Below are 115,343 nucleotides of genomic sequence, written 5' to 3'. Positions count from 1 at the left end.
ATTCTTCTATTCAATGAGAACACCACTCTATCTAACATATGAGGCATGGATAGTTGTTCTTACGCTATATTCCATGCTGGCAGCTGCTCTTCCAGTCTGGTATCTGTTACAACCAAGAGACTATCTGAATGCATATTTGCTGTGGGTATTTGCTGGGCTAGCTATCCTCGCAGCCTTGATAATACCTGACCTACTTCTAACAGGACCTGTATATACTGGATTTGCTGCCGTTTCTTGGTGGATGGTTGTTCATTGGCTTCTATGCTCTTTTATGTTAAGCCTCTCAGCCGTCCACCTCTCAACGGCTTGTTCTTCCCCAGCCCCGCCTACGGGAGCTTGTCTCCAGCAGTTGCCCGCGGTTCACCCAGCTCCCTGCAGCGAAGCAGAGTGCACGAGGTGTCCTCCTCGCCATGCTCATCGAGTTCATCCTTACTTCAATACTATTATTTACGTAAAAATTTTAAGCTTTTCTGCAGTAGTTTACAATGGTGGTGGTTTGCCCGAGGAGTACTACTAAATCACACGGTAGTCATGAGCCTGAAGTACGGGTTAAAACCAGTTCTAGTCGATCCCCGAGGAATCACAAGCTCACCCATGCACAGCGTCGTGATGAAGAAGCGTGGCTTGGACAGGCACACAGCATCAGCGTACCTCAATACATTCAAGACGGAAATCATGAACAGCTACAAAGCGCATAAACAACCCAAATGAATATCAAAAAGAAAACAGCCCAGGTACAGTAATAGGTGCAATTCCCGGTACTCCAACCGGAAGCGCCCTAATTGCATATTTCTGGCCAACCGTCCCTCTTGTCATCGCATGTGGTGCCCTATCTGGTTTCCACTCAGTAGTTGGCTCTGGTACAACATCCAAGCAGCTCTCCAACGAGCTGGATGCACTCCTTGTTGGATATGGAGGAATGCTAACTGAGGGAGCAGTATCTTCATTGGCTGTAATTACGCCCATAGCTCTAGCATGGAATTTCGCTCAGCTTGGCTCAATGACTGGGCTTCCCGTAGAAAGCACTCTCCAGAGTATTGGAATAAACACAACTGCTACTCCAATAATAACTTCTCTTGGAGCCATTGACAGATTCTTAGTGGGTTACGGGTTGGAACAAGCAACAGCCTGGTCGAGAATTTTTGGGTCAGGTGTTTTTGCTTCAACTTTCCTGGGCTTCAAAACGTTCGCCGCTTGGGCTCTAACGGGTTTCGTTATGACAACCCTGGATGCTGCAGACAGGCTGGCCAGATTTGCATGGGTGGAATTCTTTGATTGGCTCAAGCCAAGAAACCAGAAAGCTCACAAGATAATAACAAATAGATGGTTTGCATCAGCTCTACCTGTCATAATAGGAGCAATCCTAGCATATCCTAAAATGGTTGTCACCATACCAGGAACCACAAGAACTATGACGGTCTATGCCTATAATATAATATGGCCGGCATTTTCGGGGACAAATCAGCTCCTAGCTGCCATTGCTCTTCTCACAACGTCTCTATGGGCATATGCCATATTGAAGGTGAGGGGAAAACATCGCTGCTTTTGATAATCCCAGCTCTGTTCCTGTGGGTTACAGTGACAACTGCTCTAATCTGGTGGCTCTTAGCAGTGCTACCTGGATTGCCAGCATTATATCAAGCTGGAGCAGGAACAATAGTGATAATCTCTGTCATTCTGGACATATTGTTAATAGCCCTCTTCATAAACGGATTAAGGAGGGCAAAAAGCTAATTTTTTTAATATATATTAACAAACTTGGAGACTCTCTGGTGCCAAAGTTGATTAAATCAATGAAGCAATTGTTGAGGGAACTTGTTCTCTTCATGAAGGGAATGAACAGAGCTGTTCTCGAGGATAGCGTGAGTGCTTTGCAATTAGAGTATAGTGAAATGCTAGCAACTTTCGTGACAATTGTCCTGGGTCCATTGGTTGGGGTAAAAACAGTCTCTCCCATTCTAAGCATGGAGCTTCTGGAAGCCCTCAAGGATGAAATAAAGGTTCTTGAGTCCAGAGCTGTGAGAGGGGATGATGTTTTAGGAGATCTCATGTCCTCCCTCGGTGGTGAATGGTGAGTAAAATAGCTGAATTGCTGAGTCCACTCGAGGGAGAACCCCACGTTGTTGTTGTTCTTGGTAAAGGAGGAGTAGGAAAGACTTCTGTATCGATTATGATTGCTTATGAGCTTAGCAGCTATGGAAAAACACTGATTGTGAGCTTCGATCCGGCAAAGCATATATTGAAGTACCTCAATTTGCAGAAAACAATGGAAGCTGTTCAGGTCTTTAAGAATTTATTTGCATCTCAGCTAGACATCGAGGCTTCTGCCAAGGAACTGACCTCAAAATATTCAGACCTTTTGGCAGAACTCTTCCCTTCCCTCTCAGTATTAAACATAGAGGATATAGTCAAAGTGATGAAACACGCTCCTGGAGTCGAGGAAGAAGTTTTTCTGAGACAACTATCAGAGATGTATAAAAAGATGGAATTCAAGTATATAGTCATTGATACGCCACCCACTGGAATCTCGCTGAGAACTCTCGCCCTTCCAAAGTTGTATTTGATCTGGTTAGATAAATTAATTGAAATAAGAGAGAGAATAGTTTCCTTGAGATATGTGATATCCAAGACGCTTGGTAGAGAAGTAAAGCTTAACGATCCAGCTCTTGAGAAACTATATGAAATGAAAGAAACGTATCGAGAGGTAAGGGAGGCTTTGAGCAATCCTTCTAGGACCTCCTATGTTGTAGTCACAAATCCGGAATCGCTTCCAATGTTCGAGTTGAGGGAGATCTTGAATTTCCTGGAAAGTGAGCTGAGTGTTCAGCCAAAGCTGCTAGTAATGAACAGAGTGCTCCCGAAGGACATAGCTGAAAAGCTTGGAACGATTGAAGAGCAAAACAACATAATTGAAGAATTTAGCTCAATTCCCATTAAATCGATAATGATCCCCCATTTGGGGATACATCCATCAAAGCTTGAAGATATTGTGAAGCTGAAAGACTCATTTATCGTTATAAGAGGATGATAAGCTTGGAAATTGTTTTCTTACTTGAGGTTATTGGATTATCTGCTCTCATGATAATTTCAGTTGCTTCCGTTTTTTGGTATTTTAAAATGAGGAAGAAAATTCTAAAGTTCATGAAGGATTTCACAGATGAACTTGAAAGGGAGTTCAGACCAAAGGATAAAGAGTATATGCTTCTAGGATATTTGGTTGGATATAGAGCAAAATATAAGCTAGGTGATGGAAGGAGGGCATTTGTCCTACTAACTACAACTCCAAAGCACTCCCTTTTCTACTATCCAATAGCTAAAGTCTTAAAGCATGAAGATAGGGTAACAATAATGATTGAATTGGCAGGTAAAAAGATTTTGAGAGATGCTCATGCTGTGAAAAAGAGCGAGAGCAGATTGCTGAGAACTCTCTCTAGAGATCTGGGTAGTCGAATGGATAGGCTGAACACAACTTCCATTCAAACAAAACAAGGAAAATTTGAATTATTCTATGAGAGCGCTGCAGATGTTGAACTGCTAGCAGGAATAATTAATTCTAGTTATGCCCCTATTCGCAAGATTTCAGCATATAAGCAAATTAATGCTGTTGAAATTGTCTCCAGAGCTGAACATGGAGTAGTACATGAAATTGTTGAATCCTTGAGAGTTCTCAGCAAGGGCCTAACAGAGAGCATTAAATAAAAAGTTACCTCGCATGAGGGCTTGCTCCTTATATGTATTCATAGCAAGAGGTCCCTGCTTTTTTTTTGCACCGGAAATGCAAAATACATATGAATGAACTGACAAAGGGAAAGGTTCGTTTTTTAGCAGGAAAAGGAAAGGAGGCCAAGCTTCCTTTTGTTAAATACTTTCGATCACCTCCCTCTCTCTACAGTTCGTTCATTTATGCTTTTCTACCAAGAAATTCTGAAAGAAAATATCGAGTTAAAGCTCCTGGGGCTTGGAAAGGAACATGAGTACATGCGATAAGCTCTCCAGAAATAGCTGCATTGAGACGGGGATCCCTACAATAGATCAGATCATAGGTTGCATACCAACTGGAGCGATTGCTGAAATTTATGGGGAGGAACTGGATCTAGTCCTTCGGGCATCCTATATAGCAACAGCAAACTTTCATTGCAACGGTGGAGCTGCACTAGGCATAGTGCAGGAAAGAGCGATGAACTATGATATCTATATGTTGAGAATGATGCTTAGAGCGCTTGGATGCTCAGAAGATGGCCTCCTGATCTCGAGAGCCTTCAGGCTCGAAGACGCCATAGGCATGATAAGAGAAGCTATATCGCTGAAACTTGGCACAATTGTCATAATAGATCCCTATGTCCACTCTCCCAAATATCCTAGGGAATATTGGAAGCTGACTCCCCTTACAGCATCGTTCAGAGAAGCTATAGCTAAAGGAAAGAGAATAGTTCTCTTCAATCGAATAACGAAATTTGGAAGGTATCTTCCTGAAGGAGGAAAGATGCATCATCATTCAGCTAGCATACTAGTCAAGATTGAGAGAAGAGGGAGCAGAAGCTATAGAGCAATCTTAATTAAGCACCCCTCTAGGCCAGAGTCCTCAGCTCTAGGAGCTATAAGAGAGCTTAACGAGGTAAGGAGAGAATGGGAAGGACAATACCTTCTGCTAGAATGGCTCTAGAAGTTGAAATAGAGAGATTGAAGAAAATGATGGAGTATGCTCATGACCCTGAAGTAAAGAAGGCGTTTGAGGAGATCCTCGATGGATACATAGATCTTGCTCCTATTTTCAAGGCTGTGCCTCCATATGACAAAGAATATGCCGTGCTGTTAGCTGGATTGATAAGAGCCTTGAAGAGGATAGATGAAATTGGGGGAAAAATGGAACCTAAAGGCTGAGTTTTTGAGAGGAAAAATAAGACTGCTTCAGCTTACAAATGAAGGTGAGTTGCTCGAAAGAGAGATCAATAGCAGCTATCCCTTCTACCTAATACCGCATCGATTTAAAAGCGAAGAAGTTGCGAATTCTCTTAAAAGGATTCCATTTGTTAGAGAAGTTGCTATAGAGGAGTGGTTTTTACCTCCTTGGTATGAAGTCTCGGGAGAAGTTGTCAGAGTTGAAGTTGACTGCTATCAGAGCTTTTTAAAGCTTATCGAAAGGCTGGAAGATCTTGGGATAGAGAGAGTAAACGTGCAGCCATCTGCAAAGTCACTGGTGCTAATGAGAAAGGGCATACCATTACTTCAGTGGGAAGGGAAAGATCCATGGGATCTAGTGCTAGATATTCCGTCGCTCAGAATTCTACGTGTGAAGGAAACTGGCGAGAAAATTGTGCTCTTCTCTTCAGTGCTGAGGAAGGAAGGAGAAATTGTTGAAAGAAGAATCAATATGAACAGGAAAAGCCTCCTTAATGAGGATGTAGCCAGCATTGGAAGGGAACATCATATATCACTTATTGAGAGTAAAAGCTTAGATTGCAGAAGCCTTGGATCTCCTATATGCATCGAAGAAAGGAGAAATCCTGTTGATAGTATCATAGGACTAATTGAGCTATCGAGAATATCCTTTACAAACCTGAGAGATACTGCGAGAAGAAGCATAGGTCAGATACTCACCGAAATAGAGGCCTTGGAGGCTTTTCAAAGAAAGATGCTGATTCCAAAAGTGAGATCGGGAGTAGGAGGGTGGAGAAGTGTTGAGGAAATACTGAGAGCTGATAATGGTGGGCTCGTGGGACTGCCAAGGCCTGGCCTGTACAGAAATGCTCTTCAGCTGGATTTCTCAAGCTTATATCCAGCAATTATAGCGAAATTTAACATATCTCCGGAAACTGTGGAGAGACCAGGATGCTCCAAGAAGACAATTCCCCTTGGTTCGCTTCACAGCGTATGCCTAGATAGAGTTGGCATTGTTTCTCAGGTGCTCAGTAAGCTTGTCGAGAGAAGGGAATTGCTGAAAGCAACCGGAAAATGGATAGATTCTGAAAGAGAAAAGGCATTGAAGTGGATAATGGTCGCAAGCTTTGGGTATCTGGGCTATCGCAATGCGAGGTTTGGGAGCGTCCTTGCATATGAGAGTGTTGTTTCAATCTCCAGAGAGATAATGAGAATGGCCATGAGTGTAGCATCGGAAATGGGCTATAAAGTGATACACTTCATTGTAGATAGCCTCTTTCTCTGGAAATCCGGAGATAGAATAGACTATCAGGAAGCTCAGATGCTGAGAAAGAAAATAGAAGCTGAGACTGGTATGAAGTTAAAAATTGAAGCCCTGTACAAATACTTAGTTATTCCAAGAACTAATAATATTGCACATAGCGGTGCGCCGAATAGATACTACGGAATAACTGACGAGGGAAGACTAGTTATAAAGGGTGTTAGATGCCCAGAACTAGAAGGGGTAGAAGTGCATCCAGGAATTGAGCAGAAAGTTATAAGCATCCTTCTCTCAAACAATCATCCTAGGAGGCTTTGCCCGCAGTTATCTTTCCTGACCTCCTCCTAGCTCTAAAGGAAGAGGCTTTCAGGTGAGGTAAATCCTAAGACTGTTTAAGCTATAACTCAGAGCAGTGTGATTTGTACATTGTGCTTTAATCTATCAAAACAGTTGCTCCTCTTCCCAACCTGGAAATTCTCGCCATATTTCCTCTGTCTTTAAGATAATCCGCAATCTTGCTCCCAAGACTCATTAGGAATGAACTGCAAGATGTTGATGAGGGTAGCAGAATTATATCCCCAGTTGTTAGGGGAATTATGGGTAGCTCTGAACCAGAATAGAACGAATTAGATGCCTTCAAGAGAATCTTTGTGCCCTGCTCATTTTCTCCTGCATATATTAAGGAGAGGCCCTCAATTATACTGAAGATTGTATCCCTTGAAACTACCATATTTTTCCTATATTGCTGAGATTGGATGGTAATTGCTTTGATGAACTCGGATGGATAGAAATACCTGAGAAGAGCAGGTGTTCTGCTCCCAAAGGAATAGATATTGATTCCTCCGAGAAGGGATGAAGCCAGAATAGCCCTCATTTCCTGTGAAGCTTCGATGTCTTCCATGACATTAATGGTTTTAGCTAGAGCATAAGCTGAAGTCAAGATTGCTGCCACCGTGCAAGAGAGACACTCCTCTCCTCCATTGTATCCTGCCTTAATGCTTATTCTGCCTACCTCGATAGCAGCTTCTGAGAGGTGATTGATCAATTCTTCTTTTTTCTGTGAGCATGGGCACTCCAGATCGAGATCAACCATTCCATTCCTTTCTATAGCAGTTGCCGTGAACTCTTTAGATTCTACGCTGTATACTATGAGAATGTCGGATTCTCCAGCCTTTAATCGGCTGAGCCTTATCTCATTCAAAGTTGCCGTAGCCCTCATTTCCATCCCTACATGACTGTATTCGTTGATGTATTTAATACATTGGTTTTCTTAAAAAAAGAAATTGGGGGATTTTGTTCCTTGTCAAGCGAAATCGTGAAAGTTGCTGAGCTTATTGCTAGTTCGAGAGGAAATGTTGTCCTCTTTACAGGAGCGGGAATAAGCACAGAGAGTGGGATCCCAGATTTCCGAGGTCCAAAGGGTCTTTGGAAAAGGATTTCTCCAGAGATCTTTAGCATTGAGTTCTTCCAGGAAGATCCTGATTTTTCCTGGAAAAAGTATCTAGAGGAAGTTTATGTGCCAATTTCTAGAGCTTCTCCAAACTCTGCTCATTATGCTGCAGCAAAGTTGGAAGCTGGGGGTTTAGTTAAAGGAGTTATCACGCAAAATATCGATAGGCTTCATCAGAAGGCTGGGAGTAGAAATGTGATAGAGCTACACGGTAGATTTGATGAGGTCCAATGCTTGAGATGCAGCTTCAGAGGAGATTTGAAGAAGTTTGTGGAAGAGGTGAAAAAGAGTGAGAAAGCTCCCAGATGTCCTAGATGTAGTTCGATACTAAAGCCAGCTGTTGTTTACTTTGGGGAACCCCTTCCAGAAAAAGAACTATTGGACGCTTTATCTATGGCTAGAAGCTCCTCATTGTTAATTATCATAGGCACAAGTCTAGCTGTCTATCCTGCAGCTTTGATACCGCAAGAAGCAATTCGCACTGGAGCAAAAGCAGTGGTCATAAACGATTCCCCTACACCCATTGATGGGAAAGCTGAGTTAGTAGTTAGAAGGAAGGCTGGGGAGATCCTGCCAGAAGTAGCAAAAATGTTGGTTGTGGAGAAGAACGAAGAGACCGCTTAGAATCCCCCTTGTCTTAACTTAATTAATTTAAGGATAAGCAGAGAAAAAATGTCTGGTAAATGAAAGTGAAGGCTTACGTTGGAACGAGCGGTTGGTTATACGACTGGAATTTGGGGAAAAGCCTTGAGTGGTATGAGCAGAATTCAGGACTGAATGCTATTGAGCTTAATTCAAGCTTCTACAGATTTCCATTCCCCAACCAAATAAAAGGATGGGTTACCAAAAGTAAGGAAATCAGATGGGCAGTAAAAGTTCACAGACTAATAACGCACTTAAGGAAGATGAATGAAAGCTCCTTTCCGATTTGGGAGAAATTCAAAAGCATATTCAATCCATTGGATTATAAAATTGATTTCTATCTCTTCCAGCTTTCTCCAAATTTTCAATGCAAAGAGGAAGCTCTCAGGAAGCTGTCTCGATTTAGAGAACAAACTAGGTTGGGAGAGAGAATGGCTGTGGAATTCAGAAATGAGACCTGCTATAATGAAAAAATCTTAGAATGGGGGAAGAAAGAGGGGATCACTCTTGTCTCAGTTGATTCACCAGAAATTACCTGGATTGTAAAAAGTGGAAAGAGTGTGTATCTAAGACTCCATGGAAGAGAATCCTGGTACTTCTATGACTACGACGAAAGTGAGCTAAGAGAGCTCATAGAAAGCGCTCTCAATCTTTCTCCAGAAAAAATCTACATTTTTTTCAATAACGATCATTGGATGCTGGAAAATGCGAGGAAAGCAGTGTCAATTTTAAAGAATTATACCTGAGGTATTTCCGAGATATTTAGTAGAGTTATTGCAGGTTGATTTAGGGTTGAAGCGAGAGACTTCAATCCAGTAATTTTTATTATTAAAAATTTTTATATTTACATTTAAGAATTTTAGACTTGTGAAAAGGCATGAAAGATATAACTGCCTTAGTCCTGGCTGGAGGAAAGGGGACAAGATTTCATCCTTATACGGAGCTCATCCCTAAACCAATGATTCCAATAGGGATGGAGGAAAGGCCTGTCCTTGAGTTCATAGTGAGATGGCTGACCAGATTTGAAATCAGAGACATAGTTATGCTTCTAAACCATAGGTGGCGATATATTAAGAATTATTTCAATGCTGGAGAAAGATTTGGAGCTAACATTAAGTATTCAATTGATGATCCAGATGGCTACACGAACACAGGAGGAGCTATCTATAAAGCAATAAGCGAGGGACTTGTGAAAAAAAGAGCTCTTATCTGGTATGGAGACATATTGGCAAAAATTGATTTGAATGATTTGATTGCATTTCACGAGAGAAATGCTTCAGAACTTACTCTAGTGGTTTCCAATAAATATTCTGTGCCCGTGGGGATCGTAGAGCTTGACGAAGAGAAAAGAGTCAGAAAGATGACTGAAAAGCCCGAACTTGATATAAATGCTACAATAGGGGTTGCTTTAATGGAAACTGAAGTTTTCAGCAGTAATGTTGTAGAGGAGCTTGGAAAGAGCTTCGATCTAATGGGTGATATGGTTCCTCTGATTTTGAAGAAGGAGAGGAGAGTATATGCCTATGTTTATGATGGCATTTGGTACGATGTTGGAAGCTTGGAAAGATACAAGAAGATAAATGCGGAAAATCTAGATAGAGAATTCAATTTTATCTAGCTCGATTTTCAAAAAATCATTTAGCTGTATATGGATTAACTTATTATTAGAAAATTTAATTTCATTTTATTACTTATTAACACTGGAGAGAGGTCATAAAAAATGGAGAAAAAGTATTTCTCAGATCCGTTAATAATAGAAATACTTGAGAACTACAAGCCGATTTGGAGTATAAACTATGCCATATCATTGATACAGTGGGACATGGAAACATATATGCCACCAGAGGGAATTGAGGAAAGAGGAAAAGCATACTCACACCTCGCTGTTCTTCAGCATAGGCTCTTGCTTTCTCCGGACCTTCAGAATCTTGTTGAGAAAGCGAAGGGCAGAGAAGGATTGACGGATCAAGAAAAGGGTGTTGTGAGAGTGCTTGATAGGGAAATTGAGAGAGCAAAGAAGCTTCCAGAGAAGCTTATAGCAGAGCTAAGAGAAGTGACAACGAAAGCACATGAAGCATGGCTCATCTCCAGGGAGAGGAGCGAGGCTGAGCCGTTCCTCAGCTATCTTGACCGAATTGTTTCCTTGGAGAGAGAAATGGCAGAAAAGTTAGGGTACGAGGAACATCCATACGATGCTCTCATTGACTATTTCGAGGAAGGATTCACTACTAGAAAAGGAAAAGAGATGTTTGATGCCATAATTCCAAATCTGAAGAGAGCTCTTGAAAAAGTTATGGGTGATGACTACTTTCCTCGCTGTCATTACCTAGAGAGCTACCGCTATGATGTAGAAAGAGCCAAGAAAGTAAATGAAAGGGTCCTGGAAGTTCTGAGCTTCCCCCGCAGGAGAGCAAGAATTGATGTTTCTCCGCACCCATTTACTATAAATATGGGTCAAAAGGATGTTAGGATAACTACCAGGTATGAAGGACACGACATAAGGAGGACTATTCTCTCTACTATACATGAATATGGACATGCATTGTATGAGCTTCAAATTGATGAAGCTCTGTCCGGCACACCTATTGGAACTGGAGTTAGCATGGGAGTGCATGAGAGCCAATCCAGATTCTGGGAAAATATTGTTGGAAGAAGCAGGGCGTTTTCCTCTATTATAGGGGGGATCCTGAGAGAGGAGCTTCCGGAGCTGAAAGCCTACGACGATGAAGAAATATATAGATATGTTAATCTGGTCAGGCCGAGCTTCATAAGGGTGGATGCAGATGAACTTACCTACAATTTTCACATAGCCTTGAGATTCAACATAGAGCGGATGCTGATAGCTGGAGAGGTGAAAACAGCTGAGGTTCCAGAACTATGGAATAACCTCATGGATGAGCTTCTCGGAATAAGACCAAGGAAATACTCTGAAGGATTTCTTCAAGACATCCACTGGAGCCAGGGATCCTTTGGATATTTCCCATCCTATAGCTTGGGCACAGTGATAGCAGCTCAAGTAAAGGCAAAAATGGAGGATGAAACCAGAAAAATGGATGAAATCATTGAAAAGAGGGACTTCGCTGCTATTAGAGAATGGCTAAGAGAGAAAATACACAAGTATGGAGCTACATATGCTCCAAGAGAGCTGCTAGTAAAATCATTGGGAGAGGATATCAATCCTTCGTATTATATAAAATACATAGAGGAAAAATACTCTAGATAATGCTTTTTATGAACTGTCCATTTTCATATACTAGATCTCCATCAGCAAATACCTTTCCCTTTCTCATATCCTTTATCATGTCCCAGTGAATTGATGAGATGTTCTTCCCTCCAGTTTGCAAATACGCTGAACCAAGCGCTAAATGGATTGTCCCTCCTATTTTCTCATCGAACAGGATTTCCTTTGTGAAGCTCTTTATGTCATAGTTCAGGCCAAAAGCGAATTCACCAAGCCTTTTTGCCCCATCATCAGCAGTTATCATTTTATTGAGAAATTCCTCGCCCTTCTCAGCCGATGCCTCAACAACTTCCCCTTTTCTGAATTTTAGCCTAACTCCCTTTACTTCAACTCCCTTCCATATTGCAGGATATGTGAAAGTTATCTGTCCATCTGCTGAATCTTCAATGGGGGAGCTGAAAACTTCTCCTCCAGGCATATTGTTCTTACCATCATCGTTTACCCATATTCTGTTGTCAAATCTGAGAATGAGATCTGTGTCTTCCGCTAAAACTCTCAGTTCTTTAACCTTTTTCAGGAAGTCCGCTATTTTTTGCTGTAAGCTTGCCTGCTTTTTCCACTCCTCAATCGGATCCTCAGAGAAAAGTTTCATTGCTCTGAATACAAAGTCCCTCCACTCAAGGGGAGAAAAACCCGCTTCCTGTGCCATCGCGTTTGTTGGATAGGCTGTTACTGTCCATCTAAGTGTACCAAGAGCATCCCTTTTAAAAATTATATCGTTGAGCACTTTACTGGTGGTTGCTACCTTTTTTATTCTCTCGGGATCCACCCCAGAGAGGGGTTTTGTGTGTGTTGGAGCAATTATTCTAATCATCCCGCTTATATTTTCCACCATGAATTTATCTATTGGTGAGAGATACTCAATAAGCTGTATGGGGGCCTTTTTATAAAAATACTCTACTAGTTCTTCGCTGGTTATTACTATTCTAGGGTAACCTCCTGCATCTACTATCTTCTTATATACCTCAGTAATAAGTGGCATAGCAGCTATAGTCGATGAAATTGATATTTCAGATACAGGCTTCACTCCAATGCAGTAATTGACAAGAAGAGTAGCAAATTTTTCTTCTAAGCTTCCAAAGGACAACTTTATTCACCCAGCAGTGTTTATATTCTATGTAATCATTTTAAAGGTTTGGGATGATGTTGCTCGAAAGGATGGAGCTTAGACGATGACAGTCCCGCGCAGGTCTGACCTTCAAACAGAGGGCTCTTCATGTATATGAACTTCGATCACTCTGGGAATTTTTTCCCTTATTTCCATCTCGACTTTTTCCGTTACTGCGTGAGCTTCAGTTAGGGGTATCCCTCCATCCATTTTCAGGACTAGCTCTATTAGGAATTCTCCTCCAGATTCTCTGACTTTTACGTCAACAACATCTCTAACACCGTTGACCGAGAGAGCTAAGCTTCTGACTCTCTCGGCAACATCCTCGACATTTCTATCCATTAGTGGACCAAGTATCTTGGTTATCAGCTCTCCTCCCTCGTAAAGAACAAAAGCCGATATGATAATTGTCAGGATACCATCCAATCTGGAAATGCCGGTGAGGGCTTCTATTGTTATTCCAACTGAGGCACCAAGAGTTATTAGAGCATCCAATTTGTGATGAAGAGCATCAGCCATGCAGAGGTTGGACTTGCCTAAAGTAGCCAGGTTTTTAGCATACATGTAGTTGTAGTACTTTATGGCGACTGTGAGCAGAGTTACTGCGATAGCTTCCACAAAAAAATCAGTATTCAGTGGCGATGGACTGAGAAGAGCATCAATTCCATTTAGGAAAAAGAGCCCACCAATTATGAAAAGGACCACTCCTATTAAGAGGGATCCGAGATCTGCTGCTTTCCCGTGTCCAAATGGATGTTCCCTATCTGCTGGCTTAGCAGCTATTTTTGATGATGCTAGGACTCCTATTGAAGTGATGCTATCGCTTAGGCCGTGAACAGAGTCTGCTATTAGGGCGCTACTCCTTATCATCAGACCTGCAATTAATCTCATGGCAAAAATTAGAAGGTTTACCAGAATGGAAAAAACTGCTTCCTTCCTTTCCGCTTCCCTTGGATTAATTTCTCTTGTTTCTGTAAAGGATCAAGTCACTCCTCCGAGCGAGTTTGTTTCATTTAGTATTTCATAGAATCCTATATCTTTTTCTGCTGGCAAGGCTGTAGAAGGCCGTTATTACTATGATGGCCGAAATGATCTCGACAACTCTCAGATTGTTAATTGGTAGAGGAGCACCGTGAATAGAGCTGCTGGGAAGCAGTTCCAGAAATAGAGCGTATCCTTTGGTCGGAGATATTGATACATAGAAGCTCTCCCATACGAGCACTCCGCTTGATGAATCGTACATGGCGATTTTTGAACCATAGTTAAAAGTAATAGTTGCCTGAATTCCATCAACAAATGCTCCATTGGATAGCTGGAAAGCACTTCTCCCCGCATATGTGAGGTTCCATTCATTTTTTATCAGCTTGCCTGTCCTGACTAGTTGGGAAACGTCCTGTGTTGTCAGAACAAAATGACTTGGGTCAGGAGCCTCTATTATGGAAACGAGATCGCTAGTAGGAATGCTAGGAAATGCCCCTTGGAGCTCAACATGTGGTGATGGAGATTGCTTTAAGATAACTGTAATGTTAGCTAGAGAGCTTCCTGTTGAGAAGCTGCCTGTTTCTGGGTATATAAGCAGGGCATAGTAGTAAGTTATGTTGCCTTGTTGAGATGTACCCTCGATTGGAATTGTAGTTATAGTTGTAAAAATTAAGATCAGAGCAAGGAATTGCCTCATTTCCCATCTAAATTCCTTGAAGTGAGTTTTATATTAAAAAATTTCTTGGTTTTATGGAAAAATCGACTGCATTAAGTATAGCATGTAGAGAGGAATGAACACCAGCGATATTGTGTTAAGCAACTTTATCAATATATGCAGAGAGGGTCCAACGGTATCTTTGAGAGGATCTCCGACAGTATCTCCAACCACTGTGGCCGCATGAACTGGAGAGCCCTTTCCTCCAAGGTTACCCTCCTCGACATACTTCTTTGCGTTGTCCCAGGCAGCCCCACCCCACATCATCATTATTCCTAGCACAACTGAACTAGCCGTTGCTCCCACAACTAGTGCACCAACAGCCTGTCCTCCAAAGAGAGTACCGAGAATAAGAGGAGTGATTATTATGGAGAGAGAAGGGGCAATCATGTTCCTTATGGCATATTGAGTGCTGATATCTACTGCCCTGTAATAGTCTGGTTTCTCTTTTCCTTCAAGTATCCCTGGTCTCTCTCTGAACTGCCTTCTGACTTCCTCGACCATCATATAGGCTGCTCTCGTAACAGCTTTCAGACCCATTGATGTGAAGAAGTATGGCAGCATTGCGCCTATGAGGATTGATATCAGTATTACAGGCTTAGTTATCACAAGACCTCCCAAGAAGTTCTTCAGTGCCTCAGCAAAGCCAGATATGTTCAAGGTCAAAGAAGAGAATGCTGGAAGTTGTGTGAGAACTGAGGGATCTCTAGCGACATAGTCCTGTACAAAAGCCTGGAATAGTAAAAGTGCTGCTAAAGCTGCGCTGCCCATAGCATAGCCTTTAGTGAGGGCTTTAGTTACATTCCCTAGAGCATCGAGAGGCTCAAGACTTTTTCTAACTCTTTCCTCCATCCCGCTCATCTCAGCTATTCCTCCAGCATTGTCAGCTATAGGGCCTGAACCATCCAAGGTCATTATTATCCCAGCGAGAGTGATCATGCCCATTGTTGCTATGGCACTACCGTATATGCCATATATGAACTTTGATAAGTTTACTCCTCCTATGCTCACCTGGAGTGCTAAGGGAAGTGATGATGAATATAGCGCGAAGAAGGAAGATAGTATAGCAATGGATATGGTTATGATGGGAATTAATGTAGATCTCATGCCTACGCTAAGTCCTGAAAGAAAAGTCAATGCAGGACCGCTTTGACTGCTTTCTGCGATCTCTATAACAGACTTAGACCTCAGTCCAGTATAATAATTGGTTACTAGAACCATCACTATTCCTGTTGCTATCCCTACAATAGAGGCTATGTATAGGTTCAACCAAAGATCCGGGAGAATATATTTGTAGAGAATTGGTAAAAGAATCAGCGCGACTATCGATGAAACGATCACTCCATTTCTCAGAGGCTCTATAGGTTCCCTGTACTTTCGATGGAGAATTATTGTAAGTAGTCCCGGAAGGGTAGATACTATTCCAACAAGGGATATCAGAAGTGGAAGAAACATGAATCTTGACGCGTATTCGTAGCTCACCCCGGCACTAGTCAAGATGAAGAAAATCACCCACCCGATCATCATGGCTCCTATTGTTTCAGCTGTGACGCTTTCAAATATGTCTGCTCCTCTTCCTGCACAATCTCCTACATTATCTCCAACTTGGTCAGCTATTACAGCAGGATTTCTAGGATCGTCTTCTGGGATGGAGGCTTCTATTTTCCCCACTATATCTGCCCCTATATCAGCGGCCTTAGTATAGATGCCTCCTCCAAGCTGTGCGAAAAGGGCTGAGAGGCTGGCACCAAATGCAAATCCAACAAGACTATCGAGGACAAACCTAATTGATAGGGGGTTATAGATGGAGGCATTGAAGAGTGCCGAATATGCTATATACAAAGCAGATATTGCGAGAAGAGAGAGAGAAGGAACAGAGAGACCGAGAATGGATCCGCCAAGAACAGAAATTTTTAAAGCATTCAGAGGGCTTTTGATAGCTGCCGCTGCAGTCCTCACGTTGGCTTTCGTAGAGGCATCCATACTGAAGAATGCCGCTATTATGGAGGAAAGTGAGCCTAAAAAGACCGAGAATCCCACTAGAGCAGATTCCTTTAGAACTTCGCCTTCCAGCTGCGGGTATGCTGAAAGCAGCTTAGCCCTGTATCCGAGGTAAACTGCTAGGAAAACTACTGCGGATATGAATACTGAGAATAGTAGAATGGTTTTGGTTTGCCTCCTCATGTAAGCAGAAGAACCCTCTCTAATTGCTTTCCAAATCTCAATCATTCTCTCATTGCCCATTTCCTGCTTCGTTAAAACCAGGTATACAAAGATAGCTGAGGCAAAGCCAAGCCCTCCTCCTATAGCTCCCAAAACTGCAGCAGAGACCAACCCAATCCCCTCAAGCGGAAAATGAAATTTTCAGCTTCTTTTCACGCTATCTCTAACAACTCTTTTATTTTTTACTTTAAATGATAAATTGTGATAATTTTTGTAAATTGTGGGAAAAAGAATGGGAATAGATTCTGGACAAAAAATTTTTATTATGCTATCTAATATCACAATTTGGTGATTTGATTGAAAAGTTCTCTGGCTGCAGGGATAGTACTTATAATTATAGTTGCTGCATTTGCTGGATACATGCTAATGCAGCATAATCCAAGTCAAAGCGGATCTCAGCAGAGCAAGTATGTGGTTGTGACCGATGGTTTGGGAAGGAATGTTACTGTTCCGCTGAATGTTACTAGATTAGTTGTACTAGATCAAGGGTCAGCTGAGATCGTCTACTCCCTGGGAGCAGGATCATTGATTGTGGGTAGGCTTGATACAATGAACTTTCCACCGAGTATCCTAAACGCCACACCGCTAACCTACACAAACGGCGTGGATCTTGAAAAGCTAATTTCTCTCTCTCCAGATCTCATAATTACATATATAAGAAGTCAGCAGGAGCTCCAAAGCTACGAAGCTCACAATCTAACAGTTATCGGAGTTCCCTGGACAAACAGCATACAAGATCTCTACAATACTATAGCTATTATCGGGAAGGCTCTCAATAGGGAGCAAAGAGCGAATTATGTTATCTCCTATCTCAACAGCACAGTAATGAACATATCGTCAATGGTATCAAAATCCACAACCCATCCAAGAGTCCTCTTCATAAGAAGCATAGGTACAAATGGAATTCAAGTAGTTACGCAGGGAATAGAAAATCAGCTCATAAGCTATGCAGGAGGGATCAGCTTGAGTGAGGGTCTCTCAAGCAACACGAGCACCATATTCATAAATTATGAAGATGTGGTTAAAATGAATCCAGACATAATAGTGCTAAGCTATAGAGTATCTCAAAATGCGAGCGATATTTTGAATGATCCGAGGCTGCAAAGCGTAAATGCTGTGAAAAACGGAATGGTCTTCAAAGTACCCAGAGAGTACACTCCAACCAGTCCTAGATTTGTCCTTCTCCTTGCTTACTTGGCAAAAATAATACATCCGGAGGAGACCGCTGGACTGAATATAACTGAGCTAAGAATGCAATTATATACGAATATATATGGACTGAATGCCACCGAGATCTCTCAGATTAAATAGGATTCTGCGTTAGGTGGATATAATAGTGCTAGGTGGTAACAAGAAAATTGCCATTGCTGCAGCAATTTTGTTTTTTATTTTCCTAGTTTCACTTGGAATGGGAAGCTATGGCTTCGCTCCCGTACAGTCCATGAGAGTGCTTGTAAGCTCAATCTTGGGCGGAGGGGCAAATCAGAGTCCTCTCTACAACGTTGTCATTCAAATAAGGCTACCCAGAATTTTAGCCGCATTGCTGATTGGAGCCTCTCTATCTGTTTCAGGAGCAGGATTTCAAGCACTCTTCAGAAATCCGCTTGTAAGCCCTGATATTTTGGGTGTATTGGCCGGAGCTGGCTTTGGAGCTTCAATTGGAATACTTCTCGATTTTCCCCTACCATTGGTTCAGGCAATAGCTTTTGGCATAGGCCTTGTTGCTCTTGGGTCCTCATATTTAATAGCATGGAGAGGGGGAGGGACGAGAATAGTTGATCTGGTTCTCTCGGGAATCATTGTGGGGAGCCTTTTCAAGAGCCTTATAAGCCTAGTAAAATTCGTTGCTGATCCAGAGTCTAAGCTTCCTCAAATAACGTATTGGCTCATGGGAGGTTTGGCTTCTGTGACTTGGAGAGATGTTGAGATTCTGACAGTTATTTCCGTTCCATCAATCATTCTTCTCTATTTCCTGAGATGGAGGCTTGACGCATTTGTTGTAGGAGAGGAGGAGGCAAAGGCTCTTGGAATAAGAGTTGAAGTTTACAAGGCAATCATAATTGTCCTTTCAACGCTTCCCGCTGCAGCAAGCACCGTTGTTGCCGGACTAATTGGATGGATAGGTCTAGTAATCCCACATATATCGAGAATGCTTTTCGGAGAATCAAACAAGTTCACAATACCCGGATCCGCTGTTATAGGATCCGCTTTCCTTCTTATAGTTGACACAATATCGAGAGCTGTACTGCCTAGTGAGCTCCCGCTTGAGGTGCTCACATCATTCGTAGGGGTTCCTTTCTTTGCCTATCTTCTCAAGAGGAGGATATATCATGGCTGGAGCTGAGCTGAAAATCAACGATGTTAGCTATACATATTTGGAAACGGGCTTCTCTCTTAGAAATGTGAGCTTATCCTTGAGGGGAGGGGAGGTTTTAGCCCTTTTGGGGCCGAACGGCTCCGGGAAAACAACATTGACAAAAATAGCGCTTGGTGTGATTAGACCTTCTCCCCCCAGGGTATTCATAAATGGAAAGAATGTGTTTGAGATCAGCGATAGAGAGAGAGCTAAGATGATAGCATGGGTTCCACAGGAAATAATGAGAAATGTCCCCCTCAGGGTAAAGGACTATGTCTTGCTGGGGAGAATGCCGCATGTTTCCCCGCTTAAACTGCCTTCAAGAGAAGATGAGGAAATTGCTGAGGAAGCTATCTCTAGGTTTGGTCTTGAGAGACTATCAAATAGATACTTCTCTCAGCTGAGTGGAGGGGAAAGGAGGATGATCAGTATTGCGAGAGCCTATGCACAGGGAACTCCATTCATAGTTCTCGATGAACCAACAGCATATTTGGACTTCAGAAACAAGCTTGTTGTTCTCAAGATGATGAAAGAATTAGCATCGGAAGGTAAAGGAATACTTTTCACTACACATGATCCAAATGAGGCAATTGAAATTGCCGATAGAGCTATCGTTATGTCAATGGGGGAGATCGTTGCCAATGGATCTCCAAAGGATATGCTGAACGAAGATCTTCTGGAGAAAGTTTACGGGATTCATGTTAAAATGATAAGGACAGATGGAAAGGCTTTTGTAGCACCTTCTGTTTAACAGAAAGGCTAACTGCTGGAATTTTTCCAGGTTTTAATTGAAGATGGCTAAATTCTTGTGGTTTTCTTGTATTTGGAAAAAAATTTAAATATATGTATATGGTTATTGAAACCAGGGATCAAGCTTGAACACGCAAAACAAGATTATTGTTTCCATACTCATACTGGCTCTCTTGCTCTCTGGAATCTCTGTATTTCTTGCTTACGAGTCTTATGCCTCAAGCAATTCCATAAGAAATGCCTTGGACTCGTTTGAAAAGCAGCTTTTCAATATATCCTCCCAGCTCTCATCGGCAAGCAATTCCGTATCAGCAATACAGAGCTTGAGCTCTACTATTCAGAGCCTGAACCTGAGCCTCACCCAGAAAATTGATCAACTATCAAGCGAGGTATCTAGCTTAAAATATCCAATTCAAGTCTATGATGCTTTGAACAGAACAGTTTTCATAACACAACAACCACAAAGAATTGTCTCAATAGCACCAAGCATAACGGAAATTCTCTTCGCAATCAATGCTAGTTCATATATTGTTGGAGTTGATGATTACTCGAACTATCCTCCAATTATAGGTGATCTGGTGAAGAATGGAACAATAGAGAGGGTAGGAGGATTCTCAGACATAAGTTTGGAAAAAGTCATTTCCTTAAAGCCAGATTTAGTCATAGGAACCACGGGAGTCCAGTATAAATTCATATATCAGCTATCTCAGATGGGCATCACTTCAATTTCCCTCAGGACAGAGAGCATTGATGACATATTCTCAGCAACACTTCTTTTGGGCAAGATAACCAACCACTTCCAAGATGCTCTCAATCTCGTGAATGAATTGAAACAGAGAATTTTGGGACAATATAGTTTAGTTGCATCGAAAACTACTACTAGGCCAAGTATCATGTATGTTGTTTGGATCAATCCAATCTTTGCTGCTGGAGGAGGAAGTTTTTGGAATGACATTATAGGACTTTCTGGTGGAAGAAATGCTCTGGAAAATATATCGCAAGCCTGGCCCATGATTTCTTGGGAGGAGGTCATCAAAGCAAATCCAGATGTCATTGTTCTCTCCGAATATGCTGGCGGCTTCTCCAATGCTTCCCAATTTCTGAGCTGGGCCAGAACTCAGCCTGGGGGAGAAAGCATCAAAGCTGTAAAGGATGGCAAAGTTTATATGCTTCATGGAGAGCTTAATGACATTGCCTCAAGGCCAGGTCCCAGAATTGCTGAGCTTCAACTAGCACTATCTCTAATTCTCCATCCCGATTTATACAACGTCACTGCAGTACCTAACGATTTAACGCTTGAAATGGTCATCAATATGACTTCGGCAAAGTGAGGGTATACCAATTGGAGAAATCCCTTTTTGAGTATTTGAGGGATAAGAAAAGAAGGCTGTTTATTTTTTTGGCAATTTCATTCTTCCTTCTGATCCCAGTTTTATTCATGAGCATATTAGTAGGATCTTCGGGAATTCTCCCAATAAGTAGATGGAAAACTACTGATCCTATTTTTGAGCTTAGAATATACAGAACAATAACGGCTTTTCTATCCGCTTCAGTGCTCTCCCTCAATGGTCTGATCCTGCAGACTATACTTGTTAATCCGCTGGTGGACTCAAGTATACTTGGAATTTCATCTGGAGCAATGCTTGGAACCCTTTTGGGCTACATAGTATCAATGGAAATTGGGATGTATGTAGCTCCTGCTCTCTCCTTTATCTTCTCATTGTTTGCTGCCGGACTCATCTATGGGATCAGCAAGCTAGGAGGGTTCAGAATTCTCATCATAGCCCTCTCCGGAGTAATGATCTCAACCATGATGACTTCGATTTCATATATAATACTCCTCATGGAACCGGCTCTTTCTAGAGGTGGGATTGCCTTCGTTCTCGGTTCGCTTCAATTTTCCGATGAAAAAACTGTCCTTTTGAGCCTGGTTAGCCTTGTCATAATAGCTTCGTATATCTATTTGAGAGTCGGCGCCCTTAGAAAGTTGATGATAGGAGAAGATCTTGCTCTCTCCTCTGGCATAAACGTGAGGAATGTGAGGAAAGAGAGCATTGTTGTCTCCAGCATAAGCATTTCATTGGTTACTCTTGCTGTTGGACCGATTGGATTTGTTGGACTAATAATCCCACATGTTTCGAGGATAATTGTTGGTGGGGACCCAGGAGCTGTTTCAACTCTATCATTTTTGCTGGGACCCCTCCTCCTCATATCTGCTGATGTAGCATCGAGAATTGCCTTCATGCCCTCGGAACTTCCAGTTGGGATTGCAATGAGCATTTTAGGAGCTCCTTTTTTCCTATTCCTCCTCGTAAGGAGCATGAGAGGGTGATCTGAAAAATGCTGATTTCTCTGAAAGGAAGCATTGGCTATTCTTTTCCCATCTATAGAAACTTGGAAATGCAGCTGAAGGGTGGTAGAATCTACTGTGTTCTTGGACCAAATGGCTCAGGAAAAACCACAATTTTGAAGTCTCTATCAGGATCGCTCCCCCTCCTTTCTGGGTCAGTAGAAAAAGACCCCCCTGCAAAGTCTCTATATGTTCCTCCAGATCCTCCGAGCATTCCAGGAATGCGTGGAGGAGATGCTGCTCTCTCTCTTCTAGCTGCTAATGAGAGGAGACTGCTGTACGGAGAATGGAAGCGGGAAATTCTGGATAGGGTTTCCAACCTGCTCAGAGAACTGGAATCAGATGTGGATCTAGAGAGAGAGTTTGAGCAGTTTAGCACTGGTGAGAAAATGAAGATTCTGCTAGCATCATCCATAGCTTCAGATGCTCCATACCTCTTCCTCGATGAGCCTAATGGCCATCTTGACATAGGAGCTAGGTTCTCTCTCTACAGGATTCTCAGAGAGGAGAAAGCTAGGAAGCTCATCGTATTGAGCCTTCACGATATCTGGGATGCTTCTCTTATTTGTGATTATGGAATTTTGATGGGAAAGAAAGCTGTTCTGGGACCAATGAGAATCGATGAAATTTTGAATGAAAACTTATTGCAGGAGCTTTACAGAGTGGTTTTCAAGACCCTATATGTAGATGACAAAAAGATTCTCATACCAATGGATAAAATCAGCTAAGCAAATGCTCCATCTGACCTCCTCCTTGCCCTAAAGGACGAGGCTTTCAGTTTGGTAAAAATGCAGAAATGCTGAAAATAGGTGTTCCAAAGTAGAAAGTTCTAAAATGTTAACAAGAGATCAATGGGCGTATAAGATTATAAGTTTCAGTGATAATGAAAAAGTTTGGGAGCTCTTTTGGTTGAACTAAGGACAACTGCTGATGCCGAAGTAAGCGAGACCGGAGCAATATTGCTCGGAAAAATGTTTGAAGTGGACTCCTTCGCATGGAGGGCGATCAGAGTTGTATCTCACTTCCACAGTGATCATGCGCTTAACCTTTCTAAAAGCAAGAAGTTCGCTTCCCATATAGTTGCTACTCCCCCAACGATTGAGGCTCTTATCTTGATGGGACATTCGCTTCATGATGAGAAGCTTCTTCCTGTTGATTATGGTAGGACTATTAGGTTCGGCGATGAAGCGCTTACGCTTGTAAAATCCTCTCATGTTCTGGGAAGTGCGCAAATTCTCGTTGAGACATCTGATGGGAGGAGGGTTGGCTACACGAGCGACTTCAAATTTCCTGGTACTAAGATAATGAGCGAGCTCGATGCTCTAATCATCGATGCCACATATGGGAGTGAAAGCATGGTAAGGCCATTCAAGAACGAAGTAGATCTTCTTTTCAGCGATTTAGTTCTGGATCTTTTATCGAAAGGAAGGCCCCTAGTGGTTAGGGGCTATCATGGAAAGCTGCAGGAGGCCATGCACATACTTAGAAAATTTGGAATTGAGGCTCCTTTCATAATGCCGGAGAAGGTATACGGGCTCACAAAAATGGCAGAAAAATTTGGAATGAGGATTGGAAATTATTTCTCGGAGAACTCGATTGAGGGAAAAGAGCTGTTGAGGGATGGCTGGTTTATTTACATGATGCACAGCAATTCAAGGAGAGTTATGCTTCCCAATCATTCTGAGATCACACTCACTGGCTGGTTCTTCCTCTCTCCCCTCAAGAAAATCTATGAGAACAGCAGAGGCGAGAAATGGATAGTAGCGCTGAGCGACCATGCTGACTTTGAGGATACAATGTATTACGTGGAGGAGGCAAGACCTAAATCTCTAATAATTGATGGATATAGGACATCAGTTGAGATAGCTGAGTCCTTCGCTAGGGCTGTAAAGAGAAGGTTAGGATTAGAGGCAGCTGTTATGCCCAAAATGCAGGGAACCAAAGAGGAGGACTGAATTGCTTCTTCCTCCGTTGCGCTCACCTGAAGTTAGGGGCGGCAAGCTCCCTAGATCCCCTGCACTGCAGATTCTTCCTTTCAGGGATTTCATGGGATTAAGCTCCTCGCTCCTTGTCTCAACTGAAGATTTTCTAAAAATGCTGGAGGGCTCGTATGGGTACTCCAGAGCTATGCTGTGGGTGAGAACCCTGCAGTGGATGGGACTCATAGAACCAGTTGAAGTCCATTCACCATTTTTGAGAGGGATAAGAGCAATAGAAGTGAAGCTGCTTCCAATACTGGAAATAATACAAAAGCAGAAGTGTCCTTCGGAAACTAAGGTTTGCATTTTGCCATTCCTCTCTCTTCTCCTTCCCACACCCTTCAGAAGAGTTATGCTTTTTTCACTTACCTCAAGGAGCATTGAGGAAATAGCAGAGAAGATGTTGAAGAATGGATCGGCAGCTGAGAGAATCATCGCCGTCCAGCACTTCATCTCAGAGAAAAACAAGATGAGCGACCTAGTCTTTCTATTGATATTTCTCTTTTCAACGGGAATATTAAGAAGGGGAAAGAAAAGCGATAGAGGAGGAAATGTTGCTTATCTTAGAGAGCAGTTAAGAGGATTGTGGAGAGAACATCCCTGTTTCAAAAAATCACCGCTCTTGGGTAAGGATCTTGTTGAAGCAGAAAGCTTTTTGTTTGGAAGATTAAACTGGGAAGCAGGAGGGGGAGGAGATCCTAATATATCTTTCATGTCTTTTCTTGACAATGATTCTAGGAATTGCTTGTTTGAGTGCCTTTATGAGGTAAAATCTGCTCTGCCGAAAATTTTGCTGGAATATGAGGATCTCTGGGATATCAGGAAAGTGGGGCAACGGGGAAGAACTGTGAATTCTTGATCCCGTGCAGCTTGGAGATGCCATCGACGAATTCTCTTATTCTGTTTGAATTCCCCCTCACAGCTATGATGAGCATGCACTCGTTCTTCGTCAAATGAATGTGCAAGGCAGAAATTATTACATCCATGAAGTCGTGCTGGATGTCTGTGAGCTTCTCCTCTATCCCTCCTGCCTCATGATCGTAGTGTATTACAGTAACGCCTGCTATCTTTCCCTCAGCTGTCATCCACTTCCTAGAGGCTATATACATTTCAGCCGACCTCTGAAGAGCTGCTGACCTGCTTATTCCTTCAGACTCAGAAACTCTCTCGAGCTCCTCTAGCAAGCCTTCCGGGAAAGATACTGAAAATCTGCGGGACATAGTCAATGACCCTCAATATATAATATTTTTCCATCCTCCATATATGCTCTTTCATTGCATATCTCAGTGATTTCTTTGTCCTGTGTTGCTATAACAACTGCCCAATTGCCTTCCCTTTTCTCTCTCAAAAATCCATTTATTCGTTCTATCATCTTTGCTTTGTTTTTCTCATCGAGATTGCTGGTTGGCTCATCAAGAAGAAGAAGGGTTGGTTCTAGAACAAGAACGGATGCCAGCGATACAAGCCTTCTCTGGCCAAAACTGAGTCTGTGGGGAATTCTATCTTTGAGATTATCAATTCCTAGTCTCTTCAGCTCAGTTTCCGCTCTGCTGAGGGCCTCCTCTCTCTCCATTCCTCTTGCTATCAAACCAAAGGCTACCTCCTCAAGAACACTTGGATTGAAAAGCATATCATCGGGATTTTGAAAGAGGAGGGCTATCTTTTTTCTGATGCTCCCTGCATTGTTCCTTTCAACTTTTTCTCCAAAGATTCTGAGCTCACCTGCTTGGGGGAAAATCAAGGATGCTAGAACGAAAAGCAGTGTGCTCTTCCCCGCGCCGTTCGGACCTGTTAAACAGAGGCGAGAACCATTTCTAATCTCAAGTGACACTCCATTGAGGGCTCTTGTTCCATCTGGATATGAATAGTATATGTCTCTCAGCTCTGCAATCAACTCCATGGTTCTCAGCTCTTCTGGTTTAGAATACAGGAAATATGACACCAAGAACAATGAAAGAGAAAAGAAGTAATAACATTAACAGAGTGAATTTTATGGAAAGCACAGATTTCCTCACTGTTTCCTCTCCTCCTCTCATGATGAAGGCCATGTTAACTCTTTCTCCTCTCTCATATCCTCTCACTAGCTGATATCCAGCAAAGTATCCCAGCTCTCTGATTCCAAGCTTTGGAGCCCCTCTTGAAGCTAAGGCAAGAGCTGAATTCCAGATTATTCTCGCCGAGGTTATGATATCAATGGAAGATATTGAAATGAGCATGGCGAGGTCTTTCGGAAGGCCTAATGAAGCAAGTCCTATGGAAATGTATGGAATCCCGTAGCTTCTAGCTATGAGTGTGGGAATAGATAGTGCGGCCCAGACCCTCAATGTGAATATGGCTGCCCCGGATAGACCATATGATGGCTCGAGAAATGCTCTAGGTATTGCTATTGCCAGAGAGAAGAGAGGAATGAAGAAGAGTGTGCTCTTCAAGAACCTGAGAAACTTTTCTCCTACCATGATAGAGAGAGCTATTGAAAGCAGAATTATCAACAGAGGAAATGCTGCTCCTTTGGAGAGCACAACCAAAACTGGTGAAACTATAGCAAGCAGAGCTGACTCGACCTCGCTGAATATTCTTCTCTTCGGTCTTTCGCAGAGGTACATGAGCTCAATAAGCTCACTGAGCTTCTTTACTACCTCCATGCTTGCCTACCCTCATCAGAAGGAGCGTAATGATTAAGACAGTTAGCATTCCTATTGCTCCAGCTATTATACCTCCAAGCCATTGAGGTAGACCTGGAACAGTGTAGTCGGGAAATAGGGATTGAAAGAGGCTTTCCTGTGCAAGGTTCAGCCTCTCTGAAACGACGTCTAGAGGCTCATATGAGAAGGAAAGCATGGTGGATCCGGTTATTATGGCAGCAAAGGCTAAGATGATTAGTACTTGCCTATCTCTCCTCATGAGTCTCGCCTCACAAAGACTTCTGGCTTATATTTGCTGAAGGCATAGACTCCAAAACCAGTAATTGCTCCCTCAACAATTCCAAGAACAGCATGGGAAATGCCCATCACTGGCAAGGTAATTTGCAGACTATACCCGAAAGTGCTCTGAGATAATCCGAGCTCAAGACCGCATGCAAGAGCCGCTGCAACTATTGCTAGCCATCCAGAAATAGCACCAGAAACAATTATTTCACTTTCTTTCTTCAAGAACTTCCTGAGCAGGATATATGTATAAAATGAGATAAGCGAGGCAATAATTGCCATATTTAGGGCATTTGCTCCAAAGGTGGTGATCCCTCCATCCCCAAATAGTAGGGCTTGGATAAGGAGCACTATAGAGAGGCCTACTATGCCTGCTTCTGGACCGAATATTATTGAGAGGAGAGGTGTTCCAATGAGGTGCCCAGTTGTACCTCCTGGGCCAAGCGGATAGTTGACCATCTGGAGAGCAAAAACAGTCGCTGTCAGTACGCCGAACATAGGTATGCTAGAACTGCTTTCCTTCAGCTTTTTCCTGAGCTTAACATATGAGTAAGCAATAATTGGAAGGGAGATGAGATAGCAAGCAACCCAAACATCTACACTTAGATATCCATCGGGTATATGCATGATAAGCCGCCAATGTATTACTTTTTTCTATTTTTTTCACACCTGACCTATATATCTTTTTCCAAGCCAAACAATTCGAGAATGAATGTTTGGGAGCCGGATCCCGCTGTAACCCGTCTTCTGTAGTTTCAGCGGCATTCGGCTAAGCGGATCAGCTCTGTCTCAGGCGGCAGCTCATCGACAGAGCTCCTTGCTCCGTGGGGGTCGGCCGTTTCATCGGTCATCCGAGATTCATAGGCTCCCCGCAGCGTCGCCGCTGCGCTTATGAGCCTCATCTTCATATATCTCGGAGCCGTCTCGTTTCTGTTCCGTTGCCGGGGAATCTCTCCCCGCTCCATTCAGGAGCCCCACTGCCGCCGGGAGGACGGTGTTTCCTCAGGGCTTGAACCCCGTCAGCCGCTAGCGGTGTCCGGCTCCCATTTTATTCTTCTTCTTCCCTGCTAATAATTGTTCCTTCCGCAGGAAGATAATAATATTCTCCAATTCTCTTCTGTTCTCTATCCATGTAGCTTCCTTCTTTATTTATCCTTGGCCTGCCCGTGACTGGATCTCTTCTGAATGTTATCTGCAGATCTCTCAGAAACTTATTCATTCCATCCCTGAGCCCCATTGGCTTATTTGCTTTCCCATATATTCCAGGTTTTCCATCAAAGACAATAATTCTAGAGCAAATGTAGTCAACAATAGAGAGATCGTGCTCAACTACGAAGGCAGCTATACCCCTTGCCTCAGTTAGTCTTCTTATGGTTTTTGCTACAGCCAGCCTCTCCTCAACGTCCAGATATGCACTCGGCTCATCGAGCAGATATATTTGGGATTCTCTTGCCAGCGTGACAGCTACAGCTAGTTTTTGAAGTTCCCCTCCACTCAGTTCATGAACATCTCTGTCTCTGAGTTTATAGAGGCCAAAGGGCCTTACGATTTCCTCAAATATCCAGCTGTCTGGAGTCATAGATGAGGCATTTGCTTGGAGTAAATTCTCTGCCACCGTGCTTCTTTCGAAGCTTTCCGAACTGACGTATTGGGGCTTATAGCTAAAGGTTATCCCACCTGCTTCTGCTCCCAATTTCTCACCAAGCATCTGTGCTATCTTTCCAACAAATGTAGTCTTTCCTATTCCATTAGAACCAAGTATTCCTATTACCTCTCCTCTCCTGATCTCTCCTCCTTCGGCTTCAAGCTTGAAGCTTCCGAGATCTACGGAGAAAGGCCCCCAGTTGAAATAAATTTCAGTAGCTAGAGATAGCTGTATAGGACGATCGGAAAGATGGAAGCGAATTGATTCTTTTCTCACTCTCATGTTCTCAGCAGGCAGATATCCATCGAGAAAGTTGTTTATTCCTGATCTCGAAGAATATACTTTGGAAACAATTCCATAAACTCCAGGCTCACCGAACATCAAGACGAGAGAATCGGAAATGTAGTCCAAAATTGCCAGATCGTGCTCTATAACAAAACCATAGGACTCCTTGGGAATCATCTCTCTTATGAGCCTAGCAGCATTTATCCTCTCCCTTACATCGAGAAAGCTGCTGGGTTCGTCGAAAATATAGACATCGGCCTTCTTGGAAAGAACTGCTGTTATAAGGAGTTTTTGGAGTTCTCCTCCACTGAGCTTCTCTACTTCTCTATCCAGGATGCTAGATAAGTTGAATTGCTTTGCCAGATCCTTCCATACTCCTCTTTCATCGGCTCTTTCCAAAAGTTCTCCGACTTTTCCCTTCAGCCTTTTTGAAACTATCTCGATGTTCTGGATTTTATGAGCGACTTTTAGCTTGCCATCATAGAGCTTAGAAAAATATTGATATATTTCTGTTCCTCTAAGCCGCGCTAGAACATCCTTCGGGGAAGGTTTAGAGTCAGGATTTCCGAAATTTGGTATGATTTCCCCTGCCAAAATTCTAATGCTTGTTGTCTTGCCTGTACCGTTCTTTCCGAGAATGCCAATTAGCTCCCCTTCCTTTGGAACTGGAAGGCCAAAAAGCTTAAACCCATTCCTTCCGAACCTATGTAGAGTCCTTTTTTCTAACTCATCAGGAATGTTCTCCACACTTATTGCTGAAAATGGGCATTTCTTTACGCATATCCCGCATCCTATGCATGTGCTTTCATATATTATCGGCTTTCCTGTCTCTGTGCTCATCTCTATAGCCTTCACTCCCCTTCTTCCCCTGTTCACAGGGCAAAACCTTATGCACTCCAAGCTACATTTGTCAGGTCTACATAGGGTTTGATCTATTACTGCTACTCTCAATACTTCTCACCTGAGAAGGCTCAGCTATTCACATTGCAACCACATTTTCTATAGTTTCGGTGCCGTCACCAAACATCATCGCCTTCCTTTTAGCTCTTCCACAAGTCAGTTATTTTCTTTCTCTTCATTCTTCTAGCTTCCCTCTCTAAAAATGAATATACTGAAGCATGAGGCTTGCCATCAATTAGCATCCTGATGGCCTCCTCAGCGATTCTGACCTGCTCGAAATCTCCAATTATTCCTATGCTCTTTTCCCCTATCACTATATCTGTCCCAGTTGTTTCCTCCAAAATTTTTCTCGCCTTTCCCTCTTCCCCTATAATTCTTGCCTTTATTCTTCTGAGATGATTCTCGCCCTCAATAATCATGCTGAGATCTATGAGGAGTAGAATCTGGTCATCTTCCAAAAGGCGGAATGCCTTTTCAGGAGGAAAGCCGATGGATATTGCCCTAACTATATCCCTGGCCTTGAGTAAGGAGTCGGGGGGAAGATTCTTGGTACCTGGCTCTATAACAACAGTTCCAGTATTGCTATCTATTGTTATCATTGTTCCCGTGGATACTTCTATCTTCTCCTTGATGCTTCCACCCGAGCCTATCAATGCTCCTATTCTCTCTGGTGGGATCTGTTCGAATATTTTGAAAGGTACAGCTCTTCTCTCTCTTTCTTCAGACATTCCAGCAGTTCCTCCTCCAGGATGGTCTCTCCAATAGGTTTTATACCATGTGTTCTCTTAAAGAACCTGTCAATGTTCATTATATCCTTTTTCAGAAATTCTTCAGCGTTGGGATGAGAAAGCAACACTGACTGTGATACATCGATTATTACTGGGGTTCCTTCGAATATCATTATGTTATATTCGCTCAGATCAGCGTGAACTAGCTCTCCTTTACAAACCATCTTCTTCACATTTTCCAATATTTCCTCATATATCCTTTGAGGATCCTCCAGATTCCCGCCGATTTCTTTTAGAAGCGGTGCTCTGTTCCCGTCCTTTCCTATGAACTCCATCACAACAATGTTGTCCCTCTGTGCAATTGGCTTCGGCACTCTAACTCCTGAGGAGAACATCTTCTTCAGGTTTGAATATTCCTTCTTTGCCCATAGAGACATGAGTTTCCTTGTGCTTGTTATCTTAGCTTTCTCAAATCTCTCGTCTCCAACTATGTATTTGCTTATGCTTTTTTTGAACTCAGCGGAAAAGGTAAGGTATATTTTTATTGCCAGCTCCTGACCTTCTCTATCTATACCTCTATAGATTCTAGCTTCCTTTCCTGAGCTTATAACTCCAGTTATTTTTCTTATATTGACCTTTCTTGCCAGCTCGTATAGAGATCTGATTGTGAATGAGTCAAAAACCTCTTCAACAGTTTTTAGAAGATCATAATCCTTCTCTCGCTTTTCTTCATCGTAAAGCTCTCTATCAATTCTCCTCTCCATGTCTTCCTCTTCCAAAGACCTAGACACCCTCCAACAGATCGGGAGGAATTAGATTTTTTTGGGCAAGCTTCCTTACTTCACTGCTTGCATATTTGTATACAAGATCTCCCCTCTTATCTGCCTGCATTTCCCAGGGTGCTACAAGCACTATATCTCCCTCCCTTATCCACATTCTTCTTCTAAGCCTACCAGGAATTCTGGTCATTCTCCTTATTCCATCAGCACATCTGGCAACAAAATGGTCTCCTCCTAGAATTTTCTCAACGACACATATAACTGTGTCATTTCCTGGAAGCGGCATTTCCCCTTCTTGCTCTTCCTCTTTCTTTACCATTCAATCACACTCTCTTTTCAAGAATGATTCTTCTTCTAGAAAGGATGGGTAACCGCCTGTAATAAAGATTTACAGCTTGGATATCTTTTCTCTCTGAAATCTTCTTCATGATTTCTTAAACTCTTGGCTTCCAACATTCTTAAGGAAATCTGTATGCTAATAGATGGTTCTTGAAGACCTGGATATCATGTAATTAGCTCTTTCTTTACCAGGAATTTCCCTTTCTTGTGTTCTATGAGGATGCATTTCTCTCCTGTTTCAAGCTTACCGAGAATAGAGGATATTGGAATCTCATCGGTGGAGAAGTCTTCAAGAAGAACGATCACTCTCTCTGGGAGCACCGCCTGAACTGTTACTTCATGAAGTGCTCCACTGAACGGCTTCAAATTGGACTGCTCTACTTTATTCAACCTGATCTCTCTTTTCCTATTTAGCAAATACAACCTCAGTGGCTCCCCCGTTTTATGCATTAAGATTGCCGGCTCCCCATAGATCTCGAAGATGCCTCCTTTTCTTGAAATTGGAATTCTGAGCGAGATTGACAATCTTGTTCTCTTCTCTCCTCCTCTTTCAGATATAAGCTTGTGTGTCAGCTTCATGTTTCCTCCGAGCTTGTTTGAAATAGCAGTTGCTAAAATCTTAGCGCTTGCTTTATCTTTGAGATTTATATCGAAGCCTTCCCTGAGCTCATCTATACTGACAACGTTCTCTCTCAGCTCGAGAGGAAGTGAAGAGATGATTCTCATGACTTCGTTGAAAACTGCCTTATCTATTTTTCCCTCATTGCTTCTGACCTGTATCTTTGCTTCATAAACACCAGATCTCTTGGCCAAGCAGAGGGGACATATGCTCTTCTCTTCCACGATTTCAACTTTTATAGGGAAAGAATAGCTCCCCTCTTTTCCAAAGACCTGTGCCTTGAAGCTATCTCCTGTGCTAGATACAAATACCTCGAAGCCATAAGGCCCGAATTTCTTTCGCAGGATTTTCTCTGCTTCCCGTATAATGATGCTGTTCAGCTTTCTCCCACCTTCAGGCTCCCATTTCCCCTTCAAGAAAATTGCACCGCAGGATTTGCATGTTTTTATTTTGATCGTAATTGGCTCTACTGGATTCTTTTCGAGGTAGCATGATATGCAGATGCCTTCTATGAAGGGGAGCAGTGCGCTTTTTTCCTTCCCACATATGGGACATCTGATCATTTCGTTCAACCTTAAATTAACGTGTTTATGTATATTGCATATGGAACGCCGGACACTTTCAGCACAGCTTCAGGATGAACTAAGCCCATCTTAATACCAAGTTTCACCGATTTTTCTCCTATCAGTGATATATAGTCTGCATCAAGAATGCTCCGCATTGCTTCTTCTTCATCAACCATTTCTCCGCCATAATATTCTTCATTAATATCAAGAATTTTTTTCCCATCTATGAATTTTTTTCCCAGGAGTTCCGCATCGCATACTAGAACTGTTTTCATCTCTTCAGTCTTTATTACCTTAAGCGAAAAGATCTCTTCCATTATTCAGCCTTCCTCTGCTCAGAAAGGCTTAACTGGCTGCTCGGCTCCGCAAGCATCGCATTTGAGCGTCCACATTTTTCCTTTTCTCAATATTCTCGTATCAGGTCTACCGCATGTGGGGCATATGAGATAGTTAGCAACGAACCTCTCAAGGATCTGGGTTAGGGTCGAAGAGCTTATCTTTGTGTTTATCGTCAAAATTCCGCTGTTGGGATCATAGTTTCCCGCCGTGGCCAGTTCTCTCAGCAAATATCTCTGGAGCATTTCTGGCTCTCTCCTGAGCAGATCTGCAACCTCCTTAAAGTTCCTGATAATTGTCTGATTTCCAACGTAGTGCAGTTGGAACTTAGGAAGCTCAAATCTCTCTCCACTGCTTGCAGGCTTTGGAACTTTCTGGTATAGCCTTTGAAGCAATGAATCATAGTCGTAGAACATTTTCTCATCAATTTCCAAATTCAGCACCTCTCCTATCTAATCCTCTCAACATTATCTCTCTAGCTCTGTTCTGCAGAGCCTTTATCAGAGGCTCCAGTCCAATTCTCTCTGTCGCACTTATAAAATAAACGCTCTCATTTCCAATATATTTTTTGATCTCATCTCTAACGATGGAGAGCTTTTCTTCATTTACTGCGTCCACCTTGTTCACAATCACCATGAGCTCAGCTACTTCTTCTCTAAATCTGGAGAGAATCTTGATCTGCTCATCCAGAGATAAAGCTGCGGAGTCCGTTGGATCAATAAGAAATAGTAGGATCCCTCTTGACATTCTTAGAACTGCTACTGCCCTTCTCTCGAAAAGGCTCATTTCGCTGAGGCTCTCATGTATTATTCCTGGAGTATCAAGGACTGCTATGTCCAGGATGTCCTCAGCGAGAAACCTTCCTGGTACAGCTATCTTTGTGGAAAATGGATATTCAGCTATCTCTGTCCTTGCATTAGATATTCTCGAAGCAAGAGTGCTCTTTCCTGAATTTGGAGCACCTGCTATGACAATAGTTACCTTGCTCGAGATATCTGGAAATAGGAGAGCTTCTTTCTTTATCTCGAGAACCTCGGAGAGAAGCTTTCTGTTCCTCCTAACTATAGATATCAATCGAGAAGATATCTCTAGAGCCTTATTCCTAAGATTTCTCCTATCCCCAGAGAGAAGCTCATTCTTTAAAGTAGAATAGAGCTGTCTTACTTTGCCATCTAGCCTTGCAGCCCGCTCAATACTATTTAGAGCCTGCTCACCGAGAACTATGGAGATGTATGCCCTCAGGTCATCTCTCTTTGAAACTATTCTATAAAATTTTTCATATGATTTTAACTTCTCGTGAATTATGTTAAAGGTCGTGTTCACTATTTCCAGTGCCTCATCCATGCTGTCCTTCGCTTCTCCTTTTTTCTGCTTCTCTATCAGTTTCCCTATTCTCCTGTAAATCTTCTCATATATTTCCTCGTATGGGGAAAGATGTAGCCTCCTGAGCTCTGCATCAGCAGGCAAGTTCTTATTCGTGCTACTTTCTCTGCTCACCTTTCTTCCCTTCGCTTTCTCCCTTTACCTCTGTTTTGAGAATTCTCTTGGTAGCTTTATCTATTGAAATGGTAACGCTGGGATGATCTCTGTCCATTTCCCTCACATAATACCTTACCAGGACCTTCTTACCCTCTCTATCTTCACCGACATCTATTTTGGGTCGCTTTCTAGTTTCCGTGAACTTCTTGACCTCTGGGAGATCGAGAGTCATTCTTATATATTCGGCATACAGCTTAAGCGCCTTAGTCTGCTGCTTGTAGTTGACCACTGCATAAGCTATAGTGACTACAGACATGGCAGCCATAATGTATGCCATGTACTGTATAACCGTGGAGCCGTCCAAACTAGTATACCCCATTGCTTTTTACGCAACAAGGAATAAAAGAGTTTCTCAGAAGAAATTGAACGTTCAATTAAGTATATTTATTTTCTTCAATTTACCTCTTAATCAGTGAGGGAATTGAAACTCATAGATTCGTATGTCTATTTGGATAGATTGAAGGAGCTCATCTATTCCCTTCTTGAACAGAGAGATCTCATAAAAGAGGAGGGAAAGGAGCTCTTCCCATTAAGAATTTCCACTCCGCTTGTTAACTACGGATTTGTGTCCATGCTGAAGGGTGGGGTGATAATGGATGTTACAAATGAGAGACAAGCTGAAATTGCTGAGGATGCAGGAGCAGTTGGAGTGATGGTCCTCGATAAGCTTCCCTACGATGTCAGAAAGGCAGGAGGAGTTGCGAGGACCGCTGATGCTTCCATTATAAAGAGGGTAATGGACAGCATAACGATTCCCGTTTCAGCCAAGTGCAGAATTGCTCATGAATGGGAAGCAAGAATATTGGAGGAGCTCGGTGTCGATCTAATTGACGAGAGCGAAGTTCTAACACCAGCAGATGAGTCTGCCCACATTGATAAATGGAAGTTTAGGACGCCGTTTGTGAATGGGGCTAGGAATCTTCCTGAAGCCCTCAGGAGAATTGAAGAAGGAGCAGCAATGATAAGAACGAAAGGTGAGCCGGGAACAGGAAATGTTGCGGAGGCCGTGAAGCACATAAAGCTGGTTAACAGAGATATCTCCATCCTTAGAGGATATGCCCAGGCAGGAGATTTTGAGGCGATTCTGTCATATTCAAGGCAAAACCAGGTAAACTATGAGCTCGCTCTTCTCACTGCTAAGCTTGGTAGGCTCCCAGTAGTTAATTTTGCTGCAGGTGGAATAGCCACTCCTGCAGATGCTGCCCTAATGATGTGGCTGGGGGCAGATGGAATATTCGTTGGTTCTGGAATATTCAAGAGCGCGGATCCTGAAAACAGAGCGAGAGCGATAGTTATAGCAACTACTCATTGGGATGATCCTGAAGCAGTAGCAGAAGCACAATCAATGGTCTCAGAGAGAGGAGCTTTGGAAGGTATAGACTTGAAGCAGCTGAGACCTGAAGAGCTCATGCAGGTTAGGGGGGTGTAATAAATTGAAGATTGGAATTATAGCTGTCCAAGGAGACTTCCTTGAACATGCAGAAATTGTCAGAGAAATTGGAGGTGAACCTGTTTATGTGAAGAAACCTATGGACTTGGAGGGAATTGACGCCTTGATAATTCCCGGGGGTGAGTCTACTTCTATTGGTAAATTGCTGTCAAGAGCAGGATTGGAGGAGAGAGTTAGAGAACTAGCATTAGAGGGAATGCCTGTGCTGGGAACCTGTGCTGGAGCAATTTTGCTAGCCAAGAGGGTCACAGACAGAAGAGTGGGAGAAGTTAAGCAGCCTTTGCTCGGCGTTATGGACATTTCGGTCGTGCGCAATTTTTACGGTAGACAGAGAGAGTCGTTTGAAACATCTGTAGAAGTGGAAGGGGTTGGGAAAGTGAGGGCAGCTTTCATAAGGGCCCCAGCTATAGATCAAGCTTGGGGCTCAGCTAGGATAATATCTTATTTGGACTTCCCCCCGTATGGAAGAACGGGTGTTGCCGCAATTCAGAAAAATGTCATTGCTGTGACCTTTCATCCAGAAATAACGGGAGACTACAGCCTTCACAGGTATATTTTAACTTTGGGGAAGAGATGAACTAGTAGTGGATCAGGGTTCGATTCTGACTGAGTGCCTGTCTTGTGGAATAACTCGAGAAGGGATCTATCTCAGCTGTGAGAACTGCGATGGAGTTCCCATTCTGAGGATAAGGGAATTGAAATGGAGAGTCGCACAGAACGTTCCTAACATATGGAGATATTCTTCGATGCTTCCTAATTTTGTGCGCAAAATAAGCCTTGGCGAAGGAATAACTCCGATAAGAAAAGCAGGTGATGTCAGAGTAAAGCTTGAAACTAGAAATCCCACTGGTAGCTATGCTGATAGGTCCTCTGCGATGATTTCGAGCTATATCCTCTCAAGCGAGCCAGGAAAGGCTGTGAGGATAAGCTACTCAAGAGATTTCACATACTCTCTCGTGAGCTACTTGATGGGAATTGCTGATGTTGAGGTAATTTTAGGAGATCCAGAGCAGGTGGATCCGGATGAGGTTCTACTGTTAACAGAATTGGGAGCAAACATCACTTTCAATGTTTCTGGGGGATATCTAAGCTATGCTAACCCCCTTACCATAGAGGGTCTAAAGACAATAACATTTGAGTTATTGGAGAGAGGATTTCGTGAGGGAAAAGTCTTTGTCCCAGCGGAAACAGGATTGTTAGCTCTCTCGATCTGGAAGGGAAGGGAAGATCTAAGACAAGCTGGCGTGGATTCGAACATAGAAGTAGTCGCTGTTCAGCTTGAGGGAGGACAGCAGCCAGAGATATTGAAGCATATAGATGATGTAAGAGTAGTTAATGTTAGCAGAGAGAAAGCGCTTGGCGAGATGATTGAGCTAGCAAAAGCTGGAATAAAGACTAAGCTGATTTCTGCTGCATCCCTTGCTGCTCTTAGGGAGAGGAAGGAGAGAAAATCTATAGCAATAATAACTGCTGCTAGCAATAGACCGAAGCCATTAGGAGCAAGAAAATCTAAACTAACAGATGAGATTGTTGAAGTTCTAAGGGAAATTAAAGAGGGCACTGCCTATGAGGTATGGGAAAGATTGGGAAAATATACACTTAGGGGGGTGTACAAGTCTCTGGTTTCTTTGGAGAGGCTGGGGATGGTTGCTTCAATGTATAAGATGGATGGAAAAAGGAAGAAGAAGATCTATTTTTTGTTGAAAAATGAGAGCGCTTAGGCTTGCTCAAAGCTCATTTCTTTGCACTTTTCAGAAGACTTAGTCGTTTGATTTTATTCTTTTGTTGGTTCGGCCACTTGCTAAGACCGGGGAGCATTGTTCATATACTTAGCATATATACTCGGTTCAATCTTGGATGCTCTGCTGCATTTTTCCATGAAGTTAGAATTGAAGATCCGGCTTGATATAGCATTTGAAGAGTGCTGGTAATGCTTGATTGACTATTGTTAAGAGCTCTCTCAAAATACATATATCATGAATTTTACTTCAACGGCTGGAAATATAAATTGGTGAATAGAATGGGGAAGAAAATCCTAATCATTGTAGGTCCTGAATTCGAGGATATAGAGGCTCTATATCCATACTATAGGCTTCTGGAGAAGGGATATGATGTTACGATTGCTGCCCCTTCTTCCGGAGAAGTTGAGGGGAAAAACGGTTACAGGTTGAAGGCGATATCCATGAAGGATGTTGATCCTTCAAAATTTGATGCGCTTGTTATACCAGGAGGAAGGGGGCCGGAAAGAATAAGGGTGAGAGCAAGGGAGGATGCTATCAGAATAGTGAGACATTTTATTGATTCAGGAAAGCCTGTAGCAGCCATCTGTCATGGACCACAGCTTTTGATAACAGCAGAAAGAGCTAGAGGGATGAAGCTAACAAGCTATCCAGGAATTGCTGATGATCTGAGGGCTGCTGGAGCCGAGTGGATCGATGAGAAAACAGTAGTGCATGGAAAGGTCGTTACTGCAAGAATACCTGATGATCTTCCACAATGGATGGAGGCCTTCCTAAAAATTATTGAATAATTTTCAAAAAAGTACTTTTAAAAATTATTTTTTTCAAGCTGATTACTATTATTTAATAAAAAAATAGAGACAAAAGTTTATAAATAAAAACTTTTGAAAGCTTTAACCACATGAATCCCACGAAAATAGGAGAATATTTGGAGGGAGTTATATTAAAATGTCTCGAAAGAGGGGAATATCATCAGCAGCCCTAATTGGAATAGTTGTAGTTATACTGGCAGTGGTAGCTGTTGGAGCCTATCTAGCCACAAGAGGAGGCGGAGCTCCCACAACAACTACTACAACAACTACTTCTCCAACAACAACACAAACAACCACACAGACTACAACAACAGCTCAAGCTAAGGCAGCAATAGTAATAGGCGTAACGGACAAGGTAACAGATCTGGATCCAGCGAATGCATATGATTTCTTCACATGGGAAATACTCTACAATACAATGGAAGGTCTTGTCAAATACAAGCCGGGAACTCTAGAGATTGTTCCAGGTCTCGCTGAGAACTGGACCGTCAGCTCAGATGGAACAATATGGACGTTCAAGCTTAGACCAAACCTGAAGTTCTCCGATGGAACTCCCCTAACAGCAAATGATGTTGTTAGGAGTATAAAAAGAGTAATAAACATAAACGGGGACCCAAGCTGGCTTGTAACGAGCTTTGTTAAAGATGTGGAAGCACCAGACAATCTAACTGTCGTTTTCCACTTAAAGATACCATGCAGCTATTTCCTTTCTGTCCTGGCTACTCCACCCTACTTCCCAGTGAATCCGAATTATCCCAATGATAGGTATGTGAGCGATGCTCTGTGGGGAGGAGCTGGTCCATATAAAATAGCAAACTTCACCAGAGATCAGGAGCTGGATCTAGTCCCCAATCCATATTACTATGGTCCAGCCCCCAACAACAGCAAAGTCATCATAAGATTCTACAAAGATGCTTCTACTATGAGAATGGCTTTGCTATCAGGGGAGATAGATATAGCCTGGAGAACTCTGCTTCCTGCTGATATTGTTGCACTGAGCAAGCAGAGCGGCATCAATGTAATAAGCGTGCCAAGCACGTTCATAAGATACCTTGTTCTCAATGTTAACATGAGTCCGACGAACAACCTTTTGGTAAGGCAGGCAATAGCTGCAGCCATCAATAGAACCCAAATAATAAGCACGGCCCTAATGGGAGCAGGAACACCGCTATATAGCTTGATACCAACATCTATGTCCGCATATAAGCCAGTTTTCCTGACATATTACGGTGATGGGAACTTATCACTTGCTAGACAGCTTCTTTCACAAGCTGGATATAGCGAAACTAACAAGCTACAGCTAACATTGTGGTACACTCCAACGCACTATGGCGATACTGAAGCCAGTGTGGCAACATTGATAAAGCAGGAGCTTGAGGCGACGGGAATGATAGCTGTAACTTTGCAGAGCGCGGAGTGGGGCCAATACGTGCAGAATGCAAGGAGTGGCCAGATGGGTGCCTATTTGTTGGGATGGTATCCAGACTATTTGGATCCAGATGATTATACAACACCATTCCTGCACACTGGGGACAACAAATGGCTTGGCAATCAGTACTCCAATCCTCAGATGGACAAGCTACTAGAGCAAGCCCAAGTAACTGTGGATGAAGCAGCAAGGAATCAGATATATGCTCAAGTTCAAAACCTTCTTGCTCATGATGTTCCAATCGTGCCGCTGTTCGAAGGAAAGCTATATATTGCTGCTAGCAGCTCAATCAGTGGAATAGTCCCAAGCCCAACAATGATATTGATGTATAACTCAATTACGAAAACAAAGTAATTTTTTTCAGAGTATTTTTTTGGTGGTCCTTGTGGGCGGGCTCGCAAGATATTTGATTATCAGAGCTCTTGTCATAATTCCAAGCATATTAATACTTTACACGCTTGTCTTCATAATTCTCAGGATCCTACCTGGAGATCCTATTTTAGCAGTCTTGGGAACAAAGAACATACCGCCAGATCAGCTTGAGAATCTCAGAAGGATGGCTGGACTTGATAAGCCACTATATGTGCAGTACTTTGAGTATCTTTTTAACGTGCTGAGAGGAGATTTCGGCGTAACTATTACCTTTCCAAGTGGAGTGCCAATTTCCACATATATAGCCCAGAGATTCCCAGCAACCCTAGAGCTCGCAATTTCAGGATTCATTGTGAGCATTGTGATAGGGCTTGGAACTGGAACATTGGCAGCTATAAGGAAAGGTACCAAAACTGACGCTGCATTGAAGTTCTACAGCATAGCAGCCTATGTAACATTCATTCCCCTGCTGGGAATGGTTCTTCAGTACGTATTTGGTGTGTATCTCAAGTGGCTTCCCATAGCTCAGAGGATAGACCCTGGACTGGCCCCAAGAACTATAACGGGGCTTTATGTTCTAGACAGCGTTCTGACAGGAAATTGGGCAGCGCTGAAGAGCTCGATCCTTCATTTGATACTTCCCAGCTTAACTCTTGGAATAGTGCTCAGCGGAGCCTATACAAGGCTGCTGAGAAACAACATGGTTGAGGTACTGAGCTCAGACTTCATTAGAAACTATTACTCCAGGGGAATAAGGGAAAGGAAGATTTATTGGTATGCTTTGAAAAACGCTTTCCTGCCTGTTGTCACTTATATGGGCCTGCAGTTTGCCATATTGCTTGGAGGGATGGTGCTGACTGAGAGCACTTTCAGCTGGCCAGGAATGGGAACGTTCATCGTGGAGAGGTTGGAGTACAGAGATTATACAAGCATACAGGCTGCCATAATATTTTTCGCATTCATCGTTGGATTGATCAGCCTCATAGTTGATGCTCTCTATGCGCTCCTCGATCCCAGAATAAGGTACTGAGGTGAACAAAAGTGGAGATCTGGTCAGAAGGGCTGAGCAGAGCTCTAAAGAAGCTTGGTGCGGTAATACCAAAGAGCGTTATGTTCAAGGTAGGTCTCCTGATCATTCTCGCTACATTATTCATTGCTGCTGCAGCTCCTCTGATTTCTCCGTACGATCCAACCAAAGCTACATCGGAGATCCTTCTTCCTCCCTCTCCTTCACACCCAATGGGAACTAACCAGATCGGCCAAGACGTCCTTTCTAGGGTAATATATGGCTCCAGAATCATATTATTGGTTGTTTTCAGTGCTACACTAATTTCAATGGCTGTGGGAATTCCAGTTGGAATATACTCGGGCTTCATTGGAGGAAAGGCGGATAGAGTACTGAGCATGATTATGGACAGCATTTATGCTTTTCCATCTCTGATACTTGCTATAGCAATTGCTTCCGTTCTTGGTCCAAGCCCATTGAACACTGCTATTAGCTTGGCAGTAGTCTACATACCAACGTATTTCAGAATGACCAGAGGTCAAACCCTGAGCTTAAGAGAGCAGTTATTTGTTGAGGCAGCCAGAAGCATGGGAGCCAGCAAATGGCATATAATGAGGAGGCATATTTTCCCAAACTTGCTTCCAACAGTTCTAGTTGTTTTCACTCTTAGCGCAGCAGATGCGATAATAACGGAGGCAGGCCTAAGCTACCTGGGATTATCAGTGACTCCTCCAACTCCAGATTGGGGATATGACTTAAGGGCGGGTCAGGGATACTTCACAATAGGATTCTGGTGGATCAGCTTCTTTCCAGGCATTATGATAATGCTGCTAGCCCTTGGTTTCGCTCTGATAGGAGAGGCACTTGGTGAGAGATTCAGCCTAGCTTCGGCAGGAAGGTGAAGGGCCATGGTACTTCTGCAAGTGAAGAACCTCGAAGTCACATATTCTACCCTTGGAGGTAAGCTGAAGGCTATAGAGGGGGTCTCATTCTCTATTGAACAAGGTGAATGGTTAAGTGTAGTTGGGGAAAGTGGATCGGGAAAAAGCACAATGGCATATGCGATTATAAGAGCTGTTCCACCTCCTGGAAAGATAACCGGTGGAGAGATCCTTTTCAATGGAAAGGACATTCTCTCGCTCGACAAAGAGGAGCTGAGAGGAATAAGAGGAAAGGAAATTTCAATGGTGTTTCAGGATCCCATGACGAGCCTTGATCCCCTAAGAAAGGTAGGAGATCAGATGATAGAAGTGGTATTAGAGCATGAAAGCGTAAGTAAGAGAGAGGCTATGAGGAGAGTGGAGGAGATTGTAAGAAGTGTTAATCTTCCTCCCCACGTTCTGCAAAGCTATCCTCACCAGCTCTCAGGTGGGCAGAGGCAAAGGATAATAATAGGAATGGCGATGTCCCTAGAACCAAAGCTCTTGATAGCTGATGAACCCACAACTGCTCTAGATGTAATAGTCCAGGAGGGAATAATGGAATTGCTTCAGAAGATGAAGAACAGGGGGACATCGATATTGTTCATAACACACGACTTCTCTCTCGCATCTGTTTGGAGCGACAAAATAATGGTGCTCTATGCTGGCAAGCTTTCCGAGCTGGGAAAGACAAACGATATAGTTGAAGATCCTCTTCATCCGTATACGAGAGGTCTCTTGGATAGCATTCCTGATCTGTGGAGTGATAAGAAGGTTATACCGATACAGGGAAATCCTCCAGATATGAGATCCCCTCCTCCTGGATGCAGATTCCATCCAAGATGTCCAAAAGCGATGGAAATATGTTCAAGAGAGGTACCCCCTCTCCTGAAGCACGATGGAAGAGAGGTCTCATGTTGGCTTCATGCTGTGAGGAAGTGATAAACCGTGGATAGCGAGCCAATATTGGAGGTCAGAGATCTCAAGAAGTACTTCGAGTTCTCCTCACTCATTGGAAAGGCGAAAGGCTTCGTGAAAGCAGTGGATGGAGTCAGCTTCAAAATCGAAAAAAATGAGGTGCTCTCGCTGATAGGAGAAAGCGGATCGGGAAAAACAACGACCGGAAGGCTAGTTCTGAGGCTCATTGAGCCGACTGCTGGAAGCATTAAGTTCATAGGAAGAGAAATAGTGAAGTTGAAGGAGGAAGAGATGAGAAAGTTGAGAAAGGACATGCAAATAGTTTTTCAGGATCCCTATGCCAGCCTCAACCCGAGGATGAGGATAGGGGATGCAGTTGCAGAGCCTCTCATCATAGCTGGGCTAGCAGACCCAGAGGAAGCGAGGAATATTGCCATTGAAATGCTTGAGAGGGTCGGCCTCTTCCCTGGAAGAGAGATGGCACAGAGGCTCCCTCACAACCTCTCTGGAGGTCAGAGACAGAGGGTTGCTATAGCCAGGGCCATGATAACTAGGCCAAAATTCTTGGTAGCAGATGAGGCTGTGTCCATGCTTGATATGTCAATAAAGGCATCCATAGTATCTCTTCTGGAAAGCTTCAAGAAAGAGAATGGTCTCTCAATGTTGTTTATAACTCATGATATATCCATTGCTAAACTGATATCGGAAAAGGTTGCCATAATGTACCTTGGAAAGATAGTGGAGATGGGGAGCATTGAACAGATAATATCATCTCCGGCACATCCATACACCAAAGCACTGCTGGAAGCCGTACCAAGCATAAGCAAAAGAAGGGTTGAGAAGACTATTGAGTTGAAGGGAGAGATGCCTGATCCCCGTAATCCACCAAAAGGATGCAGGTTCAGCAACAGATGCCCCTTTGCTGGAACCATTTGCATGAAGGAGGAGCCAATGCTAGAGGAAATAGAAAGGGGACACCTAGTTGCTTGCCACTTTCCATTGAAAAGGTAGGAAAAAGTTCTTATTTGCATTTTTCCACCAAGAGAATTGGAGATGAGCATGCCAATTGTACAGATTACGTTATGGCCTGGAAGAGATGCAGATACTAAGAGGAGAATAGCGGAGGGAATAACGAAAGTGCTAGAGGAACAAGGCATACCGAGAGAAGCTGTTACTATCATCTTCTATGAAGTCCCAAAGGATAGCTGGGCAAGCGGGGGAGTCCTCCACTCTGATAAGTTCAAGTAGTTTTATTCTAATTTTTTGAAAATTCAGAGAAAGGGAATTCTCTGTTTATAGAAGTTGTCTGAAGGCTCCAGTAGAATTTATTGGAAGGAAGAAGATGCAAGAATGCTGAGAAAGGATTAAGCTTTTTTCCTAAGGTCATTTTTATCCGGCAAAAATGAAAAATCTTAAAAGCGCATTTTGTTTAGAACCTTTTTCTTGCACTTCATGATAAGGATATGAAGAGCAGTAGTGCGTGAGGGGAGATTGAACGGAAGAAGATAAAAAAAGAATTTTGATGATCCTCTCCGTCACAACTCTCGCAAGCTTTCTAACAGGATTTAATGCGAGGCTGGCTGTAGTAGGTCTTCCCACAATTGCAGGAGATATCAAGGCTGACATATGGAGTATGGTCTGGATAATACAGGGATTCATGCTTGGATCCACTGTTTTTCAATTAATAATAGGAAGGCTGTCAGATCTCTATGGTAGAGTCAAGCTGTTCTTGCTGGGAATAGTGATCTTCACAGCAGGAGCTCTGTTATCTGGACTTAGCTTTGTTCCAAAGATGCTCATAATTGCTAGAGTAGTTCAGGGGACTGGTGGAGCCATATTGATGAGCCTCTCCATAACTATCCTGACAGATAATGTTCCCCCCCATAGGCTTGCAACCTGGCTAGGTGTAAACCAAGTAGCATGGCGTGTGGGTGCTCTTCTAGGTTTGACGTTGAGTGGTTTCATAATAGATGCTCTCGGGTGGCAGTGGATCTTTCTTGTTCAGGTTCCAATGGGAATTGTCATTCTGCTGTGGTCAAGAAACAGGTTAAAGGAATTCTACGTACCAAAAGAGGGGAAAAAACTGGACACATGGGGATTTGCTCTATTCACCGTCTCTCTGACTCTCGCTCTAGTAGCTCTTACAATGTTTGGATATGGTTATAGGGATACCTCAATTTTTCTTCTCACTGTCTCTCTAGTTTCTCTGGCATTCTTCGTGATAGTTGAGCTCAAGCATGAGGCACCTGCTCTAGATCTCAGGCTCTTTGGGATATGGCAGTTCACTGGAGGAATAATAGCTCAATTTCTATATTCCATAGGCTTTGGAGCATCGCTCACATTGCTAGCCATATACATGCAAAGCGTTCTTGGATATTCACCAAGTTATACTGGAATGCTCCTAGTACCATATGAGGTCAGCTTCCTTATCTTCGGGCTAGTGGGAGGTAGGCTCTCAGATAAAATAGGATATGCCCCCGTGACGATAGCTGGACTCTCCTCAGGAGCGTTTGCCCTCTTCCTGCTCTCAAGGTTCTCGACTATAGCTCCAATAGTAGCAGCAGAGGTAATTCTCGGTGTAGGAACTGGCCTATTCGTATCTCCCAACACAAGCTCCGTTATGACAGCTGTTTCTCCGCAGAGGAGAGGTGTTGCATCATCAATTAGAAATGTTTCCTTCAATGTGGGCTTTGTTCTCAGCTTAAACTTGGCGATTTTGACAATGACGCAGGTGCTTCCATATAATGTGGCATCGCACCTAATCATTCTGGGAGGCTATAATCCTGGAGATTCCTTGATAAATGTGGAGCTGAGCGAGCTAGGAGCCGCCATAAGACATTCCTTTATTGTCCAAGCCATTCTGATGGCGCTGGCCATACCATTCAGCCTCAGCAGAATAGGTCGCAGAGCTCATCCATCTGAAAAAGGGAAAAGCGGTTGAGATATAGAATCTCGTTGGAAATTTTTAGCTTCTATCCATTCGGGTGCAATATTTTCTTCAGATTTCCTCTCTGATCATATAAATAAAAGGAAAGCGGCATGCTTCCATACTCATGAGTAGCGCATGCTAGACATGGATCATATGCTCTGAAGGCCATTTCAACCATATTGAGAAGGCCGTCACTTATTTCTCCTTTTCTAATTAAGCTTCTGGCCGCTTTGTCAATTGAGAGAGATATTCTAGCTGCGTTGTGCTGCGTAGCAACAAGCAAGTTGGCTCTTTTTATAACTCCGTTTTCATCTGTTTCATAATGATGTATGAGTGTCCCTCTAGGAGCCTCCACAGCTCCAATTCCAACACTTGGCTCCGAAAAATTTGTGTTTCTGATATCCTTGCTCTCTATTTCGGGGTCCTCTGATAGCTCCTTGACTCTCTCGGCAGCATATATCATCTCTATTACCCTTGCCCAATGATTTGCAAGGGTATAATGCACCGGCCTTCCGCCAAGTGATTCGTACATTTCCTCAAAGGCCTCCTGAGCGATAGGAGTTGCCATTCCCTCAGAAGCGTTGAGCCTGGCTAGGGGGGCAACACTATATATGCCGCTGTTCTCACCATCAATAAATCCCTTCCACCCAACCTTTCGCAGATAGGTGAATGTGACATACGTCCAAGGCTCAACGCGCTCTGAAATATGCTCTAGATATTTGCTGGGGTGGAATTTAGCTATCTCTCTTCCCTTGGGATCAATAACCCTTATTAGCCCATCATAAAAATTCACCCTGTTTTTCCCATCAACCATCCCCATATAGTAGGTTCTGTGGGTATAGGCTTCACTCTCAATCAATTGTAGATAGCTTTTGTTTCCCAGAACAATCTTTTTGAACATTTCTAGAGTGATGAGGGAGAGGCTGAGAGCTTCGTCTGCTAGAGCTCTAATTTCTTTTACCTGTTCAATGCTTAGTGGTCTCGAAATTCCTCCAGGCATACCGAAGACTGGGTGAATGGTCCTTCCTCCTATAATCTCCATCATCTTCCTTATTCTCTTTCTGATCGTTATGATCCTCAGCACGAGTTCCTTGCCGACCTTATTCATGACTCCAACTATGTTCCTTTCAGCCCTAGGAGCATCTGGCCCCACTATGAAGTCCGGTCCGCTAAGAACGTAGAAGTGAAGTGCGTGATCCTCAAGCATAAATAGATTGTAGAACATCTCCCTTATCTTCAGGGCTGGAGAGGGGGGAGGGGCTTTATATAGATCATCTAGAGCCTTTACTGATGCTGTATGATGAGCTGTTGGACAAACACCGCATATCCTTGGGGTTATGATTGGCGCATCCTCAGCATGCCTTCCCTGCAGGAACTTTTCAAATCCCCTGAGCTCCGGCACCTGAAAATATGCTCTCAAGCAGTTTCCCTCATCATCGAGAATTATGGCTATTTTTCCGTGCCCTTCTAGTCTAGTTATGGGATCGATCACAATCTTTCTGCTACTCATCTATCTCGGCCTCCTCCTGCCTTTTTGTCTTTTCTCTCCTCACTCTCCCTCCCAGCTTTGAGGCAGGTAGAGTGTACTTGTACACTACTCCCACCCAATCCTTTATTTTACTGTAAGCACGCTCCAGCTCCTCTTCTTCAGCAGGGGAATAGTCCATTATTGTTCCTATGAATGAGATGGCCTTTCCTCCGTAGTCAGCTATTCCATCTAGTGGACCAAAGCATCCTGTACACTGCATGGCGGCCTTAATGCATAGAGCTCCGCATCCTCCCCTTGTAACTGGTCCAAGACAGAGAAGGCCCTGGGTAAGCAAGCACTTCTTTGCATCCGCTATAGTTTCGTGAGGTCTTTTAAGCTCCTTCAGCAAGATCTTCTCAGGCTTGGTTGAATTCAGTGGACATTCATCGCATAGCGACTTGTCTGAAGCACCGATTATGCTTCCTTTTGGAGGCAGCTTTTCGCTTATTAGAGCCTTTAATGCATTCTTGAAGACTTCAGGTGTAGGAGGGCAGCCTGGAATATAGTAATCAACATCTATGACAGCATTTAGAGGAAGGAGAGAGTCTAGGAAGGCTGGAAGCTCCAGATTTGCTCCCAGCTTGGTGAGCCTCGTTCTCTCAGCAGGAACTGCATGCGTAGGATTGTTGATGGAAGGCGGATCAAGGTATTTTGCTCTTAAAATCTCTTCCTTATTGTACAAATTTGAGAGGCCTGGAATTCCTCCCCAGCTAGAACATGTTCCGTATGCCACTACAATTTTGGACTTTCTTCTCAATAGCTTAACCATTTCTTCGTGCTCGCTCAGTCTTATTCCCCCATTTATTAGAGCAACGTCAACAGAAGCATCTGGCAGCCTCTCAACATCTTCCTTTTTGAAATCTGTTGCTACGGGGCAAAACACGAGATCGGCTGATTCGAAGAACTCCACCAGCTCCTCCGAGAGATCAACGAAAGATTCTTCACAGCCTCCGCATGAAGCACACCAATACCATGCTACTTTCAGTTTATTCAACCTTTATCCCCTCTTCGTCCCTTCTGAGCGGGCCAAGCCTCTTGAGATCCTCCGTCATGCTCCTCACTACTTCTACCCACTTCCTCGCTTCCGAGGCTGAGATCCACTCCAGTCTGAATCTCTCCTTCTCGACACCCATGGATTCCAGCACCCTTCGGAGGAGCATGAATCTTCTAAAGGCTCTGTAGTTCCCTTCTTGATAGTGACAATCTGAGGGCGGATGGCACCCAGCAACTATTACCCCATCCGCCCCATTAGCTATTGCCTCTAGAACGAATTGGGGATCTGCTCTACCAGAGCACATGAGCCTAACTATCCTCACGCTGTCGGGCTGCTGCATCCTGCTAGTCCCAGCCAGATCAGCTGCTGCATAGGTGCACCAGTTGCAAACAAAAGCTACTATTCTGGGAGTCCACTCTCTGTTCATTTCCCTTCGACCTCCGATAAAGCGGATATCTGAGCTCTTATCTGAATGTCCTTGAAACCCAACTGCTGCATTGCTCCAGACGGGCACGCTGAGGCGCATGTCCCGCATCCCATGCAGAGAGCATCTTCCACTCTTGCCAGTCTATCACCTTCCTTTTCCTCTATCGAAATGGCATTATAGGGGCATGCAGAAATGCAGATCCCGCAGCCGCTGCATCTTTCTTCATCAACCTTGGCTATCATTGGTTCAGCAACAACTTCTCCTCTACTAATGAGGGCCATAGCCTTAGCAGCTGCAGCACTCCCGGAAATTATGCTCTCTCTTATGTTCTTGGGACCTGAAACAGATCCTGCTATGTATATTCCTCTGGTTGGTGATTCGACGGGGGCAAGCTTTATGTGGGCCTCCCTCAGAAACCCCTCCTCTCCACATGTTGCCCTTGTAACAGCAATGACGTCTCCCAGATCCCTTGGAGGAATCATTCCGGTCGAAAGGATGACAGCGTCTACCGGTATTCTTATGCTTTCCTGCAGAAGGTAATCGGTGACTTCTATGAATACTCCCTCGGGTGTAATTTGGACCTGTGGAGGTTCTCCCTCGTACTTTATGAACTTTATCATTCTCTTTCCGGCTTCTTCGTAGAGCCCCTCATCGCTCCCATAGGTCATTATATCTCTGTATATGAAGAATATCTCAATTTCCGGATGTTTTTCCTTCAGCCTTATGGCATTGGTTAGAGCAGATGTGCAGCACATTCTCGAGCAGTAAGGTCTTGATGAGGGGGTTGTGCTTCTAGACCCCACACACTGAACAAAAGCTATTGTCTCTGGAATCTTCCCTCTTACAATCGGCTCCCCCCTGGTGGGACCATCCTCGTCAAGCAATCTTTCTAGCTGGAAGAGAGTCAGCACGGAGTCACTCAAGCCATATCCAAACTCGCCTTTGGAGGGTCTGTAGGGATCATAGCCTACAGCTATGATGAGAGCTCCGAATTTGATCTCAATTAACTTCTCCTCCCCATCTAGATCTATAGCTTTTCTCCTGCATGCTCTAACACACTCTCCGCACTTGACGCAAACTCTATCATCTATAATATAGCCCTCTGGGTATGAGCCGGGAAATGGCTTGTAAATTGCCTTTCTCCTGCTCAGAGAGAAGTCATATTCATTTGATATTTCTATGGGACAAGCATCTTCGCATTCCCCACACTCGTTACATCTTTCATTCACATGTTTTGGATGAATTCTCAGCTTTCCCGTGAAGTTCCCAGCAAATCCCTTTAGCTCAATGAGCTCAGCTTGAGTGAAAACATGTATCCTTGGATTTCCCCTTATTCTCTCGAACATCTTTTGAACTATTTCTTTACCCCTTATTCCAGGAGAAATGTAACCTATGACTGCAGATTTCCCTCCTAGAATGGGCTTTCTCTCGACAAGATAGACCTCAAAGCCGTATTCTGCCAGCTCTATAGCTGCTCTCATTCCAGCAACTCCTCCGCCCAAGATCATGACGTTTCTTGTAGTTGGGAAAGTTTTCTCTTCTATTGGCTCCAAGTACCTTGCCTTGGAAGCTGCCATTCTGACTATCTCCTTTGCTTTCTCTGTCGCCTTTCTTCTGTCTGAATGTATCCAAGAGCAGTGCTCTCTTATGTTGGCCATTTCTAGTAAGTATTTGTTGAGTCCTGCAGATTCGAGAACTGATCTAAAAGTCTGTTCATGCATAGATGGAGAGCATGCTGCTATAACTATTCTGTTAAGTTCTTTCTCCTTTATGTCCTCCTTTATGAGATTCTGCCCAGGCTCAGAGCACATGAAAACATAATCTCTCGCTACGATGACGTCGGGAAGAGATGCTGCATATCTCGCGAGCTCTTCTACGTCCACAGTTCCTGCTATGTTAAGACCGCAGTGGCAGATGTAGATGCCTATCCTTGGCTTCTCGCTCAACTTCCAGCACCACCTTTTTGCTTAGCGATGAGGGCTGCTCTAGCAGCAGCTGCACTGGCCTCACTGACTGAATCGGGTATATCCTTTGCTCCAGCTGCCACTCCAGCCACGAATATTCCATCGACTGTTGTAGAAACGGGATCTATGTAGGGATCTTTAAGCTTCACGAAGCCATCCTCATTCGTTTCAACTGGGATTATTGGATAGATCCTGTTTGGCCTAATTGCTACTGCCAGGACCACCAAATCGTAGCTCTCTCTCTTCAGGTAGCTATGGGAGGTGTCCTCATATATGAGCGTGAGATCCCTAGAGCTTGGATCCTCCTCAATTCTAGCAACTTTTCCTCTAACATATTTAATGCCAAACTCGTTCTTTGCCCTCTCTATGAACTCGTTGAATCCCTTGCCAAAAGCTCTGATGTCCATGTAGTATATAGTGCAGCTCACATTTTCCAAGTGTTCCTTGGCAAGAACTGCTTGCTTGGTTGCTGCCATGCAGCAGAAAGATGAGCAGTAGTGGTTGAACCTTATATCTCTGGAGCCTACGCATTGAATCCATGCGATTCTTCTCGGGGGCTTCCCATCGCTTCTCCTTAATATCAATCCTCCAGTCGGTCCCGTAGCTGAGAGCATTCTCTCGAATTCGAGGTGAACAAAAACGTTTTGATATTTCCCATAGCCATACTCGGGAACATTCCGAGCATCATAAATTTCCATACCAGTTGCAATTATCACGGCGGATGCTTCAATAATGACTTCCTCTGATGCATCGCTGAACTTTATGGCTCCTGCAGGACAAAATCTCTCGCAAATGCCGCAGATCGCTCTCCCCCCAGCTCTTTCTTTCAGTTTCTGAGGGGGGTTCAACCTCAAGCAATTCGCTGCATCTATAACCGCCTTTCTCGGAACAGCTTGGGGAAAAGCTATGAAGATTGCTTTTCTCTTGCTCATTCCTAGATTGAACTCATCTGGAACTTTCTGGGGGCACTTCTCTATGCATGTGCCACATCCAGTGCACTTTTCCCAGTCTACATAGCTTGGATGCTTGAGGATTCTGCAATGGAAGTTTCCGGCCTTCCCATCTATTTGCTTTAACTCAGATAGCGTGAGAATTTTTATGTTTGGATTTCTCTGCACAGATGCCATTTTGGGCGCAAGAATGCATGAAGCACAATCAAGGGTTGGAAATGTTTTGTCTAGAAGGGCCATTTTTCCTCCTATGCTCGGATTTCTATCTATGAGGTAGACCTTAATTCCTTGCTCTGCCAAATCGAGAGCTGCTTGGATTCCTGCTATTCCTGCTCCTACTACTAGAACAGGCTTCGAGCTATGCGCGTTAGTTCTCAATTTTAAGCTAGATGCATTCCGCAACTCTTGAGAGGAACTGAGATCTTTCAATGGAAAAATCAAGGATTGGCACCTCTTATCTCATTGATCCAAATAGCAATTGGTCTGTAGACGGAATGGGCAAACTTGGTGAATGGGGCGAGAACGATCAAATCGAACACGGATATGAGATGAGCAGCATATGTGAAATATGCAGCAAGGGGGATGTTGAAGTATATGAATGCATCGAGGAGAAAGCCGGTAATCCCTGCTATGAGAAGGAGAATGAGAAAGAGCCAGTCAGAATATGTGCTCTGTCTAATGAAAGCTTCATCCTTTCTCAGCCTCTTGTAGATGTAGTAAGAGCTCCCATATATTAGAAAGGCCCCAGAAATTAATCCGACCGCTCTGGGAACGTATGAGCTTATACCAAGAGCAAAAATATCGCTTACATAGTGAATGCTGCTAGCTACAAACAATCCTATGAATCCCCAGAAAATGGAGAGATGAGCTATATACCTAGAGAGATAGTTGGAGCATCTTTTGAAATTCAACTGAATTAATCCAGCTAATATAATAACGCTCAATAACTTGCTAATTTTTTCCATGCTGCCTACACTCTTGGGATGCTCTTTCATTCTTCCTAGCTTCCTGTACATCTGTAACAGGCTATATGCTGCTATGACAAGTATGAATGCTGCTAGGATGACTCCAAGAGCATGTATGGTTGAGTACGGGATGAGGGAGTATATATTGACCTCGGACATATTTGGAGTTCCTCTGAGCAGATAAAGCGCAGCAGATGCAAAAAAGGAGATGAATAGAATGAGCGGAATTGATGTTCTGCCGAAATTGAAAAGTGAAGCCACTCTTCCAGGAGAGAACTGGATTGTTTGATACCTTCTTACAGCTGCCATCACGTCTCCAGGATTAGCTTCTCTGGGACATGATGCTGTGCACTCACCACATCCGTGACAGAGCCATGGTGTGGGATCCGAAATGATCCTGTTTGCTATTCCTAGCTGAGCATATCTTATAGTTCTCCTGAAGCTGCTCTGAAAGATCTCGGAAATGGGGCAAATTGCTGTGCACAGACCGCATTGATAGCACTTCAGAAGACCGATGCCTCCCAGCCTACTTATTTCCTCAACAACCTTTGATTTTGGAACCACTGTTTGGTACATATATTATAATTTTACTAAAATAAATATATAAGAATTTCTACATATTTTTTGAAATTTTTTATCTTTTCCCTATTATAGAAATTTTTAAAAAGAATAATTTTAATTCAAATGAATTTTGCTAGAATAGATCAAAATCCCAAATTTTCTTGGGAATTTGAGAGATTGTTCGTTCTCCAACAATAAAAATTTTTTAGTTTCTAAATAGTAACGGTGAGATATGTGAATTATTTAAAAATTGTTTCTATAGTATTGATAGTAATTATTACTACTTCAAATATTCTATGGGAAATCGGTTACTCAGCTCTTCAGAAAACTAATGATGCTCTTGCAAAAACCAACCACGAACTCTCGATTGAGAATGCATATCTGAATACTACTTTGCTCATAATAAATGCAAGCTATCGTACTCTACAAGATCAGTATGCACAGCTCTCAGATAAATACTCCAATCTGTCAAAGAGTTATTCAGATCTTTCGAATTCCTATGCCCAGCTCTATTCTGAGTACAACTCAACGATCAAGAGCTTCATGGATCTTCAAGCGCAATATGCCGCACTTAATGATAGATATTCTCAGCTTCAGAATAACTACACTGCACTTAGCATCAAGTACAGCAACTTGAATGCGGACTACGGCAACCTATCAGCAAGGTTTCAGCAGATAACTGCACTGTATAATAGTCTCCAAGAGAACTATACCAACCTCAATAACAGCATGAACTACTTGCTATCTCTATATATCAGTTTGAACGAAAGTGCCTCGGATCTTATAAACTATCTATATTCGCTGGAGACGATTCCCGATGCATTCTCGAGAACCCTCAATTGGGATGAGGTCTCGGCTATAGGGAAGTATGTTTATAATGCAGGTGTATCAAAATACGATATTTGGGGTTCAATACAGAATATATATAACTATATTGTGAATAACGTTGCATATGTCTATGATATAGATATGCCCTTTCCTATTCCTTTCTTTATGAACTTCGGCAACTACTCCTTCTTGACTTCAATATTCTACTTACCACTTCAAAACTATGTTCAGACTCCTCTCTTTACTATTGAATATGGTCAGGGGGATTGCGATGATCAGGCGGTATTAGCTTATGCCATGATTAAATATTATATGTTAAATGTGTATGGAAAAGATTACCTTTTGTATTTTGCGGACATAGAAATGGGGGATGGAAGCAGACATGCTGCCATTTTCTTGCCAGTTCAGGGAGGAGAATTAACTATAATAGATTCGGCAGGCAGATATCTGACAAGAGACGCTTACGGTCATATAACCTCAAATATGGCATATAGTGAGCTGCAGAGATATTCGTTGTATTGGGGGGATTATGGGGGAATAAAGAGCATAACGCTGTATAGTATCAATGTCAGAGATGGAAGCTACCGGGAAGTAGTTTCAGGGTCTATATCGGATATAGCTTCCTACTTAGCTTCAATATCTTGATGTTTAATGCTTTAGATAAAAAATTCTTAAGAATAATAGCCATTTTTTTAAAAAATGGAAGGATATATTAATATTCTTATTTTTTCAAAAAAAATAAGGTGCACTGTCTTGAGAGCTTTTGTCTCGGTGGATCTTGAGGGGATGCCGTTTATAGCATCTGGCGAACATCTTTTTGTGAAAGGCGCTCTCTACAACGAAGCTAGGAGAATAGCTACGAGAGTGACACTAGCTGTTGTTGAAGAGCTTCACGAAGGAGGCTTTGAAGAGGTTATTGTAGCGGACAGCCATGGACCAATGATAAATCTTGATGTGGAGAGTTTACCAGAATATGTTACATTGATTCGAGGGTTTCCTAGACCGCTTAGCATGATTACGGGCATAGAAGGCTCAAAGATTGCTGTTTTTCTGGGATATCATTCTAAAGCTGGGACTGCTCGCTCCAGCTTCGACCATACCTACAGTAGTGCTTCAATCGATAGCATTGAAATCAACGGCATGCCGGTCAGTGAATTTTTGCTGAACGCATATGTGGCAGGACATTTCAACGTTCCCGTGATGCTCGTGGCTGGAGACAGAGTTCTTATTGAAGAGGATGTTTCAAAGAGCGCTCCTTGGGCTGAGAGAGTAGTGCTGAAGGAGTCATTCTCCAGATTTGCATCAGCAAGCAAGAGTCTGAAGAAGGTTGAGAGGGAAATAAGAGAAGCAGCAAGAAGGGCTATCGAAAAATATAGAAGAGGGGAGGGAAGACCACTGCAGGCTGAAAGTCCACTCGACATGAAAGTGAGATTCCTAGGAACAGAGATGGGCGATGTAGCGGAGCTAATTCCCATGGTTGAGAGGATTGATGGGAAAACGGTAAAATACAAAGCTAAGGATGCAGTTGAGGCATACAAATTGATTGAGCTCCTAACATTAGCTGTTCCTAGGCTATATCCATATACATATTTGTAGTTTTTTTATACTTGCTAAAGCTTCTTTTAAAAATGCTAAAAGGAAATGAAGAAAAGAGCTGGTAGTTGAGATTTTCTCCCTTGAATATTGAAGCAGCTTTTCTTGAACGACAATGCGCTTACTTATCTGTTTTCTAATATTTTTTCGATGGCTTTTACCAGTTCCTTCCCCTGATCCGTAAGGCTGTATATGCTGAAGCGCCTACTGCGCTCTACTTTAACGAGCCCAAGCTCAAGGAGCTTATTCATGTGATGCGAAACTAGAGTTCTATCAGTCTTCAACAAAAATGCTATTATGCATACTGGCAGCGGAGATTGGCGGAGAAGATAGAGAATCTTCAGTCTTAAAGGCTCGGAGATTGTTGATAAGATTTTTGAGATTGTATTCAGATTTTCAGTGGGCAGATCTACAGCTTTATCGAGATCTGGCACTGGAGGCTCTTCCTTGCACATTCCTGCTTCCTGAATTTTTCTGATTAAGTCCCTCAGTAAATACTGCTCAGGCATTTCCAAGCAACCATGCTTGAAGAATATTTATGCTAAAGCCATATCTATTTTTTACTCTCCATGATAGCTTATGGCTGAGGTAGGGCATATCCTTTGACAACCTCTGCACATTTCTATACAGTTGTCTGGAGAAGCAACTTTTGGCTTGTTGTCTTCCCCAACATTATATACAGCGTGTGGACAAAAATTAACGCATGTTAAGCATCCAGTGCATCTCTCATAGTCTATAATCGGATACCAATCTTTGGTCATGGAGAATCAACCTTTTTATTGCTCCAGTGCTTTCTCAATAGATTGTAGAGCTTCCTCTGTTGTCATGTTCCTTATCTCGACAGGAATGAACAGAGACTCGTCGAAGTTCAGCTCCTTGAATACCCATCCAAACATCTTCTTCTGCATTTCTGGGGCGCAGCCTGCTACCACAAGTTTTGAGATGTTTCTTCCTGCCAAGAGGACTCTCCAGAGATTGTCTCCATCTGAAGCGCATAGCTGTGGATGAATAAGGGCAAAATCTACTTTTTTCTCTCTCCTAAGCTTATTTATTAGTTCAAAAACATTCAGTTTTGAAAATGAGGGGCATGTACCCTGGCAGACGCATACTACAAGCCCTTTCATGTGAATCACTATTCACATGAATATTTATTCAAATTAATATTTTTTGCGATTTACAAAATTAGCGTATTATTTAGAAATAGTCAGAAGCTCCAGAGAACTTCTGAAATTTTTATGTACAGTTGAATATAGCTAAATGCATCCTGAAAATGCGGGCCCGCCGGGATTTGAACCCGGGATCTCCGGCTCCGCAGGCCGGTGCCTTAATCCTGGCTAGGCCACGGGCCCAGCATATTTATAGTTTAATTGAGAAGCTTTAAAATGTGCAGGTGATGGAAAATTTCCAGCCGAGAAACAGAAATTTTCACTGTAAGGACAGAAATACTGATAGTTTCCAACGGAATTGTGATTGGGGGAAGAGGTCTTGCTGAACTACTGAGGGCTGTGGAGGAAAGTGGAAGCTTGAGAAGAGCTTCAGCAAAAATTGGAATGAACTATAAAAGAGCATGGCTGAAGCTGAGAACTGCTGAAGCAAAAGCTATGGTACAGCTTGTAGAGAGGAGGAGGGGGAGGGGAGGATATAAGCTAAGCAAAGAGGGAAAAGAATTCTTGAGAGTATACACTGAAGCGGAAAGAAAGCTGAGGGGCTGTGGCATTCTCTGATCAGCGCTGAATGCATGAGGATATTCTTTTCACGGCAAGCCTCTCCAGCATTGTCCTATATAATGGAGGGGCGAGAATTTTGAGAATTTTCATGAATATGGAGATGTCAAGCATTGCTCCGCTGGCCATCCGATGTCCTCCCCCTCCCAAGCATCTAGCGATGGTGTTGACATCATATTCTCTTGATCTGAGCGAAAGTGCTCCGTCTTCCCTTACCACAGCAGCAATTTCTGTTTCTAGCCTGGACATTAGGAGGGATGCTAGAAGGCTTGAGTTTGGAGGTCCCTTGGGCTTTACTGCTACTGAGGCCTTAATTTTTCCAAGGTCATAGATCTTTGCCCTCTTAAGCCCTCTCTCATACCCCTTGAGCTCGAGATCTATGTACTCTACTACTGACTCGTTTAGATCATCGCTCCATATTATTCCTCTGCTGAAGAGTTCCAGCATCTCTCTCTTCATTGATTTCTCCCTCTTTCCAAATGCTCTGTAGTAGAGGGGAGATAAGGGATCGCTCCAGAGCCAGAGATCAGCTGCGCAAACAGCGTTCACCAACAACCACATTCCATCCCCTTCTTCCAGTCCTCCAAATGCGTGCCTGGCTACACTTCCAGCAGCGCATGTATCCCTGTCTATGTAGAGAGAAACTCCTGTTGCTGCAATGCTAGATATTTCGCTCTCATTCCAGACATGATGATCGAACCACTCCATCTTTGCCCTTCCCTTGAGCTTCCTTAGGGTACCTACAACCGTTTCTATGGTTGAAGCATTCAGTCCAAGATCCATTATGGCAATTCTCAGTTCCTCAGAATTTGAAGGTAATGCAGAAGTAAGAGCTGAACCAAGACTGCTGGGCTCAACAAAGTTAACTGATATCTCGGCATTCGGAGAAATCTTTTTGAGAAGGTGTAGATATATCCCTGCCGATGCAATCCCATCTAGGTCTCCGTGGGTGTATATGATGACTTTTTCCTTCAAAACGCTATCCTCCTGCTGGAAGCACCTCGGATTTGTGCATTGAAAAGATAAATATCCTCAGCAATTTAAAGAATATTCCGCTGTCCTGGAGCACTGGGGTGGTCAACTCGAAGCTCGATGATGAGCACTTGAGGAAAGTTTCCCTGAGCATTTCAAGAGAGGCTGCTGAGCTCCTCAGAGAGCTTAGCGAGAAGGGCAGAGCTAAAGAGAGAGTTGAAGGAAGAGGAGAAGCTATAGCTGCCGATATAATCTCTGAGGAGCACATATTGAGCAGGCTAAGGGAAGAGGGGTTCAGTGGAAGAGTGATAGCTGAGGAGAGTGGGATCACGGATATGGGGGAAGATGATCTAGTGGTCATCATAGATCCGCTTGATGGCTCTAAGAATTATGCTAGATCAATAAGATGGTGCAGCGTTAGCATAGCGTTTGCTGACAGAAGCAAGAATGATATGAGCAGCTTTATAGCAGGCTCCGTCTATCCAGTCTTCTGGGATGAACCAATAAGCTTCTCAATTTCCAAGGGAGTCTTCATCGGTGATAAAAGGGTTACCAAGGAGGATGTTCTCAGCTCATTGGAGAAGAGAGAAAACGAGAGGTACTTTGCTATATATATGGATGAAGAGGGAGCAATAGAAGAAGTTTCTAAAGTCTATAGAATTTTCTCATCCATTGGGAACAAGCTCTCCTTGAGAAGCTTGGGGAGTGCTGCACTTGAGCTAGCATATGTATCTATTGGGAGAATAGATGCGTTTGTTGATGCTAGATCTAGGCTGAGAATTGTGGATGCGGCAGCAGGAGCTGGAATGGTAATTGCTCAGGGTGGCAGCGTTCTTGACCTGAATGGAAATTCACCCAGGATAAATTTCGATGGAATGTATAAATTCAGGAATCTTGTCTCATTTCTCGATGAAAGGTTTAAAAAGTTGTTCTTTGGGAGGGGGGCAAGTTGAGCTGGAAGCTTCCTTCGAACTATAACCATGAGGAAATAGAAAAGGCTGTATTAGAATACTGGAGTAGGGAAGGAATCAGGAAAAAAGTTCTAGATGCTGCATGGAATCAGAGAAAGGACAAACCAATTTTTGCATTTCTCGAGGGTCCACCAACCACAAATGGCTTCATGCATGCAGGACATGCAAGGGGAAGGATTTACAAAGATGCGATGATTAGATTGCACATATTATTGGGGCACAGGGTATGGGCCCAAGGTGGGTGGGATACACAGGGACTGCCGGTTGAAATTGAAGTTGAGAAGAAATTTGGAGTTAAGAGCAAGAGGGAAATTGAGGAAAAGATAGGAGTTGCTAGGTTTATTGAAGAGTGCAAAAGAAGCGTGGACTTCTACATAGAGGAGTGGGTTAAAGATAACGAGAGACTTGGAATTTGGATGGATTATGAGAACGCTTATCAGACGAGGCATCCTAGGTATTTGGAGACTGTCTGGATGTTCCTCAAGAAAGCTAAGGAGGCAGGGCTTCTCTACAGAGACTTCAGAGTTGTGCCCAGATGTCCGAGATGTGGAACAGCGCTGAGCAACCACGAGCTCAGTCTTGGAAGTGAGATTGTAAAGGATCCCAGTTTATATTTCAAGGTAAAAGCTGAGGATGGTGAATACTACTTTTTAGCATGGACAACAACTCCGTGGACTATAATAGCTAATAGAGCTCTTGCTGTCAATCCGGAAGCAGATTATGTTATGGTTGAAATTAAGGGAGAGAAGTACATCCTTGCCGAGCAGCTTTTACCTTCGCTTCTATCCAAGCTGAAAGAATCTTCTGCTAGAGTTATCAATAGGTACAAGGGAAGAGATCTGGTTGGAAAAAGATACAGGCACCCGCTTGCAGAAGAGGTTCCGGCCAATGCTACTTGTTCTCCTCCCAACTGCACTGTTGTAGCTGCTGACTACGTTGTCCTCACTGAAGGAACTGGAATAGTGCACACTGCTCCATCGCACGGTCCAGAGGACTTTGAGACTGGAGCTAAGTACAACCTTCAAGTATGGACGCCGCTGAGAGATAATGGTGTGTTTGGAGAGGACTCGGGAATATTCTCGGGCCTATGGTTCAAAGAGGCTAACAGAAAAGTTGTTGAGGTTCTGCAGAAAAAGGGATTGGTGCTTCTTCTTGAGGAGGTCGAGCATGAGTATCCCCACTGCTGGAGGTGTGGAACACCGCTCATCTACTATCCAAGTGCTCAGTGGTTTTTCAAAACTACAGCAATTGTCGAGAGGATGAGGAAAGAGCTCAGCGATACACTGTTCAAACCAAGCTGGGGCTTCAGTAGAATGGATTCGTGGGTATCCTCCAGTAGAGACTGGTGCATTTCTAGGGAAAGATATTGGGGTACACCATTGCCAATATGGAGATGTGAGAAATGTGGTCACACAGAGGTCTTCGGCTCCATAAAAGAGCTGGAGGAGGCATCGCATAGGAAGCTGGAGGATCCTCACAAGCCTACAATAGATGAGATTGTTTTGAGATGCCCAAAGTGCAATGGCGAGATGAGAAGAGAGCCGTTTGTGGCAGATGTATGGGCTGATAGTGGGGTAGCTCATACTGCGGCTCTTAGGCAGCTTGGCCTTGAGGAAATGCACGAAAAGATATATCCATATTCGTTTGCATTGGAACCGCCAGAGCAGGTGAGGGGGTGGTTCTATACACTCCTCATAACGAGCACTGTTCTCCACAATAGGACCCCATATAGAAGGCTTGGAATGCATGGTTTAATCCTCGATAGTCAAGGGCAGAAGATGAGCAAAAGCAAAGGAAATGTTGTAATGGCGAGGGATTCTATCAGGAAGCATGGAGCAGACCAGCTGAGGCTATTTATGTGCTATAGGAACTCCCCATGGCAGGATATAAGGTATGTTGATAGGGAAATTTCTGAGATAGGGAGCAAGCTAAGAATAATTTACAATGTGTTCAAATTCCTAGTTTCATATGCTCAGCTAGACAAGTGGACTCCCCAGAAGGTCAGCGAAGATTTAAAGGCTGCTACTCTGACTGACAAGTGGATATTGACGAAGCTGTCTGAAGTAATAAGAACTGTCGTGGAAAGTGCGGAGGATTTTGATCTTCATTTAGCTTCAAAGAGCCTTTATGATTTTCTCGTGGAAGATGTGAGCCACAGATATGTTGTAGCCATTAGAAGGAGAGTGTGGACGGAGGAAGATGTTCCGGAGAAGCGCGCAGCCTATGCTACTCTATATACTACTCTCAGACTCGCTCTTCCCCTGATGGCAGTATTTACTCCATATCATGCCGAATACCTCTATCAAGCGCTGGCTGAGAGCCTGGGAGGCGAAAAGAAAGAGAGCATAATGCTTGAGACAGTAGAGGACGTTTCGGAGGAACTCAAAGATGTGAGGGCAAGAGTGCTGATAGACGCGGCTTTCAAAGCAGTTGACTCGATATTAGCATATAGAGCCAGCAAGGGGATGAGGAGGAGGATGCCAATTAAAAGAGCGGCCATATTGCTCATTGAGAAAGTCAGCGAGAATGAGGCAAAAGAGCTCTCGGAGCTCATCTCGAGCATGGCCAACGTGACAAAGGTTGAAGTTCTAGAGAAGAAGCCGGAAAAGTTTGTCTCCGAGCTCAGTATTGGAGAGGATGCTGGAAATGTATATGTACTTGAGGAAGCTGACGAGGAAACTCTGTTGCTTGGATATGCGAAGGAAATAGTAAGGAGGATACAGCTAATGAGAAAGGATGCGAAGCTGAATTATGATGATTTCATAAAAGTTGAGATATCGACGGCTTCTGAGCTTCTGAGAAAAGCAATTAATGAACATGGAAAGTTCATCATGAATGAGACGAGAGCTGTCGAGCTAAAGCTGGGAGATGCCAGAGGTGGAAGAGAGTTCGAGATAGATGAGGAGAAAGTTGCGATTCAAATAGTGAAGATATAGGTTCAAGGAGAAAATGCTTTGAAGAGAGCTGATAAGGCAAGCTTGACTGAGGATTTGAGCTAAAATCCTATGCTTTTTGCTCCGTTTCGTCTATCATTTCATTCAATAGCATAGCTTCATATTTGCTTTTCCATCCAATTTCCTCTATATCTCTGAGGTAGGGCCACCTCGACCTCTGCTTCTCTATTAAATCAGGGCTAATTTTTACCTTGATTGCCTGCTCGAGGGCTCCCATATCAGCAATTATTTCTCCCCTTGGTCCAGCAACAACGCTTCCGCCCTTAAGAGGTCTGCCATCTGGATATGTGGATTCTGTTAGCATAACAGTGGCCCAGAAGACTGTATTTTCCGCTGCTCTCACCGAAGCTAAGCTTCTCCACAGCTGAGCTCTGTTTGCTGGAATGCTGGCAGGATTGAGTATGATTTCTGCTCCATTTATTGATAGATATCTTGGTATTTCTGGATAGATAGCATCTACGCAGATTATCGAGGAAATCCTTGCGAAACCCAGATCTAATACTCTGAGCGTCCTTCCCCTCTTTATTTTCTCCCTCTCCTTCATAGGGTGGCTTGGGAAAATCTTTTCGGATATGAGCTCCCTCCTATCTCCTGGAGAAATCAGATAGCTTCTGCTGAATGTCCCTCTCTCAGTTTTGATGTAAAATGCGCCTGGGACTATATGTATGCCTAAATCTGTGGAGAGAAGATGAAGGGGTGTTAGGGCAGCATCGAGGCGGTCTTCCTCTATTGCAATTGGACCAAACCACATTTCCGGAAGAACTGCTATAGCATTTGTTTCAACTCTTGCTTCCCCCAGCTTCTTCACTACTTTTTTTAGGTTCTCATCTAAACCCAGCTTAGTCCTTCCATGTTGATACAGAATAAGTTCGAACTCTCTCGCCAAACCAGACACCGGCAAAAAAATAAATTTCTAAGGTATCTATTAAAAGTTCCAACAATACTTCCGATAATTTAGAGAATTAGGATTAAGCATTTTAAGCTGAAGGGAAAAAATAAAATTGTTATTTTTCGGAGGAAAAGTGTAAATTGTTGAGAAAGTTCAACGAGCTAAGTTACATAAGAAAACTGCTTGCCAGCATGGGCGTTGATGAAATAGCTAGGAGAATGTTTGTTACAAACAGCTTTGACAGCATGATAGCTATTATAGGTATTGTTCTGGGAAACTACATATTTGGGATCTCCAATCCCCATTCGTATCTGGGCTCTGCTCTAGGAGGTTCAATGACTATGGGGATCTTCTCCTCTTTCTTTGGGGTCTATGTAACTGAAAAGGCTGAGAGATTGAGAGAACTCAGGGAGATTGAGGAGCAGCTGCTTATTGAAATAAGGAACTCTCTTTACAGTGAGGTGGTGAGATTTGCCCCGATATATGTTGCACTATGGAGCATGTTTGGGAGTATTCTCTTCACGTTTATATCTCTGATTCCTTTCTTCATAGCAGTGAAGGGCGCGATAAGCATTGCGGAAGCTGTGGGATCTTCTGTTATCATGCTTAACACGATGATAGGCTTCTTGGGGGCATATATGGGAAAAATAAGCGGAGAAGGGGGGATAGCTGGATCTCTGAAGTTCCTCGCCCTCTCTCTATCAGCAACAGCTATTCTCTCGGCAATATCGCTGCTCACTCCATAGCCAGGTTTTCCTGAAGATGTTTCGCATAGAATGATAAAATAAAAATTTGTCATGGGTAGCACGCAGAGTTTATTAATTGTGCTTTGGGTCATGTTTCAAACTAGCATTTGGGAGATAGATATGAAGAATATAATATTGGTAATAGCTGTTGTAGCCATTGTCATAATAGCAGGGATAGCTTACTATGGAGCTGCACATCAAGGAGTATCGACGCAAACTCAAACTTCACAGACAACCAGTACTACTATAGGAACTACAACCACTGCATCCAGCTCGCTACCTGTCCTAAAAGTTGGGACATCTCCCGACTTTCCACCGTTCGAATACATTGACGATAAGGGTAACATAGTAGGCTTTGACATCGATCTCGTGAATATACTTGCTAACATGACTGGATACAAGGTTCAGATAGTTCCAATGTCTTTTGATAGCTTGATACTTGCTTTGCAAAATAAGCAGATAGATGTCATAGCTGCAGGTCTCACCATAAGGCCAGATAGGGAGAAGGTTGTTTCCTTCACTATACCGTACTGGAATGCAAGCATGTCAATTGTGGTCAGGAACGGAAGCAGCTTCATGCCTAAGTCATTGGACGATCTGGTTGGAAAGACTGTTGGAGCCGAGTCATCAACTACTGGAGAGTTAATAGTAAAGCAATATATGAACGAAACTGGAAAGGTGATAAACTTGAAATCATATGAGAACTTCATCTTGATAGTTCAAGATCTTGTCAATGGAAAGCTGGATGCTGCTATGATCGATACTCCTGTTGCTCAATCGTTTACAAAGCAATATCCAGTAGTAATTTCAGCCACAATAGACACTGGGCAAAGGTTCGCCCTTGCTGTTAACAAGGACGACACGCAGCTGCTTAATCAGCTGAATTCAGCACTCAAGCAGCTTTTGGGTTCACCACAATGGGATCAGCTAGTAGCGAAGTACTTCGGGTGAGGTGCTACATAGCTTGGCATCATTCCAAACTTTTTTTCCATATATACACATAATATTGGATGCCCTTACCACTACTTTTTCCCTCTCAATTTTAGGTTTCATTCTTGGCTTCATAATAGGAACTTTTTTCCTCTTCATTAGAACTTTTTCCACTCAGCTTATAGCTAGGATTGTGGATGGAATTGTTGATGTATTGAGGGGGATCCCTCTCCTAGTCATGCTATTTCTCATATTCTATGGTTTTCCTTCCTTGGGAATTAGAATTCCAAATTTCATTGCTGCTGTGCTGGGGATGGGGCTTTTGTCTGGGGCCTATCAATCCCAAATTTTCAGATCTCTTCTTCATTCGGTAAGCACTTCTCAATACGAAAGCTCTCTGGCCATCGGTCTAAGCAGGTGGGGAAGCTTCAGATACATAATTTTTCCCCAAGTTCTCAGGCTCTCCATACCTGCTCTAATAAATGAATATACAATATTGCTGAAAGACACATCCGTGGCCTACGCCATAGGAGTCACGGAGATGTTCACACAATCTGTTCATGTTGCTCAAGTTATACTCAGCTTCACATATCCGCTTTTATTTGTCTCAGCCGTCTACCTGGCTATATGCTTCTCCCTTTCGTCTCTGGCCAATTATCTCTATAGAAAGCTCTCCTATGGATATAGCATCCGTGAATACATAGGTGGTTGAAGTGGGCAATGAAATACTGAGAGTGGAGAGCGTTTGGAAGTTCTTCGACGGAAGACCAGTAGTGAAGGGCATCTCTCTGGCTATAAATAGGAAGGATAGGTTTGTAATAATAGGTCCTTCAGGCTCAGGTAAATCTACTTTACTTAGGATGATGAACTTGCTGATAAGACCTGATAGGGGTAAGGTCTTTTTCGATGGAATTGAGCTCACTTCCCCCAAGGTTGATCCAACTGAATACAGAAAAAGAATTGGAATGGTTTTTCAGCACTACAATCTATTCCTTCACATGAATGTGATGAAAAATGTGACATTCGGTCTAATTAAAGTGAGAGGGATGAGACCAGAGGAGGCAAAAGCAAGGGCTGAAGCTGCCCTAGAGAGGGTTCATATTCCAAGGAACTTGTGGAGCAAGTATCCCTCGCAGCTGAGCGGGGGGGAGCAGCAGAGGGTTGCCATAGCGAGGGCTGTAGCTATGGATCCCGAAGTTATACTCTTCGATGAGCCAACTTCTGCTCTGGATCCCGAGCTCATAGGAGAGGTTCTCGATGTTATGAAGGAGTTGGCCCGTGAGGGTATGACAATGGTTGTTGTAACTCATGAGCTGGGATTCGCTGCATCAGTTGCTACGAAGATAGCCTTTATAGATTCAGGAGAGATTGTTGAAGACGGAACTCCAAAGGAAGTCTTGTTCTCCCCAAAGAAGGAAAGGACGAGAGCCTTTCTAAGCAGAATGTGGGAACTTCATAGAATAGAGCCTGAATGGTGATGAGATCTGCTTCTGGGATTCGATATATTAGTTAATAATTGGGAGCTCATTCTCAAGGCCCTTGGATACTCCCTTCTTGTATCTATAGCTTCATTTGGAATTGGATTTCTGCTTGCTTCTGCAGTAACTGTTGCTAGAGTGTTTTCCTCCTTTTCAATCCCAAAATGGCTTGTAAGAGGATATGTGGAGCTTTTCAGGGGGACTCCTATGCTTGTCCAGCTATTTTTTATCTACTATGCATCCCCCTCAATTGGTATAAACCTATCTCCGCTTCAGGCATCTATAATTTCCTTCGCACTTAATTCTGCTGCCTATCAGTCTGAGTACTTGAGGGCCGGACTTCTGAGCGTACCGAAAACACAGTATGAGGCTGCTGTCTCACTCGGTCTCTCCAAGTGGAGGGCCGTGTACAGCATTGTTCTTCCAATAGGACTGAGATCCTCGATGACATCTCTGAGCAATGAATTTGTTTCTCTGTTCAAGTACTCAAGCATAGCATCATTCGTAACGCTTCCAGAGCTCTTCTATGTTACAAGATACTTGGCTGCTGGAAGCTTCAGGTACTTGGAGATGTACTCGATGCTGGCAATCATATATGTGGCCATGGGATTCGCTCTTTCCAAGATATTCAGAAGGATTGAAAGAATATTCTATGTTCCAGGTCTAATGGATTAGCTTTTGGAGAGAAGCCTCAGAAAAAAGAGCGAATCCAGCAGGGCATGGAGAGAAAGAGCACTAGGTCTGTGCTTGAAAAGGAAAACTGCTTCCTCTGAGAAGCTCAAGGATGCTGAAGCGAGATCTCCATTCTCTAAGCTCCTAATTCCCTCCATATAGTGGTGCTTGTTCCCATAGTGAATTCGAGTTAGCCCATATTCGTCATAGGGCAAAGGGATCGTTGGAGGCCTCTCTAAGTCCGAAGGCTCGTTTATGTTAGCAAGCTCCCTCAATCTAACACCGCTTTCCAGGAGCATCCCAATTGGTATCATGGCAATGGAGGTGCTCAGCCTTGCTGGATCGGTTGCCCTAACAGGCTTCAGCCCAATCGCTTTTTCTGCATCCAGAAGGGATCTCCTGGAGTATATGGAGAGGAGGGGCTCTATCCTTCCGTTGGGCCATATTGGAATAACAGCTTCACAGCAGTTGCCACTCAGCTCAATTAGCGCAGCTGGAAGATCACCTTCAATGAATGGAGAATCTACTGAGGTGATGAAAACAAGATCACTTCGTGCTTCTCTAGCTCCTGCTATCATTCCTGCTACAGGAGTGTATTCTTCCATCTGATCCGCAACTATCATCACGCTCTCCTTCGTTCCGATCAATGCTTGAAGCTCCTTTAGCCTATTCTGCTTAGTAGTCACAATAACTCTTGAAAAGCTCCTCTCGAGATTTTCCACAACTCTTACTATTGCTGGTTTGCCATCAACATTGAAGAAGAGCTTGTCTCCTCCACCCTTCTCTCTGAACCTCCTGCCCAGTCCACCTGCCAGAACAATAGCATCAATCTTTCCTACATCCATGGGCTCACAGCTCTATTTAAGTATAGATAGAACTAAAAAATAATATTGAGAGTGTGTTCTCAAAAAACAAATGATGCTGGTGCTACTTTCTGAGAAGAGATAGTGCCTCTCTGATAGCCTGAATTATTTGGATGTAGCCCGTGCACCTGCAGAGTATGCTGTTGGAGGCTTCCTCTATTTCCTCATTCGTTGCCTCTGGTTTGTTCTTCATCAGCCAATATGCCAGCAGGGTGAATGCTGGAGTGCAGAAGCCGCACTGAAAAGCATTGTTTGCCGCAAAAGTCCTCTTTATCTTCTCCATTTCCTCTGTTTTCGCAATTCCTTCCACTGTCGTTATTTCCTTTCCATCAGCCTCTGCAGATAGAATTAGGCAGCTCTTTACAAGCTGCCCATCATAAATTATTGTGCATGTGCCACATTCTCCGGTGAGACAGCCCATCTTAACAGACTTCAGCCCAAGCTTTTCCCTGAGCGTGTCAACCAGCCTTTCGTTAGGCATAACTTGGATCTCTTTCTGCCTTCCGTTCACCTTAAGCCTTATTCTGATTTCCTTCTCCAAAGCTCATGCACCTCCCCTCAAAAGTTCTTTCAGCAACAGCCTCGTTCCAGCTTCTATGAGATGCATTCTGTACTCTCTGCTTGCCCTAACATCTGAAATTGGAGATACCTTTTCTTTGACAATTCTAAGGATCTCCTCTTCTCCTCCTCTCTCTAGAGCATCTTGAAGATTGCTGAATAGCAGTGGAATGGGAGCTACAGCTCCATAGCTCAGATTGATTATTTTATTGGAGGATCCTGGTTCCTCGAACACTGCTCCAGCTATCCCTACAATCATCAAGTCCTCAGCGCTCCTATCATATCTGAGATACTTGACTTTCTGCCTCCCTCTGGGAACAGGGACTTTTATGCTGACAACAAGCTCTCCTGGAGCAATTGCTGTGCGCTTTACTCCGGTGAAGAAGCTAGATAATGGAATGATCCTCTTGCCACGCCTGCTTGCTAGCTCGACCTCTGCTCCATAGACGAGGAGAGATAATGATGTATCTGCAGCGGGAGAAGCATTGCATATATTTCCTCCAATAGTGGCCCTTGCTCTTATGAATTGATCTGCAAATCTCTCCGTTGTCATTCTTAAAAGGGGGAGCTTGGAAGATATCAGCTGACTCGATCTGATTTCCGCTATTGTTGTTGTTGCTCCAATTACAATTCTATCTCCTTCCTCTCGTATGCCTTTCAATTCCTTGATATCCTTTATGTCAACAATTACCTTGTTTCTTACTCCTCTCAACCTAATGTCAATTAGAAGATCTGTCCCTCCAGCATATATCTTCGCCTGGTCATTGAGCTCGTCTAGGATCTCCAATGCTTCCTCGAGAGTTTTTGGCTTCAAATAGCCCTCCAGCTCAGGCAGCGTTGTTCTGAACACTATGGGAACCTCAGCCCTCATTTCATTCACCTCCAATTGACCTCAGTGCCTGTTCGATGAGCTCTGGTCTCTGTTTCTTGATTTCCTCTATCACTCTCTCCTGTGTTAGAGGGGCCATTTTCACTCGAACCCCAGTTGCTCTATATAGAGCGTTGGCCACTGCTGCTGGCCATCCTCCAAGTATGACTTCAGCCAGACCCTTTGCTCCGTATGGAGCATCATGAAGAAGCCTAGTTGCAATGAAATCGATACTTATGTTCTTTGGCACATCGCCAGCCCTTGGAAGCTTGTAATCTGTGAAGCCTGGATTGAGTATTTTTCCGGTCCCGTCGAACTTTATTTCCTCCCTTAGAGCCATGTTCATCCCCATAAGTGCTCCTCCGTAAACCTGTCCAAGGGCAAGGATCTTGTTTATGTAGGGAGTATCAACTGCAACGGCCGCCCTCAAGACATCTATTTTACCATTCAAGATGTCCACCTCTATCTCTACTGCTTGAGCGCTGTAAGTCACAAATTCCAATGGATGGCCCCTTCCGTTTTCATCCAAACCTGTTGTTCTCCTTGGAACCCAGCTGCCCCTTCCTATAAGCTGTCCATATATAGCGTGGCCATCTGGAAAAGTGTATCCCATGGCAAGCTCCTCAAGCCTGATGGCTTTCCAGGGTTCTCCCTTAACAATAGCTTTTCCATCCCTTATCTCTATAGAGCTCGGATCTACCCTGAAAACTTGAGATGCTATCTGTCTTATCTGCTCCTTCAGATCTGCCACAGCTCTCTGGACGGCTTGTCCTATAGCGAAGGTTGCTCTGCTTGCACAGGTCTCCCAGTCATATGGTGCATTCGATGTATCTCTATCAATTCCATAGACTCTAACCTTCTCTAGGGGTATTTGAAGCTCCTCTGCAACCATCATCGCCAAAGAGTTCATGGTGCCCTGTCCTAGCTCAGCCACTCCCGTTAGGAGATCAACGCTTCCATCTTCATTGAGCTTCACAACTGCTGCTGCTGTTATGTTTGGTGGCATGGATGGGCCCTTTGGCGCCATTACGATAGCCTTTGCCCTCTTTTTCCAGGGCTCCTTTGGCTGCTCAGGCTCCTTCCCCCACTCTATGAGCTCAGCCGCTCTCCTTAGAACGCCCTCTGGATCACCCCAATCTTCTGTAACCGGCTGCCCGCTTGGAAGCGTTGAAACGCCTGGCCTTATCAGATTTCTGAGCCTGAATTCAACAGGATCTAATCCGAGCTTTTCAGCTAATATGTCCATCTGTTGCTCGAATGCAAACCAGAGCTCAGTATGTGTGTAGTTTCTAAATGCTGTAGTTGTGGGCTTGTTCGTGTAGACTGTATAGGAATCAACCCAAACATTTGGTATATCGTATGGCCCTGTAGCCAGCCATCCTACAGTGTTTCCTAGGAGGGAACCTAGGTCGGCAGCGTGTCCAGTACCATATATATACTCTCCTCTATGGAACACGATCTTTCCATCGCTTCTTCTTGCACCAGTTCTCATCCTTAGGATGTATTCCCCTCTGTGATATCCGTAGTAGAAGCTTTCCTCTCTATTTAGTATCAGCTTCACAGGCCTCCCATTGAGCTTCATTGAAGCTAACACAGGAAAATATTCGAGAAACAAGTCGCTCTTAGCCCCAAATCCTCCTCCTACATAGAGATAATGAACAATTATCTTTGATTCTGGAATGTGCAAAGAGTGAGCTAGCTGCGTTCTAACTGCGAATGGACCCTGGGTCGATGACCAAATTTCGATAGTCCCATCGCTCCTCACCCTCGCAACAGCACCCCAGGGCTCAAGATAGGAGTGATGAAGCATGGGAAGTCTGTACTCCTCCTCAACAATTACATCTGCTTCCCTCTCTCCCGCTTCAATAGATCCCTTTCTGAGCTTGAAGCGATGGGCTATGTTCGTTCCAGGAATAGGATATAGGAATGGAAGATGCTCGTATTCTCCAAGCTTTGGGTGAAGAATAGGAGCATCTGGCTTCATTGCCTCCACAGGATCAAGCACATAGGGAAGGGGTTCGTATTTGATCTTTATTAGCTCCGCTGCTCTCTCAGCAGCCTCCAGTGATTCTGCAATCACTGCTGCTACAGGATGCCCCACATACAGTGCTCTCTCCTGGGCAAAGACTTCTCTATCCCTTATATGATGACCTATTCTGAAGGGAAAGTCCTTTCCAGTTAGTATGGCTTCAACCCCAGGGGCCTTTTCTGCCTCACTGGTATCAATCTCGAGAATTCTGGCATGGGGATATGGACTTCCAACGAGCTTCATCCAAAGTGCTCCAGGAATCTCCAAATCAGCAACGTATGTAGCTTCCCCTGTTACCTTGTCAATATCCATCCTTGGAATTGGTTTCCTTATATAGAGGAATTTTTCCTCCTGCAAATAAAGCACCTAATTTTCTATTCGCCGGAATATTATAAAAGATTTTTTATAAAAAATTGAGACTAATTACTTCAGTAGGGGTCTCAGGAGAGAGAAAATCTGCTCCTTACCCATCTCAAGAACTCCTGGAATCAGCCTACTGTTGAAAAGAGGCCACGAGACTTCTATTGCCTCTCTCAGCTTCTTCTCATCGAAGCCATAGTCTGCCAGCGACAAATTGAAACCGACGGATTCCTGGAACCTTGCAAGTGATTCTCCGGCTCTTTCCGCATCTTCTGCCAGCGGTCTAAGCTCAGGATCTATTATCCTCATTACAGCATAGGCTTCCTCTGTTCTTACCCTATAGAGAACTTTCATTAGGGTTGGTCCTATAATAGCCAGCCCAGCTCCATGCTCGAGTCCTGGTTCCACTCCACTCAAACCATGCTCCAGTCCATGTATTATGCTCGTTCCAGCTAAGTCTATGGCTATCCCGGCCAACATGCTTGAATAGAGGAGCATATATCTGGACTCAATATCCCTAGGATTGCTGACAGCTTTCCCTAGATAAGAGAAAATTTTCTCAACAGCAGCTCTGGAGAGATCTATTACAAGGGCATTGGAAGAGCTAGATATGCTGGATTCCAATGCATGGTATAGAGCATCGAGAGATGTGAAAATAGTCTGGTTTCTGGAGAGAGTCAAGAGGTACTTAGGATTATCAACGGAGACATCAGGATATGCCACTATTGTTCCAAGCTTTTCCTTAGTCTGGCTTATTGTTGCTACAGCATATCTATCTATCTCTGTTCCAGTTCCATGTGTGAGGTTCACTGCTACGAGAAAGAGATGCTTCTGCGCCTTTGCTCTTCCCTTGATATAATCAGCTGGATTTCTACTCTCTGCATAGGCTGCGGAAGCCAGCTTGGCTGAGTCTATTACGCTTCCTCCTCCAATTGCTACGATGAAGTCCGGAGAGAAGCTCTTCAGTTCCTCTACTATTTCCTCGACAATTTCAACTGTTGGATTGGAGCTTACTCTGTCAAATATTTTCCTCTCGATTTTTAGATCTTCGAGAACGCTCTCTACATCCTTCAGAGCTCCACTTTCCCTTGCAGACCTTCTCCCAGTGACTATTAGGGCTCTTTTCTTTCCAGCAATGTGCTCCCTTATTTTTTCCGTTGAATCTGAACCAAAATATAGCGTTGTTCCTCCATATACAAGCTTGAAGTCTTTGAGTTCAACCATTACTTCTCACTTCCCAAATATGTTGGAAAATGCCCCTGATGCTTTCTCTCTTTTTCCTCAACTGGTCTAATAAATCTGAATCCTGTATGTATGTTTTACCCAAAGCCAGTGAAAGCTCAGCCTTGGAAAGCTCGTAGCCAAGATAGGCAGCATGCTCCTTGGAAATTGATTCAAACTGTGAAACAATTTTCTTATAGAGAGCCCTAGCAGACTTTCCCTTAAAGCATATATTCTTTCCGCTCAAGTTAGCACATGCTATTATGCTTTGATCGTTTCTGTTTATTCCTATTGTGAAGAAGATCCCCTCATCCATCCTAGGCTGAGGCTCTTCCTTAACTTCCTCGATGATCGCTCCTTCCGGAAACACCATCTCAGGTTGGGTCTCCTTTTCTTTCATGAACAAAAGGTCAATCCCTATATTGTGGGGTGGAGCCTTCAAATGGAGGGAGAGAGAGGAAAGGAGAGATGCTCCTCTTGCCTCCAGCGTCGATCCCTGAGCTTTCCTCGATTCCTCTGAGGTGAGCATAACACTGACTCCTATTTCTCCCAGCAACTGCACCAGCAAAGCAGCTATGCCTGTGGAATCAGCGTCGAAAAGCTCTATGACATTGGACAGTCCAGCAAATAGCGGAATCCCCTGAAGCAACTGTGAAGAGAAATAGTATGCTTTTATGGATTCAGATAAGCCTATGCCAGGGGGACTCAAAACGGGATCGGCAATCAACTTTTCGAAGCCAAACTCCCTCGCTTTTTTCAATGCCACATCTAGCATGTTTGCAGCTTCCTCCCCCTTTCTGGGAAGCCTTCCCTCCATTGGATTTCCGGGAATGACAACGAAGGCCCTGTCCCTCACACCACGCAGCTGTTCCATATTTCCCTCGCTGAGAGATAGAAGTAGCTCAGCTCCAATCTTCGCTCCCTCAATGAGGGCTTTGGGATTCAGGGAATCCACCCCCAATGATGCTCTGTTCAGCCCCTTCTCAACAGCTTGTATTCTCCTCATACTTGCTTCCAAGCTCTCATCGATTGGTAGACCCGCGATCACGATCTCAGCACCGTTCTCTTCCAGCATCCTTGCGTGATCCTCCAGCATGTCTGGGCTCATTGAAACAGGAGTCTCTGCAGCTATCACTATAGGAGGAGGTCTAATAGGGATCCCTATGCTTCCTATGCTGAAGGCTCTTTCGTAGCTCCTGTATATTTGCTCCAGTGTGCCTCTCAGCATTTTTTCCTCCTTCATTTTCAAGAATGTCTCTGCAGGATCAGTTGTGGATAGCTCCTCTCCTCTGAGCAGGGATTCCACAATGAATGAGATGCTGGATGGATAGATTCCTCCCTTGTATGTTGTGACCCCTGTTATTTCCGTTATTTTTTCAGCATCACCCTTGACTGTTCCTGGAATTAGAACCAAATCGCAGCTCTTCAGAGTTTTTAGAAAGGATGGAGAGTTCTTGAGCTTGTTAGCAATCAAGTCTGCTGATGCAAGAGATACTACTCCTATATCGAGAGGAATAATGATAAAATCTGCTTTTCCTTTTCTCTCAATAGCCTTGACAACCTCCTCAATGAGGGGATATGCTTTCTTGCCTGTTATGATTCCAATTTTAAGCCTTCTTTTCCCCTCTTGCATCATTTGAGACCTCTAATTTTAAACAGGTAATATAACGGAGCCAAGCTCTTCTCCTCTTAGGACTTTCAGAACGTTTTGTGGATCTGACCCACTTATTACGTGGACAATTATCTTGCTTCTCTCAATTATTGTGAGGCTGGGCGGATCCAGGAGCTCATATTTTCCTGCTAAAGCGCTCTGCTTTTCTAGTATCTCTCTCATTTGCATTGTAGTTATTTTCCTGATTAGCTTAGCGTTTTTATCAATGTTGGGATCTCTATCGTAGACGCCATCTACCTTTGTGGCATTGATTATCTTTTTTGCACCAACCAGTTCTGCTACGACTGCTGAGACAGCATTTGTTGATTGTCCTGGCTGGAGGCCTCCAGCAACCATTATTCTCTCCAAAGGATCCTGCTTCGCATTCAGGATCTCATCAATGTTTCTTGGAGGATATGGAAGGGCAATATCAGCAAGCGATGTTATGAGAAGATGGGCATTGAGCCTGGTAACATCGATTCCAAGGAGATCGAGCATGGATTCGCTTGCCCCAAGACTTCTGGCACTCTCTATATAAAGTCTCGCTATTCTTCCTCCTCCAACGACTACCATGGGTCTATATCCGCTTTCCCAGATCTCTCTCAATAGCTCTGCATATTGTTTAACCATTTCAGGCATATCAGGCTGAATAAAGCTTCCACTTATCTTTATGACAATCGGTGTCCTTTTCTCCATCAGCTTCCCCACGGCTCAAAAAGAGAATTGAATAATACGTTAAAATAAATGTTAGCTAGAAATAGCCAGGCCTCTTGCGGATACTGCACTCATTATAGATGGAATGTCCAGAATATATGGACCCTCATCCGATACAAATACGGTTACCTTGTTTTCTTCAGAAACATGGAAAAGTCTCTCTCCGTCTGCCTCAACATATTGTCCTTTTGCGAGCTCCACCCTACTTCCAACTGGAAGCAGCTCGAAGCTCTTTATATCTATATCCTTCACCACTCCTGGATATACCGCTGCTCTGACTTTTTTTCCCTTTCCGAAGAGAACTCTCAGAGCATATCTGGATGAGGCTTTAACTATTCTCAGCATCCCTCCCACAGAGGATACACCAATCCCTGTTGGATCAGCTATACTTATTACGCTGTCGATGACTCTGGAAACATCTATCATGGCAGCACCTCTGAAGGGATAATCAGTCATTGAAACTTCAACGAGCCCGATCCCCTCGCTTCTTCCATCTATTTCAATAACCAACTTCTTTGCCCTCATGAGTGATATTTCCGGATCAATGAGCCCTCTAAGATAGTATCCTGCCGCAAGTCCCGCAACAGTGCCCTCAGTGAAGTAGGGAATGGTGTTATTTGTTCCTGTTGAAATTGGGAGGATTGGTGTTTCTCCGGAATGCTCCGCTATGACTCTAACTGTTCCATCGCCGCCGAGGGATACTATGAGGGGGGAATTGAGCTCGATGAGCTGCTTCACAGCGTTTCTAGTGTCATCAGGCCCTCCTCCTGCTTCCATATCGAGAACATGAAGTTCCAAGCCTTCCAAGGAAAGAGATTCAATAAGTACCTTGAATACACCAAGGTAATCTGGCATTATGGCGAATTCCCTAATTCCGAGGCCAGCCATCCCTCCTATGACGCTTCTAGCCAGCCTCACTTTCATGTTATTGTCCATGAAAGCTGCCGTTGATGTTAGCCTCCTGAGATCAGTTCCAGCTACGGGGTTTATTATCAAGCCAACAGGACCATCAGGCAGCTCTCTTTTTTCCCCCATCTTACTCTATCTCCACTAGTGGATCTCCTGGCTTAACTTCGGTTTCCTTCTGAGCAATTATTCTCTTGATCTTTCCATCAACTGGAGACTCAACTTCTATCCTTATTTTAGAGACCATTATGAGGCAGAGAAGTTCTCCTTTCTTCACGCTCTCTCCTTCTCTTTTGTACCATTCCGCTATAACTCCATTTCCATATCTCGAAACATCCCACTTGCTTGGAACCTGAACTATCATTTCAGATACCCCTTCCTTCAAAAGTTTTTTTTAAAAAAAATTTTTACTTTCCAACTGCCCTCTTAGCTGCCTCTACAATTCTTTCAACCGAGGGAAGCACAAACTGCTCCAGAGGTCTGCTGTAGGGAATTGGAACATCGGGAACAGCTATTCTCGTATAGGACTTCAGGTATGGCAAAGCTTCTTCAGCGGCAACTGCTGCTAGCTCTCCCGTGAGGCCGTAGCTCAAATAGTCCTCATCAACCACTATTAGATTTCCTGTTTCCTTGAGGCTGTCCAGCACTGTCTTCTTGTCTAGAGGCTTGAGGCTTCTCAGATCTATTACTTCAGCCTCTATTCCCTCTGATGAAAGCTTCTCAGCAGCCTCAATCGCTCTGTGAACAGAGAGGGCTGCTCCAACAATTGTCACATGCCTCCCTTTTCTCACAACCTTTGCTTTTCCTATAGGAACCTGATAGGGCTCTTCCGGAACAATTGAGACAGCGCTCTGCGGATAGGGCATCCAGGGAAGGCCCATGAGGCCCTTATGGAACATGTACATAATTGGATTCCCGTCTCTGATCGAACTTATCATAAGCCCTTTAGCATCAAATGAGTTTGATGGGACAACAACTTTGATACCAGGAACATGCGCAAATATTGAGTACAGAACTTGAGAATGTTGTGCTGCGTCATTATATCCACCGCCTATTGCAGTTTGCATGACGACTGGTACATTCACGCTTCCTCCGCTCATGTAGTGGTTTTTTGCTATGTGATTGTACATTTGATCAAATGCTACTCCAAAGAAGTCCACGAACATGAGCTCGACTATGGGTCTCAGACCGCTCATGGCAGCGCCCAGAGCTGCACCAAAGAATCCTGCCTCGGAAATTGGTGTATCTATTATTCTCTCTGGTCCAAACTTATTATATAGGCCGTAAGTTGCCCCGAATATCCCTCCATATACCCCTACGTCTTCTCCCATCACAATTATTCTTTCATCCCTCTCCATTTCCTGGGCAATTGCCTCGCTTATGGCAAGATACATGGGGAGCCTTCTTGTCCCCCTAATTTCTGGCTCCGGGGGGAGAGGCGATGGAGCAAAAACGTCTTCAAGAGCCTCCTCTGGCTTTGGATATGGGCTGTCTAGAGCAAACTTGATTGCTTCATCCACTTCTTTCTTTGCTTCCTCGGTTAGCTTTTTGTCCAGTGCCTCATCGAGCCATCCTCTCTTTATGAGTTCGTTTCTAGTCCTAATTATGGGATCGTTAGCCTTCAGACGCTCCAGCTCCTCTTTTGGCCTGTAGACCTCAGGATCCCCCTCGAAGTGTCCGTAGAGTCTGTAAGTTTCTATCTCTATTAGGGTTGGTCCCTTCCCTGCTCTGGCTCTCTCCACTGCTTCCTTGGATGCCTCGAACATTGCAAAAAGATCATTATCCGGTATGAATACTCCAGGTATGCCATAGGCAACCGCCCTGTCCGCATTTCTTGAAACTGCTGTGGACTTCGACTTCGAAACGCTTATTGCCCACTTGTTGTCCTCTATGACGAATATCACTGGTAGCTTCCAGAGAGATGCCAGGTTAAGGGACTCATGAAAAGTTCCCTGATTAGCTGCTCCATCCCCTCCATAAGCTACAGCAACGTTGTTTTTTCCCAGCTTTTTGAAGGCCAATCCTGCACCAACAGCTTGTGGAAATGAAGCTCCCACAATTCCGCTGCATCCAAATGAAGCATTGACATCGAAGAGGTGCATATGCCCTCCTTTTCCCTTTCCTAGTCCTGTAGCCTTTCCAAAGATCTCTGCTGCCATCTTCTTGAGATCAACGCCCTTAGCTATAGCTATGTGATGAGGCCTATGAGTTGCAGCTATGAAGTCTTCCTTCCTCAGATGAATGGCCATTCCGACAGCAGCTGGCTCCTGTCCCGCCGCTAAATGCATTTCTCCAGGTATCGGACCTGCTGCTATGTTGAATATTGGCTTCTTTCCCTCATAGTAATAGTTTCTTATAGTGTCCTCGAAGTACCTAATTTTCACCATGTCTTTGTACATTTTGAGGGCAACTTCTCTGTTCAGTTCCACCATTTTCTCACCGTTATTATTTTTAAGATACTTCATATATAAACATCACATATTGATCGGACCAAGCAAGTGATCATGTAAATCTTGTATGGCTAGGAAAGACGCAAGAGTGCAGAGAATTAAGGTTGAGAGATATCCATTCTGGGAATTTTAGATTTCAGAGTGAAGATAGTATTCTTGAGAGAATTTTGCTTTCAGCGGAAATGGGATCCCCTAAGCTGAGGTCCTCCCAAAAGTCTGGCTGAGAATGGAGCAGAAGACTAACAGATCTGGGCTCCTCTGGGGAGATTTTTCCAGTTGAGATAAGAGATTGCACTTTGGAGGCATCTAAATATATGTATGCCTTTCCTGGGGCCACAACTGCTATCATGTTTGCTCTTCCCAAAATGCCTGCGTATGGATAGAGAGAGTCGCTGAAGGATTCAGTGATTACAATTCTGCTGTTTCTTTCCAGATAATCCAAGCAGGTATCGAGGTTTCTCTCGATTTCTCTGCTTCTCATGAGCTTAAGAAGTTCGCTTATTTCCTCTTTCTCTGAGTTGACTTTTCTAGAAAAATCGTCTATTTTATTTCTGATCTTGGATGGAAAGCTATCGATGTTGTCCACTATGAGATAGTGCTTTGATCTTCCATCTTGGCAATCCGTGATTCTGGCTACTGCCATCGTTTTCAGCTGATTCTCCATGCTCTTCATGTACTCGTTCAGCTCTTCTCTTGTCAACACAGTAGGAGATGATATTGGAGACAGGAGAAAATCGATGGGATTTATTCTGAGAAGGTCCCTTTCCATTAATCCAAGCTCTCTTTCATAGATCAGAGCATCTCCTCCAATCAAGTAGCCTCTCCTATAGCTTTCCTCAAACGACCAGCTCTGCGTAAATATGCTATGGGCCGAGACAGGCTTGAATGGATGGACGGAAGCGCTCATCTTCAATTTTTTTGCTAGAGAAACAGCAAAGGTTGTCTTACCTGAATCATACGGAATTAGGCCTGAAACAAGGAGGTGAATCACCATTTCCTGTCTCACTAGCTTTTTTTGTATGTTCTCAGTATTTCCTGGACATTATCATTCGATATCTTGCTGGGATTTCTCTCAATGGCCAGCTGCAAGTATATAATTTTTGATGCCTCCTCGAGGATCTCCATTTTCGCTATGGCTTCCTCAATGCTACCTCCCATAGCGAATGCACCATGATTCTTCATTACAATTACATCGGAAGAAGTTATTGCTTCTGATATCATTTCCGCTGTCTTTATACCAGGAGGAGCAAAATCAACAACACTCAATCTCCTAAGATAGAGCACTTCTTCTGGAGAGACATGCAATGGTGGTACAAGAAGTCCCTGATTTGCAAGTGCAATAGCATATGGCGGATGAGCGTGGACTATTGCATGAACTTCATCTCTCTTTCTATAAATAAGAAGATGGCTGGGAAGCTCGCTCGAGGGCTTCTGAGTTCCCTCAATGATCCTTCCCTCAGGATCTACAACAACAACGTCCTCTTCAAATATTTCCCATTTTGGTACCCCGGAAGGGGTTATGAATATTCTGCTGTTGTCCTCTGACCTGGCACTCACGTTACCTCCAAGAGAAGAGACAAGCCCCCTCTCGTATAGCCTTTTCATCCCATCAGCAACCTTCTTCTTTAAATTGCTCATATTCACCACCTATCTTGTGAGACTATTCTCCCTATCTCTCTCTCAAATTTTTCCTTTTCCACTGGACAGCCTAGAGCAATCTGCTCATTTTCTGGATTTAGTATAAGAGGAAGAAGAAGCTCTCCTCCTTCTATCATTTCCACTGTCATTCTTGCTTCCTCATTCTTTTCAATGTCTATGTATTCCCACTCTATTCCCATTTCGCTCAAATACTTGACTGCTCTCTCGCATGGAATGCAGCCTTCTGTGCCGTATACTATTAGCTTTAGCTTACTTTTCTTTCCTGATTTCATTGAGCAGAACCCTTTCCCTTTCCTTCAATTTCTCCTCCAACTCCCTAACGAGCTGGGAGCCTCTCTCCTCTATTCTCCTCTTTCCGCTCTCATATTCCTCATCAAGCTTCGCCAGCTTTTTCTCGACCCATTCCTTTTTCTCTTCTGTCATCTCAAGCACCGCGGAGAATCTTTCTCACAAAGAGTTAAAACTTTTTATTCAGCTAAATGCGTCCCATCGCAAGATCTAGAATTGAAGAATTCTCTTGCAGTAAGCCCCTCCCTGCATGTAGCGTACTCAAGTCCTAGCCTTCTTGCTTCTTGAACCACAGGCATCAGCATCTTTTCCCTAATCTCCCTTCTCAAGTACCTATATGGACCTATTCTCTCCCCTTCCTCAAAGTATATTTTTCTCCATTTATTTTCCATTTCAGGAAACGCCTCTGCTAGATCTCTGAAATCAAGCTGCTTTGCCTTGTATGTAGAAGTTATTATGAGTCTTGCTCCGGCGCTTGCCAAGATATCTACAAGCTCCCTCAGCTCCTCCTCATCATCGTTGATTCCAGGTATTATAGGATCTATCCTTGCCCCCACGGGCACCCCTTTTGAGCTCAGAGCTTTCATAGCTTCGACTCTCTCCGATGGATCGGGAGCACCAGGCTCGATTTTCCTGGCAATTTCACTTCTCATGGTTGTAACCGTAGGCGTTACAGCGATCTTCCCTCTAAGCATTATGTCTAAGTCTCTGAGCATTAGCTTTCCTCCCTTTGTAGTTATTAGCACCCTGAACTTGTTTTCGACGAGTATTTTCAGAGAAGCTCTGGTCAATTCATAAGCTTCCTCCTCTTTTGGATAGGGATCGCTGCTTGTGCCTAAGTTCACTGGAAGTCTATAATCCAGCTTCGGAACGGCCCTCTCCAGGAGAAGAATGAAGTTTCTCTTTGGTATGCTGGGTTTTTTGCCTATGTAGCTCTTGGCATAGCAGTAAAGGCAGGAAAAAGAGCAACCTGTATATGGATTAAGTGAGTACTTTCTGGGACATGTGCAGAGTTCTCCATTCCATGGATCGAAAATCGAAAATGGATAGATAGATTTGCTAATTTCTTATCCCCCTGTAGCATAATAGCTATTTGAGAAATACATGCTTCTTTCTGGTCTTCTTATCATATATGTATATCAGGTTGGTTCTATCGTCGATCCTTATTTCATATCTGTAGCCTACGTGCAGCTTCTCACCGCTTCTGAGCATTGCTCTGGTCTTCCTTCTAGCATATTTGGGGATCCACTTCAATGGGTTCGCACCAAACCCATTATAACTGTTGCTTTCGTTGATTAAAGCCTTTTTCCATTTGGCTTGATTATGTTAATAATTTTCTATGCACACTTTTTCCAATTAAATGCTAGATCTTCAATTGCTATTTCTATTGCCTCGATGACGTTCCTATAAGGATTTTCTTTGAGGGCTTCTGCTATTTTGCGCAGAGAGACTGCCAGAAGAGCCACTATCTCCTGGAACAGCTCTGGATGTTGCGAGATTAGCTTGAGAAGATGGGGAACGCTATCTGGCAAATCATCCTTAGGAGGATCTTCTCCTGCTTTCCTATAGAAGGAGGAAAAATAGGCTAGTACTCTTCCTCTATCATTGGAATCTCCAGAAAAATAATACGATATATTCAGCGTAGAATCTGCTGAGAAGTCAAATGTCTTAGAGTAGAGCTCTTGCAGCTGATAAAGATCCAGTGCTGAAATTTCTTTTCTAAATAGCACAATTTTCTCCAGTATCGTGGTTCTGCTTGGGAATTTTCCTATTGCTTTTTCTGCTTCATGGATTGACTCAAAAAAGGCAGTATCAGGATATTCCAGGAGCTTTCCCACGACTTCAAAGAACCTAAAGCTATCCTCAAATTCTTGCTTCAATCCAACTACCTCAGCTCATCTAATCCAGCATACCCCTGCTCAATTGATGCTTTCAGTGACTGTTCTCTGTGAGCCTTTGGTACAACAAATCTATCTTCGTATTTAGCAACTGCCAAAAGCCTGTACATCTCTCTCGCATCTTTCTCACTTAGCCCGACCTCACTTAGCACATTCAGGTTTGGTCTCCCAAGAGAGATGCTCCTCATATATGCTCTTACGGCGATCAATTTCTCGATTGCTTTGCGAACAGAATCCTCATCACCTGCTGCGAACATCTTTGCTAAATAGGCAACTGGGATTCTCATATTCCTAACATTTGGGAAAATGTCCTCTGGTTCGAGCTCTCCAAGCTCTTCTCCTTCGAAAATCCTGAGAATTGGGCTCAGTGGAGGAATATAGAATACCATTGGAAGCGTTCTGTACTCAGGATGAAGGGGAAAGGCGATTTTCCACTCTTTTACCATCTTGAATACTGGAGATTTTTTAGCAGATTCCAACCAGTCTTTCCAAATGCCTTGATTTAGTGCTTCCTCTTCTATCTTCGGGTCGTTAGGATCAAGGATTATGCTCAGTTGCGATTTCAGGAGAGCGCTTTCCTCTGCAGAAGCTGCCTCCCTTATTCTCTCTGCATCATATAAGAGAAGCCCCATGTACCTCATTCTCCCAACACAGGTCTCAGCACAAACAGTGGGGAGGCCTGTCTCTATTCTTGGATAGCAAAGTATGCATTTCTCCGCCTTATGTGTGTTCCAGTTATAGTAGACCTTTTTGTATGGACATGCTGAGATGCAGTATCTCCATCCTCTACACCTGCTCTGATCCACGAGAACTATACCGTCTTCCTCTCTCTTGTACATAGCACCAGAAGGGCAGGCTGCTACGCAGGAGGGATTGAGGCAGTGATTGCATATTCTTGGAAGATAGAACATGAAGATTCTTTCGTACTCCAGCCTCATACCTTCCTCCAAATTTGGGTCAGAAGATGCAAATTTGGGTGATCCTGCCAGATCGTCATCCCAATTTGGACCTCTCTCCAAAGTAAGAGGCTTCTGAGTTATAGAGGATCTGACCTCAGCGAGAGGCTTCTCATTTTCCTTCGCTTCTATGAGTTTTTCGTATGTATAGCTCCACGGCTCATAGTAGTCATCAATGCTAGGCATCCAAGGATTGTAGAATATCCTGAGGAGCCTTGATGTCCTTCCACCTACTCTGAGCTTGAGATCTCCATTTTCGAGCTTCCATCCCCCCTTCCATTTCTCCTGATCTTCCCATTTCTGTGGGTACCCCACTCCTGGCCTTGTCTCTACATTGTTCCACCACATATACTCTGCTCCCCTTCTGTTCGTCCATGTTGTCTTACATGTTACGCTGCATGTATGACAGCCAAGACACTTGTCCAGGTTCATAACCATCGATATTTGAGCTCTCACTTTCATTTTTGCTCACCTACTTTTCTAAGAAGTATTAGCTCATCTCTCTGAGTTCCGGTTGGACCATAGTAATTGAATGCCCAACTTATCTGGGCATATCCCCCCGCAAGGAGCGTTGGCTTTATTCTTGTTCTAGTTGGACTGTTGTGAGTGCCCGATGGATCTTTTCCTGCGGATATTGTTCTCTCCTGAGCATGATACATTATAGCCACTCCCTTTGGTATTCTATCGCTCACAACAGCTCTCGCTACAATTGATCCGTTTCTGTTCGATGCCTCAACCCATTCGTTATCCTTCACACCGAGAGCCTCTGCATCATGCCTGCTTATCCAGATGACCGGCCCTCCTCTGAATAGAGTTAGCATGAAGAGGTTATCCATGAAGGTAGAGTGAATCTGCCACTTTCCATGCGGAGTTAAATATCTCAGCACTAGACCGATCTTCCCCTCGCCTTCTCCTTTTTGGAATGGGGCAAAAGACACAGGTGGCTTGTAGGTCGGGAGCTGTTCTTCGAACTCAATAAACAGGGGATGATCAATGTAGATATGCTGTCTGCCAGTCAGCGTCCTGAATGGAACCGAATTCTCCACGTTGAGAGTGAAGGGGGAATAAGTACCTTTTTCTTTCCCGCTCCATATGGGGGAAGTTAGAACCCTCCTTGGCTGAGAAGCCAAGTCCGTGAAGCTTGTTCTTCTTGATGCATCGATTTCCATATCATCGAATGTAATGCCTGTAGCTTCAGAGAGAGCTCTGAAGGCTTTCAGTGATGCTCTTCCATTAGTAACACTCGATAGATGCAATATAGCTTCCGCAGCCTTCCTGTCATTATCAATTAATGGATGACCATGATCATCTGCTCCATTTATTAATACGAGCTCTGAATATTCTTCCTCCGAGCTCCACGAAATGCCCTTGGCTCCTATAGATTTTGAGGCTAGAGGTCCAAGAGATGTCATTCTATGGTGCACATCGCAATAGTCCCTCTCCACAATTGATATGGAAGGCTTTGACCCTTCTCCGCTCAGCTCTCCAGGCGTGTCATGAAGCTGAGAAACGAGAACAATTTCCTTCACCTTTCCTAGCCTAGAGCACGCTAATTCTGTGAACTTCTTTGATAGTGATACAAATATGTCCCAGTCGCTTCTTGATTCCCATGCAGGAGGGACTGCTTGATTGAATGGATGAATGAATGGATGGAGATCTGTTGTGCTCAGATCGTTCTTCTCATACCATGTTGCTGCTGGAAGGATTATGTCTGAGTAAATGGCACTGGTGCTCATCCTGAAGTCGAGAGTGATAATTAGATCGAGCTTCCCCTCGGGTATAGGTTCCCTCATAGCAATAAGGTTTGGCCTAACGTCGCTTTCCTTGGCAGACAGCGAGCTCTCAGCACCAACCAAGTGCTTCAGTATGTATTCGTGCCCCTTTCCGCTTGAAGCTAGCAGATTAGCTCTCCAGATAAAAAGAATGCGGGGAAAGGAAGCAGGGTGATCTGGATCTTCCACAGAAAACTTCAGCTCTCCTTTATCTATCATTTCTGCTGCTATTTTCCTTATTTCCTCGTCTTTCAGCTTACCCTCATTGCTGAGCTTTTTGTAAAGCTCAATTGGATTCTCGGTGAATTGAGGATAGAAGGGAAGCCACCCTCTTTTTACTGCCTCGACTATGTAATCTCCAGGATGCTCGTATCTCGCCCTTGGGCTCAGCGTTTTTGCGCTGAGGTCCTCGAATCTGTATTGGTCAGAATGTATGTACATCCAGGAGGTTGTGTTCTGCTGTCTGGGGGGTCTCTGCCAATCAAGAGCAAAAGCAAGCAGAGACCAGGAATCAATCGGTCTCACTTTCTCTTGCCCAACATAGTGGGCAAGCCCTCCTCCTCTCTTTCCCACAGTTCCAAGGAGGATGAGCATGGATATTATTGCCCTGTAAGTCAGATCTGAATGGAACCAGTGGTTAACTCCAGGACCTATTATTACCATCGAGCTTCCCTTTGTTTTCTCAGCCGTCTCTGCGAACTCGATGGCTAACTGCTGAATAGCTTTTCTGCTGACACCTGTTATTTCCTCCTGCCAAGCAGGAGTAAATGGTTTTGGATCATCGTAGGATTCTGGATAGTCCCCAGGCAATCCTCTCGATACACCAGCGTGAGCTACTAGAAGATCAAAAACTGTTGTAACGAGGAACTCACCCCCGCTCGCTCTGATCTTCCTCGCTGGAACACCTCTAATAGCTTCCTTTCCTAGGACTGGAAAGCTCACCTGAACTATCTCATCGTGATTGCCGAGGAGAGTTAGATAGGGGTCGATTTTCTTGCCTGTTAGCGAGTCCTCCATTCTCAAATTCCATTTTTTCTCCTTTCCCCACCTGAATCCAATGCTTCCGTTTGGTACTGAGAGCTCTCCTCCTTCTGAGTTCAGTACGACTGTTTTCCACTCCGCATTCTCGGTATTAATTCCTATATCGGAAGCTCTGAGAAATCTCCCTGTCCTATATTGACCATTTTCCCTTTCCAAAACTACTAGGAATGGGAGATCTGTAAATTTTTTCACATAATCAATGAAGTAGGGAGTGCTTTTCTTCACGTAGAATTCATTCAAAATCACATGCAACATAGCCATGGCCATGGCCCCATCAGTTCCCGGCCTAGGAGAGAGCCATATGTCTGCGAACTTCGTGACGTCGGTGTAATCTGGTGTGATGACAGCAACCTTTGCTCCTCTGTATCTCGCCTCAGAGAGGAAGTGAGCATCAGGAGTCCTGGTCATAGCTAAATTTGTCCCCCAAACAATTATGAATAGAGAGTTCAGCCAATCAGCGCTCTCCGGTACGTCTGTCTGCTCCCCCCAAACTTGAGGAGAGGCTGGTGGAAGATCTGCATACCAATCATAGAAGCTCAGCATGACTCCTCCTATTAGCTCCAAGAACCTTGATCCGGAGGAATAGCTTACCATTGACATTGCTGGGATTGGGGTGAAGCCGAATATCCTATCCGGTCCATATTTCCTTATGGTGTATATCAGAGCAGCTGAGATTAGCTCGAGAGCTTCATCCCAGGATGTTCGAACAAATCCTCCTTTGCCTCTGGCAAACTTGTACGCCCTTCCATGTTCGCTCTCCACTATTTTCTCCCAAGCCAGAACCGGATCATTTGTTCTCGAAAGTTCCTCTCTCCAGGCCCTTAGCAATGCGCTCCTAACATAGGGGTGCTTTATTCTAAGCGGGCTGTATAGATACCAAGAGAAAGACGCTCCTCTTGGACATCCTCTTGGCTCATAGTCGGGGAGCTCTGGGGAATTGGACGGATAATCAGTTGCCTGGTGCTCCCATACTACCAATCCATCCTTCACGTAGATCTTCCAGCTGCATGATCCCGTGCAGTTAACCCCATGCGTAGATCTTACTACATTGTCATGCTGCCACCTTCTTCTATAGAGCTCCTCCCACTCCCTTCCAGCTCTATCTATCTCTATCCACTCGCCAATTCTCTCCTTTGGGAAAAGCTGCCTCTTAGCTTCCTCAATTGGATTCCCTCTATTCATATCTCTCCAGCCTCCTGTAGAGTATCCATGGCCTACGCAGATAGAATATGGGAACGCTCCATACATGAACTAGCCTGGAGAAAGGCCACATGAAAAAGACAAGGTAAGCAAGAAAAATGTGGATTTTATATGTTAGGGGAACACTTGTCATTAGTGATGGGTTTGGGCTGTAAAATAGGGATCTGATCCAGGGAGCAATTGTGCTTCTGTAGTCATAGGGACCATGCAGTGCGCTATAAACTACAGTGTTGAATTCCCCAAACATCATTGTAAGAACTATTAAGATAAGAATCAGAGTATCTGAGCTGCTGCTGGTTGCCCTGACTCTTGGATCTGCTAGTCTTCTCCAAAGAAGTATCAAGCTCCCGAGAAGTGCTGCTCCTCCTGCTGTTCCGCCCATGGCTATAGCTATCATGTGGTACTCCTCATCGCTGATGCCCAAAGCAGCAGTAATGCTAGGAGGAATGAACAGCCCAAGGATGTGGCCAAAGATGACAAGCAGCAAGCCGTAGTGAAAGAGCTGTCCACCAATTCGCAGAAGTCTTTCCTCGAATATTTCACTTGATCTGGAGGACCATGACTGCTGTGAAAATACATATCTGTATATATTTCCAATAATGAATGTCATTACGACTACATATGGCAAAATGACCCAGAGAATCGATGCCAAAATGCTACTTTCTAGCAAGTTTGAACACCATGAAAGAGAGGATTAGGGAAATAGCACTTAGAACTACAAAAGTCGAAAAGCCGAGCGAATAGCCTCTTGTTCCAAACTCTTGAGCAAACCAGGCCATTGCGGGAGGAAGAAGGAGGCCTCCAAGAGCTCCTAGACCTCCAACCCACCCAGTAGCTCCTCCAATAGCTTCCGGAACATATTTTGGAATCATCTTGAATGTTGAAGCGTTGGCGAAGCCCATTCCAAATGCTAGAACAAGGATACCAACCAGGCATATGGAGAAAGATGCACTTAACATCATGATCGTGCTGCCAAGCAGAATGACTGTGAAGGATAATACGGCAACCCTCTCTCCTCCAGCTCTATCGCTGGTCCATCCGCCTGCTACTCTTATGAGGGATGCGAGGAGTGAGAAGAGGATCCCTGAGATCAGCCCTGCCTGGCTAGAGGGGAGAGAGAAGAGCTTCTGCCAGTATGTTGGAAGCCAAGATGTTAGGGCAAGAAATCCTCCGAAGGAAGTGAAGTACAGTATCACAAATATCCAAGTTCTGAAAAGCTTTGAGGCCTTCATGAGGCTCTCTCTTGCTGAACCAGTGGGGATGAGCTCCTGCCCAAGCTTCCTAGCTTCCTCTATTGCTCTCTCTCTGTTGTATTTCTTAAGAAGCTGGAAATAGTAGGGATCCTTACCAGTGAAGAAGAAGATAAGAATCACAACGATTAGTATGAGCATCCAGGCAGCATATGAGCCCAGCAAGCCCAAGGATGCTACAGCATATGGGAGAATCCCAGTAAATATTCCCGGGGCCGTGTTTCCTATTCCTGCATAGAAGCCGAGTGCATATCCCTGCTTTCTCTGAGGAAACCAGTAGGATACATAGGCTATTCCAGAGGAGAAGACTGAGATTCCTATTCCTGCAACGGCGCCGAAAAACATGAGCAGAGCATATCCAAGAGTGCTTGATGTGATTGATCTATTCATTATAGCTCCGATGGAAAGGAGAAGCCCTATCATACCTATAAGTGCAAGAAGTAGCTGAAGTAAAATAATCCTTCTTCCTCCATATCGATCAACCATCGCTCCAAATGGAATCCTCATTAGTGAGCCTGTCAGTGTTGGTATGGCTACAAGCCATCCTATTTGCAGGAGAGATAGGTTCAGTGTCTCGGAAAGGGTCTTTGCTGTTATGTTAAAAAGTGCTACTGCTGCAAAACCTCCAAAGAATGCTGTTGTTCCAGCTATAAGTGCCCTTCTTTGAGTCCCACTTATCCTAACTCCATCCTCAGACATCACCAGCACATCCCAAAAAATTCTTCATTTTTATATACTTAATCATTATGCATTTAATAATTGAATATGCTGATAGAGGAGTTGCTATGAGCTTCTCGTATATATGCTTCAAGCCAATAGGATATGTCAGGCACGGCAAGGATGATGATGTTTTGAAAAGAGCGTGGAGAGGAGTTGAAGGCTATATTGAAATTCTTCCTGAGTATTCTGATGGTCTCCTCAACTTGGAGGGCTTCTCTCATATAATTGTCATATCATTTCTTCACAAAATAGGAGAGGATCAGAGGAAAGTTCTGAGAATTAAGCACAGAAAGCTCGAGAGGTTTGGAATCAGAATAGACGATATTCCAGAAGTGGGGGTTTTTGCCTCCGATAGTCCAGCAAGGCCAAATCCAATTGGCTTGAGCATTGTCAGGTTAATTCGGGTGGAAGGAAACAAGCTCTTTGTCAGTGGATTGGATCTGAGCGATGGCACCCCGGTTCTTGACATAAAGCCCTATGACCATGGTAGGCAGATAAAAGAAATAGAGCTGCCGCAGTGGGCGAAGCTGCTTGAAGAGAGAATAAGAGATAGGTTCGGTCCTGAAGAGGAAAGGCTCTCTCCCTAGAGTTTTTATAAAAAATTGAGATTTTTGCCGCCCGTTTCTATCCCCATAGATCCTTTCTCCACTCAGGTTTCAGAATTCTGACCGCACCAATGGTGACAATTGGGATGAAATAAACAGCAAAAAACACCCATGCCAGCGTGCCGTATCCCTTGGCTACCAGAGTGACAAGACCAACCTGCGCAGTGATTACGGATACGAGAAAGAGGAGAGATGCTATAATTGCCTCGCTACTTTTCCTCAGCTTCTTTCCCCTTGCCTCCAGCTGAGCACTGACCCTTCTAACTATAGCATATATCATTCCAAGAGCTGTGGCTATTAATGTGTAGAATATCCAGAACACATATAAATATAGGAGCCAGGAAACTCCCAGAGACTTGGCTATTTCATAAACTGGAACTGTCATTCCTATTACCTCAGGATACCAGCCCATGAAGCATATCCATAGCAGGGCCGCCGTTATATAGACAAAAAAGACAGAAAGGATAGATGCAAAGATGCTCTCCATTTTTCCCTTATATCTGTCTGCAGATTGGAGAGCGGAAGCCACAACTACTAAATTATACATGGTATATTGGAATCCGCTGATAGCTGCTTCAGTTATTGTCCCTTGGTGAACCCCTGCTGATATGTTCTGCATTGCGACTCCTCCTCTGACCGAGAGAAAGACAACCCATATAGCTATGTAGAGCATATAGAGCCCAACAGTTCCAACAATCCAGAATCCTTCTATGACCTTCCTTCCATAGAAATGGAGGAGAAATATTGCTAGAAGCACTATAGTGACTGAGACCCAGTAAGGTATATTGGCAAGATCTGACAACATGAATCCTGCTGCAGCACCTACTACAGCTATGACTATCCATGCTAATATTACATAGGATACTTCAAATGCTGGCCAAAATTTCCATAGGAATTGTCTAGACCAAATTCTATAATCAAAAGCCTTAAACCTTCGTGCTATTTCGAATGACAGGAGTAGAGCTATTAAGAGAGCTAAAGACCCAACAACTATCGATATCCAGCCTAGAGATCCAAATCTTGCTATATACTGCACGATCTCTCTACCACTCCCATAACCACCGCCTATCCAGACATTCTGTATTATTGCTGCTGTTAGGGCGGCGTATCCTACTCTTTTCCAAAAAGATGTTCTTTCAGACAAGAAGGATCACTTGTGTGGGACTTAATTATTAATTTCTTAATAATATATTCTTATTACAATTATTAAAGTCTTATTCTGTTAAATAAAGCAAAATTTAAATATTAACACAATATAATTATTTTACCATGAACTTCTGTGAGGATGTTCTCCATGAAGCTCAAAATAGGCTTCTACGGTTTTGGAGCAATTGGAAGACTTGCTGCTAGGGTTGCCCTGGATGGAGGGCACGAGATCTCTGGAGCCATTGATGTTAGAGAAGATATGATCGGAAAGGATGTTGGAGAGCTCCTAGGAAGAGAAGCATTAGGAGTAAAGGTCAGTAACGATATATCTTCTCTCATAGATTCTGATGTGATTATTCATGCTACAGGCTCATATCTGGATAAGGTGTTCGATCAGCTATTCTCTCTAATCAGAATTGGAGCGCCAATTGTATCTTCATGTGAAACTCTAGCTTATCCTTATTATAGATACCCTGTTCTCTCCGTCAGATTGAATGATTTCGCTTCAAGGATGGGCGTTCCTATAATAGGGACAGGAGTAAATCCTGGATTCATACTAGATACTCTTGTTGCTGTCATAGCATCCTCTTCTCCCACTGTCAGGAGAATAAACGTTGTGAGGAGCTTAGATGCTTTCAAGAGGAGGGAACCATTCAGAAAGAAGGTGGGGGTTGGAGAAGATCCAAAAGTTGTGGAGGAAATGCTGAAGCGAGGGGAGATAACTGGGCATGTTGGCTATGCAGAATCCGTGCTTCTTATTGCCCAGGCAGGAGATCTGAATCTCACCAGAGTTGAGGAGGGATCCCAGCTAGTTGTAGCTGAGGAGGACGTGGAGCATGAGGGAATCAAAGTAGCGAAGGGAAAGAACCTTGGCATGAGAGGATATGGCTCAGGCTTTCTTGGAAGTAGAGAAGTCATAAGGGTAGAGCTCCACGCCTATGCAGGAGCTCCAGATTTCGAGGAAATTCTTGTGGAAGGAAAGGACTACAAAATTCTGTGGAAGAGCACGGGAACTCCGGGAGATCTGGGGACTGCCTCCATACTTATAAGCACTGCGGAGAAAATTATCGATGAGGATCCTGGGCTTCATCTGATGACCGAGCTTCTCCCATTCAAGATAAGATTTGAGAGGTAATGAGAGGCATGGAGAACACGGTGCTGATCTCCAGGCTGTCAGAGATAGCAAAGAGAGAGGAGGAAGAATATAGGAGAAAAACAGGCAGGAGCAAGGAGCTCTGGGAAAGAGCTAGGAAAGTACTACCAGGAGGAGTTACCTATGCTATAAGGTTCTTCAGGCCCTATCCATTGTTCATAAAAAGTGCCAAGGGGACAAGGGTCTACGATGTGGATGGCAATGAATATATAGACTTCTGGGAGGGGCATGGAACTCATCTTCTTGGACATCTCCCTGAGCAAGTTATAGAGGCAGTGAATGAGGCTCTGAAGAAAGGCTCACATCTTGGGTATGAGAATCCGTATGCGCTTGAGTATGCCGAGTTCCTTACGAAGCTCCTTCCAGGAATAGAGATGATCAGGTTCTCCAACAGCGGAACTGAGGCCAATCTATATGCTGTGAGGGCTGCTAGAGCATACACTGGAAAGAACTACATCGTGAAGATGGAGGGAGGATGGCATGGTGGAGTTGAATCACTGCACAAAGCAACATCTTCCCCTCCTTTCGATCTCCCTGAATCTGCAGGTCTTCCCCAGGATTTCACAAAGTTCACAATAGCAGTTCCATACAATGATATAGAGGCTGTGGAGAGAGCATTGAGGAGCTATCCTACAGCAGCAGTAATAGTCGAGCCGGTGCTCGGAGGAGGAGGATGCATAGGTCCTGATGAAGGATACTTGAAGGAGCTTAGAAGGCTGACGCTAGAGCATGGAACCTTGCTGATATTCGACGAGGTCATAACAGGATTCAGGCTCTCTCCTGGAGGAGGTCAGGAGTTCTTTGGAGTGAAGGCTGATATGGTGATATATGGCAAAGCGGTTGGAGGTGGAATGCCTGGAGCAGGAGCAATTGGAGGGAGGAGGGAAATAATGGAGATGATGGATCACATAAAGTTTCCCGACAGAGCGAGGAGGGCCTTCCATGGGGGGACATTCACTGGAAATCCAATAACTATTCATGCTGGAAGGGCTCTAGTTGAATATCTGAGCAGCCACAGAGAAATATACCAGCATGCGAATTCAGCTTGGGAGGATCTGAGAAGGAAGGCAGAAAAAATATGCAGTAGCTATGGTGTGGAGTGCTTCTCAACGGGAGCCGGAACCATGACTGGGATACACTTCACTAGGAAAAGACCTAGAAATACTGGGGAAGCATATGAGCTGAGGTGGAGCGGAGGTCTAGCAGAGAGGGCTTTGAACCTCCATGCAAGGAACAATGGAGTACTATATCTTGGAGAGGGTATGGCTCATCTATTACCTGCATTGGTACATGACGATAGCGAGCTCAAGTCCTTTATGGATGCCATGGAATCCCTTCTCTCGGAGGCAACTAGAAGGTAATCTCGTGGATCAGCTCAACTGGCAGAGTTTTTCCCCAATTTTTTTATTATGATGAAAAATATTCCTGGAAGTTTGAAGTTCATTCGTGCCAGCCTCGATAGTTCATTAAGAGAAGCTCTGCGTTTGTTTTGGGCAGAATACATAAAGAGCTGCTCATATCCGGGTCTCAAGTCCATTTATTCTAAGATGAGAAGACGATTTCTGCTATTAATTCATTACGTGTGGAAAAAGGGAAATAAATAATTTTATAGGAGGGAAAAGAAGTAAAATATTAATTTTATATATTTAAAATTTGACATTATTTTTGTGATTTAGCTTGAACTTCTCTAGAAGTGCGTGCTTTCTAATAACTGCAGCCCTCTGTATTGTGCTTTTTTCCTCTTCATTGCTGGAGGGCAGCGGAGCAAAGAGCATAGTCGTTCCTAGAGATTATCAGGATATACAATCAGCGATTAATGCAGCATCAGATGGAGATATAATAACTGTGATGGCGGGGACTTATTCGGGCTTTAAAGTAACAAAAACTCTAACAATCTTTGGTGAAAGCAACTCTACAGTTGTGATAAAAGGCCAAATAGAGATATATGCCAACAATTCCAAAGTAGGAAGCATGAAAGTAGTTCTAGAACGGCCTTCGAGCGGATTGGATTCTGCTATAAAAGTCTTGGCTAGCAATGTCCTTCTGGAGAGCATGGTGGTTGAGAGCACAGCGAGCGGAATCCAGCTAGGGGATATGGATCATGGTTGGGCAAGTGCAAGTGTGGAGCATTGCAGCATCACTGCTGGAAGAGAAAATCTCACTCCAAAGCCCGGGGGAATATGGGGAGCGTGCAGCATGCTGGGCCTCTATTATAGCTCTGTTTCTGTTTACAATGGGAGCATAGGAGTTGGCGGGTGCAGGAGCACTCAGATAATGTTCAGCAATATAAGAAGCTACGATGGTACTGGAGTGAAGATGAGCAGTGGAGAGCTGAGAAATTCCACGGTATCTTCAGCTACAACAGCTGTTCTCCTTACTGGAAGGGATGCTGTTGTTATGGGAAGCAGAATAAGCGGAGACATAGGAATTGATATACCGGCAGGCTCGATAGCAAATTCAGTGGAGAAGAGCGAAATAGCTGGAGCTTCGTCTGGGATAAGGCTTACAGGAAGCGAAAACATACTGCGAGAGAACATAATATCAGGGGGACAATTTGCAGTTGAGCTTAGAGGAAGCAACAATTACATTGTGCTCAATGTGCTTTCTGGAGGAAGGGGAGTCAATGCGCTCAATGGCTATGGTAACACAATTGCTCTTAATTTCATTAACAGAACTGGACATATAGGAGTATATATGTCGAAATCTACAGGAAACAACACAATATTTGGAAATGTGTTCTGGTACTGCTATAATTACTGCGCAGCAGACGAAAGTGGTGGGAATTCATGGTACATAGCGAATGAAACGACGAAGATGGGGAACTACTGGTACAATCACGTATCTCCAGACAGCAACAAGGACGGAATAGTCGATTCTCCCTATGCTATAGCAACCACTACAGGGAAGGATGTCCTGGATCTGTATCCTCTTGCATCTCCTCCTTCGCAGGTTCTGGGAGTGTTCAGCGGCACATCAACAACTACTATAACCACAACAGCAACCACAATCACTTCATACACTGTGACAACAGCCACAAATACTTTCCCTACAAAAACGACAGCCACAGGGAGTGAAACATCTTCTGCCTCTACTTCTGCACAGGGTGGTGGAGGATATGGAAACATAGTGATTGCATCTGTTGCTGCTGTTCTTCTTCTTTCGGTGATGCTTTTAGCAGTGATGAGAAGGCGAAAATAAATTAGAAGTACGATAAAAGCTTTTTTCGCTTTGTCCTATAGGCTGAGTTCGAATGCTGACAAAAGGTTAAAATAATTTTTTGAATAAATAAAACAACTGTAGTGGGAAGTAATGAGGGTTGTTATCATTGGAAATGGAATAGCAGGAATCTCGGCCTTAAGAGAGATGAGGAAATACGATAAATCTTCTGAAATAATTGTTCTATCAAGGGAAAAGCTTGATGAGACCCGCCCATTTTACTCTCCAGCTGCGATCCCGTACTACATAGAGGGTAGACTCAGCAAGGATAACCTCTTCTCGAGAGATGTGAGCTTCTATCAGAAGAATAAAGCAAAACTTTACCTTGGTGAAGATGTGAAATTCATAGATACTTCGAAAAAGATCGTTTCAACTGGAAGAAGGGAAATACCGTACGATAGGCTCATTATAGCAAGCGGAGCTTCCCCACGAAGGCTGAAGATACCAAATTCTGACATGGCCCTTGTTGTGAGGACCTACGACGATGCTGAAAGACTAAAAAGTAGTGCCGGGAAGGAGATAGCAATAATTGGGGCTGGCCCAGTTGGAGTCGAAATTGCTCTCTCTCTGAGGAAGCTTGGAAAAAGAGTCAAGCTTATCGAAGCTCTGGAAAATGTGCTCAGCACGGTTTTCAGCAAGAAGCTAAGCAATATGATAGAGAATAATCTTAGAAGAGATGGAATAGAAATATACAAAGAGGAAAAGGTGATTGAGCTGAAAGATGAGCCCGAGAGAGGAGTGAAAACTGAGGGTGGATTCTACAGAGCAGACACGATAGTTATGGCTGTAGGAGTTAAACCCAACACGGAATTTGTCGATGAATCGATAAGGCTTGGAAAAAGCGGTGGTATCATTGTTGATGAATTTATGAGAACCTCCTCTCCAGACGTCTTCGCAGCGGGGGACTGCATAGAGCTCAAGCATGCTCTTGAAGATGCTGTCTCCCCAATTCCAACATGGACAAACGCGTTTGAGACTGGAAAGATAGCTGGAGCAAATGTTGCTGGAGAAAGCGTGAAGCATGATGGTGGTGTGAGGCTGAATTCTATTAATATAGATGATAAAGCATTTTTTTCATTGGGAAACGTATGGAAATATGATGAGGAGATCGAAATCGAGAAGGATGGACTTCTCGAGCTATATTACTCTAGAGATGGAAAAATAGTTGGAGCAGAGATGGTTGGAGATGTTAGATGGAGCGGCCTTCTGAAGAGATATCTAATGAGAAGAAGAGAGATATTTCCTGTGTTCAATGGAATAGATGAGGTCAAAAAAACGCTTCTTGATCAGGATCTGCTGTTCTGAACGAGCCAGCTTCCAAAGATCCTCTTGAAGGCTTCTTCGAACTTGAGCATGAACTCAGTATTCCGGTAGTTGAGCATGGGGAGAACAGAAGGCTCGTTTCTATAAATCTCTTCAGAAAAGGGAAGAAAGGATATGCTGTGGAAGAGCTTCCTGCCAGTGCTGTTCAGCACGCTCAGAGCCTTTTGCTCATCCTCTTTGTTTTTTACTTTGTTCACGATTAGGTGCACGTAGGGAATCTTGAGATCTCTGGAGAGCTCGGCTGCCCTCAAGGAGACACTCATAGAAGTTAATGTTGGCTCGGAGATAATGAGGGAGTGATGGAAACCTCTTGAGATTGCTCTACCAAACTGCTCAAGACCAGCCTCAGTGTCCATAACTATAACTTCATTCCTCTTCAAGGAAATGTAGTTCATGACTGCTGCAAGGAGATCGTTTTCGGGACACGTGCAGCCAACAGCTGCTTGAACCACTGTTCCCATTACCAAAAGAGTGAGCTTCTCGGTAATCTTAATACCGAACCTTTCAACTACATCCTCTACATTTGGATTGAGTCTTATGAATAAACCCCAGCCTGTTCCTGGCCTAGCCCCTGTTTTCTCCTCAATATAATCGAGCTGCCTGTTGAGAGGGACTATCCTGTTGGCTTCCTCCTCTGTAAGTCCTAAAGACATTGGAAGGTTCATCTGAGGATCCTCATCAACCGCCAAGACCCTATAGCCTGCTTCAGCAAATCGGTAAGAGAGGAGTGAGGCAAGTACTGTTTTTCCAGCACCCCCCTTTCCTGTAACAACAACTCTAAGTCCTTCATCTGTTTTAGATTCTCTGTGAGGCAGCTCGAGGAGTATCTCCTTAATTATTCTATCTCTCTCTTCCTCGCTTGCTCTTGTGAACGGCAAGCTATTTCACGCCCTCAGTCCTAGCCCTATACGCTTTTCTCTAATTTTTCTAATAAGCTCCTTGGCTGCCTTCTCCGGGTCGCACTCTATATAGAGCTCCCCTCCAGTAATATTCCTTAATTGCCTTGTTAAAATATCAGCAACCTGCGGTCCTCCTAGGACTCTGAGAGGCGGGCAGACATGCACAGTCACACCCAAAGCAAGAGCCCAAGTACCAATGGAAACAGCCTTCTCCGTAATGAGTTCGGGAGCAGACGCTACAACAGGGAGCGATGACACATCGACATGCAGCTTTTCTGAAACTGCTTTAAGCAGCACACCTATCCTTGAGTTATCCACACATGATCCCATGTGAATTGTGGGAGGAAGGCTGGGCAATCCAGCTGCCCCTCCCAGGGCTTTGAGCACACTCTTCAATCCTTCCCCAACACCAATTTCATCTATTTTTCTCGGATTCATGAAGCCAGCCTGTGCAGCTATGTGAGCTATGCAGCCAGTAACTATAACAAGAACGTTGTTCTTGAGCAGCTCCTTTATAAGCCTCTCACTGAACAGATACTTTCTTGTTTTTGGGTTGGGACATCCCACTATTGCCGCAATTCCATAGATGTTACCGTTTGCTATGTTTTCTATTAGAGGTTTGAGAGGATCCTCCGGATCGACCTTCTTGAGAATTCCAAGCAGCGCCTCGACGGAGAAACCTGCATAAACTTCCTCTGGATGGTTCGGTATGAAGACCCTCGCTGGATTTCTCTGCTGATAGGCCTCAAGTCCTATTTCGATTATTCTCCTAGCAACTTCATCTGCTTTCTCGGGAGAGAATTCTATGTGTATGGCTCCAGGAATCTTCACATAGGGAACAGTGGTTATGAGCTTTGTGTGATAGCAAGAAGCTACTTGAGCAAGTATGGGCCAAATGCATTGAAAGTCAGCTACCATTGCATCTAGAGCTCCGGTGACTATGGCAAGCTCTGCCTGCATTTCATTCGCTGCCAGAGGTATCCCATGCCTCATTAGGACTTCGTTTCCTGTGCAGCAGACCCCAATTATGTTTATTCCCTTAGCTCCTATGGCCCTTGCTCTTTCCTGCAGCTTTTCGGCCCACTCTAGAACCTTCTCTGATAGAGCAGGGTTGTGACCATGAACTGCAATATTAACATAGTCCTCCTTTATAGTAGCTAAGTTTGCATAGCTGTGAATAATGTTTGGAGTTCCAAAAAGCACATCGGAGAGCTCAGTGGCCATGGTGAGTCCGTAGCCGTCCACTATTCCCATCCTAAGATCTGCTAGCAGGATGTTAACTGGATCGGCATCATTTCCCATGGATGTTCTATGCATAGCATTCACTATGGGCTGCCATATGTTAGTTGGCACTATTCCCAACGCGCTCCATTTTTTAAAGCTCGAGGATGGAGAGTATTTCTCTATCCATCTACTTGGCTTTCTGTCGAGCTTATAGAGATCCTCCAAAGATGCTTCAGCAATTTCGAGAGCTATCTCTGAAATTTCTCTATTTTCCGTATTTATTCCGAGATTCCGTGCGACACTGAGAAGCTTTTCTGTATCTCTTATTTTATACGCTTCTAGCTTTCCTTCTGCCACATCCCTCAATATCTCAGCTATTTCCATAGCATGCTCAACATGGGAGCTTGCTCCTCCAACGGTCTCTCTAAGTAGATTTCTCGCAACTATAGTATCGGCAGTAGCACCACACACTCCGAGCTGAGGACCTCCTGAATTGAAAACATCGATTCTGCAGGGGCCCATGTAGCACATCCTACAGCATACACCTAGCTCACCAAAGCCACACTGCGGCTCCTGCCTCGCGAGCCTATGATAAACTGTTGTCCTCGCCTCTTTCTCCTCTTTCTTTAGAAGCCTGACAGTTCCTTCATCGAGCATTCCGTATTCTTGACTGCTTTTCTCTATTGCCTCCTTCTTCTCCTTCAATAGATCGGTTACCATGTTAGACCACCCCTAGCTCAAAAATTGAAACTTTCTGCCCTGCTGTGAGCTCTCTGAGGGAGCGCTCTCTTTTGAATTGCTCCATTTCCTTGACATCTGCGAAGACCAGAGCATTAGTTGGACAGGCCTCTACACATGCCGGTAGCCTGCCTGACTTGACTCTTTCAATGCAGCCATCGCACTTCGCTGCTGTTAAGGTCTCATAGTCAGGATAGATGGCACCGAAAGGACATACCATTGCGCACTGCCAGCATCCAATGCACTTAGCGGGATTATATGTAACAAATCCAGTCTCTTCGTCTTTCTGTAATGCTCCCGTAGGACAAACATTAGCGCAGGGAGGATCCTCACAGTGAGCACATCTCAGCGAGGCATTATACTGATCCACTTTTAGAACAGTGTTGAATCTCTTAGGCCTTGGAATTTCGAAAATAGCCTTGTAGAGATCCTTGCTCTTGGAGTGCTCTATGTGGCATGCTATTTCACAGCTCTTGCATCCAACGCATCGCTCCACAACAATGAAGACCCTCTTAACGTTTTCCAACCTTTACACCATTTAATGTTAATATATAATAATTATATAAATTTATGGGAAAAAGGTGGGAAAAAATAAAAAATTTGTAACAATTTAAATCAAGGATATAAATTGCTTCAAAGTGCTTTTAGTACAAAAAACTACAGGGTTAGGATGAGGGGAGAAATGAAAGTCTCCACGAATGCTGCTATCAGGAGAAGAGCTGCCACTGCAAAGACATAGAGAGGTAGCTTTATTATAAGAGAAGAGAGATTTCCACTTTTTCCGATGATCCTTTTCCAGAAAGCAATTCCAAGGGCAGTTCCATACGAAGCTGATAAGAAAAAGGCTGATAGCTCAAACAGTCCGTGGGGGATCATGGAAAGAATAGCTAGTGGTATGCTTATTCCATTTCCTTCAGCAAAGGCCACAACCACACCAGCAACAGCTCCATTGAGAAAGACTACAACAGATGGAAGTACAATGGTTATGCTCAGGATAATCATTAGAAGGGCAATAGCAAAGTTGTTCATGAAAATTAGGAAAGCAGATCTTATTGAGAATGGGGCAAATCCTATGGTTTTTGCCTTATTTCCGAATGAGTTGAATAGCTCCTTAGCCAATCCATATGGGTTGCTCATAGCAAGAGAATAGCCTATGAATCCTCCAAGTATGAATAGCAATAGCATTATAATTACGAGATGCCTTATTTTCATCGTTCCATACCGAATAATTCTTGCAAGTTCAAGCTTATAACCGTCTCTCGCTCTAAAAAATGAGAAAGCAATGCGCGTGTTTTTCGAGAAATGAGGATTTTCCTGTTGCTCTATATACTAGCGAAACGATTCTGTATGATTTCAACTGCCTCGCTACCCCTATCTACGAACGCTAGAAATCCTCCTTTTCTTTCATCGACAACTCCTTTCCCCATGAAACCTTCTAGAGAATCTGTCAAGCTGCCAGTATTTCTCAGAACGATAGTAAGCTTTCCCATTGATAGAGCATTAACAACTTCAGTGAAGGAACCGAGTCCTCCTCCAAGGCAGAGAAGGACGTCCCCAGATCTGACCATTATAACGTTTCTATTCGTGAATGTTGTCCCTGCCCTTATCTTTATGACGTCCTCAGATATGTCGTCAGCTTCATATTCAAGAGGAAGAATCATCACCACTTTCCTCCCTCTTGAAACAAGGAAATCTGTAACATATTTCATTAATCCCCTATATCCTCCCAGAATATAGTAGGAAATTCTTTCTGAGAATAGAAAATCAAGCTCCTCTAGGAGCTTCAGAGCTTTTTCCCTGTGCTTTTCTCTTGGCTCAGAACTATAGGCGGAAATTGAGATGGCTATTTTCAAAGCACACACCATTCTTCTGCTCTTTCAATGAGGAAAATAATAATTGTTTCCAAAATCATGAAAATATGTGGTGGGTCATGTTGGATAGGCAGCCTGCTGTTCCCGTGATCGACTATGCAAGAGCAGCAGATAGGATTTCTCAGTGCGTCAAGGACTACCTCGATGCAAGTGGAGCTAAAGGCTATGTATTGGGAGTTAGTGGCGGTCTTGACTCGGCTGTAACAGCATATCTCCTTGTTAGAGGTGTAGGGAAGGAGAGGGTCCATGCGCTCATTCTTCCGGAAAGAGAAACGGACATCAGAGAAATTGAGGATGCAAAACTAGTTGCTGACAGCCTGGGCATAAGGTATGTGATAGCTGACATAAGTGAAGCTGTTGAGGGGATCCTCAAAATGTTTGGAGAGAGCTATGGTACTGCTGAGAGGGTAGCTAAGGGCAACGTTAAGGCTAGAGTGAGGATGACTGCTCTATATTTCCTTGCAAACACTAGGAAACTTCTAGTCTCCGCCACAAGTGATAGAAGCGAGTTTCTTCTGGGGTATTTTACTAAGTGGGGGGATGGAGCAGGAGACGTCTATCCAATAATCTCCCTGTATAAAACACAGGTCAGAGAGATGGCAAAATTTCTAGGAGTGCCAGAGAAAATTTGGAGAAAGCCTAGCTCCCCAGGACTTTGGCCAGGACAGACGGCGGAGGGAGAAATTGGTTTGAGCTATGAGGAAATTGATACTATCTTGCACATGCTCGTGGATAGGCAGGAGACTGTTGAAGAAGCTTCAAGGCTCACCGGGATTCCAATTGAGAAAGTTGAAACTGTTTGGAAAAAGGTAATTTCCAGCTCACATAAAAGGTTCAGGCTTCAATCCTGTGGTATTTGATGTTATTGCTTCTATACTACTAGCATCGATCTGTATGAAGTCCTTTTTCAGTAATTTACTAACTGGTTTTTAGTGCATTCATTTATCTTAGCTGCCTAATATTGGCTTCTCCTTGAAGATCATGCGGAAATGATTTTTCATCACAATCAAAATTTAGAACATCTACATAGGAATGTTCGCTTATTTCTCTTACTTTCTGCTTCAAAAAATCCACAATCTTCTCATTTTCTAGCTCTTGTCTCAACATTTCACCACTTGAACGAGATGGTGTTGAAGAGCATAGCTAATAAGCACTCTATAAAGCTTATATTTCATAGCTACTAATCTTCTTCATAAACTATTCATAAAGAAGGAAAATCAGATTAGCGTGCATGGAAAGAGAAAGCTCGTGAGCTATGCTTAAAAGTCTCTTTTCTAATCAATGAAAACGAATATCCTAAAAAGGTGTAAAGAGCAATGACGAAACTGCCATTTGCTGATGCGCATTCCCACTCGAATCCTATCAGCGGAATTGGGGCAAAGAAAATTGCGGAGAAAATCAAGGAACATGGAGGATGGTTCGCAGCTTTTATAATGCTCCCTTCCTGGGACTATGTAGGAAAAGTGATATTTGATGTGGAGAAATATAGAGAGCTTGCTGAGCTTCACAGCAGGGGATGTAAAGAGGCAAGGAGCTCTGGAATAGAGATTAAGTGCTTTGCAGGTCTTCATCCCGCTGAAATTGATAGGCTCATTGAAGCAGGAATAAATCCTAATAATGTTAGGGAATATGCATTCAAAATAGCAGAGATTCTGAGAGAGATGTGCAGAGAGGGAAAAATAGATGGCATAGGTGAAGTTGGAAGGCAGCACTTCAAGGTGCAGGTTCCTTCTGCATTGATAACCCAAGAAGCCCTAGAAAAATTCATGACAGTTGCTAAGGATGAGGGTTGCCTAATGCAGCTTCACTTGGAACAAGTCGAGGGCTTCACAGCAGAAAGCATAGTGAAATTAGTTGAGAAAACTGGGTTCAAAAAGGACTATGTTCTAATTCATCATTCTACTCTGGCAGTTTCAAAGGATTCCCAGAGCTTGGGACTGTGGTCAACTATGCTCGGTAAAAAAGAGCTTCTAGAAGCAGCTATTCCTTCCAGAGGAACTGCACTTTTGCTTCTTGAAAGCGATTTTATAGATGATCCCAAAAGACCAGGAAGAGTGATATATCCTTGGGAAATCGGGAGCAGTTTGAACTATCTGCTAAGTGCTGGGAGAATATCTGAAAATGAAGCAGAAAAGCTTTCCATTGATAACGTGAGGACCTTTTTCAGGCTTTGAGATGCGAAACTTCACCATAGATAAAATTCTTTGTCAGCTCACTGCTGGGAGCATAAGCCAGCTTGGAAATTGGTCCTTGTTCTACTACAGATCCATGATATAGGAAAATTGCATGGCTGGCTATTCTGATAGCCTGCTGGGGCATGTGAGTCACCATAACAATTGTCATCCCTTCCTTGGCTAGCTTCTTCAAAGCCTCTTCTATCTTAACTGTATTGATGGGATCGATATTTGCTGTTGGCTCATCAAGCAGAAGAATTTTTGGCTTTATTGCTAGAGCTCTTGCGAGACACAGCCTCTGCTGCTGTCCGCCACTTAGTTTCCAAGGTTTGTCTTTTAGTCTCCCTTTTACCTCTTCCCATAGCCCTGCCATTAAGTCCAAAATTGCTGAGAAAAGCGTTCTTGCTTTCTTCGGTGCTATCTCGTTGAGAAATACAATAACGCTAGCAGATAGAGGAAGAGATACCAGAAGAGCTATGGTGGAAGTATATAGTGAGCCAAATACGGCAGGAAGCAGACCGTATTTTCCTCCTTCAGGAGGAGGAATGCTGCTAGGCCTCCAGTCCTTTCCTAAAAAGGTCTCCAAGCCTTGTTTCTCAAATATTGGAAGGCTGAGATTCAGTTGGGAATAAAAGATAAGTATAAGAGTGAAGAGTACAAGAGCTGAGGGAAATAGGAGGGAGAAGAAAAAAATTTTGTCTGTGAGGTTTCTCCTCATTTGGAAAGTTCACCCTGATACTATAAGATTCAGGCTATTCAAATTGAACCGTGCGAGCTCATCTGGTATTGGAACATAGCCCTCAATGATGTAGTTCCTTCCTTCATTGTTTATGAACTGTATTAGCTGTTTAATTCCCTCTACCTTGTTGCTTGGATAAACCTTGTGAAAAATTAGAAAAGCAAAAGAGGTCACTGGATATGATTGCTTTCCGGGAGAATATATCACAGCATTCCAGAAATCATTGAAATCTCCTTCAGGGCTTTGTGGGAGCTTATCCATACTAGCTCTTATTGCTTCCATCATTGTTGTCATGTTTGCCTCAACAAAAATGCCCTCGGAGTTCATTATGAGAGCTGTGGGCAAATTCTGAAGAAAAGCATACGCATACTCAACATAGCCTAGTGAGTAAGGGGTCCTCGATACAATATCTGCAACACCTTGATTCCCCTTTCCACCAAGTCCTCTCCCAGTCTTGTCTACAGGCCAATCTATAGCTTTTCCAACAAGGTCTCTAGGCCATAGACCATTCGAAGATTTATACAAGAAAAGAGTAAATATGTTCGTTGTACCACTCGAATCAGATCTATGAACAGCAACAATTTTCTCGTGAGGTAGGGAAATGCCTTGATTTAGCTCAGCTATCCTCCTATCATCCCAGTACTCAATTTCACCCTTATATATAAGGGAGAGAACTTCACCTGTGAGCTTCAGTTTGCTTGCAATCCCAGGAATATTGTAAGTTATTACTACACTGCCCACTAGGACTGGAAGTTGGATCACTCCCCTAGGATCGTTTTTTGCCTTTTCCCAATCGCTGGTCGTGAGAGGAGGATCGCTTCCTGCAAAGTCAATAAGACCTTGCATAAACTGTGTCTGCCCTGTTCCGCTTCCGCTGGGGCTATATTCAATTATTATCTGGGGATTTTTCTCTGAAAGTGCTTTTATCCATCTGTCTAGTTGTGGGTAAATAAATGTCGAGCCGGAGCCTATCAAAGTTATCTTGGAACCATTTCCTACCACTGTTGTGGTAATCGCGGATGTATTTTTCTCAGAGAGGTTAGTAGCAGTTACGGGGGAGTCCGTAGTAGTTACTGGATAGGTGCTGGCATTATTGCTGCTTTTCATTACATATAGAGTTAAGGATGACAGAATTGCTACTACAACCAAAGTGAATGCCACAATTGTTCGGGGTAGCATATGCATCACTCAACATCTAAATAAAAAATGGCAATTTTTATTTATGTTGCAAATAAAAAATATATTAGTATATAGAAATAGAATAATTTATAGAGGTAGCCCTTTATGCACTATATTAGAACTGTTCAACTCACAGGAACATCTTCGCTCATCATAAGTCTTCCAAAGGAATGGGCCGAGAGAAGTGGCATAGCTAAAGGATCGAAAGTTGAAGTGCTTGTGGAGCCAGATGGATCTCTCAGAATTCTTCCAATTAAGGAAAAAAGAGAAATTAAGGAATCAGTATACAGGGTTAAGCAAAAGGAAAATCCAGCGTTAGCTGCTACGGAGGCCATATCAGCCTACATTGCCGGTTATGATTTGATCGTTTTTTGCAGCGAGAAATCGGATAAGGCTGAATGGATGGATAAGTTCAAAAAAATTATCATTTCTAAGACCATGGACACTATCACAATTGAGGAGAATGAAAAGTGCATAACATTGAAGGTGCTCGAGAGCAGGCTAGAGCACAGCATGGAGGAATCCGTTGGTTTGATGTTCAGGCATATAGAGTACATGTTTGAAGATTTACTATTGGGATTAGAGAGAAGAGATGAAAGCTTGCTGAGAAGCTCTGCTGAAAGGGATGATATGGTGGACCAAGTATATTTGGCGCTGACAAGATACATCTCAGGCGTTCTTTCTGGGAAATACAGCATGCAGAGCTCCAAGATTAGAAATTTGGCTGAGGCCCTTCACTATCATCACGGCTTAAAAGCAATGGAAAGAATCGGCGATCACATTTCAAATATATCGAATAATCTTCTTTTTGCTTTCAAGTCGAATTGCGAAGTACATCCTGAACTTTCCTCCGTTATAAGAAATGCTGAGAGAATAGTAGAGGATGCGATAAGAAATTTTTCGAAGTTGAACCAGGAAAGGACAGTCGAACTTTTACGAAGAATTGATGATGAAATTAACAGAGTTTCAAGTATAAAGATAAATAGTAATGAATGTGGGTTTTTCCTCATTTCGGCTATTCTCAGCATATATAGAATACTCAGCTACAGCTCAGACATACTTGAAATTGTTCTCGATCTGAAGGCGCTAAGGGAACCATCTTCCTCCTGATGAAAAGCTTTTGAGACGCTTTACCAAGATTTTTGACTTCCTCTTCCCATGAAAAGGGAGCTTTCAGGTTGTAAAAATTTTAATGAGAGATCAAGGAATAAGTTAAGCTTGTTGACTACTACGGCTGGGATGAATCGGCTCTGTACTTAGCATACTTGTAGAAAGCTGCCATTGCTGAGACTGCTCTTTCTGGTATGTTATAGCTTGGTATTCCCTCTCTATCAAGCATCCTTCCAGCCTCCCTGGTCTTTTCACCGCCGAGCATTACAACATTTACAGGCTTCTTCTTCACGTTGTAAGTCTTCAGAGTATATGCGATCTTTCTTGCAAGCTCTATTGGATCTAGGAAGCCAACCTCGCAATACATTATTACAGCCCCGGTTATTGCATCGCTTTCAAGAGCTGTCCTGATTGCTCCCTCATAGCTATCTGCTGATGCCTGTCCAGTCAGATCTATTGGGTTGTTTGGTGAGCCAAACCATGGCATGCTCTTTCTGAACTGCTGCTTCAAACTATCTGTCATCTCAAGTAGAGGCAGTCCGTTGAGCTCAGCAGCATCGGTTGCCATAACACCCATTCCGCCGCCGTTAGTTATTATTACAAAACCCTTTCCTTTCAGCTCAAAGCTCTCCACGCTTGCCAGCATTTTTGCCCAGTCAAATAGCTGTTCAATGTCATTTGCTCGCAATATACCTGACTGCTTGAATGCTGAATCATACATAGCATCACTTCCAGCTAAGCTTCCAGTGTGGCTCGCTATAGCCCTTGTACCTCTCTCTGATCTTCCTGCCTTAAGCGCTATGACCGGCTTGCTCTTCGTGATCTTTCTGAACTCATTTAGAAAGCTTTGACCTCTTCCTGTTGATATCCCCTCCAAGTACATTGCTATTACCTTGGTGTTCTCATCCTTCTCAAAGAACTTGGCCAGATCCACTGGATCTATGTCAGCCATGTTTCCTAAACTTACAATAGAGGATAGTCCTATCCCCTCCATTGCAGTCCATGCCATGAGTGCTATTCCAAGCGCGCCACTCTGAGTAAGGAAGGCTATCTTTCCTTTCAGCACTTTCTCTGGACCGAATGTAGCATTAAGGTTTGTTGGAGTGTAAACCACTCCGAAAATGTTCGGGCCCAAAATTCTCACGCCGTATTTCTTACCAAGCTCAACTATTTTCTCCTCAAGGTCTGCTCTACCTGTTTCCTTGAATCCTGATGATATTATTGTGAGAACTTTCACCCCTTTCCTGCCAGCTTGCTCCACGACTTCAGGTACCTTGTCTGCTGGAATGGAAATGACCGCATGATCAACTTCATCAGGTATATCGAGAAGAGATGGATAACTTGGGACTCCCATTATTTCAGTGGCGTCTGGATTGACAGCATATACTTTCCCACTGAACCCATTGACCAGAATGTTCTTCAGAATAGTTCCTCCGATTTTTGCTACATTTCTGCTCGCTCCAACAACTGCTATTGTTTTCGGTTTAAAGAGCTTCTCTATCTTGCTGAGATCCGAATCTGAGCTCATGCATCATCACTTTTTTAATTTGAATTATCTTTTATTTTCCAAAATATGACGATTTTATGGAATATACTGAGAGATAATATAATTTTTCTCTTTAAACGACCTTAATTAGTGCTTCTTTCTAGTAATAAATTGGTGAAATCCTTGAGAGCATCTGAAATGGTTGAAAAGAAAATAAAGCTCGTTAGGAGGGCTCTCGAGGGAAGCGGTGCCCAGGGAGCCCTGATAGTAAACAGAGGGAACTTTCTCTATCTTACCGGAGTTGACGCTGGAGGAGTAATATACATAGAACAAGACACCGATGAAATCATAGCATTAGTCCCCCTGATGGAATTTTGGAAAGTAAGCACGGCTGTTGAGGGAAAAATGCAGGTTTATGCTGTAAGCAAAATAGCATTCAACAGCCACCCAGACTATCCGGTGATATTGGGGTCTGTGGCTGACGCTGTTTCAAAAATCTCCGAAGGCATTGAAAGCCTTGCAGTAGATTCCGATCCCATTTTGCTCAACTCCTTTCAGGAAGTTTTGAAGAAAAAGAGAGTAGTTAATGCCTCCAGGGAAATCACTATGGTCAGAAGAATAAAAATGACAGAAGAAATTGAGCTAATTTCAAAAGCTTCGGAAATATCCGAAAGAGCTCTTGAAAGGATAATCAACATACTGAGACCAGGATTAAGCGAAAAGGAGATCTATGCAGAGCTTCTTTCCACTATATTTAGAGAGGGTGCTGATGCTTTGGCATTCGATCCGATTGTTGCTATAGAAGAAAATGCCTCAAACCCACATGCTATCCCTGGAGAAAGGAAGCTGAGGAGGGGGAATGCTGTTGTCTTTGACCTAGGTGCGAAAAAGGGTTCATATTGTTCAGATATGACAAGAACTATTCTCTTTGGAGCATCATCCTATAGGCCCTTGCTTGAGTCCCTTATTTCTGCCTATTCCGAATCGTTGGATATGCTTAGGGCTGGAATACCTGCAAAGGAGGTGGACCTAAAGGCGAGGAGTGCTCTTTCATGGAGGAGACTGGACATCAACTTCATACACTCACTGGGTCATGGTGTAGGAGTTGAGGTCCATGAGCCACCAACATTGTCCCCTGCAAGCGAGGAAGTCCTCATGGAGGGAGATGTTGTGACCATAGAGCCTGGATTCTATATACCGAGAAAGCTCGGCATGAGAGTGGAAAATACTGTAGTTGTTACAGAGAATGGGGGGAAGCCTTTGAACAGAATGGATGTGTTGATTGAAGTTTGATCAGTTGGACTCCGACTCAAGGCTCCTTCTCATAGACTCATAGAGGTAGCTTCTTGCTCTAGCTGAATATATCCTTCTTTTTGCCTCGAGCTCCTCTATCATTTCTGGTGTCAGCGTATCTGGATCTGCATACGTCGTTCTGTTTAGCTGAACAAGTTTCTCCTCCTTAACTAGCTGTCTCAGAGCTCTTCTCAGCCTATCTTCCCCGATAACAGCGCTGAAGTGCTCTCTCAGCTGCTGCCATGTCATTGGTCTCTTTCTTCTCTTGAAGAGATCCATTATGAGTTGCGGGATTTCGTCGTCATGAGGTCCTACCTCAACGACCACATCCTCATCCTCGTAGATGGACTTTAGCTTCATTTTAATTTCACCCCAATTTTTTATTCCATTTTTATATTCGAATCACTTTCTTATATGCTTATGCTCCATATTCTAGGGAGCTTTGCATTCAGAGATCGCATTAAAGTTTCTTCTACTAAATAAACCTTTTCCAAAAAATTTTGAGCAAAAATCAGTTTTTTAAATTATTAATTGAGAAATTTACTGCTCATTCTTTTTTGAAATATATATGGGAGATCTTCTGTTTCTGTTTACAGCCTCAATCAGCTTATTTTGCTCGAGAGCCTTTAGAATCTTCTTTGAAGTGCTCAGCGAGACTCCGAGCTTCTGTGCTAGGGAAAATGGGGTTATGTACTCCATTCCCTTTACCTCTCTCTCAGCTCTCCTTATGAGCTCAGTTGGTGCGGATACGTTCATTTCTGCCTGCTGAATCGCGCTCCTTCCCGTCTGTCCTTTCTCCTCTTTCTTTTGCTTTGGCATATTGCTCCTACCCACTTGAAGTTTGCTAAATTGGTTTATTAACGATTTCTTCCAATAGCGCTTTGGGCTGATGTTGATTGAAGATCCTCCAGCTGGGGGACATTCACTGTAATGTAGCAAACTTAAAAAGATTGAGGGAGGAAAGCGCATCCCTGCAGTTTGATTTGTTAGCAGTCCATGGAGATGTTGAATGCAATGGAGACGTGGTTGATCTACTTAAGGCGATTTCCTCTTCAATTGTTTTCGTTCCAGGGAACATGGACGATATCTCTATAGCAAAGGAGTTCTCGAGGGAAAATTTCAACATTGATTCGAAGGTCATTGAATTGGACAACTATGTGATAGCAGGAATAGGTGGGTTGAGCTTTTACTCATCATACACAAGAGTGAAGGAGATGCTTCCTCTTTATAGAGGAAGAGATATAATTATTCTCTCTCATCATCCTCCTCTATCCACATCCACGGATCTTGCCATGGGCTCTGTGCATGCAGGACTCCCTGAGTTAAGGGAGCTGGATGAAGAATTTGGAGCTATATTGCATATGCACGGACATATACATGAATCGTTTGGATATGAGATAATCGGTCAAACACTTATAGTAAACCCTGGTGCACTAAAGAGCGGAAGATATGCATTAATCGATGTAGAGAAGAGAAATGTAGCGCTTATGAGGCTGAAATAGAGAATGTTGGATGATGCCCTCATCCTAAAAAGTCTATTGAGAGATAAGTCTGTGATAGTCTTTTTTTCTCTGACAATTCCTGATGCGTGCCTAAGCTTCATTATGGATCCTCTTTCTTCAACAGACTTTGAATTGCGAGAATGCTACAACGAGCTGAGAAAAAGGAAAGATAAAGAAGAGAAGATGATTCAAATTCTCTCTTCGCTCTTCAAGCTATCAGGAATAGTTTTTTTGTCCCCGTCTTTAGCAGATTTTTTCCCAGATAATGTGGAAAAAGTTGATTTCCTAGGTGATGCTAGAAAGCATTTCTGCATCAAGTGTGGAAGATCCTTTCCATCACACTCAGCTCCTAAGATCTGCCCAGCTTGTGGTTCTCCAATAACACCAATGTTCAGCAACAGGATGGAGTGGTTCTCGAGGAGAATTGACAGAGCTGTTAGGATATCAATGTCGAGTGATAGCATGCTTGTGCTCGGAAAAGCTGATCAGCTCCTTCCAGGGGCTCTGATACCGTGGGTATCAAAGGTGTTCGGTGGAGTTGAGCTGATCGTTGTTTCTGAGGCAAAGTCGCAGCTAATGAAAGTAGCAGATGAAGTTATAGAGAGAGAACCAGTAGAGCTCATTCTGGCTCTTGAATCTAAATGAGGAGAGTCACGGCTGTATACAACAAGTATATTGAGAATGCCGACAGTGTTATAAAGCTGAACCATTTTATTGCTACAGCAAACTTTCGAGAGAAGCCAAACCTGTTAATCAGATAAGAGAAAGATATCACCCAGGAAGCTATACCAAAAACGAAGCCCAAAAATATTTGGAGACCGAGGCTTTTCACAAGAGAAACTCCAACTGTAACCCACCACATTATCTGGAATGGGTTTGTTAGACCCATGGCCAGCCCAGTAAAATAGCTAGATCCGCTTTTTTCCTTTACTTTTTCCGTGTATGAAGCAGAGGACTTGAGGACCCCATAAGCAAGCCAAGCAAGAAAGGCGAATCCGAGAAGAGAGATTGCGGGCATAAATTTAGGTGGGATAAGATAACCAAGATAGACGCTCATTATCATAAATATCAAATCTGCAGTAAGTGCACCGAATCCAACCGATGCTCCTCTTTTCCAGCTCCTCAGGCTCTTTGAGGCTATTATAGCATTAACAGGCCCAGGAGGAGCAGCAAGACTTATTCCCAGAGCAATTCCCTGAAGGACAGCATCTAGCAACTTGAGCCCTCCACGGTGGGAAAGAAGTTTTTCGTGGGACATTAAAAACTTAATTATTCCCCGAGGAAAAGTTTTTAGTGAGCGGGGGTGCCCGAGCGGACTAAGGGGGCGGACTCAAGATCCGTTGGCGTAGGCCAGCGTGGGTTCAAATCCCACCCCCCGCATATTTGGGTTTCCTTATCAAGAGAGCATTTATATTTGGAATAAATTAATTATCTGCGCAGTACTGAAAAAAAACTTGAGAGTAGGAGAGTGTAACGATTGTCCTCAACAATAACTGATTGGATATCGGCTATTTCACAGTTAGCCTTTCTAGTCATATTCATGCTACTCTTCTTGGGATTCAATCAGAAATTCCAGATATACATATCATCGAGAAACATAAAAATGAAGCTTGGAATTTTGGAGAAAATGATGAATGACTCACAGAGCAAGACAATGAGCTATATGAGGAATTTAGGGCTGGAGAAACCGGAACAAGTTGTAGAGAGAGGAATAAACTACTTCACAATTGAGCCAGTCAGCATAGAACCGACTGACATAATAAAGAGGATGGATGTTCTCTTTTCGACGAGGGAGGAGAGGCTAGAGGGAATAATTAAGGAAGCCCTCCCAAATGCTGGAAAGGTTGAGAGAAGCATAGCCTCCACAGCCCTAGAGATAAGCGCAGCGCTCACCTTTGTGTACAAATATGTGAGGCATCTATTAATCACAGGGCAGAAAACAAACAACTGGATACTGATAATGCAGTTGGAAATGGTTCTTCCAACCATAATAAAACAGGCAGAGGCATACAGCAAAGCTCTCGATGTATTCTTGGAAGGAAAGCCGATTGGAGATGGGGCTGGAGCACTTCTTGTTCAAAGGCTTGTTGGACCATCTGCTACTCCAACAGAGATTGTCAAAGATACTGTGTACTATGAAAGCCAAATAGAGAATAGAAAAGTATATCTAATCAAGGCAAGCGGTCCGGAGAGCAACGTAGGGCACCCGGGCTTCGCTGTAGAGGAGCTTCTTAGAAAGCTGAGCGAGAGAAATGAAAAAGTTGGGATGATAATTACAGTTGATGCGGCACTTAAGCTGGAGGGTGAGCCTACAGGAGAAGTAGCTGAAGGAGCTGGAGCTGCTATAGGTGATGTTGGTCCAGAGAAGATAAGAATAGAAAGGGCAGCATCTGCTTATGGAGTGCCTCTCCATGCCATAATTGTGAAAATGAGCATGGAGGAAGCAATATTGACCATGAAGAAGGAAATAAGCGATGCTGTTGAGAAAGCTGTAGAGAGAGTGAAGGAACTAGTTAGAAAAGCACCAGAGGGGCAGAGCGTAATAATTGCAGGAATAGGAAATACTGTAGGAATTTTGTGAGGTGATAGCATGCTCAATCCTGCTCAGGCTTCACTTCAGCTCTTTGGGAACAATAGCACAATACTTTCTCCAGAAGTCCAGGGGATCTTAACTCTTCTTCTAATGGCAATTTCCCTCACATTTCTATACTACATAATGATTCAAATGCAACCAAAGAGAACGCAGGATAACTATGAAACTGTTACAGTTATAAAGTGCCTTGGAAATGGCGGAGAGATTTCGGAGAGACCGTTCCAAAAGGGAGATTTTGTTGGGAAGATTGTAGGCGAATGCTCTGAGAAAGTTCCCAGGGTAATTCACGCAATATATGAAAGGAAGGTAGAGCCCAAGGGAAGAAGTTAAATATTTAACTTGTAGCTTTATTCTCATAATTCAATTTTTGAGTCCTCGGTGGTAAGATGATGGAAGCTTTTGCTTTGCTTGGAAAGATATACGCTTCGTTTAACCCAATAAAGACAGCAAAAGGAATGGTTGTAAGTGATGGAAAGGTTGTATTTTTGGGAGATGAGGAATCTGCCATAAAAAAGGCAAAAGAGCTCGGAGGAGAAATAATAGATAGAAGGGGGAAAATTGTCCTCCCTGGTTTCATCGACTCTCACATGCATTTAAACAGCCTTGGAATAAGCCTCATGACTTTGGATTTGAGAGGTACAAAATCGATAAGTGAGCTCAAAGGGAAGCTTTCCAGCTTCAGAAAGGGGGGAGAGAAAGTTATAATAGGAAGGGGATGGGATCAGGAGCTTTTCTCCGAGGGAAGATGGCCCAGAGCCTCAGATTTAGATGCTGTAATCAGCGATATCCCTGTTGTACTTGTTAGAGTATGCGGGCATGCTGCTGTCCTCAATAGCCTGGCTCTAGAAATTGCCCTTGAGGAGGGCATGGAAGACTACATCCAGAGGGATGATAAAGGTGAACCTACTGGAGTGATCTTTGAGGATCTAGTTGGAATAGTTCTCACTAGGATGACAGAGTGGATGGATAAACACGAAATTATGATGAAAGCAACAATGGAGGCAGCTAGGCTTGGTGTCACCTCTGTTGGTTTCATGTCAGCTAAGATAAAAGACCTCGAAATCCTGAAAATGATGAATGAAAGGAATGAGCTTAGAACCAGAGTCTTTGTCTATCTCGATTACAAGGAAATCGATGCTCTCAAGCAGGTAAATGGTTCAATTGATCACGAGCTTCTCAGGATTAATGGCATAAAACTGTTTGCTGATGGTAGTTTAGGTGCGAGAACGGCCCTTCTGTCTCAACCATATGCTGATAGCCCAGAGACAAGTGGTGTAGCTGTTATGGGAGAGAACGAGCTAGCTTATTGGTCCAATAGAGCCAAGGAGCTGGGGCTCCAGAGTGCAATTCATGCTATAGGCGATGCTGCCCTA

Annotated in this window: 119 protein-coding genes, 2 tRNA genes and 1 other RNA gene (2 of these 122 cut by a window edge); 57 read left to right on the top strand and 65 right to left on the bottom strand. The window is 43.6% G+C overall.

All coding sequences use genetic code 11. The features are described 5' to 3' along the window. A protein-coding gene (locus tag QXR92_05335) for a carbon starvation CstA family protein (GenBank protein ID MEM0319422.1) crosses the window boundary here: on the top strand, positions 1 to 517 show its 3' portion. Its footprint begins 617 nt before the window's first position; 517 of the gene's 1,134 nt are visible here — the last part of the coding sequence; its start codon lies off the left edge, out of view; it ends in the stop codon at positions 515 to 517. A gap of 197 nt (positions 518 to 714) precedes the next feature. On the opposite strand, the gene QXR92_05330 is transcribed toward QXR92_05335, so the two are convergent. Continuing rightward, positions 715 to 966 (bottom strand): hypothetical protein, encoded by a 252-nt coding sequence (locus QXR92_05330; GenBank protein ID MEM0319421.1) that lies wholly within the window; start codon positions 964 to 966, stop codon positions 715 to 717. Between QXR92_05330 and QXR92_05325 the strand changes: the two genes are divergently transcribed. From QXR92_05325 to QXR92_05290, 8 genes are all read left to right on the top strand, one after another. Next, entirely contained in the window at positions 947 to 1,549 is a 603-nt protein-coding gene (locus tag QXR92_05325; GenBank protein ID MEM0319420.1) for a carbon starvation CstA 5TM domain-containing protein, read from the top strand. The genes QXR92_05330 and QXR92_05325 overlap by 20 nt on opposite strands. A 29-nt stretch (positions 1,550 to 1,578) precedes the next feature. After that, the gene (locus QXR92_05320; GenBank protein MEM0319419.1) at positions 1,579 to 1,734 is read left to right on the top strand and encodes a hypothetical protein; all 156 of its coding nucleotides are present in this window, start codon (positions 1,579 to 1,581) and stop codon (positions 1,732 to 1,734) included. Positions 1,735 to 1,781: 47 nt separating this feature from the next. Continuing rightward, entirely contained in the window at positions 1,782 to 2,075 is a 294-nt protein-coding gene (locus tag QXR92_05315) for a hypothetical protein (protein ID MEM0319418.1), read from the top strand. Continuing rightward, positions 2,072 to 3,028, top strand: a complete 957-nt coding sequence (locus QXR92_05310) for an ArsA family ATPase (GenBank protein MEM0319417.1) — start codon at positions 2,072 to 2,074, stop codon at positions 3,026 to 3,028. Before QXR92_05315 ends, QXR92_05310 begins: the two co-directional genes overlap by 4 nt. A 5-nt stretch (positions 3,029 to 3,033) precedes the next feature. Beyond that, positions 3,034 to 3,699 (top strand): hypothetical protein, encoded by a 666-nt coding sequence (locus tag QXR92_05305; protein ID MEM0319416.1) that lies wholly within the window; start codon positions 3,034 to 3,036, stop codon positions 3,697 to 3,699. Positions 3,700 to 3,970: 271 nt separating this feature from the next. Then, positions 3,971 to 4,663, top strand: a complete 693-nt coding sequence (locus tag QXR92_05300) for a hypothetical protein (protein MEM0319415.1) — start codon at positions 3,971 to 3,973, stop codon at positions 4,661 to 4,663. Continuing rightward, positions 4,627 to 4,881, top strand: a complete 255-nt coding sequence (locus QXR92_05295) for a hypothetical protein (protein MEM0319414.1) — start codon at positions 4,627 to 4,629, stop codon at positions 4,879 to 4,881. The genes QXR92_05300 and QXR92_05295 overlap by 37 nt, the downstream gene beginning before the upstream one ends. After that, the gene (locus tag QXR92_05290; protein ID MEM0319413.1) at positions 4,847 to 6,487 is read left to right on the top strand and encodes a DNA polymerase domain-containing protein; all 1,641 of its coding nucleotides are present in this window, start codon (positions 4,847 to 4,849) and stop codon (positions 6,485 to 6,487) included. The genes QXR92_05295 and QXR92_05290 overlap by 35 nt, the downstream gene beginning before the upstream one ends. A gap of 85 nt (positions 6,488 to 6,572) precedes the next feature. Here QXR92_05290 and QXR92_05285 read toward each other — a convergent pair whose 3' ends face one another. After that, a complete protein-coding gene (locus QXR92_05285) occupies positions 6,573 to 7,358 on the bottom strand; it encodes a hypothetical protein (protein MEM0319412.1) in 786 nt (261 codons plus the stop codon). Positions 7,359 to 7,439: 81 nt separating this feature from the next. Here QXR92_05285 and QXR92_05280 point away from each other — a divergent pair, with 81 nt between their 5' ends. The 4 genes from QXR92_05280 to QXR92_05265 all read left to right on the top strand — a co-directional run bounded on the left by QXR92_05280 (position 7,440) and on the right by QXR92_05265 (position 11,454). Beyond that, complete coding sequence (locus tag QXR92_05280; GenBank protein ID MEM0319411.1) at positions 7,440 to 8,213, top strand: NAD-dependent deacylase; 774 nt, start codon at positions 7,440 to 7,442, stop codon at positions 8,211 to 8,213. Between the two features lie 59 nt (positions 8,214 to 8,272). After that, positions 8,273 to 8,977, top strand: a complete 705-nt coding sequence (locus tag QXR92_05275; protein ID MEM0319410.1) for a DUF72 domain-containing protein — start codon at positions 8,273 to 8,275, stop codon at positions 8,975 to 8,977. Between the two features lie 131 nt (positions 8,978 to 9,108). Continuing rightward, positions 9,109 to 9,849 (top strand): nucleotidyltransferase family protein, encoded by a 741-nt coding sequence (locus tag QXR92_05270; protein MEM0319409.1) that lies wholly within the window; start codon positions 9,109 to 9,111, stop codon positions 9,847 to 9,849. 102 nt (positions 9,850 to 9,951) lie between these two features. Continuing rightward, positions 9,952 to 11,454: a carboxypeptidase M32 gene (locus QXR92_05265; protein MEM0319408.1), complete on the top strand. Its 1,503-nt coding sequence runs from the start codon at positions 9,952 to 9,954 to the stop codon at positions 11,452 to 11,454. On the opposite strand, the gene QXR92_05260 is transcribed toward QXR92_05265, so the two are convergent. The 4 genes from QXR92_05260 to QXR92_05245 form a co-directional block, all read right to left on the bottom strand. Next, positions 11,447 to 12,559: an aminopeptidase gene (locus QXR92_05260; protein MEM0319407.1), complete on the bottom strand. Its 1,113-nt coding sequence runs from the start codon at positions 12,557 to 12,559 to the stop codon at positions 11,447 to 11,449. The two genes, QXR92_05265 and QXR92_05260, sit on opposite strands and share 8 nt — an antisense overlap. Positions 12,560 to 12,670: 111 nt before the next feature. Then, complete coding sequence (locus QXR92_05255; GenBank protein MEM0319406.1) at positions 12,671 to 13,540, bottom strand: cation diffusion facilitator family transporter; 870 nt, start codon at positions 13,538 to 13,540, stop codon at positions 12,671 to 12,673. Positions 13,541 to 13,601: 61 nt separating this feature from the next. Continuing rightward, on the bottom strand, positions 13,602 to 14,258 hold the full coding sequence (locus QXR92_05250; GenBank protein ID MEM0319405.1) for a hypothetical protein: 657 nt from the start codon (positions 14,256 to 14,258) through the stop codon (positions 13,602 to 13,604). Positions 14,259 to 14,309: 51 nt separating this feature from the next. Next, the gene (locus QXR92_05245) at positions 14,310 to 16,610 is read right to left on the bottom strand and encodes a sodium-translocating pyrophosphatase (protein ID MEM0319404.1); all 2,301 of its coding nucleotides are present in this window, start codon (positions 16,608 to 16,610) and stop codon (positions 14,310 to 14,312) included. A gap of 186 nt (positions 16,611 to 16,796) precedes the next feature. On the opposite strand from QXR92_05245, the gene QXR92_05240 reads away from it, so the two are divergent. The 8 genes from QXR92_05240 (at position 16,797) to QXR92_05205 (ending at position 24,793) form a co-directional block, all read left to right on the top strand. After that, a complete protein-coding gene (locus QXR92_05240) occupies positions 16,797 to 17,810 on the top strand; it encodes an ABC transporter substrate-binding protein (GenBank protein ID MEM0319403.1) in 1,014 nt (337 codons plus the stop codon). Between the two features lie 13 nt (positions 17,811 to 17,823). Then, entirely contained in the window at positions 17,824 to 18,843 is a 1,020-nt protein-coding gene (locus tag QXR92_05235) for an iron ABC transporter permease (protein MEM0319402.1), read from the top strand. Further along, a complete protein-coding gene (locus QXR92_05230) occupies positions 18,800 to 19,606 on the top strand; it encodes an ABC transporter ATP-binding protein (GenBank protein MEM0319401.1) in 807 nt (268 codons plus the stop codon). The genes QXR92_05235 and QXR92_05230 overlap by 44 nt, the downstream gene beginning before the upstream one ends. Positions 19,607 to 19,730: 124 nt before the next feature. Beyond that, a complete protein-coding gene (locus QXR92_05225) occupies positions 19,731 to 20,936 on the top strand; it encodes a cobalamin-binding protein (protein MEM0319400.1) in 1,206 nt (401 codons plus the stop codon). 11 nt (positions 20,937 to 20,947) lie between these two features. Next, a complete protein-coding gene (locus QXR92_05220; protein MEM0319399.1) occupies positions 20,948 to 21,937 on the top strand; it encodes an iron ABC transporter permease in 990 nt (329 codons plus the stop codon). An 8-nt stretch (positions 21,938 to 21,945) separates the two neighbouring features. Next, positions 21,946 to 22,683, top strand: a complete 738-nt coding sequence (locus QXR92_05215) for an ABC transporter ATP-binding protein (GenBank protein ID MEM0319398.1) — start codon at positions 21,946 to 21,948, stop codon at positions 22,681 to 22,683. Between the two features lie 177 nt (positions 22,684 to 22,860). Continuing rightward, entirely contained in the window at positions 22,861 to 23,910 is a 1,050-nt protein-coding gene (locus QXR92_05210; GenBank protein MEM0319397.1) for an MBL fold metallo-hydrolase, read from the top strand. 1 nt (position 23,911) lies between these two features. Next, positions 23,912 to 24,793 (top strand): hypothetical protein, encoded by an 882-nt coding sequence (locus QXR92_05205; protein ID MEM0319396.1) that lies wholly within the window; start codon positions 23,912 to 23,914, stop codon positions 24,791 to 24,793. On the opposite strand, the gene QXR92_05200 is transcribed toward QXR92_05205, so the two are convergent. From QXR92_05200 to QXR92_05130, 15 genes are all read right to left on the bottom strand, one after another. Continuing rightward, complete coding sequence (locus QXR92_05200) at positions 24,753 to 25,154, bottom strand: CopG family ribbon-helix-helix protein (protein MEM0319395.1); 402 nt, start codon at positions 25,152 to 25,154, stop codon at positions 24,753 to 24,755. The two genes, QXR92_05205 and QXR92_05200, sit on opposite strands and share 41 nt — an antisense overlap. 2 nt (positions 25,155 to 25,156) lie before the next feature. Continuing rightward, a complete protein-coding gene (locus QXR92_05195; protein ID MEM0319394.1) occupies positions 25,157 to 25,834 on the bottom strand; it encodes an ABC transporter ATP-binding protein in 678 nt (225 codons plus the stop codon). A gap of 19 nt (positions 25,835 to 25,853) precedes the next feature. After that, the gene (locus tag QXR92_05190; protein ID MEM0319393.1) at positions 25,854 to 26,576 is read right to left on the bottom strand and encodes a hypothetical protein; all 723 of its coding nucleotides are present in this window, start codon (positions 26,574 to 26,576) and stop codon (positions 25,854 to 25,856) included. After that, positions 26,551 to 26,835, bottom strand: coding sequence for a PDGLE domain-containing protein (locus tag QXR92_05185; protein MEM0319392.1), 285 nt, complete (start codon positions 26,833 to 26,835; stop codon positions 26,551 to 26,553). The genes QXR92_05190 and QXR92_05185 overlap by 26 nt, the downstream gene beginning before the upstream one ends. Then, entirely contained in the window at positions 26,832 to 27,485 is a 654-nt protein-coding gene (locus QXR92_05180) for an energy-coupling factor ABC transporter permease (GenBank protein MEM0319391.1), read from the bottom strand. The genes QXR92_05185 and QXR92_05180 overlap by 4 nt, the downstream gene beginning before the upstream one ends. A gap of 98 nt (positions 27,486 to 27,583) precedes the next feature. Further along, positions 27,584 to 27,896, bottom strand: an RNA gene (gene rnpB / locus QXR92_05175) — RNase P RNA component. A 10-nt stretch (positions 27,897 to 27,906) separates the two neighbouring features. Beyond that, complete coding sequence (locus QXR92_05170; GenBank protein ID MEM0319390.1) at positions 27,907 to 29,739, bottom strand: ribosome biogenesis/translation initiation ATPase RLI; 1,833 nt, start codon at positions 29,737 to 29,739, stop codon at positions 27,907 to 27,909. An 89-nt stretch (positions 29,740 to 29,828) separates the two neighbouring features. Then, on the bottom strand, positions 29,829 to 30,416 hold the full coding sequence (locus QXR92_05165) for a KH domain-containing protein (GenBank protein ID MEM0319389.1): 588 nt from the start codon (positions 30,414 to 30,416) through the stop codon (positions 29,829 to 29,831). Continuing rightward, positions 30,347 to 31,195: a serine protein kinase RIO gene (locus tag QXR92_05160; GenBank protein ID MEM0319388.1), complete on the bottom strand. Its 849-nt coding sequence runs from the start codon at positions 31,193 to 31,195 to the stop codon at positions 30,347 to 30,349. Before QXR92_05160 ends, QXR92_05165 begins: the two co-directional genes overlap by 70 nt. Positions 31,196 to 31,199: 4 nt before the next feature. Next, a complete protein-coding gene (locus QXR92_05155) occupies positions 31,200 to 31,514 on the bottom strand; it encodes a translation initiation factor aIF-1A (GenBank protein MEM0319387.1) in 315 nt (104 codons plus the stop codon). 185 nt (positions 31,515 to 31,699) lie between these two features. Continuing rightward, the gene (locus QXR92_05150; protein MEM0319386.1) at positions 31,700 to 32,716 is read right to left on the bottom strand and encodes an NMD3-related protein; all 1,017 of its coding nucleotides are present in this window, start codon (positions 32,714 to 32,716) and stop codon (positions 31,700 to 31,702) included. A gap of 11 nt (positions 32,717 to 32,727) precedes the next feature. Beyond that, the gene (locus QXR92_05145; GenBank protein ID MEM0319385.1) at positions 32,728 to 33,036 is read right to left on the bottom strand and encodes a DUF424 family protein; all 309 of its coding nucleotides are present in this window, start codon (positions 33,034 to 33,036) and stop codon (positions 32,728 to 32,730) included. Between the two features lie 18 nt (positions 33,037 to 33,054). Next, on the bottom strand, positions 33,055 to 33,498 hold the full coding sequence (locus QXR92_05140) for a translation initiation factor IF-2 subunit beta (protein ID MEM0319384.1): 444 nt from the start codon (positions 33,496 to 33,498) through the stop codon (positions 33,055 to 33,057). Then, the gene (locus QXR92_05135) at positions 33,479 to 34,552 is read right to left on the bottom strand and encodes a GTPase (protein ID MEM0319383.1); all 1,074 of its coding nucleotides are present in this window, start codon (positions 34,550 to 34,552) and stop codon (positions 33,479 to 33,481) included. The genes QXR92_05140 and QXR92_05135 overlap by 20 nt, the downstream gene beginning before the upstream one ends. Continuing rightward, positions 34,536 to 34,898 (bottom strand): hypothetical protein, encoded by a 363-nt coding sequence (locus QXR92_05130; protein ID MEM0319382.1) that lies wholly within the window; start codon positions 34,896 to 34,898, stop codon positions 34,536 to 34,538. Before QXR92_05130 ends, QXR92_05135 begins: the two co-directional genes overlap by 17 nt. Positions 34,899 to 35,015: 117 nt before the next feature. On the opposite strand from QXR92_05130, the gene pdxS reads away from it, so the two are divergent. The 11 genes from pdxS to QXR92_05075 all read left to right on the top strand — a co-directional run bounded on the left by pdxS (position 35,016) and on the right by QXR92_05075 (position 46,181). Beyond that, positions 35,016 to 36,023 (top strand): pyridoxal 5'-phosphate synthase lyase subunit PdxS, encoded by a 1,008-nt coding sequence (pdxS, locus tag QXR92_05125; protein MEM0319381.1) that lies wholly within the window; start codon positions 35,016 to 35,018, stop codon positions 36,021 to 36,023. A 4-nt stretch (positions 36,024 to 36,027) separates the two neighbouring features. Further along, entirely contained in the window at positions 36,028 to 36,621 is a 594-nt protein-coding gene (gene pdxT, locus QXR92_05120; GenBank protein ID MEM0319380.1) for a pyridoxal 5'-phosphate synthase glutaminase subunit PdxT, read from the top strand. 7 nt (positions 36,622 to 36,628) lie between these two features. After that, a complete protein-coding gene (locus tag QXR92_05115) occupies positions 36,629 to 37,765 on the top strand; it encodes a hypothetical protein (protein MEM0319379.1) in 1,137 nt (378 codons plus the stop codon). Between the two features lie 299 nt (positions 37,766 to 38,064). Next, a complete protein-coding gene (locus QXR92_05110) occupies positions 38,065 to 38,574 on the top strand; it encodes a type 1 glutamine amidotransferase domain-containing protein (protein MEM0319378.1) in 510 nt (169 codons plus the stop codon). Between the two features lie 157 nt (positions 38,575 to 38,731). Then, entirely contained in the window at positions 38,732 to 40,378 is a 1,647-nt protein-coding gene (locus QXR92_05105; protein MEM0319377.1) for an ABC transporter substrate-binding protein, read from the top strand. Positions 40,379 to 40,409: 31 nt separating this feature from the next. After that, the gene (locus QXR92_05100) at positions 40,410 to 41,426 is read left to right on the top strand and encodes an ABC transporter permease (protein ID MEM0319376.1); all 1,017 of its coding nucleotides are present in this window, start codon (positions 40,410 to 40,412) and stop codon (positions 41,424 to 41,426) included. 11 nt (positions 41,427 to 41,437) lie between these two features. Further along, on the top strand, positions 41,438 to 42,304 hold the full coding sequence (locus QXR92_05095; protein MEM0319375.1) for an ABC transporter permease: 867 nt from the start codon (positions 41,438 to 41,440) through the stop codon (positions 42,302 to 42,304). Between the two features lie 6 nt (positions 42,305 to 42,310). Further along, positions 42,311 to 43,264, top strand: coding sequence for an ABC transporter ATP-binding protein (locus QXR92_05090; GenBank protein ID MEM0319374.1), 954 nt, complete (start codon positions 42,311 to 42,313; stop codon positions 43,262 to 43,264). 6 nt (positions 43,265 to 43,270) lie between these two features. Then, positions 43,271 to 44,251 (top strand): ATP-binding cassette domain-containing protein, encoded by a 981-nt coding sequence (locus QXR92_05085; GenBank protein MEM0319373.1) that lies wholly within the window; start codon positions 43,271 to 43,273, stop codon positions 44,249 to 44,251. A 48-nt stretch (positions 44,252 to 44,299) separates the two neighbouring features. Continuing rightward, entirely contained in the window at positions 44,300 to 44,488 is a 189-nt protein-coding gene (locus tag QXR92_05080; GenBank protein ID MEM0319372.1) for a tautomerase family protein, read from the top strand. A 274-nt stretch (positions 44,489 to 44,762) separates the two neighbouring features. Beyond that, positions 44,763 to 46,181 carry an MFS transporter gene (locus QXR92_05075; protein ID MEM0319371.1) on the top strand — a complete coding sequence of 473 codons (1,419 nt, stop codon included), beginning with the start codon at positions 44,763 to 44,765 and terminating at the stop codon, positions 46,179 to 46,181. A gap of 31 nt (positions 46,182 to 46,212) precedes the next feature. Here QXR92_05075 and QXR92_05070 read toward each other — a convergent pair whose 3' ends face one another. From QXR92_05070 to QXR92_05045, 6 genes are read right to left on the bottom strand one after another with little or no spacing between them, the layout of a single operon-like run. Further along, a complete protein-coding gene (locus tag QXR92_05070; GenBank protein ID MEM0319370.1) occupies positions 46,213 to 47,679 on the bottom strand; it encodes a Ni/Fe hydrogenase subunit alpha in 1,467 nt (488 codons plus the stop codon). Further along, positions 47,672 to 48,691 (bottom strand): F420-nonreducing hydrogenase, encoded by a 1,020-nt coding sequence (locus QXR92_05065; GenBank protein MEM0319369.1) that lies wholly within the window; start codon positions 48,689 to 48,691, stop codon positions 47,672 to 47,674. The genes QXR92_05070 and QXR92_05065 overlap by 8 nt, the downstream gene beginning before the upstream one ends. Then, entirely contained in the window at positions 48,684 to 49,118 is a 435-nt protein-coding gene (locus tag QXR92_05060; GenBank protein MEM0319368.1) for a hydrogenase iron-sulfur subunit, read from the bottom strand. Before QXR92_05060 ends, QXR92_05065 begins: the two co-directional genes overlap by 8 nt. Beyond that, positions 49,115 to 51,064, bottom strand: coding sequence for a CoB--CoM heterodisulfide reductase iron-sulfur subunit A family protein (locus tag QXR92_05055; GenBank protein ID MEM0319367.1), 1,950 nt, complete (start codon positions 51,062 to 51,064; stop codon positions 49,115 to 49,117). Before QXR92_05055 ends, QXR92_05060 begins: the two co-directional genes overlap by 4 nt. Then, entirely contained in the window at positions 51,061 to 52,473 is a 1,413-nt protein-coding gene (locus tag QXR92_05050) for a CoB--CoM heterodisulfide reductase iron-sulfur subunit A family protein (GenBank protein ID MEM0319366.1), read from the bottom strand. Before QXR92_05050 ends, QXR92_05055 begins: the two co-directional genes overlap by 4 nt. Beyond that, positions 52,470 to 53,561, bottom strand: a complete 1,092-nt coding sequence (locus tag QXR92_05045) for a 4Fe-4S dicluster domain-containing protein (GenBank protein MEM0319365.1) — start codon at positions 53,559 to 53,561, stop codon at positions 52,470 to 52,472. The genes QXR92_05050 and QXR92_05045 overlap by 4 nt, the downstream gene beginning before the upstream one ends. Positions 53,562 to 53,792: 231 nt before the next feature. On the opposite strand from QXR92_05045, the gene QXR92_05040 reads away from it, so the two are divergent. Both QXR92_05040 and QXR92_05035 read left to right on the top strand, forming a co-directional pair. Next, the gene (locus tag QXR92_05040) at positions 53,793 to 55,031 is read left to right on the top strand and encodes a hypothetical protein (protein ID MEM0319364.1); all 1,239 of its coding nucleotides are present in this window, start codon (positions 53,793 to 53,795) and stop codon (positions 55,029 to 55,031) included. 108 nt (positions 55,032 to 55,139) lie between these two features. Beyond that, positions 55,140 to 55,982 (top strand): M55 family metallopeptidase, encoded by an 843-nt coding sequence (locus QXR92_05035; GenBank protein ID MEM0319363.1) that lies wholly within the window; start codon positions 55,140 to 55,142, stop codon positions 55,980 to 55,982. A gap of 122 nt (positions 55,983 to 56,104) precedes the next feature. Here the strand turns inward: QXR92_05035 and QXR92_05030 are convergent, their stop codons facing one another. The 3 genes from QXR92_05030 to QXR92_05020 all read right to left on the bottom strand — a co-directional run bounded on the left by QXR92_05030 (position 56,105) and on the right by QXR92_05020 (position 57,328). Further along, positions 56,105 to 56,488, bottom strand: a complete 384-nt coding sequence (locus QXR92_05030; GenBank protein ID MEM0319362.1) for a metalloregulator ArsR/SmtB family transcription factor — start codon at positions 56,486 to 56,488, stop codon at positions 56,105 to 56,107. Between the two features lie 267 nt (positions 56,489 to 56,755). Continuing rightward, complete coding sequence (locus QXR92_05025; protein ID MEM0319361.1) at positions 56,756 to 57,103, bottom strand: hypothetical protein; 348 nt, start codon at positions 57,101 to 57,103, stop codon at positions 56,756 to 56,758. 149 nt (positions 57,104 to 57,252) lie between these two features. Beyond that, positions 57,253 to 57,328: transfer RNA gene (locus QXR92_05020), tRNA-Arg, on the bottom strand. A 117-nt stretch (positions 57,329 to 57,445) separates the two neighbouring features. Between QXR92_05020 and QXR92_05015 the strand changes: the two genes are divergently transcribed. After that, entirely contained in the window at positions 57,446 to 57,703 is a 258-nt protein-coding gene (locus tag QXR92_05015; protein ID MEM0319360.1) for a LysR family transcriptional regulator, read from the top strand. Here QXR92_05015 and QXR92_05010 read toward each other — a convergent pair whose 3' ends face one another. After that, on the bottom strand, positions 57,704 to 58,678 hold the full coding sequence (locus tag QXR92_05010; GenBank protein MEM0319359.1) for a DHHA1 domain-containing protein: 975 nt from the start codon (positions 58,676 to 58,678) through the stop codon (positions 57,704 to 57,706). 98 nt (positions 58,679 to 58,776) lie between these two features. Here QXR92_05010 and QXR92_05005 point away from each other — a divergent pair, with 98 nt between their 5' ends. Together QXR92_05005 and ileS are read left to right on the top strand one after the other, a co-directional pair. After that, positions 58,777 to 59,628 carry an inositol monophosphatase family protein gene (locus QXR92_05005; protein MEM0319358.1) on the top strand — a complete coding sequence of 284 codons (852 nt, stop codon included), beginning with the start codon at positions 58,777 to 58,779 and terminating at the stop codon, positions 59,626 to 59,628. Beyond that, positions 59,625 to 62,582, top strand: a complete 2,958-nt coding sequence (gene ileS, locus QXR92_05000; GenBank protein MEM0319357.1) for an isoleucine--tRNA ligase — start codon at positions 59,625 to 59,627, stop codon at positions 62,580 to 62,582. Before QXR92_05005 ends, ileS begins: the two co-directional genes overlap by 4 nt. Positions 62,583 to 62,649: 67 nt before the next feature. Here ileS and QXR92_04995 read toward each other — a convergent pair whose 3' ends face one another. Further along, positions 62,650 to 63,486: a carbon-nitrogen hydrolase family protein gene (locus QXR92_04995; protein ID MEM0319356.1), complete on the bottom strand. Its 837-nt coding sequence runs from the start codon at positions 63,484 to 63,486 to the stop codon at positions 62,650 to 62,652. Positions 63,487 to 63,632: 146 nt separating this feature from the next. Here QXR92_04995 and QXR92_04990 point away from each other — a divergent pair, with 146 nt between their 5' ends. The 5 genes from QXR92_04990 to QXR92_04970 all read left to right on the top strand — a co-directional run bounded on the left by QXR92_04990 (position 63,633) and on the right by QXR92_04970 (position 67,318). Next, the gene (locus QXR92_04990; protein MEM0319355.1) at positions 63,633 to 64,235 is read left to right on the top strand and encodes a hypothetical protein; all 603 of its coding nucleotides are present in this window, start codon (positions 63,633 to 63,635) and stop codon (positions 64,233 to 64,235) included. A gap of 120 nt (positions 64,236 to 64,355) precedes the next feature. Next, on the top strand, positions 64,356 to 65,186 hold the full coding sequence (locus QXR92_04985; GenBank protein MEM0319354.1) for a basic amino acid ABC transporter substrate-binding protein: 831 nt from the start codon (positions 64,356 to 64,358) through the stop codon (positions 65,184 to 65,186). A 13-nt stretch (positions 65,187 to 65,199) separates the two neighbouring features. After that, positions 65,200 to 65,877, top strand: coding sequence for an amino acid ABC transporter permease (locus tag QXR92_04980; protein MEM0319353.1), 678 nt, complete (start codon positions 65,200 to 65,202; stop codon positions 65,875 to 65,877). Position 65,878: 1 nt separating this feature from the next. Beyond that, entirely contained in the window at positions 65,879 to 66,643 is a 765-nt protein-coding gene (locus QXR92_04975; protein ID MEM0319352.1) for an amino acid ABC transporter ATP-binding protein, read from the top strand. Positions 66,644 to 66,649: 6 nt separating this feature from the next. Further along, complete coding sequence (locus QXR92_04970) at positions 66,650 to 67,318, top strand: amino acid ABC transporter permease (GenBank protein MEM0319351.1); 669 nt, start codon at positions 66,650 to 66,652, stop codon at positions 67,316 to 67,318. Here QXR92_04970 and QXR92_04965 read toward each other — a convergent pair. The 21 genes from QXR92_04965 to QXR92_04865 all read right to left on the bottom strand — a co-directional run bounded on the left by QXR92_04965 (position 67,315) and on the right by QXR92_04865 (position 89,698). Continuing rightward, positions 67,315 to 68,160, bottom strand: a complete 846-nt coding sequence (locus QXR92_04965; protein MEM0319350.1) for a molybdenum cofactor guanylyltransferase — start codon at positions 68,158 to 68,160, stop codon at positions 67,315 to 67,317. The genes QXR92_04970 and QXR92_04965 overlap by 4 nt on opposite strands. An 82-nt stretch (positions 68,161 to 68,242) precedes the next feature. Next, entirely contained in the window at positions 68,243 to 68,719 is a 477-nt protein-coding gene (locus tag QXR92_04960; protein ID MEM0319349.1) for a (2Fe-2S)-binding protein, read from the bottom strand. Positions 68,720 to 68,722: 3 nt separating this feature from the next. Next, a complete protein-coding gene (locus QXR92_04955; GenBank protein ID MEM0319348.1) occupies positions 68,723 to 69,607 on the bottom strand; it encodes an FAD binding domain-containing protein in 885 nt (294 codons plus the stop codon). A 1-nt stretch (position 69,608) separates the two neighbouring features. Further along, entirely contained in the window at positions 69,609 to 71,990 is a 2,382-nt protein-coding gene (locus tag QXR92_04950) for a xanthine dehydrogenase family protein molybdopterin-binding subunit (protein ID MEM0319347.1), read from the bottom strand. Between the two features lie 66 nt (positions 71,991 to 72,056). Continuing rightward, positions 72,057 to 73,217, bottom strand: coding sequence for an iron-containing alcohol dehydrogenase (locus QXR92_04945; protein ID MEM0319346.1), 1,161 nt, complete (start codon positions 73,215 to 73,217; stop codon positions 72,057 to 72,059). Continuing rightward, positions 73,210 to 74,847: a dihydropteroate synthase-like protein gene (locus QXR92_04940; GenBank protein MEM0319345.1), complete on the bottom strand. Its 1,638-nt coding sequence runs from the start codon at positions 74,845 to 74,847 to the stop codon at positions 73,210 to 73,212. Before QXR92_04940 ends, QXR92_04945 begins: the two co-directional genes overlap by 8 nt. A gap of 18 nt (positions 74,848 to 74,865) precedes the next feature. Next, entirely contained in the window at positions 74,866 to 75,561 is a 696-nt protein-coding gene (gene pyrH / locus QXR92_04935) for a UMP kinase (GenBank protein MEM0319344.1), read from the bottom strand. Between the two features lie 51 nt (positions 75,562 to 75,612). Next, positions 75,613 to 76,614 carry an NAD(+)/NADH kinase gene (locus QXR92_04930; protein ID MEM0319343.1) on the bottom strand — a complete coding sequence of 334 codons (1,002 nt, stop codon included), beginning with the start codon at positions 76,612 to 76,614 and terminating at the stop codon, positions 75,613 to 75,615. Between the two features lies 1 nt (position 76,615). After that, complete coding sequence (locus QXR92_04925; GenBank protein ID MEM0319342.1) at positions 76,616 to 76,849, bottom strand: lipoyl domain-containing protein; 234 nt, start codon at positions 76,847 to 76,849, stop codon at positions 76,616 to 76,618. 43 nt (positions 76,850 to 76,892) lie between these two features. Next, on the bottom strand, positions 76,893 to 78,917 hold the full coding sequence (locus tag QXR92_04920) for a dehydrogenase E1 component subunit alpha/beta (protein MEM0319341.1): 2,025 nt from the start codon (positions 78,915 to 78,917) through the stop codon (positions 76,893 to 76,895). A gap of 154 nt (positions 78,918 to 79,071) precedes the next feature. Beyond that, positions 79,072 to 79,929: a hypothetical protein gene (locus QXR92_04915; GenBank protein ID MEM0319340.1), complete on the bottom strand. Its 858-nt coding sequence runs from the start codon at positions 79,927 to 79,929 to the stop codon at positions 79,072 to 79,074. A gap of 11 nt (positions 79,930 to 79,940) precedes the next feature. After that, positions 79,941 to 80,573 (bottom strand): class II aldolase/adducin family protein, encoded by a 633-nt coding sequence (locus QXR92_04910; protein MEM0319339.1) that lies wholly within the window; start codon positions 80,571 to 80,573, stop codon positions 79,941 to 79,943. A 2-nt stretch (positions 80,574 to 80,575) separates the two neighbouring features. Continuing rightward, positions 80,576 to 80,866 carry a glutaredoxin family protein gene (locus QXR92_04905; protein MEM0319338.1) on the bottom strand — a complete coding sequence of 97 codons (291 nt, stop codon included), beginning with the start codon at positions 80,864 to 80,866 and terminating at the stop codon, positions 80,576 to 80,578. After that, positions 80,844 to 81,017 carry a hypothetical protein gene (locus tag QXR92_04900; GenBank protein MEM0319337.1) on the bottom strand — a complete coding sequence of 58 codons (174 nt, stop codon included), beginning with the start codon at positions 81,015 to 81,017 and terminating at the stop codon, positions 80,844 to 80,846. The genes QXR92_04905 and QXR92_04900 overlap by 23 nt, the downstream gene beginning before the upstream one ends. A 44-nt stretch (positions 81,018 to 81,061) precedes the next feature. Further along, positions 81,062 to 81,919, bottom strand: coding sequence for a radical SAM protein (locus tag QXR92_04895; protein ID MEM0319336.1), 858 nt, complete (start codon positions 81,917 to 81,919; stop codon positions 81,062 to 81,064). A gap of 52 nt (positions 81,920 to 81,971) precedes the next feature. Beyond that, positions 81,972 to 82,136, bottom strand: a complete 165-nt coding sequence (locus QXR92_04890) for a hypothetical protein (GenBank protein ID MEM0319335.1) — start codon at positions 82,134 to 82,136, stop codon at positions 81,972 to 81,974. A gap of 83 nt (positions 82,137 to 82,219) precedes the next feature. Further along, entirely contained in the window at positions 82,220 to 82,762 is a 543-nt protein-coding gene (gene narJ / locus QXR92_04885; protein ID MEM0319334.1) for a nitrate reductase molybdenum cofactor assembly chaperone, read from the bottom strand. 5 nt (positions 82,763 to 82,767) lie between these two features. Further along, on the bottom strand, positions 82,768 to 84,198 hold the full coding sequence (narH, locus tag QXR92_04880; protein ID MEM0319333.1) for a nitrate reductase subunit beta: 1,431 nt from the start codon (positions 84,196 to 84,198) through the stop codon (positions 82,768 to 82,770). Beyond that, entirely contained in the window at positions 84,195 to 87,731 is a 3,537-nt protein-coding gene (locus tag QXR92_04875) for a nitrate reductase subunit alpha (protein MEM0319332.1), read from the bottom strand. Before QXR92_04875 ends, narH begins: the two co-directional genes overlap by 4 nt. Continuing rightward, a complete protein-coding gene (gene narI, locus QXR92_04870; protein MEM0319331.1) occupies positions 87,724 to 88,419 on the bottom strand; it encodes a respiratory nitrate reductase subunit gamma in 696 nt (231 codons plus the stop codon). The genes QXR92_04875 and narI overlap by 8 nt, the downstream gene beginning before the upstream one ends. Then, positions 88,406 to 89,698 (bottom strand): MFS transporter, encoded by a 1,293-nt coding sequence (locus tag QXR92_04865; protein MEM0319330.1) that lies wholly within the window; start codon positions 89,696 to 89,698, stop codon positions 88,406 to 88,408. The genes narI and QXR92_04865 overlap by 14 nt, the downstream gene beginning before the upstream one ends. Positions 89,699 to 89,784: 86 nt before the next feature. Here QXR92_04865 and tsaA point away from each other — a divergent pair, with 86 nt between their 5' ends. After that, a complete protein-coding gene (tsaA, locus tag QXR92_04860) occupies positions 89,785 to 90,306 on the top strand; it encodes a tRNA (N6-threonylcarbamoyladenosine(37)-N6)-methyltransferase TrmO (GenBank protein MEM0319329.1) in 522 nt (173 codons plus the stop codon). Positions 90,307 to 90,343: 37 nt separating this feature from the next. Here tsaA and QXR92_04855 read toward each other — a convergent pair whose 3' ends face one another. Continuing rightward, entirely contained in the window at positions 90,344 to 91,468 is a 1,125-nt protein-coding gene (locus QXR92_04855; protein ID MEM0319328.1) for a hypothetical protein, read from the bottom strand. 150 nt (positions 91,469 to 91,618) lie between these two features. Here QXR92_04855 and QXR92_04850 point away from each other — a divergent pair, with 150 nt between their 5' ends. From QXR92_04850 to QXR92_04835, 4 genes are all read left to right on the top strand, one after another. Then, positions 91,619 to 92,605 (top strand): dihydrodipicolinate reductase, encoded by a 987-nt coding sequence (locus QXR92_04850; protein ID MEM0319327.1) that lies wholly within the window; start codon positions 91,619 to 91,621, stop codon positions 92,603 to 92,605. Between the two features lie 8 nt (positions 92,606 to 92,613). Next, positions 92,614 to 93,984: an aspartate aminotransferase family protein gene (locus QXR92_04845; protein ID MEM0319326.1), complete on the top strand. Its 1,371-nt coding sequence runs from the start codon at positions 92,614 to 92,616 to the stop codon at positions 93,982 to 93,984. Between the two features lie 316 nt (positions 93,985 to 94,300). Next, entirely contained in the window at positions 94,301 to 95,821 is a 1,521-nt protein-coding gene (locus tag QXR92_04840; protein ID MEM0319325.1) for a NosD domain-containing protein, read from the top strand. 111 nt (positions 95,822 to 95,932) lie between these two features. Continuing rightward, the gene (locus QXR92_04835; protein MEM0319324.1) at positions 95,933 to 97,144 is read left to right on the top strand and encodes an FAD/NAD(P)-binding oxidoreductase; all 1,212 of its coding nucleotides are present in this window, start codon (positions 95,933 to 95,935) and stop codon (positions 97,142 to 97,144) included. Here the strand turns inward: QXR92_04835 and QXR92_04830 are convergent. The 5 genes from QXR92_04830 to QXR92_04810 form a co-directional block, all read right to left on the bottom strand. Continuing rightward, positions 97,126 to 98,040 carry an AAA family ATPase gene (locus QXR92_04830; GenBank protein ID MEM0319323.1) on the bottom strand — a complete coding sequence of 305 codons (915 nt, stop codon included), beginning with the start codon at positions 98,038 to 98,040 and terminating at the stop codon, positions 97,126 to 97,128. The two genes, QXR92_04835 and QXR92_04830, sit on opposite strands and share 19 nt — an antisense overlap. Before the next feature lie 6 nt (positions 98,041 to 98,046). Continuing rightward, positions 98,047 to 100,005, bottom strand: coding sequence for an anaerobic carbon-monoxide dehydrogenase catalytic subunit (cooS, locus tag QXR92_04825; GenBank protein MEM0319322.1), 1,959 nt, complete (start codon positions 100,003 to 100,005; stop codon positions 98,047 to 98,049). Between the two features lies 1 nt (position 100,006). Further along, a complete protein-coding gene (locus QXR92_04820; GenBank protein MEM0319321.1) occupies positions 100,007 to 100,549 on the bottom strand; it encodes a 4Fe-4S dicluster domain-containing protein in 543 nt (180 codons plus the stop codon). A 131-nt stretch (positions 100,550 to 100,680) separates the two neighbouring features. Next, entirely contained in the window at positions 100,681 to 101,235 is a 555-nt protein-coding gene (locus QXR92_04815) for a stage II sporulation protein M (GenBank protein MEM0319320.1), read from the bottom strand. Between the two features lie 110 nt (positions 101,236 to 101,345). Next, positions 101,346 to 101,876, bottom strand: a complete 531-nt coding sequence (locus QXR92_04810) for a hypothetical protein (protein ID MEM0319319.1) — start codon at positions 101,874 to 101,876, stop codon at positions 101,346 to 101,348. An 80-nt stretch (positions 101,877 to 101,956) separates the two neighbouring features. On the opposite strand from QXR92_04810, the gene QXR92_04805 reads away from it, so the two are divergent. Further along, a complete protein-coding gene (locus QXR92_04805; protein MEM0319318.1) occupies positions 101,957 to 102,754 on the top strand; it encodes an NAD+ synthase in 798 nt (265 codons plus the stop codon). 456 nt (positions 102,755 to 103,210) lie between these two features. After that, the gene (locus QXR92_04800; protein MEM0319317.1) at positions 103,211 to 104,068 is read left to right on the top strand and encodes a TatD family hydrolase; all 858 of its coding nucleotides are present in this window, start codon (positions 103,211 to 103,213) and stop codon (positions 104,066 to 104,068) included. Here QXR92_04800 and QXR92_04795 read toward each other — a convergent pair. Both QXR92_04795 and pstS read right to left on the bottom strand, forming a co-directional pair. Further along, on the bottom strand, positions 104,058 to 104,786 hold the full coding sequence (locus QXR92_04795) for an ATP-binding cassette domain-containing protein (protein MEM0319316.1): 729 nt from the start codon (positions 104,784 to 104,786) through the stop codon (positions 104,058 to 104,060). The two genes, QXR92_04800 and QXR92_04795, sit on opposite strands and share 11 nt — an antisense overlap. A gap of 9 nt (positions 104,787 to 104,795) precedes the next feature. Then, positions 104,796 to 105,986, bottom strand: coding sequence for a phosphate ABC transporter substrate-binding protein PstS (pstS, locus tag QXR92_04790; GenBank protein ID MEM0319315.1), 1,191 nt, complete (start codon positions 105,984 to 105,986; stop codon positions 104,796 to 104,798). A gap of 105 nt (positions 105,987 to 106,091) precedes the next feature. Here pstS and QXR92_04785 point away from each other — a divergent pair, with 105 nt between their 5' ends. Beyond that, positions 106,092 to 107,096: a phosphate uptake regulator PhoU gene (locus tag QXR92_04785; GenBank protein ID MEM0319314.1), complete on the top strand. Its 1,005-nt coding sequence runs from the start codon at positions 106,092 to 106,094 to the stop codon at positions 107,094 to 107,096. Positions 107,097 to 107,214: 118 nt separating this feature from the next. On the opposite strand, the gene QXR92_04780 is transcribed toward QXR92_04785, so the two are convergent. Beyond that, positions 107,215 to 108,624, bottom strand: a complete 1,410-nt coding sequence (locus QXR92_04780; GenBank protein ID MEM0319313.1) for a CoA-binding protein — start codon at positions 108,622 to 108,624, stop codon at positions 107,215 to 107,217. Between the two features lie 141 nt (positions 108,625 to 108,765). Between QXR92_04780 and QXR92_04775 the strand changes: the two genes are divergently transcribed. Next, positions 108,766 to 109,875: a Xaa-Pro peptidase family protein gene (locus QXR92_04775; protein MEM0319312.1), complete on the top strand. Its 1,110-nt coding sequence runs from the start codon at positions 108,766 to 108,768 to the stop codon at positions 109,873 to 109,875. On the opposite strand, the gene QXR92_04770 is transcribed toward QXR92_04775, so the two are convergent. Both QXR92_04770 and QXR92_04765 read right to left on the bottom strand, forming a co-directional pair. Beyond that, positions 109,876 to 110,235: a hypothetical protein gene (locus QXR92_04770; protein ID MEM0319311.1), complete on the bottom strand. Its 360-nt coding sequence runs from the start codon at positions 110,233 to 110,235 to the stop codon at positions 109,876 to 109,878. Positions 110,236 to 110,415: 180 nt separating this feature from the next. Further along, positions 110,416 to 110,694 carry a hypothetical protein gene (locus tag QXR92_04765; GenBank protein ID MEM0319310.1) on the bottom strand — a complete coding sequence of 93 codons (279 nt, stop codon included), beginning with the start codon at positions 110,692 to 110,694 and terminating at the stop codon, positions 110,416 to 110,418. Positions 110,695 to 110,771: 77 nt separating this feature from the next. Here QXR92_04765 and QXR92_04760 point away from each other — a divergent pair, with 77 nt between their 5' ends. Both QXR92_04760 and QXR92_04755 read left to right on the top strand, forming a co-directional pair. Next, a complete protein-coding gene (locus QXR92_04760) occupies positions 110,772 to 111,377 on the top strand; it encodes a metallophosphoesterase family protein (protein ID MEM0319309.1) in 606 nt (201 codons plus the stop codon). 3 nt (positions 111,378 to 111,380) lie between these two features. Next, positions 111,381 to 112,022, top strand: coding sequence for a hypothetical protein (locus tag QXR92_04755; GenBank protein ID MEM0319308.1), 642 nt, complete (start codon positions 111,381 to 111,383; stop codon positions 112,020 to 112,022). Here the strand turns inward: QXR92_04755 and QXR92_04750 are convergent. Continuing rightward, positions 112,015 to 112,635 (bottom strand): LysE family transporter, encoded by a 621-nt coding sequence (locus QXR92_04750; protein MEM0319307.1) that lies wholly within the window; start codon positions 112,633 to 112,635, stop codon positions 112,015 to 112,017. The two genes, QXR92_04755 and QXR92_04750, sit on opposite strands and share 8 nt — an antisense overlap. 39 nt (positions 112,636 to 112,674) lie before the next feature. Between QXR92_04750 and QXR92_04745 the strand changes: the two genes are divergently transcribed. The 4 genes from QXR92_04745 to QXR92_04730 form a co-directional block, all read left to right on the top strand. After that, a tRNA-Leu gene (locus QXR92_04745) sits at positions 112,675 to 112,757 on the top strand. Between the two features lie 97 nt (positions 112,758 to 112,854). Continuing rightward, on the top strand, positions 112,855 to 113,958 hold the full coding sequence (locus QXR92_04740) for a DUF1512 domain-containing protein (protein ID MEM0319306.1): 1,104 nt from the start codon (positions 112,855 to 112,857) through the stop codon (positions 113,956 to 113,958). Between the two features lie 9 nt (positions 113,959 to 113,967). Further along, the gene (locus tag QXR92_04735) at positions 113,968 to 114,300 is read left to right on the top strand and encodes a hypothetical protein (protein ID MEM0319305.1); all 333 of its coding nucleotides are present in this window, start codon (positions 113,968 to 113,970) and stop codon (positions 114,298 to 114,300) included. Positions 114,301 to 114,359: 59 nt separating this feature from the next. Further along, on the top strand, positions 114,360 to 115,343 hold the 5' portion of the coding sequence (locus tag QXR92_04730; GenBank protein MEM0319304.1) for an amidohydrolase. Its footprint extends 546 nt past the window's final position; only the first 984 of its 1,530 coding nucleotides appear in the window; it begins with the start codon at positions 114,360 to 114,362; its stop codon lies off the right edge, out of view.

The sequence above is a fragment of the Fervidicoccaceae archaeon genome, assembly GCA_038734945.1.
Lineage (GTDB): Archaea > Thermoproteota > Thermoprotei_A > Sulfolobales > Fervidicoccaceae > ARK-14.
Note: the sequence above shows the minus strand (reverse complement) of the source record. Positions and strands in the feature narration are given on the sequence as shown.

What these genes read in the sequence shown, in the direction of transcription:
- QXR92_04930 (MEM0319343.1), bottom strand. Translation starts at nt 76,614, where the DNA reads ATGGGGGAAAAAAGAGAGCTGCCTGATGGTCCTGTTGGCTTGATAATA.
- QXR92_05070 (MEM0319370.1), bottom strand. Translation starts at nt 47,679, where the DNA reads ATGAGTAGCAGAAAGATTGTGATCGATCCCATAACTAGACTAGAAGGG.
- QXR92_05150 (MEM0319386.1), bottom strand. Translation starts at nt 32,716, where the DNA reads ATGATCAGATGTCCCATATGTGGGAAGGAAAAAAGCGCACTGCTCCCC.
- QXR92_04945 (MEM0319346.1), bottom strand. Translation starts at nt 73,217, where the DNA reads ATGGTTGAACTCAAAGACTTCAAGCTTGTATATGGAGGAACAACGCTA.
- QXR92_04965 (MEM0319350.1), bottom strand. Translation starts at nt 68,160, where the DNA reads ATGGATGTAGGAAAGATTGATGCTATTGTTCTGGCAGGTGGACTGGGC.
- QXR92_04920 (MEM0319341.1), bottom strand. Translation starts at nt 78,917, where the DNA reads ATGGTGGAACTGAACAGAGAAGTTGCCCTCAAAATGTACAAAGACATG.
- QXR92_05075 (MEM0319371.1), top strand. Translation starts at nt 44,763, where the DNA reads ATGATCCTCTCCGTCACAACTCTCGCAAGCTTTCTAACAGGATTTAAT.
- QXR92_05295 (MEM0319414.1), top strand. Translation starts at nt 4,627, where the DNA reads ATGGGAAGGACAATACCTTCTGCTAGAATGGCTCTAGAAGTTGAAATA.
- QXR92_05270 (MEM0319409.1), top strand. Translation starts at nt 9,109, where the DNA reads ATGAAAGATATAACTGCCTTAGTCCTGGCTGGAGGAAAGGGGACAAGA.
- QXR92_05025 (MEM0319361.1), bottom strand. Translation starts at nt 57,103, where the DNA reads ATGAAAGGGCTTGTAGTATGCGTCTGCCAGGGTACATGCCCCTCATTT.
- QXR92_05165 (MEM0319389.1), bottom strand. Translation starts at nt 30,416, where the DNA reads ATGTCTGAAGAAAGAGAGAGAAGAGCTGTACCTTTCAAAATATTCGAA.
- QXR92_04915 (MEM0319340.1), bottom strand. Translation starts at nt 79,929, where the DNA reads ATGGTGATTCACCTCCTTGTTTCAGGCCTAATTCCGTATGATTCAGGT.
- QXR92_05180 (MEM0319391.1), bottom strand. Translation starts at nt 27,485, where the DNA reads ATGCATATACCCGATGGATATCTAAGTGTAGATGTTTGGGTTGCTTGC.
- QXR92_04835 (MEM0319324.1), top strand. Translation starts at nt 95,933, where the DNA reads ATGAGGGTTGTTATCATTGGAAATGGAATAGCAGGAATCTCGGCCTTA.
- pyrH (MEM0319344.1), bottom strand. Translation starts at nt 75,561, where the DNA reads ATGGAGAAAAGGACACCGATTGTCATAAAGATAAGTGGAAGCTTTATT.
- QXR92_04910 (MEM0319339.1), bottom strand. Translation starts at nt 80,573, where the DNA reads ATGAGCAATTTAAAGAAGAAGGTTGCTGATGGGATGAAAAGGCTATAC.
- QXR92_04750 (MEM0319307.1), bottom strand. Translation starts at nt 112,635, where the DNA reads ATGTCCCACGAAAAACTTCTTTCCCACCGTGGAGGGCTCAAGTTGCTA.
- QXR92_04845 (MEM0319326.1), top strand. Translation starts at nt 92,614, where the DNA reads ATGGAGAACACGGTGCTGATCTCCAGGCTGTCAGAGATAGCAAAGAGA.
- QXR92_05200 (MEM0319395.1), bottom strand. Translation starts at nt 25,154, where the DNA reads ATGTCCCGCAGATTTTCAGTATCTTTCCCGGAAGGCTTGCTAGAGGAG.
- QXR92_05265 (MEM0319408.1), top strand. Translation starts at nt 9,952, where the DNA reads ATGGAGAAAAAGTATTTCTCAGATCCGTTAATAATAGAAATACTTGAG.
- QXR92_04955 (MEM0319348.1), bottom strand. Translation starts at nt 69,607, where the DNA reads ATGAGGGCTGAGGTTCCCATAGTGTTCAGAACAACGCTGCCTGAGCTG.
- QXR92_05185 (MEM0319392.1), bottom strand. Translation starts at nt 26,835, where the DNA reads ATGAGGAGAGATAGGCAAGTACTAATCATCTTAGCCTTTGCTGCCATA.
- QXR92_04795 (MEM0319316.1), bottom strand. Translation starts at nt 104,786, where the DNA reads ATGAGGAGAAACCTCACAGACAAAATTTTTTTCTTCTCCCTCCTATTT.
- QXR92_05285 (MEM0319412.1), bottom strand. Translation starts at nt 7,358, where the DNA reads ATGAGGGCTACGGCAACTTTGAATGAGATAAGGCTCAGCCGATTAAAG.
- QXR92_04985 (MEM0319354.1), top strand. Translation starts at nt 64,356, where the DNA reads ATGAAGAATATAATATTGGTAATAGCTGTTGTAGCCATTGTCATAATA.
- narH (MEM0319333.1), bottom strand. Translation starts at nt 84,198, where the DNA reads ATGAAAGTGAGAGCTCAAATATCGATGGTTATGAACCTGGACAAGTGT.
- QXR92_04815 (MEM0319320.1), bottom strand. Translation starts at nt 101,235, where the DNA reads ATGAAAATAAGGCATCTCGTAATTATAATGCTATTGCTATTCATACTT.
- QXR92_05330 (MEM0319421.1), bottom strand. Translation starts at nt 966, where the DNA reads ATGGGCGTAATTACAGCCAATGAAGATACTGCTCCCTCAGTTAGCATT.
- QXR92_04925 (MEM0319342.1), bottom strand. Translation starts at nt 76,849, where the DNA reads ATGATAGTTCAGGTTCCAAGCAAGTGGGATGTTTCGAGATATGGAAAT.
- QXR92_04780 (MEM0319313.1), bottom strand. Translation starts at nt 108,624, where the DNA reads ATGAGCTCAGATTCGGATCTCAGCAAGATAGAGAAGCTCTTTAAACCG.
- QXR92_04940 (MEM0319345.1), bottom strand. Translation starts at nt 74,847, where the DNA reads ATGCAAGAGGGGAAAAGAAGGCTTAAAATTGGAATCATAACAGGCAAG.
- QXR92_05290 (MEM0319413.1), top strand. Translation starts at nt 4,847, where the DNA reads ATGAAATTGGGGGAAAAATGGAACCTAAAGGCTGAGTTTTTGAGAGGA.
- QXR92_05250 (MEM0319405.1), bottom strand. Translation starts at nt 14,258, where the DNA reads ATGAGGCAATTCCTTGCTCTGATCTTAATTTTTACAACTATAACTACA.
- QXR92_04735 (MEM0319305.1), top strand. Translation starts at nt 113,968, where the DNA reads ATGCTCAATCCTGCTCAGGCTTCACTTCAGCTCTTTGGGAACAATAGC.
- QXR92_05060 (MEM0319368.1), bottom strand. Translation starts at nt 49,118, where the DNA reads ATGAACAGAGAGTGGACTCCCAGAATAGTAGCTTTTGTTTGCAACTGG.
- QXR92_04770 (MEM0319311.1), bottom strand. Translation starts at nt 110,235, where the DNA reads ATGAAGCTAAAGTCCATCTACGAGGATGAGGATGTGGTCGTTGAGGTA.
- QXR92_05195 (MEM0319394.1), bottom strand. Translation starts at nt 25,834, where the DNA reads ATGGAGTTGATTGCAGAGCTGAGAGACATATACTATTCATATCCAGAT.
- QXR92_04800 (MEM0319317.1), top strand. Translation starts at nt 103,211, where the DNA reads ATGACGAAACTGCCATTTGCTGATGCGCATTCCCACTCGAATCCTATC.
- cooS (MEM0319322.1), bottom strand. Translation starts at nt 100,005, where the DNA reads ATGGTAACCGATCTATTGAAGGAGAAGAAGGAGGCAATAGAGAAAAGC.
- QXR92_05105 (MEM0319377.1), top strand. Translation starts at nt 38,732, where the DNA reads ATGTCTCGAAAGAGGGGAATATCATCAGCAGCCCTAATTGGAATAGTT.
- QXR92_05215 (MEM0319398.1), top strand. Translation starts at nt 21,946, where the DNA reads ATGCTGATTTCTCTGAAAGGAAGCATTGGCTATTCTTTTCCCATCTAT.
- tsaA (MEM0319329.1), top strand. Translation starts at nt 89,785, where the DNA reads ATGAGCTTCTCGTATATATGCTTCAAGCCAATAGGATATGTCAGGCAC.
- QXR92_05275 (MEM0319410.1), top strand. Translation starts at nt 8,273, where the DNA reads ATGAAAGTGAAGGCTTACGTTGGAACGAGCGGTTGGTTATACGACTGG.
- QXR92_04785 (MEM0319314.1), top strand. Translation starts at nt 106,092, where the DNA reads ATGCACTATATTAGAACTGTTCAACTCACAGGAACATCTTCGCTCATC.
- QXR92_04865 (MEM0319330.1), bottom strand. Translation starts at nt 89,698, where the DNA reads ATGTCTGAGGATGGAGTTAGGATAAGTGGGACTCAAAGAAGGGCACTT.
- QXR92_04905 (MEM0319338.1), bottom strand. Translation starts at nt 80,866, where the DNA reads ATGAAATCAGGAAAGAAAAGTAAGCTAAAGCTAATAGTATACGGCACA.
- QXR92_05155 (MEM0319387.1), bottom strand. Translation starts at nt 31,514, where the DNA reads ATGGTAAAGAAAGAGGAAGAGCAAGAAGGGGAAATGCCGCTTCCAGGA.
- QXR92_05145 (MEM0319385.1), bottom strand. Translation starts at nt 33,036, where the DNA reads ATGGAAGAGATCTTTTCGCTTAAGGTAATAAAGACTGAAGAGATGAAA.
- QXR92_04850 (MEM0319327.1), top strand. Translation starts at nt 91,619, where the DNA reads ATGAAGCTCAAAATAGGCTTCTACGGTTTTGGAGCAATTGGAAGACTT.
- QXR92_05110 (MEM0319378.1), top strand. Translation starts at nt 38,065, where the DNA reads ATGGGGAAGAAAATCCTAATCATTGTAGGTCCTGAATTCGAGGATATA.
- QXR92_05090 (MEM0319374.1), top strand. Translation starts at nt 42,311, where the DNA reads ATGGTACTTCTGCAAGTGAAGAACCTCGAAGTCACATATTCTACCCTT.
- QXR92_04765 (MEM0319310.1), bottom strand. Translation starts at nt 110,694, where the DNA reads ATGCCAAAGCAAAAGAAAGAGGAGAAAGGACAGACGGGAAGGAGCGCG.
- pstS (MEM0319315.1), bottom strand. Translation starts at nt 105,986, where the DNA reads ATGCTACCCCGAACAATTGTGGCATTCACTTTGGTTGTAGTAGCAATT.
- QXR92_05030 (MEM0319362.1), bottom strand. Translation starts at nt 56,488, where the DNA reads ATGCCTGAGCAGTATTTACTGAGGGACTTAATCAGAAAAATTCAGGAA.
- QXR92_05080 (MEM0319372.1), top strand. Translation starts at nt 44,300, where the DNA reads ATGCCAATTGTACAGATTACGTTATGGCCTGGAAGAGATGCAGATACT.
- QXR92_04900 (MEM0319337.1), bottom strand. Translation starts at nt 81,017, where the DNA reads ATGACAGAAGAGAAAAAGGAATGGGTCGAGAAAAAGCTGGCGAAGCTT.
- QXR92_04755 (MEM0319308.1), top strand. Translation starts at nt 111,381, where the DNA reads ATGTTGGATGATGCCCTCATCCTAAAAAGTCTATTGAGAGATAAGTCT.
- QXR92_04875 (MEM0319332.1), bottom strand. Translation starts at nt 87,731, where the DNA reads ATGAATAGAGGGAATCCAATTGAGGAAGCTAAGAGGCAGCTTTTCCCA.
- QXR92_05190 (MEM0319393.1), bottom strand. Translation starts at nt 26,576, where the DNA reads ATGGAGGTAGTAAAGAAGCTCAGTGAGCTTATTGAGCTCATGTACCTC.
- QXR92_05300 (MEM0319415.1), top strand. Translation starts at nt 3,971, where the DNA reads ATGAGTACATGCGATAAGCTCTCCAGAAATAGCTGCATTGAGACGGGG.